Raw genomic sequence first — 115,343 nt, 5'->3', positions numbered from 1 at the left:
GTCCTATTGGAAACTGCTAAAAATACTGAATTTGGAAAAATCTATGATTTTGCTACTATAAGCAATTATGAAACTTTTAAAGAACGAGTTCCAATAAGATCTTATGAAGACTATGAAGCCATGATAGAAAGAAGTCGCTTAGGAGAACATAATATTTTTTGGTCTACTCCTATTAAGTGGTTTGCTAAATCAAGTGGTACCACTGGCTCAAAAAGCAAATTTATACCCGTTAGTGAGGAATCTTTAGAAGGCTGTCATTTTGCTGCAGGAAAGGACCTTTTATGTATGTATCTTAATAATAATGAAAATTCTAAATTATTTACAGGAAAAAGCCTTCGATTAGGAGGCAGCAAAGAGTTGTATAAGGAGAATGGAACCTCATATGGCGACCTTTCTGCTATCATAATAGACAATATGCCTTTTTGGGCAGAATATAGCTCTACGCCAAATAACGAAGTCTCTTTAATGAGTGATTGGGAATTTAAAATGAAGGCTATCGTTAACGAAACTATTCAAGAAAATGTAACTAGCCTAGCAGGTGTTCCCTCTTGGATGCTAGTTTTACTTAATCAAGTTTTAGAAACTACTGGAAGTGAAAATCTCTTTAAAATATGGAATAATCTTGAAGTATATTTTCATGGAGGAGTAAATTTTGATCCATATAAAGATCAATACCAAAAAATCTTGCCCGAAAGTTCTTTTAAATATTATGAAATATACAATGCTTCTGAAGGTTTTTTTGCAATTCAGGATCACAACAACTCTTCAGAACTATTGCTAATGTTAGATTATGGAATCTTTTATGAATTTATTCCAATGGATACTTATGGCTCTGATAATGAAAAAGTAATTCCATTAAGCGAGGTAGAAATTGATAAAAATTACGCCATTATTATTACTACCAATGCAGGATTATGGCGTTATAAAATTGGAGATACTGTACGTTTCACTTCCATAAACCCTTATAGAATAAAAGTTTCTGGAAGAACCAAACATCATATTAATGTTTTTGGAGAAGAACTTATTATCGAAAATGCAGAAGAAGCTCTTAGGAAAACCATTCAAACAACTAATACCGAAATCATAGACTATACTGTAGCTCCAATTTTCATGAAAGAAAAAGAAAAAGGTGCACATGAATGGATTATAGAATTCAAAAAACACCCTGAAAACATTAATGAGTTCATAAATATCTTAGATCAAAACTTACAACAAGTAAACAGTGATTACGAAGCTAAAAGATATTGCAATACAACACTTAATATTCTTCAAATACGTGTAGCAAGACCAAATCTTTTTTATGACTGGCTTAAAAAGAATAACAAATTAGGAGGGCAACATAAAATACCTAGGCTATCTAATAAACGAACCTATATGGAAGAGCTTATCAACTTGAATAAAACTAATTCTTATTCTTAACCTAAAAAAAAACATTATACGACCTTTAAAAAGAAGGTATTAGGTAAATAATCAAATATTTTTACGGTTAAACCGTAAAAATATTATGTAAGAATTGCCGTTTTTAACAAAAAAAAGGGTGTTTCATCGTTCAAAAAAAGCGTTTAGTCTAAAAAACATAAAATCATTTTATAACATGAATTTTTCATATTAAATTTGTAACCAGATAGTTATAAAAATAACAAAGCCCCAATATATGAGAACTACGATATCTTGCTTTATTTTATTATTATTTTTTACAGGAATTAACGCACAAGAAATCAAAATTACAGACCCAACTACAACTAATGAAATTGCAGTTGTAAGTAATAATAAAAATACGGATATTCCGACACCTATAACATTGAAAGCAGAACAAATACTAGAAGATGATGCTTGTTATAGTGAAATATCTAAAATCACATTTTATGAGGCTCTAATTAGACAGAATGAATTTGAAATATCTTTAGGTAATAAAATTCTTGATCTAAAAAACACAGAAAACATCCTTACTAATTTATAAATTTTAAGAACTATAAAAAAGTAAAAAAACTAATATATCAACTATAAAAAAACACCTTTATTGAACGAATAAAGGTGTTTTTTTATAGTTGATATATTTAGCAATATTTAAGAAACAGCTTTAAGTTTTTTAATCGTAGACTTATTTAATTTCTTTTCTGTATAATCCTTATCCACAGTAAGCTCCGTTTCTTCACTTTCTGGCATCTCAAACATTGCATCTGTTAAAATCGCTTCACACAGAGATCTAAGACCTCTTGCTCCTAACTTATATTCCATAGCCTTTTTTACAATATAATCTAGTGCTTCGTCTGTTATGGAGAAATTTATATCGTCCATTTCAAACAGCTTTTTATATTGTTTTATAATAGCATTTTTAGGATCAGTCAATATAGACCTAAGAGTTTCTTCGTCTAAAGGATCCATATAAGAAAGAACAGGTAATCTACCTATAATTTCTGGAATCAGACCAAAATCTTTTAAATCTTTTGGTATAATATACTGAAGCAGATTATCTTTCTCTATAGTATCTTCACTTTTAGAAGCACTATATCCAACTGCTTGCATATTTAATCTCTTTTGTATGCTTTTTTCTATACCATCAAAAGCTCCCCCTGCAATAAAAAGAATATTTTCGGTATTAACCTCTATAAACTTTTGATCAGGATGTTTTCTCCCTCCTTTTGGCGGAACATTTACTACAGTTCCTTCTAACAACTTAAGTAGTGCTTGCTGCACTCCTTCTCCAGAAACATCTCTAGTAATACTTGGATTATCACTTTTACGTGCTATTTTATCTATTTCATCAATAAATACAATACCTCGCTGTGCTTTTTCCAAATTGTAATCTGCTGCCTGAAGAAGTCTTGTAAGAATACTCTCTACATCTTCACCAACATACCCTGCCTCAGTAAGTACCGTAGCATCTACTATTGCTAGAGGTACATTAAGCATTTTGGCTATAGTTTTAGCCATTAATGTTTTACCAGTTCCTGTTTGCCCAACCATAATGATATTACTTTTCTGTATTTCAATATCATCATCTGTTTTTGGTTGCAATAATCTTTTATAGTGATTATATACTGCTACAGACATTACTTTTTTAGTAAACTCTTGTCCTATAACGTATTCATCTAAGAATTTTTTGATCGCCATAGGCTTACGAAGCATTAATTCGCTACTAAGCTCACCTGTCTCCTCATCTTTAGCCTCTTCCACTACAATTCCATTTGCTTGAACAATACATCTATCACATATATGAGCATCCAATCCAGCTATAAGTAAATTAGTTTCAGGTTTTTTTCTCCCACAAAAAGAGCATTCTAAATCTTCCTTGGCCATAGTTATTTTAGTTTCATTTTCATAAAAATCTTTCTTGCTATACTATACAATATATAGGAATTACAAATATCCTTTATTTCGATTAGCACGAAAAATTATATCATTCTCTACTTAAAATTTCATCAATCATACCATATTCCAAAGCTTTATCCGCTTTCATCCAGTAGTCCCTATCACTATCTTCGTATACCTTATCATAGGTCTGCCCAGAATGTTTGGCTATAATTTTATATAATTCTTCTTTTAAAATCAAAATCTCTCGTGCAGTGATTTCTATATCACTTGCCTGCCCTTGAGCACCACCTAATGGCTGATGAATCATAACCCGACTATGTGGTAATGCAGAACGCTTTCCTTTTTCTCCAGCACACAACAATACAGCACCCATAGATGCAGCCATACCTGTACAAATCGTAGCTACATTTGGTTTTATAAACTGCATAGTATCGTAAATACCTAACCCAGCATAAACACTTCCTCCTGGGGAATTAAGGTAAATTTGAATATCTTTTGTAGAATCTACACTTTCAAGAAATAATAATTGTGCTTGAACAATATTAGCTACCTGATCATTAATACCTGTCCCTAAAAATATAATACGATCCATCATTAATCTTGAAAAAACATCAAAAATAGCTATATTCATTTGACGTTCTTCTATAATATTAGGAGTCATACCCACCGGATACATACTACTGATGATCTGATTATAATAATTACTATTAATACCTTGATGTTTCGTAGCGTATTTTTCGAATTCTTTCGCGTAATCCATATCTTTATTTTCTGAATTTTTATTGATAAAAAAAGCGTTAACCTAAAGATAGTTTAACGCCCTAAATATAAGTATAAATTCCTTAGTAAATTACAACATTAATTATTTGTAAACTTCTTTTATAAATTCATCAAAGCTCATTTCTTTCTCTTTAAGCTTAGCGTTTTCTTTAAAGAAATTTAACATTTTTTTACTCATTAATTGTTCTGACATTCTCTTAACCTCATCCTGATTAGACAATATTCTAGCTGCAATATCTTCTAACTCTTTATCTTCTGGAGAATTTTGCCCAAACTGAGCCATCTGTTTTTTAATTAGGTCTTTAGAAAAATCTTTTAATTCTTCAAAAGTTACCTGCAGATTATTATCCTTAATAATTTTTCCCTCTATTAACTGGTAACGAAGTCCTTTTTCACTTTTTTCATATTCGTCTTTTGCTTCATCATCTGTTAAAGGCTGCTCCCCTGTTGTACGAATCCACTTTTGCAAAAACTCTATAGGAAGGTCAAACTTAGTGTTTTCTAGTATATTTTCAGTAATATCATTAAGCAATTGTTGTTCTGATTGTTGTTCAAATTGACGCTCAGCATCTTCTTTAATTTTATCCTTAAGCTCTGTAGTTGTTTTAATAACTCCTGGGCCAAATAACTTATCAAACAATTCTTGATCTAAATCAGCAAGTTCCTGATTATTTATCTCTGAAATGGTAAAAACCACTTCGATATCTAAATCATGAGCTTCATCATGTTCTATTTTTAAAGCACTAATTAAATCATGATTATCACTAAATAATCCTTTTGTTTTTAAAGTAATAACATCTCCTACTTTTGCTCCAATAAATTTATCTAGATTCTTTTTTCCTTTAATCTTTTCAAGCGATATTGTAGTTGCATTATCTATTCCTTTTTCTTCGTTAGTAAAAGAACCGGCTATTAGATCTTCTTTTTCTACAATATCTTTAGGAACCAACTTACCATATTGTTTTTGAATGGTTTTAATCTGGTTATCTATCATCTCCTCTGTAGCAACTATCTTATAATGAGTAACTGCTTTTTTCCCATTGAGAGTTACTTCAAATTTTGGAGCTAACCCTAGTTCAAACTCAAAAGAATAACTATCTGTATCCCAATCAAAATTTTCTTGTTCTTTAGGAAGAGGATTTCCTAGAACATCTAATTTCTCTTCAGTAAGATATTTATTTAATGCATCTTGTAATAGCTTATTAACTTCGTCTACCAAAACGGCTTTTCCATACTGCTTTTTCACAAGCCCCATAGGAACGTGGCCTTTTCTAAAACCAGGAATATTAGCATTTTTACGATAGTCTTTAAGGATTTTTTCTACCTTATCACTATAGTCTTCTTTAGCGATATCTACCGTTACCACCGCATTCAATTCGTCTAATTGCTCTTTTGAAATATTCATTATCTCTTCGTTTACTACTAAAAATTGGGTTGCAAAAGTAATACTTTTTTACATCACAACAAATTTTTAACTCCCTGAAAAACAGCAAGCGTTACATTAATTTTTATCTTTCTTTAAAATAGAATGTAGTATAGATTGAAATATAGACAACAAGATACTAAAGATCAGCGCCCACAACCAACCACCTACATTAAAACCTGCTATAAAATAATCTGCCAATAAAATAATCGCAGCATTAATTACTAAAAGAAACAACCCTAAAGTAAGTATCGTAGCAGGCAATGTCAAAATAACCAATAAAGGCTTTACTATCGAATTTAAGACAGCTAAAACAGCCGCAACAATCAAAGCACTCACATAATTATCCACCTCCACTCCTGGAAGGATTTTAGCTAAAATAAGTACTGCTAGAGCACTTAAAATAAGTTTAAGTAGAAAATTCATACTTCAAAGATAAACTTTATCTCTTTTTAATAAAAAAAACCTGCTAAAAAACAGCAGGTTTAAAATATATTTTTTTTAAATATCTTATTAATTCACTTCGTTATTAGCAGTAACGGTACCATAATTACCTATATTAACCCTTGGGAATTTAGCTTCATAAGTTTCTTCAAGAGCTTCCAACAATGCATTAGCAACCAATGCATGTCCTCTTGGAGTAGGATGAACACCATCTAAAGAAAACCCTCCTCCAGATGCAAAAGTTGAAGTAACAACCCCTCCATCAAAAGACACTCCAGTTTCTGCTACTTGTAACAATAACGATTTTGCACTTACAAACGCCAAACCATTAGCCCCTGCAACAGCCTTAATAGTAGCGTTATAAGAATCTTGCGCTATTTTTATTGCTGTCTGTTCTTCTGGAATTAAAACATACTTATCCTCTAACGGAAGCGTAAGTCCGTTTACAGACAATTGACCTGCTGTTTCTTTTGGCACTCCCATCCCAATTAATTCTGCAACCCTAGCCGTATTTACTTTACCAATAACTCCTGAACTTCTTAGCGTTAATAAATCCGAACTTTTAGCCTGCCTTGCTTGACCATATTGAGCAGCAACAATTGGAGCCAAAGGACCAAATGCCCCTCCTAAAGCAACTGTAAGACCTGCCGTTATATCTGTAAGGGATTCATCTTTGATAACCACAGCACTAGCTGTTGTAGCAGAAAATTGTATTGCTCTCTCTGGAACACCTAAAGCTGTAAAAGCCATATTTAAACCAGCATATGTAGCATTAAGTGTTGGTATTTGCGCAGCAAAACTTGGATCCAAAGGATTTAGCGGCGCAAAAGGTACTGTTGTAAAAAATGGAGCAGAAGTAATGTCTGGTATATCTAACAATACCCCTTCGGTTCCATTAACAGCAAGAGCTTTTACTAAATCGCTATAAACAGATGCAAACACATTATTATTCGTAATATCATTAGAACCATAAGTAGATGGCACTAAATTACCTGTAACATTATGATCCTCACCCACTCCACCAGAAGTAGCATAACTAAGAATATCATTATTACCTATCCACAAGCTAAAAAATGTTGGCTTTTGAGCTACTGCATCCGCAATAACTGTAGTTTCTGAAGATGATGCAAATCTTGCAAAATAAGGATTTGCCAAACCTGCTTGTACTCCTGCTACATTACCATACCCAGGAGCTGCAAGATGATAGCTTTTTGCACCCGGAACCCCCATATTATTGAAAGAACCTGTTAATTTATTAGAAACATCTGTAGTAGGTTTAGCTCCTGTGTATACAGCTGGACCTACTGGCTTACCTTTATCATCAAAAACTAATACAAATCTATTATCTAAAATCTGATTCCCTCCTAACAAAGCTCCACCAGTATTATCAGCCATTAACGGCTGCATAAACTCTCCTCCTCCTGCTAATTTAAATTGCTGAGCCAATATATTTGGATATGAATTTTCTTGCCCCGTAATATATAATGCACCGTCTGCATAACCAGCCGTAAGAGAATTACCTAGAGCAACATAATTACTTAAATCTAGTTTACCACTCACATAAACCTCTGCTCCATCGATTGGAGTATCAAATTCTGGTTCACAAGCTATTAATCCTAATGCCAGAATCGCAAAATATTTTATATTTTTCCTCGTCATCTTTATTACATTTTATAAGTTAAACCAAGTCCAGGTGCAAAAGCACTAGATTTATACGTTCCCCCAAAAGGAACTTCCTGCCCATTCTCTTTATAATGATCATAAGAAGCATCTACCTCTTTAAACTTCAAATAAAAGAAAGAAGCATCTATAGCCAGTTTAGGTGTTATAGCGTAGCTCAAACCTCCTGTAAAACCATCTGAATCATTACGTGGAGTTTCTGGCGCAAAAAAACCTGCTTGCACAGGAGATTCATCACGATAATACCCAGCTCTTAAAGTAATTTTATCTGTTGCTTGATATTGCAACCCTAAACGATATGCCGAAGAGTCTTTATAGTTACGAGGATTTACAGAATCCGGGCCTGTAGGTGTACTTCCAAAATCGATATCTAAAGATTTGTACACTCCCCAGAACTGCCTGTTATAATCAAATGCAAAAACCCATTTATTATATTCATATGACAAACCAACTGTTAACTCTGCTGGCAAAGGCAAAGCGGCATCAAAAGTAGTAGTTCCGTTAGTTAATGGAACCGCGGTAGAATTAGGAAGGTTCGAAAATGTAGCTTCTCCTCCTTCAACCTCCACAATAATTTCACTTCGGTAATTAAACCCTAAACGCAAATTTTCTGTCGGATTAAACATAGCGCCTACACTCCATCCCCATTTAGTAACACCAGAATCCTCTACAGTAACATTAGAACGATTCCCGTCTATATCAGAAAGTGTTCTACTAAGATTTCTATTAAAGTTTACTGAACCTATAACATAGATTGGCCCACCACCAATACTAAAATAATCCGAAATCTTAAAAGAAACCACTGGCTGAATATAAATTGCAGCAAGATCGATATTATTTACTAAATGAGATCCTGCCCAATCCGTTGGCCACGTAACCTCACTACCGTATGGTGTATAAACACCAAGACCCACAGACATCCAATCGTTTACTCTATAAGAACCATACAAATTAAGAGGAGTACCTACAGAACTATCTGTTTCATAAGAAATGCCTAAATCTTCATTCTGAAAGATTACATCGGTAAAAATACCACTTGCTCCAACACTAACATTTAGTTTATTTTCTAAATATACAAGACCTGCTGGATTAAAGAATACCAGTTCTGCACTATTAACCACTGCTACCCCTGTATGCCCCATAGCCATAGCCCTCTGTCCTTGTACACTAACTCTATATCCACCTGCATACGTGACCAAAGTCACCAAGACAAATAGAACTAATAATAATAGTTTTTTCATAATTAATTTAGAATTATTTTGTTATTTTAGGATTTTGAAAAAATTGATTTACCAAATTTAATAGAAAATACCAATAATACAACGAAATCATCAAAATATTATGCATACATAGTATTTTTTGCTTATTTATTGATAAATTCTAATACTTCTTTAAAAAAATCTTTAGGATTTTCTGCATGTAACCAATGCCCTGCATTAGAAATTTCTAAAATCTTAGAGTCTGGAAATTGTTTTTTAATTCTTATCTGATCCTTCTCCAGTATATAGTTTGATTTTTCCCCTCTAAGAAAAAGTGTTTCCCCTAGGTAAATATCATCCTCAGGAAGTTCTACTCCTATTTCGCTTGCATTGTTAATCAGAGCCTTTAAATGCATTCGCAACCCCAACATGTTTTTTTCTTTCCAATATAGGTTTTTAAGTAAAAACATCCGAACTCCTGCATCAGGAACATATCCCTCTAAAGCCACATCAACATCTCCTCTGGATTTTAATACTTCAAAATCTAAAGAATCTAGTCCATCTAAAATATCCTGATGATGTAATGGGTAATATTTTGGCCCAATATCTACAATTATTAAACGACTCAATAATTCTGGATATTTTACAGCAAAAAGCATTGCTGTTTTACCCCCCATAGAGTGCCCTAAAAGATTAATTTTATCTAACCCATGATCGTTACAATAGGTCTTTAAATCTTCCGCCAACGAATCATAATTAAACACCTCGCTATGAGGACTTCTACCATGATTTCGCTGATCTAACAAATGCACTTGAAAGCCTTGGTCCGATATTTTTTTTCCTAAAGTCTTCCAATTATCCCCCATTCCTAAAAAACCATGCAGAATTATGATAGGAAAACCGTTTCCAAAAACATTAGCATATAATTTCATAATGAAAAAATTATTTAAGACGATTTAAATACATATTAACTACATTCTCAAGCCCCAAATAAATAGACTCACTTATTAAGGCATGCCCAATAGAAACCTCTAAAAGACCTGGGATATTTTCTTTAAAAAACTTAATATTATCTAAAGACAAATCATGACCTGCATTAACTCCAAGATTTAGATCTATTGCAAGTTGAGCGCATTTTGCATAAGGTATAATAGCTTCAGAATTTCCTTTAGTATATTCTGACGCAAACTCTTCGGTATACAACTCTATTCTATCAGCACCCGTAGTAGCCGCTCCTTCAATTATATCTAAAACAGGATCTACAAATATAGAGGTTCGTATTCCGTTACGTTTAAATTCAGAAATCACTTCTTTCAAAAATCCCATATGCTTTTTTGTATCCCATCCAGCATTACTGGTTATTGCATCTTCTGCATCAGGAACCAGAGTAACCTGAGTAGGCTTAATATCTAACACCAGATCCAAAAATTTAGGAACAGGATTACCTTCTATATTATATTCTGTAACAACAACAGGCTTAAGATCATATGCATCTTGATATCTAATATGTCTCTCATCGGGTCTTGGATGTATTGTTATACCCTGACCCCCAAAATTCTGAATATCTATAGCTACTTGTATCAAGTTAGGAGTATTTCCTCCTCTAGAATTACGTAACGTTGCAATTTTATTAACATTAACACTTAACTTTGTCATAGTTTTTGATGTCTTTATACTGAAAAAGCAAAAATACAAACTTGAGAACGCCTTGATTGTATATTTTTTGATTATTTTGCATAATGATAGTCCCTTATAAATTATGAAAACAAGTTTATATATTGTTAATGAAATAGAACCTCTTGATTTATCGGTAAAAGTTACTGATGCTCAATTACTATTTAACGAACTTACCTACACTCATTTCCCTGTTATTAAAGATGATGTTTATCTTGGCTGTGTTTCAGAAACAGATATACGTTGTTTTGAAACAGACAAGACACTAGAGGCATACCAATATTCTCTAGAGGGTTTTTATACCAGAAGTGATGACAATTGGCTAGATATTCTAGAATCATTTGCTAAAAATAATTCTAACATAATGCCCGTTCTAGATGATCACAACAAATATTTGGGATTTTTTGAGCTAGGAGATATCATTACTTTTTTTAACGAAACTCCTTTTTTAAGCGAGCCAGGAAACATCCTTATCATAGAAAAAGGTATTTTAGATTACTCTTTTAGCGAAATTTCGCAAATAGTCGAATCTAATAACGCAAAGATATTGGGTTTATTTATTTCTAAAATGAAAAATGATGTTGCACAAATAACTCTAAAAATAAGTGATAGTGATCTTAATAATATTGTACAAACATTTAGGAGATATAGCTACAACATCATTTCTAAACACCCTGAAGACACATTTTTAACAAACTTAAAAGAAAGGTCTAAATATTTAGAAAAATACCTAAACATATAAAATTAGTATACTCAACCCATCATTAACACAAATTAAATTTATAATGAAGATCGGTATATATGGTCAATTTTATCATAAAAATTCTGGAATTTACATACAACAGTTATTAGAAACTCTTGACAAAAACAGTGTCGAGGTTGTAATTGAAAAAAACTTTCTGGAATTAATAAATCTTCATGATGAGATTACTAAAACATATTCGCATTTTAGCACTTTTGAAGAATTAGACACCTCTTATGATCTTTTTTTTAGTATAGGAGGAGATGGCACCATTTTAAAAACGATTACATACGTAAGAGATCTTGGTATACCAATTGCAGGGATAAACACAGGTAGGCTAGGTTTTTTAGCCACAATTCAAAAAGAAGAAATTAAAGACAGTATAGCACTTATTTTAAATAAAGAATACCATATCTCTCCAAGAAGTCTAGTTACCATAGAAACCCTACCTGCAACAGAAGAATTTGGGGTATTAAATTTTGCCATGAACGAAATTGCAGTAAGCAGAAGAAATACAACATCTATGATAACAGTACACACTAGTCTTAATGATGAATTTCTCACTACCTACTGGGCAGACGGCTTAATTGTAGCAACTCCTACGGGCTCCACAGGGTATTCTTTGAGTTGTGGCGGACCTGTAATGACTCCTGATGCAGAAAACATGGTACTTACCCCCATCGCACCCCACAATCTTAACGCAAGACCTTTAGTTATTCCGGACAATCAAGAAATACAGCTACGAGTATCTGGCAGAGAAGATGCTTATCTAGTTTCATTAGATTCTAGAATACACACTTTACCTAATGAGACTACTGTAGTGATCAAAAAAGCTTCTTTTAAAATCAATATGGTTATACTTAAAGAAAATAGCTTTCTAAAAACCTTACGTAAAAAGATGCTTTGGGGGGAAGATAAACGCAATTGAACAATAAATTACATTAAAAAGTGTTTTTTATTCATACTATTTTACTCAAATTCTTGTGTAGTAAAGTTAATTGTTATATTTGCAAACTTTTGAAAATCTATGAGATACTTAGCATCACTTATAATCATTGTGTTTTTTACACAAACTATCACGTCACAAACTTACGAAGTAGGATTGATGGCTGGAGGAGCTAACTATGTAGGAGATGTAGGATCTACATACTATATTTCTCCCAATGATATTGCTTTTGGAGCAATAGGAAAATGGAACCGAAGTAAACGACATGCATTTAGAGCATCATTTTTATATGCAGAACTCAATTCTAATGACAGCAAAGGAGACGAAAGAAGAAAACAAAGAGGGTTAAGTTTCACTAATTCTGTAAAAGAAATATCTATCGGAATGGAATTTAACTTCTGGGATTGGTATCTTTACGATGGAGAATCCCAGTTTACCCCATATCTATATTCAGGAATTACAACATTTAACTATGGCGCTCAAGCCATTGATAATAATAATAAAATTGATGCATATAGTGACAAATGGAGTTTTGCGATTCCAATGGTATTAGGTGTTAAAAAAACATTAGGTCGAAAATTTGTAATAGGTGCAGAAATAGGTGCAAGATATACATTTACAGACAATATAGATGGTAGTAATCCTGACGACAGGTTTGGTACTGGATTTGGTAATTTAAACAACAACGACTGGTACATATTTACCGGCATAACAATATCTTACACATGGGGTAAGATACCTTGTTATTGTGCTTTTTAAAAATGATTGATAAAAAACAACTAAATTCTAATATCCCAAAGCACGTTGCTATTATTATGGACGGCAACGGGAGATGGGCAAAAAAGAAAGGTTTATTTAGAGCTGTTGGTCACGAAAATGGATCTAAAGCCGTTCGTGAAGTAGTAGAAAATTGTGCTGAAATCGGGGTTAAATACCTTACTCTTTACGCGTTTTCTACAGAGAACTGGAACAGACCAAAACTTGAAGTAGACACCTTGATGAAGCTTTTAGTAAACGCTTTAAAAAAAGAGATTAAAACACTACAAAACAACAATATAAAGCTTAATGCTATTGGAAATTTGCAATCTTTACCAAAAAAAGCAAGAACCGAACTTTTGCAGGTTATAGAAAAAACAAAAACTAATAGTCACATGACGCTTACCCTTGCACTAAGTTACGGAAGTCGGGAAGAGCTTATAAAAACTATTCAAGAAATAAGCATTAAAGTTAAAAATGATGTAATTTCGCCACATCTTATAAATGAATCAGTCATTAATGAGCATTTGTATACAAAAAATCTACCAGATGTAGATTTATTAATACGCACCAGTGGAGAACAACGTATTAGTAATTTTTTATTATGGCAGATTGCGTATGCAGAATTATATTTTACAGAAATTTTATGGCCAGATTTTAAAAAAGAAGATTTATTCGAGGCCATATTCAATTATCAAAAAAGAGAAAGAAGATTTGGAAAAACTAGTGAGCAGCTCAGTTAAAGAAATGACAAAAAAATTACCTATTGCGTATTTTACGTTACTCGCATTATTAATATCAACATCACTTTTTGCACAAAATATACCTAGTGCTAACGGGAAACAATACACCATTGGAGATATTAAAGTAACTGGTATAACCAGTTATAATGAAAACACCGTAATTACTTTTACCGGACTTAAAAAGGGAGAACGCATTTTTCTTCCCGGAGATCGAATAAGCAAAGTCATCAAAAAATTATGGGATCTTGAATTATTTAGTGATATTAATTTTTACATAAGTAATGTAAATGGCGATGTAGCTGATCTTGAAATTAACATTCAAGAAGTAGCAGAACTAAATCAAATTCGAATAAAAGGTGTTAAAAAGCGTAAATCCGAACAGTTAATCAAAGACAATGGGCTAACCAAAGGAGCTAAAGTAACGGAAAACCTTATAACCACTACTCGTAACTTTATTTCAAATAAGTACAGAAAAGATGGTTTCCTAAATACAAAAGTTGTTATCAACACTATACCTGTTAAAGACACAGTAGTTAACAATAAGGTAAATATGGTAATTCTTATCGATAAAGGAGATAAAGTTAAAGTAGACAATATCAATATCGAAGGTAATCAACAACTTACTGACGCAATGGTTCGTAGCGCTATGAAAAACACTAAACGCAGAAAACCATTAAGATTCTGGAAACGATCAAAATATATACGAGCAGATTACGAAGAAGACAAAAATAATATCATTATAAAATATAAAGAAAAAGGATATAGAGATGCTCGTATTACTTCGGATAGCTTAGTTATAGAAAGTGATAAAAGTGTGTCTTTAAACCTTAATATAGATGAAGGTAATAAACATTACTTTGGTAATATTACATTTTTAGGAAATAGTGTATACACAGATCGACAATTAGCAAGACAATTAGTTATTAAAAAAGGAGAGGTTTACAACGGTGTTCTTTTGGAAAAGCAAGTTTCAGATAATAGCAAACCTGATGCAGATGATCTTACTAACCTATACCAAAACAATGGGTATTTATTTTCTTCTATTGATGCTGTAGAGACTAAAGTCTATAATGACACCATAGACTTTGAAATCAGAATAAGAGAAGGGAAACTAACTCACTTTGAACATATTACAATTAGCGGAAATGACAAAACAAATGACCATGTGATTTATAGAACACTTAGAACAAAGCCTGGTCAACGCTACAGCAAAGAACTTGTTGTTCGCACAGTTAGAGAATTGGGACAGTTAGGATTTTTTGATCCTGAACAATTAGAACCTCAATTTAAAAATGCAAATCCACAAGCAGGAACTATAGATATTAACTATCCTTTGGTAGAAAAAGGATCTAGTCAAATTGAGCTTCAAGGAGGTTTTGGCGGAGGTGGTTTTGTAGGTACACTAGGATTAGCATTTAGTAATTTCTCTATCCGAAACATCTTTAATAAAGACTCCTATAGCCCCCTACCAATGGGAGATGGACAAACCCTTAGAGTCAGAGCCCAAGCAAGTAGATCTTTTCAAACCTACAGTCTTTCATTTGTAGAACCTTGGCTTGGAGGAAAAAGACCGTATCAATTATCTACTTCTTTCTCTCACACTATACAATATTTGCTTACTAATCGTAGAGATGTAAATAGAAATAACAAGTTTTTAATAACAGGAGGATCCATTGGTATCGCAAAAAGATTAAATTGGCCCGACAACTATTTTACACTATCCCAAGCAGTTAGTGTAAGACATTATAATCTTAAAAATTACAACACACGACTATTTACTTTTGGTAATGGTTTTGCTAATGATTTGTCTTATACTATAGGGCTTAACAGAAATAACACTACCATAAACCCTGTTTTCCCCACAGGTGGATCCGAATTTAATATAGTTGCAAAACTATCTGTTCCATATTCTCTGTTTGATGGTGTAGATTATAGCGCATTAAAAGACAGAAGAGATACAATCGAAAATGAAAACCCTGGGATTATTAATAATCCTAGTATAAACTTAGAACGATATAAGGAAATAGGAGAGATTGATCAAGAGCGTTTTAAGTGGTTAGAATATTACAAACTAAAATTTGATGGTTCATGGTATACTAGTTTAGTTAAGCTAGGCAAAAACCCACTAGTTCTAAAAACAAGTGTAGAATACGGTTTCTTAGGAGCTTATAATAACGATAGAGGAAATATTCCTTTCGAACGTTTTTTCTTAGGAGGAACTCAACTAGGTGCAAATAGCCTTGATGGTAGAGAAATCGTAGCACTAAGAGGGTATAAAGATCGGTCTCTAACACCTGCTAGTAGAGCTAATAGTCAAGATTTTGATGCCGATGGAACAACAATTTATAATAAATATTCGTTAGAACTTCGTTATCCTATAACATTAAAGCCAGCAGCGTCTATATATATGTTAGGATTTATAGAAGGAGGAGCTACTTATGACAGCTTCAAAAGATTCAATCCTTTTCAATTAAGTCGCTCTGCCGGAGTAGGTTTACGTATCTTTATGCCAGCTTTTGGATTGCTTGGTATGGATTTCGGATATGGATTTGATCCCATTCCAGGAACAAATGAACCAAACGGATGGGAACCCCATTTTATCATAGGACAACAGTTTTAATTTTTTGGCACGATTATTTCAATATACACACAAATTATGAAAACAAAGGGTCTTTTACTAGTTGCAGCAATAAGTTGTTTATTTTTCACAAACCTAACACAAGCACAAAAAGGTATTAGGATTGGCTATATCGACATGGATTATATTCTAGAAAATGTTCCAGAATATAACGAAGCTTCTGGAGCGCTTGAAACCAAAGTACAAAAATGGAAAGTAGAGATAGAAGCAGAACTAAAAGATGTTGAAGAAATGCGCAAAGAGCTTAATAATGAAAGAGTCCTATTAACCAAAGAACTAATTGAAGAAAAAGAAGAAGATATATTTTTTAAAGAAAAAGAAATATTAGAATATCAACAAAAACGATTTGGTCCAAATGGAGATTTATTTATTCAGAAAAAAAGGCTAGTTCAACCGGTACAAGATCAAGTTTTTGTCGCAGTTCAAGAAATTGCAAAAAACAAAAAATATGATTTTATTTTTGATAAATCTGCCGATTTGGTAATGTTATATTCTGCAGATCGATTTGATATAAGTGATCAGGTATTACTTAGAATAACTAGAGCTTCTAAAAGAAAACAACTAAATAGTAAAAAAGAAAAGAAAGCTCTCGAAAGAGATGAAGACAGAAATGTAGAGCAAGAAAAAGAAATTACAGACAGAGAAAGAGAAACACAAAAAAGACTATCTGAAAGAGAACAACTTCTAGAAGAACGCAAAGCGGAAAGAGATTCTATTAGAGCTGCAAAAAAGAAAGAATTTGAAGAAAGAAGAGCGAAATTATTAGAATTGCAAAAACGAAAAAGAGACTCTATCAATACATTAAAAGAAAAGAAAGAAAATTTAAAAAACAACGATTCTTCTGATTCGGGAATCAAAGAAGACAACTAAAAATTATAAATTTATAACACCCTTTAATATTACTTACAAATGAAACAGTTTAGAACATTACTAGTAGCTATTGCACTTACCATAGGAACCACAAGTTATATGAATGCTCAATCCAAAGTAGCACATATTGCATCGCAAGAGTTAGTAGAAACAATGCCTGCATTTAAAGCAGCAAAAAGTGAGATTGAAAAATTGAACAAAACTTATGATGCAGAAATTAGAAACATGGTGTTAGAGTTGCAAAATACAATGAAAAAATACCAATCTGAAGCTCCTACCAAAACAGAAGAGGAAAACGGAAAAAGAGCTCAAGAAGTACAGGCAACAGAAAAAAGTATCAACGATTACAGACAAAATGCACTTCAGGATCTTCAGAAAAAAGAAATCGAATTAATGAAGCCTATATATGAAAAAGCACGTACATCTATCCAAAAAGTAGCAAGAGCGCAAGGATTTGAATATGTACTAGATTCTACTACAGGTACAGGGGTAATTATGGCAGATGGTAAAAACCTTATGGCAGATGTTAAAAAAGACTTAGGAATCTAAATATCACTCCTAATCTTTTGTAAAAAATCAAAAACAGTGGGAAGTCTTCTCACTGTTTTTTTATTTTTGATAAATTATTAATTACTCTATAATGCTACAAAATCAACCTATAGGCATCTTTGATTCTGGTATTGGTGGCACCTCCATCTGGAAAGAAATCTCTCTGTTATTGCCAAATGAAGACACTATCTTTTTGGCAGATAGTAAATATGCTCCGTATGGCAAACGAAGTAAGGAAGAGATCACAGCCTTGAGCATTAAAAACACAAAAAAACTAGTAGACCTTAATTGTAAAATAATTATTATTGCTTGTAATACCGCGACTACAAATGCAATAAAGGTATTACGATCTAACTATAATATCCCCATCATTGGTATTGAACCAGCAATAAAACCAGCCGCTAGTAATACTAAAACAAAAAAAATAGGAGTTTTAGCTACAAAAGGAACTCTGTCCAGTGAGTTGTTTGCTAAAACATCTGATCTATATTCAAAAAACACAGAAATACTAGAAGTAGTAGGTGCTGGATTGGTAGAGCTTATAGAAGAAGGTAAAATAGATTCTAAAGAAATGTATAATCTACTAAATTCATATATAACTCCAATGCTAAAAGAGAATATAGATTATTTGGTTTTAGGGTGCACGCATTATCCATACCTCATCCCTATTTTAAAAAAAATGTTACCAGAACAAGTAACTATTATCGATTCTGGAGAAGCTGTTGCCAGACAAACCAAAACGATATTAACTTCAAATAATCTTTTATCCCAAAATAAAAAAAACGGAAAACACATTTTGTATACTAATGGTAATGTACAGGTGCTAGAAGAAATACTTAAAGGAAACACTACTGATTACACAGTAAAACAACTAAACTTCTAAAACGAATAACCTAAGGGGAAGCTCTCGAGATATGCTACCGAAAATATATTTTGTTTTCGAGGCAAGCCTTGGAGAATTAAACTCCACAATGTGGATTAAAAAACATATAAATGACCCAAATATTCTCTCTTTTATGAAAACAATACCTTGTCTGGCATTTACTTTTTTATTTGTCTTATTTTATAGCTGTAATAATCTGAAAAAACAGGATCTTCCTACAGAAACAACTTATGAAAATCTACAAATAGAAATTGAAAAACCAAAATACAGTAAACACCCTACTATAATTGGTGAATGGCGCTTAGATTCTGTCGTTTATACTAATAATGGTATTAAAAGTGGAGCTACATCCCCTTTTACAATAACAACGTGGTCATTTACGAATAATGGTGAATATATAGTAACAACCAAAGAAGATAAACTAAAATTAACACTACAAGATAAATCTCAAGTAACAGCACAAGCATCAAAACAGCAATTTCAAGGCAAATACCAACAAAAGGAGCAGGAGCTTATCACATTTATTATGGGAGGAAAAACCAAGTATCATATCAAAGAAAAATCGGATAGCTTATTACTATTACAATCTCAACGATGGCAAGTCCCTCCTATCTCTGAAAAAGATAAAGATAAGTTAGCTAAGCACTATTTTACTTTTATCAAGACACTACCAAATTAAAAGTTTGCGTAATAATTTTTACTTAAAATAATCCAACAACACTGCTTTTTTAGAAGAAGAAACGGCTAGTTCTTTGCCAGAAGAAAGCACTACGCTTCCTCCTTTTCCTTTTCTATATCGAACTATCTTACTAACATTCACCAAATAACTTTTATGTATTCTTAGAAAACCATGCGAGTTTAAAGATTCTTCAAAATACTTAAGAGTTTTGCTTACTAATTTTTGCCCTTTATTGAGATAAATTTTTGTGTAATTATCATCCGCTTCACAATACAAAATATCCAAAATCTGTAACACCTCAAAACCGTCTTGTTGCGGGATAGTAATCTTACCTTCAACAGTGGTTACTTTAGGCACCAGAACGGCATCTAAAAGCTTCTCTTCTTTTTTCTTTATATGAGTTACATGATCCACTGCTTTGATTAGATTATCTATAGCAATTGGTTTTAACAGGTAATAGGTAGCCTGTGCATTTAATGCATCTACTGCATAATGATCATAGGCAGTAACAAATACAATTTCAAAAGTACGATCAGGCACCTGCTCTAATAAATCAAAAGCATTACCATAAGGCATCTCTACATCCAAAAACAACATATCAGGAGTATTTGTTTTTAAGAGTTCTAATGTTTCTTGCACACTAGCTGCTTCTCCCAAAATAGTAACTGTCGTACAGTATTTAGCTAGATAATTTCTAAGGATTGCCCTGCTATTTACTTCATCATCTACTATAATTGCCGTTAAATTCATTTACTTGTCTTTCTTAAGCGTTAATTTTACTTTGGTTCCTTCGTTTTCTTCTAAATCTGAAATAAACACATCTACCTTATCTTTATACATGGTATTAAGGATTGCAATTCTTTTTTTAATATTGCCCATCCCTCTGGATTTTTGTAATTTCTGATTCAACGTTTTTAATTCTTTAGACTTTTTTCGTCCTATACCGTCATCCGTTATAGTAATCTCTATACTATCGTTGGTTATTTTTTGAAACCGTATAGATAACATCCCTTTTTCGGTTTTATAGCGTAATCCATGCCATACTGCATTTTCTACATATGGTTGTAGTAACATTGGCGGTATCATATATTCATTAATAGGAATTTCAGGATCTACCTCAACATTATATTCAAATTTATCTTGAAACCTAAAATGCTCCAATTGCACATATAACCGTAACAGTTCTATTTCTTTTTCTAACGGAATAAAATCTTCTTCGCTATTCTCTAGAACAGCTCGCATTAACAATGAAAAATCTGTTAAATATCGATTTGCTGTCCTTTCATCGCTTGTAGCAATAAATGTGTTTACTGAATTTAGAGCATTAAAAATAAAATGTGGATTCATTTGTGAACGTAGAGATTTTAATGCTAATAGATTATTTGCATATCGCTGTTGTTTCATGTTACGATACATTAAGTACGCCGCAAGAAGCAATAACATAGTTAATCCTATTAAAAAATAAATAATAATCTGCTGTCGTAAGCTTTGCTGATTCACCAGCTCCTGGGATGCAAATGCCAGTTCATATTTTGCTTCGTTTAGTTCCCTGTCCTTTTCGAGCGTTGCGATACGATTTGCTTTTTGTGTTAGCTCCCTGCTAAAACGGGCTGCTTGCGATATTTCCTGATCTTTTTGGATATATAGCTTATCAATAATAACTTCATATTCTTCAAAAGCCTCTGCGGCTTTTTTTAACTCTCCTTTTTCTCTATAAACTTCTCCTAGTTTTCTGGTAGCATCTTTTTGAACTATAAGATCATTTTTGGATTCTGCTTCTTTAATACTTTCTTCCAGATATGGAATAGCTTCATCATATGCCTGTTGCGCTGCAAATGCATTTGCTATTTTATAATTTTGTACTTGAGTTGTTAAAGAATTGTCTTGTTGTGCTGCAGGAGTATCGATTATCTCTTCAATATTTTCAATATCTTCAATTGCTTCTTTTCGCAATTGTATTTCTTTATCATAGCTATTGCTTTTATTATAAAAATCTGCTGCAACAGTTCTTTGTCGCGCAGATGTTTTTTTATCTTTTTGTTGCGCTAACTGCACCGAATTATCTAAATACCCTTCTGCTACAGTAATTTTACCTTGTTGCCTTAATACCTCGGCTAACTTAGAATTTAATAAGATTACAGCATCATCCAGATTGTTTTTTTGACTTATTGATAATGCTTTATTATAGTTTTCTATAGCTTTAGTATAGTTACGTAATCCTTTATAACTATCCCCTAAACCTTCATATATTGCAAGCTCTTGATTACTGTTTACTCTTGACTTTTGTAATTGACTAAAGGTTTGTAATGCAGATTGGTAATTTTTACTTTCTAATTGTGCTTTCCCTAATTTAACTTTTACCTCAGTACTATACTTGTTTTTAAGACTTGTAGCATAATTACTTTCTGCCAGATCTGGTTGCTGCCAATGTCTGTATATATCTGCTAATGTTTCAAATAGTTCTGCTTTTTTGTTATCTGATAAAGGATCATCATCCCTAATAGTTTCTAAAGCATTAGTAATATATTCTATACTTTTAGAAGCGTCTTTTTTTAAGGTTGTTTTTGCTGCCCTTAGGTTTTCCTGATATATAGATTCTTGTTTTTGTTTGGTAATCGATTTAGAACGAAAGGTATTAGGATTGTCTTTTACTTCTATATCTATTCTTTGTCCATCTTTAATAATATAGCGCACGGTAGTAAAACTATCGTGAGTAATTACAAGTTCATCTCCTATTTGGGCTTCGATTTTAAAATTTCCAAAAACATCTGTAGTAACTATTCCTTTTCCAGAGATAGTTACCTCTACATCTTTAATTGGTTTACGAGTACTTTTTTCTTTTACAGACCCTTTAATACTCATAGACTCTGACCGTCTCATTCTAGCATTTTCTTGCCCTAATACCAATATTGGCATAAGCAAAACAAATACTATTAACAAACTAACCTTCTTCATTATACAGAATTAAAACAAGGTAAACTTAATCCATTTACCCCGGATAATAAAATCCTTATTTCGGGATTATGTGATTTTATATCCATTTCACCACTCATAAAAGGCATTTTACTAATCAAAACCCCAAATACACTCATTTTCTATACCTGCTCCCTCATTTTAGATTTTTAATACTATAAGTTCTGCATAGTTTTATCCTGAATTTAAAAAAAGAAAATCATGAAGACATTTTTTATATGGAGCACATTCTGCCTACTTGCTACTATTTCTTGTAATGCAAATACAAAACCAGATTCTAAAATTGCTTTTAAAACTGAAAAAAGCCATTTGATTCATACTACCAAAACTGATCCTGATACTCGCAATATTCAAGTTGCCTTATTATTAGACACCAGTAATAGTATGGACGGTCTTATTGATCAGGCAAAAGCACAACTTTGGGAAATTGTAAATGAGCTATCCTATGCTAAATGCGGTCATCATAAAATAAAATTAGAGATTGCATTATACGAATATGGTAACGACGGTTTGCCATCGCAAGAAGGGTTTATACGACAAGTACTACCATTCTCTAATGATTTAGATGAAATATCAAAGGAACTTTTTGCCCTTACTACTAATGGAGGAAATGAGTATTGTGGTAAAGTGATTAATACTTCAATCAATCAACTAGGTTGGAAAAAAAATAACGATCATTTAAAATTAATTTTCATTGCAGGTAATGAACCGTTTACCCAAGGCCCATTAGATTATAAGGATGCTGCCACCGATGCTGCAGAAAAAGATATTACCATTAACACTATATTTTGTGGTAACTACCGCCAAGGTATTGACTCTATGTGGAAAGATGGCGCAGACATTACTAAAGGAGAGTATAGTGCTATCGACCATAACCGCGAAACAATACACATTGCAACCCCGTATGATGATGTGATTCTTGAACTTAACCGTAAATTAAACAGTACTTATATCTATTATGGTAATCAAGGTGCTCAAAAAAGAAAATTGCAAGCAGAACAGGATGCAAATGCACAATCCTATAGTTCTGCTAATGCGGTAAGCCGTACAGTAAGTAAAAGTTCTGGATTCTATAAAAACAAAAGTTGGGATCTTATTGATGCGGCAGAGGATGCATCTTTTGAAATAGAAGAAGTAGCAAAAGACAAATTACCCAAAGATCTTAAAGGAAAATCTAAAGCTGAGCTTAAAGAATATATCACAGAAAAAAGCACCGCTCGTAAGGAGATTCAAGAAAAAATTAAAGAAGTAAATAAAAAACGAGTGCAATATCTTAGAGATCACAGTAAAAAAGAGGATAATAATCTCGAAACTGCTTTACTTAATGCTATCAAAAAACAAGGAAGACAAAAATCATTTACTTGGGAAAACTAGATATCGTCTCCATCCTAGTTTAGATTTATCACAATAAACTGCAAAACATGAAAAGTATTATTAAAATAATTATTCTAATCCTTATGCCATTATCATTACAAGCGCAGCAAACAAAGAAACCTACAAAATCAAAAGTAGATTATGATTCTTTTCTCAAAATGTCTGAAGAGGTTTTAGAATACAGAAAAGAACGATTAATTACTTTAGATCTATTTTTGGAATACCTAAAAGATGAAAATACGATTTTATTAGATACTCGCTCTGAAGCTGCCTATAAAAAAAAGCATCTTAAAGGTGCCACCCATATAAATTTTTCTGACTTTACAGAAGGCAAACTAGCAAAGCAAATAGCTTCAAAACAAACACGTATTCTAATTTATTGTAATAACAATATAGATGGTGATCCTATTAATTTTGCTTCTAAAATGGCACCTCTGGCATTAAATATCCCTACATTCATTAATCTGTATGGATATGGTTATAAAAACATATATGAATTATCGTCTTTAGTCCCTATTAAAGATAATAGATTAACGTTTGAAGGTACTTATACAGAATAACTCTTATTTAAAAGATAGTTTGAAAAATAAAGATGTTTGCAAATTATGCAAGCATTTTTATTTTTTAATAAACTCACCGACTAATTTTCTTGAATTTATAACAAAACAATTACGGTCTCAAAACAAATTCATTAACATGTACGATCTTTGTCCATAGGATTAGTACTAATTCTCTATATAACTTCTCGTGTTTTATGCATAAATAATCAAACTGTATTTTCAGTAACACTAATATAACTTACCGAAATATTTTTCGTATTGGTAATCATCTTCAATACAATAAAAAAAATCTTACGCCTCTAAATTTAATCTTTTAGAAAAACGTATTAGAGATAGCATATTTTTGATCAGAAATACTGCATGTATATAAAAAATCTTAATATGTGGTTTATGACCATTTTAAGGCGCTAAAAACCATCTTTCCTCTTAATTTATCTTAAATATCCTTTTGTAGTCCTTATCTGTTTTTTAATCGATCAAAGAACTATAAAAGATTTTAATCTTTAAAAAAATCACTCTTAATTCTAGTTTCAATAGTATCTGAAATATGCATTTAAACAATATCCTATATAATAATTTGTATATTAATGAGTTAACTCATTAATATATAACTTTTAAATACCATTAAAACCATGTTAAAAAAAACAACAAACTCAGTAAATTTTAATATAATTAACTGTTCATGGCAGCGGTTGATTTGTATGACCTTATTTCTATCAGTAACTCTATCTGTTTTCCCCCATGGCACAGTAACATACCCCCCAAGTCGTATTTGGAATTGTTTTCAGGAAGGCCCTGAAAGTCCAGATTCTGCTTCTTGTATTGCAGCAGTAGCCTCTCATGGAACACAGGCATTATATGATTGGAATGAAATTAACCAAGCAAATGTAAATGGTAATCACAGACAATATATTATGGATGGAAATTTAGCTAGCGGTGGTAGGCCTGAGAAATATGGAGGTATGGATCAAGTTAGACCCGATTGGGTATCAACACTAGTTTCTCCGGGTCCACTTACAGTTACCTGGACAAATCATGCTCCTCATGCAACCGCTTATTATGAAGTGTATATTACCAAAGAAAGCTGGTCTCCTGATCAACCATTAACATGGGACAGTCTTGTACTTCTAGTACGAACACCTCCAAGTGGACCCGAAAGAATTGTTAACATCCCCGTAACGCTACCTGTTAGAACAGGTAAACATGTTATTTATAGTATCTGGCAACGATCTGATAGTGGAGAAGCATTTTATTCAGCTAGTGATATCCATTTTGATGGAGGGGGTTCTGACACACAAGCACCTTCTACCCCTACTGGTTTAGGTGCATCAAATACAACACAAACTACAGCTGATCTTTCTTGGAATGCTGCTACTGATAATGTAGGAGTAACTGGATATGATATATACCAAGGAGATACTGTTATTGCGTCTGTAAATGGTACTTCATATCAAATAACTGGATTAACAGCAAATACCTCATACCCTTTTAGAGTAAAAGCTAAGGATGCTGCAAACAACCAATCTGGCTTTAGTAATACCATAACTGTAACTACACTTGATACTGGAGGAGGTTCTGACACACAGGCACCTTCTATCCCTACTAATTTAGGTACATCAAATACTACACAAACTACCATCGATCTTTCTTGGAATGCCGCTACAGATAATGTAGGAGTAACAGGATACGATATATACCAAGAAAACACTTTTATCACTACTGTAAATAGCACTTCATATCAAGTAACTGGATTAACCCAAAACACCTCATATTCTTTCAGAGTAAAAGCTAAGGATGCTGCTGGTAATCAATCTGATTTTAGTAATATCGCAACTACAACTACACTTCCCGATATCGGAGGAGGAAACTGTGCAGGAATACCACAGTATGTAGTAGGCACCTCTTATAGTCAAGGTGAGGAAATACAAAATGCAGGAGGAAAATATACATGTAATATTCCAGGATGGTGTTCTTCTATAGGGGCTTGGGCTTATGCTCCAGGTACTGGCGTATACTGGCAACATGCCTGGTCAAAAACAGGAGATTGTAATTCAAAAGCATTATATTCTCTGTTTCCTACAGTAACAAAAGATGTTGTAAGCCTTATGATGAAGGCTGAAAGTACCTCATTGATAAAAATAAATCTATATGATTTTACTGGAAAATTAATGAATTCTCAAACATATCAAGGTAATCAAAAATCTATAACACAAGATTTATCTAAACTCAAAGAAGGGTTGTATATATTTAGAATATATATTGATGGTAAGGTATATACAGAGAGAATTATTAAAAAATAACCGTTAATTGTAAGGTAGTATTACACTATCTTTATAACTTAAAAAAAAGGAGGTCGTCTAAAAAATAGCTAGGCGACCTCTTTTTTAATACTTTTAATAGACTGTTGACTAGTTTTTTGAATTTATCGCAGGACAATTACAGTCCCATCTTTCTTTACGTTTTCCAAAATCATACCCCAAAGTAAGTTGATGAAAACCACCATTACTTAAAACCACAGAGTTAGATTGGTAACTATATGTATATCCTACCAACCATTTTTTATAATTCACTCCCAAAAAAGGAGTTATATATTGTAATTGCTGACTTTCTACGGTAGTTCCATCTCTAGAAAATTCTGCGCCATCCAAACTACGCCTATACGATAATCCTCCCCAAAGAGTTCCAAAATTAAACTCTCTGTATACCTTTAAATTTGCATCAACATTACTCTCTTGCGTCTCCTCTGTAACTTGATATAACATAGATGGCTCTAAACTCCACGGTGTATTACCTATTCCAAACAGGTATCCTAATGAAAAGATATATCTACGAAGATTATTAGATTCTTGTATCGGAGTATTATTATCAAAAATATCTCGGGTCGTTGGCAGAATATTTTTAACAGTAACATGTGCATACCACTCTAAATAATTATATGACAAGCCTGCATCTACATTATAATAAAAATCCTTTTGTACTCTATTTAAAATCATAGGATCTGGATCTGTAGGATCATCTAAACCTCTTAAATCTACATTAGATTGGATAAGACCAGCACTCATCCCAAAAGATAACATGTTTAAATCTGTTCTATCTCTAGAAAATAAAAGATGGTACGCATAGGTCAAATACATTCCTGTTTGAGAAAACCTACCATTCTCATCTTTATAAATAATCCCCCCTAAACCCGATTTTTCACCAGATCTAAAATTAACATTTAACGTTTGTAAATTAGGTGCATTATTTACATCAAACCACTGTTTTCTAGCCGTAAGTCTTATTTTATTTGCATTAGATGCACCAGCCATAGCGGGATGTACTAAATATAAATTATCAGAAAGATAATCTGAGTATACAGGAATTCCTTCTTGTGAGAAAACAAAAGAAGATGACAATACTAAAAATACTACACAAAAATTTTTTAAGTTCATTTGGGTTCTATTATTTATGGGGCTAAATAGAATTTGTGAATCTAACAAAACTATTAAAAACAGTATGTAATGTAAGATTTCATTACTTTCCTAAAAACAAATCATTGTTTATCAATAGTTCCAAAGATATAAATTTTTGTCAGAATACCAGATTTACGTATGCTACAAGATTAATTAAAAAATATTTCCATTGTATTTATAATACAGATATAGCGCTCCTTTTTTGTAAATTTGCTAAAAATTAGTACATGGAAAAGAATTTTGAAATAAAAATAGAAGCCACTTCGAATCCTGGTATTGTTAAGTTTGAAGCCAATTTCTTTTTAACACAACACACCAGTTACGAATTTGAGAATATAGATCAGGCCAAAAACTCTCCTTTGGCACAACAATTATTTTACTTGCCATTTGTAAAAAAAGTATATATAGCACAAAATTTTGTAGCCATCGATAAATATGACATTGTAGAATGGGCTGATGTTCAGGAAGAAATTGCTGAACAGATAAAAGAATATCTTAATAGTGGCACCCCTGTTATTAATGAAACAGAATCTACTACAAAAAAAGTACCTATTACTATATATGCCGAAAGCACACCTAACCCTGCTGTTCTTAAATTTGTTGCCAATAAAAAATTGGTTACTGCTGGGCATGAGTTTAAAAACATTGATGATGCTAAACAAGCGCCAATAGCACAAGAACTATTTCATTTTCCTTTTGTTAAAGAAGTATATATTGATGAAAATTATATTTCTATCAGCAAGTACGATATGGCAGATTGGAATGATATTACTTTAGAAATAAGAGAGTTTTTACGTAACTATTTAGAACAAGGCAAAGAGGTTTTATCTGCTAATGCTACCATATCAAAAAACACTGTAGAAAAACAAGCAGATGCTGAGTTTGAAAAACTAGATGATGTTTCTAAAGACATCATTAATATCATCGATGAATATATTAAACCTGCCGTAGCTAGCGACGGTGGAAACATACTTTTTGACTCTTATGATCCAAATAGCAAAATAGTAAAAGTAGTTTTACAAGGTGCCTGTAGTGGTTGCCCTTCTTCTACTTTTACATTAAAAAATGGAATCGAAAACATGTTAAAAGAAATGCTAAAAGATAAAATAGAATCTGTAGAGGCTATAAATGGCTAATAATAACAAACAGATAAGAACAACCTTTAAATTATTATCCCAGACTTGCTCTGGGATTTTTTTTAAACCCATAATGTTTACTATAGATACACATCTACGTAAATAGTTAAATATTCACCTATAAAATTAAGGGTTATTGCAAAAAACAAAAAGAAGAATTTTAAAACATATGTTTTTTAATACTTTTGATACTAAATAATATGTAAAACCAGTATATATTAGCAACATATAAAAATACTTTTAAAAAGTAATTGTCTAGGATGGGATAAAAAATACCATTTCAAAGTAAATTCCAAAAAATAATGCATGACAAAAAAAAACATAATCATGTTCAGCATTTTATAAATAACACTTTGGATAACTTAGAGTTATTTAAGGGGTCTTTTACGTCTCATAAATTCAAACCACATTTTCATGAGAGCTACACCATAATTTTTATGGATTATGGAGTCGGAGATTACTCTAATGACTCTTCTAACTTTATTTTATCTACAGGTTCCATACTTATTTTCAACCCTTATGAAGTACATACAGGAAAACCTGTAAATAATTCTCCCTGGAATTTTCTTACCATGTATATTCCAATAGAAATTATGAAAAAAGCTATGGATACCCTTAATTTACCCATAGAACTACCTGTTTTTAAAGAAAACATAATAAACAATAAAAATTTATTTAAAAAAGGTAAAGCTGTATTTCCTGATTTAATATACAAACAACACCATCCTAAATCAGAGTCTTTACTTCTGGATTTTCTTAAAGAGCTTATTGTTCGATATGCCTACACCGAGATACATAACGAACCTATTTCAGAAAAATTTACTGCAGCAAAACAGATCAAAGAGTATATACACACACATTATCTGGAAGAGGTATCTACAAATGATCTTTCTAATTTAACTGGTATTTCAGAATATGGGCTAATAAAATCTTTCAAACAACATTATCAATTACCACCTCACCAATATTTAGTAAATCTACGAATAGAAAAAGCCAAAAAGTTATTGGCCGAAAGATTATCTGCTACAGAAGTTGCTTATCAATCTGGTTTCTTTGATCAAAGTCATTTTACTCGGCACTTTAAAAAAATAATAGGCATGACTCCCAAACAATTTGCAAATAAAATTATTATTTGATGCTAATTCTGGTAAAGATTTTAGATCGCCATTGCTTCAAAACATGTTTTGCTTATTTTTAGTATATACACTTTATTATTCAATCCTCATTCTATTTCTTATAATCTGTAATCCAAATTCTATTATACTTTGGCATACAACTAATATAATCTAAAAATACCATATTCAATCTTCTAATTTCTGACAAAAAGACTCTTTAAAACGAGCTCGAAAAGCTTAGAAACACTTCGGTACTCATTAGAACCTTCACTATATAACCCATGTCCTTTAAGAGCTAAATTAGCATAAAACAGCACAAATATATCCTTGCAATTTTGTACTATTTTTTCAAATTTATTCTCCGCAATTTGCAACTATTAATTTTTGGTTTGGTGCATTCAAATCCTAAAAAATTCAAAAAAATAATAGTCAAACCCTATACATCTCATTTTGGATGTATTATCAAAAAACAACCTATGATACAAGATATTCAGGATAAAGAAATAAAAAATCTTATCGCAGAAGAAACAGAACGTCAGGAAAATGGTATTGAACTTATTGCGTCAGAAAATTTTACTTCGAAACAAGTAATGGCAGCCATGGGTTCTTCTCTTACTAATAAATATGCAGAAGGTCTTCCTGGTAAAAGATATTATGGTGGCTGTGAAGTGGTAGATAAAGTAGAAACCCTTGCTATAAACAGAGCTGCAAAGTTATTTGGTGCAGAATGGGTAAATGTACAACCACACTCTGGTGCACAGGCAAATGCTGCAGTAATGCTTGCTTGTCTAAATGCCGGAGATAAAATTTTAGGTTTTGACTTATCGCATGGGGGGCATCTTACCCATGGATCTCCTGTAAATTTTTCAGGAAAACTATACCAACCAAGTTTTTATGGTGTAGAAAAAGAAACAGGTTTAATTAACTGGGACACTGTTGCAGAAACTGCAGAAAGAGAACAACCAAAACTTATTGTTTGTGGTGCCTCTGCCTATAGTCGTGATTGGGATTATAAAAGATTAAGAGCTATAGCAGATAAGGTTGGAGCTTTATTATTAGCAGATATTTCTCATCCAGCAGGATTAATTGCAAAAGGGTTATTAAACGATCCTTTACCACATTGCCATATCGTGACCACTACTACCCATAAAACATTAAGAGGTCCTAGAGGTGGAATGATTATGATGGGTAAAGATTTTGAAAACCCTTGGGGACATACTACCAAAAAAGGAGATCTTAAAATGATGTCTAACATATTAGATATGGGTGTTTTTCCAGGAACACAAGGAGGGCCTTTAGAGCATGTTATTGCGGCAAAAGCCGTTGCTTTTGGAGAAGCTTTAACCGATGATTATACCATATATGCAGAACAAGTTGTAAAAAATGCCAAAGCTATGTGTACTGCTTTAATCGAAAGAGGATACGAAATCATCTCTAACGGAACTGATAACCATATGGCACTTATCGATCTAAGATCCAAAAATCTTACTGGCAAACTAGCCGAAAATACCTTAATAAAAGCCGATATAACCATTAACAAAAATATGGTTCCTTTTGATGATAAATCTCCTTTTGTAACTTCAGGAATGCGCTTAGGAACATCTGCTATTACCACCAGAGGGATGAAAGAGGAAGATATGTATACCATGGTTGGTTTTATAGATGACGTATTATCTAATCACGATAATGACTCTAAAATAGCAACTATCAAAAAAGAAGTAAATAACTGGATGGTGAATTTTCCATTATATAAATAAATTAACGGGATAGTATATTATGAAAGATCTAAACACCCTTAAACAAGAATTTCAACCAAGACATATCGGTCCTGGGAAAAAGGAAATTGATCAAATGCTAAATGTAATTGGTGTTACCTCATTAGCACAATTAATCGATGAAACTATACCTAAAAATATTCGTTCTGCAAAACCATTAGCATTACCTGCTGCGCAGACAGAATTAGAATTTCTTACTACCTTTAAATCGATGATGGGGAACAACAAAATATACCGTTCTTTTATAGGAATGGGATATCACGATTGTATTATTCCACCAGTTATCCAACGAAATATTTTAGAAAATCCTGCATGGTATACCGCATATACACCATACCAAGCAGAAATTGCACAAGGTAGATTAGAAGCTTTGATCAACTACCAAACCCTGATCACAGATCTTACCAAAATGGAAATCGCTAATGCATCTTTACTAGATGAGGCTACCGCAGCTGCAGAGGCAATGACTCTTCTTCATCGGGTAAAAAGCAGAACAAAAAAGCAAGCGAACACCTTTTTTATAGATCAAAAAACATTTCCACATACCATAGAACTAATGATAGGTCGTGCAGAACCTGTAGGAATTAATGTGGTTGTTGGCGATATTGCAACATTAGATATTGCAGATCCAAATCTTTTTGGAATTCTTATACAATACCCAAATAGTGATGGAGCAATTACAGATCCAACATCCTATATTACTAAAGCACAAAAACAAGATGTAAAAGTTGCTGTAGCATGTGATTTAATGGCTCTAACACACATTACACCTCCTGGCGAAATGGGAGTAGATGTGGTGGTAGGTACTTCACAAAGGTTTGGGGTTCCACTAGGATACGGAGGGCCACATGCTGCTTATTTTGCTACCAAAGAAGAATATAAACGTCATATTCCTGGCAGGATTATAGGAGTAACCGAAGACAGCCATGGTCGTCCTGCATACCGAATGGCATTACAAACCAGAGAACAGCATATTAAAAGAGAAAAAGCAACTTCTAATATTTGTACAGCACAAGTACTGTTGGCTGTAATGGCAGGGATGTATGCCGTATACCACGGAAAAGATGGTGTAACACAAATAGCAAACAAAATCCATTTATCTACTTCTAAATTGCATCAGGAATTAGAAAAACTAGGATATACACAAACCAATACACACTTTTATGATACTTTAAAAATTGAAGTAGAAGATAAAAAGAGTATCGAAAAACTAGCGCTGGCTAAAGAAATTAATTTTAGATATTTTGAGGATAATCATATAGGAATATCATTACATGAAAAAACCAGTATAAAAGATCTAGAGGATATTATCGAAATCTTTGCATTAGCAAAAGGTAAAACTTTAAAAATAGAAGATTGGAAAGTAGAAAGTACTGCTATCCCTGATTCGTTACGAAGAAAATCTTCTTATTTAGAACACCCTGTATTTAATTCGTATCAGGCAGAACATGAAATGCTTCGATACCTAAAAAGATTAGAAAACAAAGATCTTTCTTTGGTACATTCTATGATTGCTTTGGGATCCTGCACCATGAAATTAAACGCAACTACCGAAATGATGCCTTTATCCTGGGGGGAGCTTGCTAATATTCATCCTTTTGTTCCTGTAAACCAAGCAAAAGGCTACCACCAAATGTTTGAGCATCTGGCAGCGTGGCTCGCAGAAATAACAGGATTATACACTACCTCTTTACAACCAAACAGTGGTGCGCAAGGAGAACTTGCAGGGTTAATGGTTATCAAAGCATACTATGCCGACAAAAACCAAACACATAGAAATGTAACCCTTATACCATCCTCTGCACATGGTACTAATCCTGCGAGTGCAATCATGGCTGGACAAAACGTAGTGATTGTATCTTGTAGAGAAAATGGAGATATAAACATAGAAGACTTACGTACCAAAGCAGAAAAGCACAAAGATAATTTAATGGCTTTAATGGTTACCTACCCTTCTACCCATGGTGTTTTTGAAGAAAACATTAAAGAAGCATGTAAGATTATACACGATAATGGAGGAAAAGTATATTTAGACGGAGCCAATTTGAATGCCCAAGTAGGGCTAACAAGCCCAGGAGTTATCGGTGCAGATGTATGTCATCTTAACCTTCATAAAACTTTCTGTATCCCACATGGTGGTGGTGGACCTGGTATGGGACCAATAGCCGTTAGTAAAGACCTTGCTCCTTTTATCCCTGGTAATGCCGTAATAAAAAATGCTGGAGGAGAAAAGCCAATTGCAGCAATTTCTGCAGCTCCCTGGGGTAGTGCAAGTATACTTTCGATATCGTATGCATATATAGCATTAATGGGAGGCGAAGGATTAACTGCCGCAACAGAAATGGCAATTCTTAATGCTAATTATATAAAAGAAAAATTAGCAAACCACTACCCTATCTTGTTTACAGGAGAAAACGGACGTAATGCACACGAGCTTATTATTGATTGCAGAGCATTTAAAGAGGAGGATATAACGGTAACCGATATCGCTAAAAGACTTATGGATTATGGTTTTCATGCCCCAACAGTTTCTTTTCCAGTTGCAGGAACTATTATGATAGAACCTACAGAAAGTGAAACTGTAGAAGAACTGGATCGTTTTATTGATGCCATGATTAGTATTCGAAATGAAATACGTGAGATAGAAAACGGAACAGCTTCCAGAGAACATAATGTTTTAAAAAATGCACCACATACTCTGGAGTTTATTGCTAAAGAAGTGTGGGACATGCCATATTCCCGAACCAAAGCGGCTTTTCCTTTATCGTATATTAAAAATAATAAGTTTTGGCCTAGTGTAGGACGGGTTAATGATGCATATGGGGATAGAAACCTAATGTGTAGCTGTCTGCCACTATCTGCCTTTGAAGAGGATACAAAAAATCCAGAAATAACAATAAACTAAATATGGACACAGAATTAATTAGTATAGCTCTTGAAGCTAAACATAAAGAGTTGGGAGCAAAAATGGTTCCTTTTGCAGGGTATTTGATGCCATTGCAATATACATCGGTAGTACAAGAACATAAAACCGTACGAGAAGGCGTTGGTATTTTTGATGTATCCCATATGGGAGAATTTATCTTAAAAGGGTCTAAAGCATTAGACCTAATTCAAAAAATAAGTAGCAACGACGCTACCAAACTAAATGTTGGCAGTGCTCAATATTCTTGCATGCCTAATGAAAAAGGTGGCGTAGTAGATGACCTTATTATCTACAAATTAGAAGAAGAAGAGTATCTTTTGGTAGTTAATGCCTCTAATATCGAAAAAGATTGGAACTGGATACAAAGTCATAATACGGAAAATGTAGAAATGATAGACCGTTCTAATGAGATCTCTCTTTTTGCAGTTCAAGGGCCTTTGGCTACAAAAGTATTGCAACAACTTACTAAAGTAGCTCTTGCAGATATACCATATTACACTTTTGTTATTGGCGAAATTGCAGGGATACAAAATGTAATCATATCCGCTACAGGATATACTGGTGCAGGAGGGTTCGAACTTTACGTACCCAATACTGGTGCAGAACAGCTTTGGAATGCAATATTAGATGCTGGAAAAGAAGATAACATTCAACCAATAGGTCTTGGAGCACGAGATACATTACGATTAGAAATGGGGTTTTGCTTGTATGGTAATGATATCGACGACACCACTTCGCCATTAGAAGCAGGACTAGGATGGATCACAAAATTTACAAAACCATTTATTAACTCTAAGGCTTTACAGCAACAAAAAGAAGAAGGAGTTACTCGTAGATTAGTTGGCTTTGAAATGATAGAGAAAGGTATTCCCAGAGCTGGATACCAAATCTATGATGAAAAGGATAACCTTATCGGAAACGTAACTTCTGGAAGCCAATCTCCTATGCTCGAAAAAGGAATAGGACTTGGCTATGTAACCATTTCCCATACAAAAGCAGATAGTTCTGTTTTCATTCAAATCAGAAACAAACGAGTTAAAGCAATCGTAAAAAAACTACCATTTATCAAAAAATAAATCATGAATACACCACAAGAATTAAAATACAGTAAAGATCACGAATGGATCAGAATCGAAGGAAATATAGCATATATAGGAATTACCGATTTTGCACAGAGCGAACTGGGAGATATTGTTTATGTAGAAATGGAATCTCTGGATGAAGAACTTAATGAAGGGGAAGTAATGGGGTCTATCGAAGCGGTTAAAACTGTATCGGATATCTTTATGCCTGTTTCTGGAACTGTTATTGAAATTAATGACAAACTAGAATCTGAACCAGAAATAGTAAATTCTGACCCTTATAACAATGGCTGGCTTGCAAAAATAGAAATCTCTAACCCAGATGAGGTTAATGCTTTATTAAATGCCGATGGGTATAAAAAATTGATTGGTGCAGAATAATAACAAATCATTTTGAATAGCTCTTTATAACATGATTTTTATTGATTACTAATTTTCAGCTTAAAAAAAACAACTTTTTAACGATAATTATCTCATTACATCGAAAATATAGTTAAAACATTAATACACTTTACTTTAAAAAGAGTAAAGTATCTTGTATCTTAGAGACTCTTTTAAATTTTAACTTAAAAAAACTCAAAAATGGCAATTATCAAAGTTATTGAAGTATTAGCAAATTCTGAAAAAAGCTGGGAAGATGCTACTAAAAATGCAGTTAAACAAGCTAGTAAGTCTGTAAAAAATATTAAATCTGCATATATAGTCGATCAAAGTGTTGTAGTTAGAGAGGATGAAGTAACAGAGTTTAGAGTAAACTTAAAAATCTCTTTCGAAGTAAAATAAAAGAAATATAATTTCTTTACCAAAAGCATCCTGTATAATTCAGGATGCTTTTTATATTTTTAGACATTATTAAAAACGATTTTCTGTGAAATACCCATACATTATAATCCTAATCCTTTTTTTTACCGCTTGTACAAGCAAAAACAAATCTTCTATGGAGCAATATGAATATACCAATGATTTAATTCATGAAACAAGCCCATATCTCTTACAACATGCTCATAATCCTGTTAACTGGAAACCATGGAATGAAAAAACGCTAAAACAAGCAAAAGAAGAGAACAAACTTATTATTGTAAGTATAGGATATGCCGCTTGCCATTGGTGTCATGTTATGGAGCATGAAAGTTTTGAAGATACTTTGGTAGCTAAAACAATGAATTCTAACTATATAAATATAAAAGTAGATCGCGAAGAGCGACCAGACATAGACCAGGTATATATGAATGCTGTTCAATTAATGACTGGCAGTGGTGGCTGGCCTCTTAATATGATTACATTGCCAGATGGAAGACCTGTTTGGGGAGGTACCTATTTTAAAAAAGAAGATTGGCTAAATGTGTTAAAACAAATAACAGAGTTACGTGAAAAACAGCCAGAAAAATTAATAGAATACGCAGAGAAGTTAGAGCAAGGGATCAAAGCAGTAGATCTTATCGAAGTAAATACAGATACAATAAACTTTAATACAGATTTTATTGCTAGCTCTGTAAAAGAGTGGAGTACCAATTTTGATCATAAAGAAGGGGGCACAAAACGAGTACCTAAATTTATGATGCCTAATAATTATCAGTTTTTACTTCGCTATGGGTATCAAGCAAAGGACGAAAAAATATTAAATTTTGTAAAAAACACTTTAACAAAAATATCTTATGGAGGAGTCTATGATCATGTAGGAGGAGGTTTTTCTAGATATTCTACAGACGAAAAATGGCATGTTCCTCACTTCGAAAAAATGCTATATGACAATGCACAGCTAGTAACCCTGTATTCTGATGCTTTTTTACTAACCAAAGACCCTTGGTTTAAAGATGTAGTTTATGAAACACTAGAGTTTATATCCAGAGAACTTACCAATCCGGAAGGCGCTTTTTACTCTTCTCTGGATGCAGATAGTAAAAATATAAATGATGAGTTGGAAGAAGGAACTTTTTATATTTGGAAAAAAGAAGAGTTAAAAAAATTACTTAATGAAGATTATACTCTTTTTTCAGACTATTACAACATAAACTCTTACGGTCTTTGGGAAAAAGACAACTATGTTTTAATTAAAAAGGAGAGTGATCCAAAATTTGCTAAAAAACATAAGATAGATCTAAAAAAATTACATCAAAAAGTAGAACACTGGAAAAGTCTTTTACGTAAAGAAAGAGAGAACCGCTCCAAACCCAGATTAGATGACAAAACCTTAACTTCATGGAACGCTCTAATGCTAAAAGGATACTTAGATGCCTATAGAGTATTTGGAGAACAAAAGTTTTTGAATGCAGCATTAAAAAACGCAAACTTTATTAAAAACACCCAATTAAATAAAGATTCTTCATTATTTCATAATTATAAAAATGGCAAAAGTACAATTAATGGGTATTTAGAAGATTATGCTATCGTTATTGAAGCATTTATAACATTATACCAAAATACTTTTGATCCAGAATGGTTAGAAATATCCAAACAACTTACCGAATATACTTTGGCGCATTTTTTTAATACAGATAAAAATATATTTTACTTTACCTCAGACCAAGATCCAGAACTTATTACAAGAACAATAGAATATAACGATAATGTGATCCCAGCATCAAATTCAATTATGGCTAAAAATTTGTTTTTACTATCTCATTACTTCGATAAGTCCAATTATAGAGAAATAAGTAAAAAAATGCTACATAATATCCAACCGCAAATCAACTCTTATGCCTCGGGATACTCTAACTGGTTAGATCTTATGCTTAATTTTTCTTTTGATTACTATGAATTGGCAATTACAGGAGAAGACGCTAAAATAAAACTCAAAGAAATTAATGAAACATATATACCAAATAAGCTAGTTGCAGGAGATACGACAGAATCTGAAAGCGCTTTATTAAAAAGTAGATTTGTAGAAGGTAAAACGTTAATATATCTATGTGTAAATAATGCTTGTAAATATCCAGTAGAAAATACAGATGAAATCATTCAATTATTAGAGTATTAAAACTTCTTATTACTTTATTAATTAAGTGCTTACTATTATACATTAATCTAGCACAAAACACCTATATAACACTGATTATTTGCCATTTAGTAGTATTCGAAAAAAACATGCAGTAATCTAAATCTTACAAAATACTATGGTTTTTCCATAAATCAAATATGTGATTTCTTCAATTTAATTAACTTTTTGTTAAGAAAAATTGAACAATATCAATGATTATACATATAATTCGTAAAAATATCTCTAAAAAGATGCGGAAATTTTTTAATCAAAGATATTTCCTTAAATTCAGAATACCTAAATCTGAATACTATGAGAAAAATACTACTTTTTTTATGCTTAGCATTATCGTCTACAATTTTTGCCCAACTACCCAGAGATTTATTAAACACAATTAAAAAGGATTATACCTTTGAAGATTACAGTGGTAATATATATATGACTAGTGGATACAAAGATGCCAATGTCATACACGAAAAATCCACTACTTTTGATGCCAAACTTAGATATAACATCCACACAGATGCATTAGAGTACGATTCTGGCTCCCAACTATACGAACTTGTTAAAAAACCAACCATTCATGCAAGAATTGATGGAGATTACTTTTACTACTGTACTTTCGAAAGTCAAAGAGGAGTAGATAGAAGTGGCTATTATATTTTAGTCGAATTATCAAACGGCTATAGTATATACAAAAGATTAACTTTAAAAATTAGAGAACCTAGAAATGGTGTTGGTGTTGGCGCTCCTATTGAATCAGGAGCAGTTAGATCTTCTACTACATATTATTTAGAAGAAGCCGGTGTTATCATGGAATTACCTATGAGCAAAAAAGATATGCTTGCTGTGTTTAATGATAAAGAAAATGAGTTAAAAGAATATTTAAAAAAAGAGAAGATTCGTTTACGAAAAGAAGAAGATTTAGTTCGATTAGTTGCTCGATATAATGCATTAAAAAGTTCTGGTTCGGCTTCTTCTCAAAGCCTTCTAAGCAACAGAGTTGATAGAAATTAAGGTTCGGGAAATTATCCTTACAAAAAAACAAATTACCATCTATAAAAAGACGGTAATTTGTTTTTTAATTTTAAAGGTGGCGTTACAATAAAACATCTTTATCCTGCAATAAAATCTTTTAAATAATAAGGTTCAAAATAGCTAACATCTTCAAAGTCTTTTTTTAAAAATTTAGCATAACTCAATCCTCCCATTTCATTTGCAGATGGTAATTTATTCTGAATAAAAACCGCATTTTTTTCAGAGCATAGCCCCGAAAATTTTTCTACCCCATTACCAATAAAATATACTTTATTTTTTTGTAAATATTTGTCAAAAGAAGAATCTGTAAGAATCTCTGCCTTTGTTTCTCGTATTTCTTTATAAGAATCAGAAAAAACTGCAGAATATACTTCCATCCTCCTAGCGTCAATCATAGGGATGATATAACTGTCCTTTTTATAAGGCACTTGTAGTGCTAGAGATTGTAAGGTTGGTATTGAGACTAACGGGATATCTAATGCAAAACATAATCCTTTTGCTGCAGAAACACCTATTCTTAACCCCGTATAGGATCCTGGCCCTTTACTAATAGAAATTGCTGAAAGATCCTTTAGAGATATTCCTTCTTCTTTAACAACATCATCAATAAATGTATGTAATCGTTCTGCATGTGAATAGGTACTATCATAATCCTCTTTTAACCTAATTACTTCTTTATCTTTTACTAAAGCTACAGAACAATTGGTAGTTGAGGTTTCTATACAGAGAATATATGCCATTATTAAAATTTTGGCAAAGATAACCTAATTATGTTTATTTTTTTGACTTAGCTTCTGTTTCAGAAATTACTTTATCTCCAGTCTTAAGTGTTTTAGTAACTATATTATATGGGCCAGTTATTACTTCATCACCTACTTGTAAGCCACTTGTTACCTCAATATTATTATCATCCTGAATTGCTGTTTTTATCACTCTCAATTTTGCTATTTCACCATTCTTCACAAATACACATTCGTATTTTTTATCTGTATCTTTTATCATTTGATCTTTAGCCGCTTCCTCTTTAACACTAGAGGTATCATTTTTAATCACAATAGAACTTATAGGAACGCCTATCACGTTTTGTCTTTTATCTGTAATAATATCTACTGTTGCCGTCATACCAGGTCGAAATGGAGAATAATTCTCTGGCTTACCTTCTATTAAATCTGCATAAGATTCTTCAATAATTCTAACTTTTACTTTAAAATTAGTTACTTGATCTGCACTTGTAGTACTTTCTGCAGAGTTTGCTATTTCTGTAACTATTCCTTTAAATTTCTTTTTTAAGTAAGCATCTACCTCCACAATAGTGGAATCAGCAATAGAAATCTTAACAATATCATTTTCATTTACATCTACTTCAACTTCCATATTATTAAGGTTTGCCACCCTAACTATTTCTGTACCTGCCATTTGCTGAGTACCAACAACTCTTTCGCCTAATTCTACAGACAGTTTAGAAATAGTGCCTGTCATAGGGGCATAAATAGAAGTTCTGTTTAAATTATCTTTAGCTTCATTTACAGTTGCCTGAGCACTTCTAACATTATAATAAGCAGATTGTTTAGCTGCTTCTGCGCCTTCGTAAGCAGAGACCGCTCTATCCCATTCTGCTTTAGAGATCACTCCTTTTTCGAATAACCCTTTATTGCGATCATAGTTAAGTTTAAACTCTTTCAGACTAGCTTCTGCTTGTCGAAGTCCTGCTCTTACATTTTCTAAAGATGCTTGAGACCTATTTAATCCAGATTGAATAATATCTGGATTAATACGAACCAAAAGAGCTCCTTTTTCAACTTGTTGTCCTTCTTTAATTGGTAAATCAATAATTTCTCCAGAGACTTCTGAAGAAAGCTTGACTTCTACTTCTGGTTGAATTTTACCTGTAGCAGAAACCTTTTCTACTATATTTATCTTTTCAATTTTAGTAACAGATACTTCTTTATAATCTCCAGTTTCACCAAACCATCCTGCTTTTTTTCCATAAACAAGTAACATAATTAAAATAACTATTATACTTAAAACAATGATTATTTTTTTTTTATTCATGATATAGTTTAGTGTTAGTTATAATAATGAAAACACAATTAATATACTTTAAAACAAAGTATAATTATCTTATAATTTTATATCTGCGATCTTTATTCCAAAATAAAGCTCTAATACTTTTAATTTAAAAATATAATCAAATTTATTTTGAACTACTTTACTTTGTGCATTTTCTAATCTAAATTTTGATTGGCTAAAATCAAATGCATTTGTTAACCCTACATCGTACCTATCTTTTGCGTATTCATAAGCTCTCTCTTGTGCTTTTACAGAAACTTGGGCTGCTTCATATGCTTCGGCAGAACCTTTTGCATCCAAATATGCTTGGTATACATTACTATCTAAATCTAACTTTGCTTTTTCTAACTGAAACTCTGTACGTTTTACATTAATTTTACTTCTTTTTACTGCATTTCTTGCAGAAAACCCATTAAAAATTGGTACAGAAAGAGATAGCCCGTAAGAGATACCATCATTATTAGATAACTGGTCAAAAAATGGATTTGGATTTTGTTCTAAAAGAAGAAAATTAGGGGATTGATTAATTACATTTTGACCAGTACCTTCTACTGTTCCTATATTTTGTGTAAGAATCGGGTTATTTTCATCCAATACTCTGGAAAATGATTTTGCATCAGATTCTCTGGTGCTATATCCAAAAGATCCGCTTAATGTGGGATAATATGCACCTCGTGCGATCTCCAAATCTTTTTCAGCTATTAATTTATTTTGTTCCGCTATTTGCACCTCATATCTTGACTCTCTTGCTTGTGCTATAACTTGATCTATTGGTTTGTCCATTATCTCTGCTCCTGGAACTAAATATTCTTGTTCTATTATATCAAAACTCTCATAATCCTTAATAAGTAACGTTTGCGCTAAACTAATCAAAGCTATTTGCACTGAGTTTTCAGCTTGTACGATTCTTGTTAATTCATCTGCAGAGGTAGCTTCAATTTCTAAAAGATCTCCTTGGGGTAACACTCCTGCATCTACTAAATCCTGTGTTCTTTTTAATTGTTCTAAGGTAATTTCATGTTGTTTTTCTATGACCTTTAGGGATTCTTTATTTAAAAGGACTTGCAAATAACTATTTGCTACAAACAATGCAATATCATCTTTGGATTTACCAAGACTATATTGGCTTAACAATTTACTGAGTCTAGCTCTTTGAAATGTTTTTATATTCCTTAATCCATTGAATATAGTGACACCTACATTTACTGAGTAATTTGAACTTCTAAACGTTTGGGTACTATTAGTATTTGTTATTGGATCTGTAACTAAACCTGAACTCCAGAAATTAGATGCAGATGCATTTAAGGATGGAAGAAAATTCCCTATCGCATCCATTCGATCAATACTAGCAAACTCAAGATCTAATGCAGATTGTTTTATAGAGATATTATTTTCTAAAGCATATTCTACACATTCTTGCAATGTCCATTTCTTTTCTTGCGCTTTACCCTCTAACACTCCAAAAAGTATAATTAATAAGGTTAAGATTTTAATTTTCATCCCTCCAAAATTTAAAGCATCCGATTGTGACGAGAATTTGCGTATATCTTTTACTATTAATTTCATCTGTTTTAATTTATTATTTTCTGTAGTCAGATCTATGTCTTGCAACCAATAGTTACGACTTATTTCATTACTACGTATATGTATATATTTAATCTTTGTTGTTACAGTTTTAAAAAAATTAGTCTTGTGTTTCCTCTGCTTCTTTCTTTATCGGTTCTGTTTTATTCCAAACTTTAATATTATCTGCTTCAGTTATCCCTGATAAAATCTCTACATTAATACCATCTGAAAGTCCTATTTTTATTTCTTTTTTCTCAAATTCCTGATCTCCTGTTTCTATTTCTACATATGGTTTTTCTGTATCTTTATCAAACTGTAAAATTGCTTCTTTTATAGCCAGGACATCATCTTTTGAATCCAAAACAATAGAAGCGTTTGCGCTATATCCTGCTCTTATAAAATAGGATTTATCCAAAAACACTTCTCCCTCTATTTTAAATTGTACAGCCCCTTGTTCTTCATCTCCTTTAGGTGCTATAAATTTTAATTTTGCATCAAATTCTTGATCTCTTATTGCTCCTAAACTTACTTTAAGAGGCATATCTATCTTTAATTTATTTACCTCTGCTTCATCTACTTTTCCTTCAAAAATCATCTTACTTAAATCTGCTATAGTCGCAATGGTAGTTCCTTCATTAAAATTATTACTCTCAATAACTTGATCGCCTTCTTTTACAGGGATCTCTAAGATGGTTCCCGATACAGTTGCTCTTATATTAGTATTAGCAGTAGATGATCCCCCTGTAGAGCCTACTCGTATAATTTGAAGGTCATTTTGGGCGTTAGAAAGGTCTTGTTTCGCCTGATTATATTGTAAATTTATAGCATTAAAGTCTTTACTAGATATTACTCCTTTATCAAAAAGAGCTTTATTTCTATCATATTCTACTTTAGAATTATCAAGTACTATTTTTGCATTTTTTACACGACCTCTTGAACTATTTAAAGATTGTTCGTTTGGAACTACTTTTACTTTTGCTATCAAATCACCTGATTTTATAGCTTCACCTTCTTTGACATATATTTTTTCAATAATTCCTGAAATCTGAGGTTTGATTTTTACTTCATCTTCTGGAATTACTTTTCCTGTTGCTACAGTTTTTTCTTCAATAGAAGTTCTAAATGCTTTTTCTGTAGTATATACAATAGGGGATTTGCTATTAGATTCTATTAAATATTTTCCTGAAAAACCGAGTCCAGCTATTAAAAGTACTATTAGTAGGATTTTAAAAAACTTTTTCATTTTGATTTCTGATTGATTAGATTATTCTATTGTTATTTTATTCTTCTCTTAAAGCTTCTATTGGTCGTATACTCACTGCTTTTTGTGCTGGTATGAGACCTATTAAAGTCCCTAGCAACACTATCGATAATAGTGCTCCCCCTACAGCAAGAAAATCGACTGTTGGATTTAAAATAGGGATATCGTTATTATCTCCTACTATAGTACTAATTCCCCAAAGCAAGAGGGTTCCAAAAATAAAACCTAGCAATCCTGCTACAAAAGTTAGTAAAATAGACTCTAACATAATTTGCCCTCTTACTTCTGCTGGTGTTGCTCCTAATGCTCTTCGTACTCCAATTTCTCTTGTACGCTCTTTAACTGTTATTAAAAGTACATTGCCAATTGCTATTACTCCTGCTATTAATGTAGCAATACCCACTATGTATGTTATTAATCGCATTCCAGACAAAAACCCGTTTACTTTAGCTACTTCTTCTCCTAAATTAAAACTTCCAAAAGCCTGTGTATCATCAGGGTGTACGTTATGCATTCTCTTAAGTGTTGACTTTATAGTAGCTTCGGTATTTACTATATTTTTATCTGCTTTGGCTGTAATAACCATCCACGAAATATTTTTACCTTGGTTAAATATGGTTTGGAATGTTGTAAATGGCAAAAAAATAGAATCGTCTCCTTCAAATCCTGTTTGAGTTGGTTTATAGACCCCTATTACCTTGAAGTAGATACCGTTTATCCTTACATAGCCTCCTACTGCTTCTTCGTCTTTATCATAAAACTGTTTATATATATCTTCTCCAATGACACAAACCTTACGTTCATACTTAATATCTTCTTCATTAATAAATCTTCCACCATCAAATATTTTTTTCTTAGACACTTTATCAATTGTGGGATAATCTCCAAATATTTTAAACGCTCCTGATTTAGATCCCTTTACAAATTGACCTGGTGGTGTACCCCATTGTCCAGTGACGTTACGTGGTGCTATATATTCTATATCTTCTACTTTAGATTCTAAGGCTTGAACATCATCTAAAGTAAGCTGCATTCTCCTCCCTCTTTTAAAACCTTTATTAGGGATACTTGTTTGTTGCCCCCAAAGAAACATTGTATTCGTAGCAAAGTCATTAAATTGACTCCTAAAGCTATTATCCAATCCTTTTGCCATTCCTAAAAGAAAAACAAATAAAAACACTCCCCATGTTACTCCTATAACTGTAATTATAGTTCTGATTTTATTTTTACGAATAGCTCCATAAATTTCTTGCCAGGTATCTCTTTCAAATATAAATTTCATTTTGTTTATATTTTGATGTTAATTATTCGTCCCGTAATGCGATTATGGGCTTTATTTTTGCTGCTCTTCTTGCAGGAATATACCCTGCTAAAAGACCAAAAAATATTAATATCATTGTTGCTACTATAATAACACCAGTATCTACTTTAGGATTTAGAATAAAAAACTCTTTTAGACTATTACCTATAAGTTTAAGTACTAAAATCCCAACGAGTAATCCCATATATCCTGCAATAGCTGTTATGAGTACCGATTCTTGAAGCACCATTGCTATAATTGATCCTGGTGATGCTCCTAGTGCTTTTCTAATTCCTAATTCTTTAGTTCTTTCTTTGACACTAAATGTCATTATGTTTCCAATACCTATTACCCCAGATATTAAGGTTCCTATACCTATAACAAATATAATTAGATAAATCCCCCTCAAAACAACCATAGTTTCTTTGATATCCTCTGCTAAACTATACACTCTAATTGCACTTTGATCATCTGGAGCTACTCTAAATCTCTCTTTTAAATCTTTTTCTATTTGTTTTGAAAACGCAATAGCTTTTTCGGTACTCATCGTCATGTTATAAGATAAGTTTATCTGGTCGAGATAATCATTATTTCCAAAAAGCAGTTGTACTGTGGTGTATGGCATATAAATTAGACGTTCTTCATTATCTCCTCCACTATCCTGAAATACACCTACTATTTTATATTGTATACCATCTATATTAAGCATTTTACCTAAAACACTTTCGTTTTTAAATAAGTCTTTCTCTACTAATCTTCCTATTACAATATTTTTAGTTCGCTCCTTTAGATCCGCCTCATTAATATATCTCCCATTCATCATTATTGTTTTTTCTAAATATTGATGATCGGGATGTACTGCTCTAATACCGTAACTTCCTGATTCTTTTTTATATTTTGCTAAACCGTCTCTATAAATTCTTGGAGTAGCAAATTCAACTTTACCTATGTAGTTATTTTTTATAAACTCAAAGTCTTCATTTTTAAATTGAATTTTTCTATTTTCTTGAAAACCTTTATATGCTTTTGAAGTGTTCCCGCTACGAATGAACATTACATTTTGGGCATCGTCTACAAAACTACTTAAAAAACTATTTAACAATCCATTACCTAACCCTAAAAGGATAGTAAATATTAGTATCCCTAAAGCTACAGTAAATCCAGAAAGAAAGGTACGTAGCTTGTTTTTACCTATAGCTTCAAATATTTCTCTCCACCTATCTCTATCAAACATATTGGGATGCTCTTATTTGTTTTACAGGCTTATCCTCTACAATAACACCATCTTTAAGATGTACTATTCGTTTACACATATCTGCTATATCTGGTTCATGAGTTACTACCAATATTGTTTTTCCTTCATCATTAATAGTTTGGATTATATCCATAACTTCATAAGATGTTTTACTATCCAGAGCTCCTGTAGGTTCGTCCGCTAATAATACTTTAGGATCTGCTGCTAGTGCCCGTGCTATTGCGACACGTTGTTTTTGTCCTCCTGAAAGTTCGCTTGGCAAATGGGTTGCCCATTCCGCTAATCCAACTTTACTGAGATAATCCATAGCTTTTTCGGCTCGTTCTTTTCGATTTTTACGTTGATAATATAAGGGCAAGGCTACATTTTCTAAAGCTGTCTTATAATTTATAAGATTAAAAGACTGAAAAACAAATCCTAAAAATTTATTACGATATTTTGCAGCTTTTGTTTCGTTCAGCCCTTTAATAGGCACATTATCTAAAAAATAGGTGCCACTATCGGCTTCATCTAACATCCCTAAAATATTTAACAATGTAGATTTTCCAGAGCCAGAAGACCCCATAATAGCTACTAGCTCCCCTTCTTTGACACTAAAATTAATTCCTTTAAGTACATGAAGCGAATTGCTCCCCATTTTATAGGATTTATGTAAGTCTTTTATTTCAATCATAATACTGGATTAAGATGTATGTGGTATAAAAATTATACCATTATAAACTTTAGACAAACTAACAATACTAAACATTTTTGGGGTAATCTTCCGGTTTTCCCTTTGAAGACTTATTGATTGGTTAGCGCAGTCTTGTTACATAAGACTCTCTACTTTGCATTTTTGTTACATCCTTTATTGTTAGGAAAATGTTAAAAAATGATTAACTACCAAGTTATTGTTCTTTAGAAATTTTTGATTTTTTCTTATTACGATAAACAAAATACCCAACAGCACCTACTAAAACATATGGAATAATCATTAAATACACAATACCATTATTGATACCTTTTGCTGTTTTCTGTCCTTCTTCACTTTCTAATACAGCTCTACACATCGCGCATTGAGCATCTGCAGAAGCAGAAAAAAACAGCAATAAAATTATAATAAAAAAGAATTTAATTTTCATAAACAAATTCACTTATATAAGATTATACATTTTTTATGTTACACATAATACGGAGATATCATAAGATAAACAATTACTCCAGTTATAGCAACATATAACCAAATAGGGAATGTTATTCTGGCTATTTTTTTATGTTTATCAAATCTTTTTGCTAAAGCCTTAACATAAGTAATTAAAACAAAAGGAATAACTACTATAGAGAGAATAATGTGAGTAATTAAAATAAAATAGTAGACATATTGTATTGTTCCTACTCCTCCAAATTTAGTAGAATCACTTGTCATATGGTAGGCTATATACATTAGCAAAAACAATACTGAGCATCCTATAGCGGTTTTCATTAATTTTTCATGTAACTCAACCTTTTTATTCTTTATTGCCCATAAGGCTGCTAACAAAAACACTGCTGTTAATCCATTTATAGTAGCATAAATTGGTGGTAAAAAGGTAAGTGGCTTTACATCAAACCCTAATTTCCTCAAATTAACTCCAAATAATGCTGCTACCGCAAGTGGTATACATACAGATAAGATTATTATCCATTTTTTATATTTTTTTTCGACATCCAATTGAGTTCTACTCATTTTTACCTAATAATTTCTTTATGTCTTCTAATAAAATTGTGATTTGCTCTTCTTCTCCATTTTCATCCTCTTTCTCCTCTACTCCAATTGTTCCTCTATAATAAATGATGGGGTTCCCAGAGGCATCATATCTAGATCTCACATACCCTTCTTGATCAATCAAAGCAAAGTATCCATTATGTTCAAATCCCCCAGCTACTTCTGGGTTTTCTGCTGCGTAAATATTAAATCCCGTATTTGCTAGTTTATATATATCTTCTCTATCTCCTGTTAAAAAATGCCAATCAGGGTTTGTTACATTATAACGTTCTGCATATTTCTTAAGCTTTGTTGGTGTATCTATTTTAGGGTTAATCGTAAAAGAAGCTACTCCAAAGTCTTTATATTCTTTCAACTTATTTTGCAAATACACTAAATTCTTACTCATTTTAGGACAAATAGTTGGACAGCTTGTAAAAAAGAACTCTGCAACATAAACTTTGCCTTTATAATCATGATTGGTAATTTGTATACTGTCCTGATCTAAGAATGAAAATTCGGGAACTTTTTTTAAAGCTCCATTCAATTTTATATAACTAAGCTTTTCGTTAGCTACAGGGTTATTAGCACTCATTCTATCATTTTTAACAATAGAACTACCTTTTATTCTATTTACAATTCTTGGAATAAAAATTATTCCAAAAATTAAAATCACAAATGATATACCTACGTATGAATATTTTTTCATCTTTAATTTTCTTTACGATCTGCCTTATATTTTTTTAATGCCAAACGATATTCTGCTAAAATCACTTTTATATCGTCATCCATTACATTGGTAAGATCTGCAACCGAGCTAGCATCATAACCATAAACTTTTACCTCGTCATCTTTTAAAGTACCATCTCTACCTCTTAATCCTTTGTTTTTGTCTATAATATAAACATATTTCGTGGCCAGATTATCATCTAATTGATATGGGGTTTTAAGACTATTAAACAATGTCTTTATTGTTTCTGGAGTACCAAAAAGAAATTTCCATTCGGAAACATCTGTAATATTATCTAACTCATCTAAAAGTTCTTTTGCTGCATTTTCACTACCATATGGTAATATCATTACAAATTGAAAATCCTTAAAGCCTTGATTTTTTTTATAAATCTTTTGGTTAAGATTGAATGCATTTCCTTGCTTATGATAAATATCTTTTCCTAAAAAACCTAATACTGTAATTTTATTATCAAAACTAACTATTTCTTGTGCTAATGGTTCAAAATTTTCAAGATCTCCAATAGACTTAGTTAGCACAGGAAGTTTGGCAAAATTATGCACTCCAGAAGCAAAAAACAGATAAGCTACCAAAGGCAACACAAACAAGACTCCTAAAACAAGAAATTTTTTCATTGGTAAGTCACTTTATTTTCACTAGAACAATTAGAAATTCAAATAATACATCGAACAAAATCGAGATTAATTTTATATACTTTTATAAAATCCTAACTCTACTTAAAAAAATAGAGATAATGGAGTTTTAAACAGTGGTGCAAAAATAAAAAAGACGGTTTAAATAACCGTCTTTTTACAATGCTTTTAACTTATAAACACAAGAACTTAGAAGTCCCAACTTTTATACCCTCCTTTAAACACTTCAAAAACATAATCTCCTTCTGTAAGAAGAATAAAGATCAAATAACAGATTAGAAAAACTGCTGTCCAAACTACAGATCTCCTCAGTCCTTTGGTCTCTCCTTCCATATGCATAAATGACCAAGTAATATAATATGCTTTATAAATAGTTAGAATAATAAAAATCCAGTTTAGTAATTTCATACTAATAATAGTAGTATCTATTAAAAATGCTGGTTTTATAATCCCTAATATTACTTCTACTATTGTAACAACAGATAATAGAATAAATACTTTCCATATTTTTGCTGTATTCGATTCGTGATGCGCTATATCGTGTGCCATACTATTATAATACTATATTTTTATTAAACCAGGTAAAAGAACGTAAATACAAATACCCATACCAAATCTACAAAGTGCCAGTATAAACCAACCTTTTCTACCATCTCATAATTTTTTCTTCTCTCGTAAGTACCAAGAATTACATTAATAAAGATGATGATGTTAATAATTACTCCAGATAATACGTGAAATCCATGAAACCCTGTAATAAAGAAAAAGAAATTTGCAAATAATGGTGTCCCATACTCGTTATGCGTAAGATTTGCTCCTTCTACAGTTCCTATAACAGATCCCATTCTTTTTAAAGAATATTCTCTTTTATAAATAGCTTTTTGTCCTTTAGCTTCTGGGTTTACTAATTCTTTTTCCAGTTTAGTCGCATAGGCTACATCTCTAGCTTTTTCTGATGCTTTTAATTTTTCTAGATCTGGAACTAATTCCTGGGTTCTGATTAACAAATCTGTGTTTTTTGTAAAACCATTTGCTATTTCAGAAACCGTAAATGTTGGACGCGTTCCTTCTTCAGAATACCAGAGTCCATTTTTACGCTGATGTTGCTCTCTATCTTTATGAATATCAACAATTGCAACATCTTTTAACCCTACTCTATGACCTTCGGCATCTACAAATTGTAAAATCTGTCCACCTTTAGTTTCTACCGCACCGTATTCTCCTTTTATAAAGTTTTTCCATTCCCAAGCTTGTGAACCTACGAATATTGCTCCTCCAATAATAGTAAGAAACATATAAAAAATTACTTTTTTCTGTTTCATTTGATGTCCTGCATCAACAGCCAACACCATTGTCACAGAAGAAAAAATCAATATAAAAGTCATCAAAGCTACATAGTACATAGGAGCATCTACTCCATGTAAAAACGGAAAGTGATTAAATACCTCATCGGCTATTGGCCATGAATCAATAAATTTAAATCTTGAAAAACCATATGCGGCAAGAAAACCAGAGAATGTTAGCGCATCCGAAAGGATAAAAAACCACATCATCATTTTACCGTAACTTACCTTGAGTGGCTTGTTACCACCCCCCCAGATTTTATCTTCAGTCCCTGTTTTAGTAACAGCTGTTTCCATATAAAGAATTTGGTGTTGTTAAATTTTCCACAAAAATAATCAATTTTATCATTTCATCTACTCAAATTTATTTTTAAATTATCCCAGATGCTTTTCTTTAAAATAATCGCTTTTGTGTTACTACATCAATAATTACATATTATTTCACAAAATATAAAAATAAAAAGAGATAAACCCACAGAAAATCAACAAAATGCCAGTACATAGCACCTAGCTCTAAACCTAAAGTTTTTCCTATTTTATATTTTTGTTTAAAATGATTATAAATTACAACTAAAAGCACAATAAGACCTCCTGCTATATGTGCCAAATGTGTTACTACAATTATAAACATAAATGTAGAAACTATATTAGATGTTGGCCCTGTAAAGTGATATCCTTGATTAATAATATCATTAAAACCTTCAAATTGAAGAAATACAAATAGACCTCCTAAAACTAAAGTAGAGAGTAATAACAATGACGCTAAATTTCTATTATCATTTTCTATTGCTTTTTTTACAAAATAAAATGTAATACTACTAGCTCCTATTACAAAAATACTAAACACAAATGCGTTTGGAAAAACAAGATCTGTTGCCCAATCTTTTCTGGCCTTACTAACCACATAAGCACTAGTAAGCCCTGCAAATACCATAGCCATACTAATCATAGCAAACCACATCATGGTTTTCTTGGATCTATCTACTTTTTCTTGCCTTGTTCCTTGTGTTAAATCCATACTCTAATAAATTTATCTGCTACATAAATAATCTGCAATAATGTAATATACAAAACACTCATCAACATTAATTGTTTTGCTGTCTTAGCATCTCGTATTTTATATAAACGAATTGCAAATCTTAATAAAATCAATCCTAAAAAGAAAATAGCTACTCCAGAAACAGGAGTTAAATACAGTTTTCCTGTTACTCCAAATACAGGAATCAAAGACGTCACAATTGTCCATACCGTATAAACAATTACTTGTACTGCTGTACCCTTATCTCTTTTACCTGTAGGCAACATAAAAAACCCACCTTTTTCATAATCTTCATATAAAAACCATCCAATTGCCCAGAAATGTGGAAATTGCCAAAAAAACTGAATCATAAATAAAGTTCCTGGTTCTATACCAAACTCATTTGTTGCTGCTACCCATCCCAACATAAAAGGAATAGCTCCTGGGATAGCTCCTACAAAAACAGATAATGGTGTCTTTGTTTTTAAAGGGGTATACAAGCTTACATAAATAAAAATAGAAATCGCTCCAAACATTGCCGTTTTAGGATTGATACTATATAAAACTGATATTCCTGCAATGGTAAAAAGTGTAGCTATTAAAAACGCAGTATTTACAGACATTCTTCCCGAAGGAACTGGCCTGTTTTTTGTGCGATCCATCAATTTATCTAAATCTTTTTCTATAACCTGATTAAAAGCATTAGATGCACCAACCATAAAATACCCTCCTACTGCAAGAAGCAACAAAGTACTCCATGAAATTGTATCTACACCTAGTAAATATCCTGCAATAGAAGAAAAAACTACACTTAATGCAAGACGCATTTTTGTAATCTCCTTAAAATCCTGAATAACAGAAATTTTTGCAGTATTAATTGGGGTCACGCTCAAATCTTGCACCTTTTCATCAGTTTATTTCCATTTTCCCTTAAAACCCTGATGGAATTTGTCAATAAATATATCTGTAATATACCAAATATTATTTTTATGACTCATTTCAAAATAGCATTTTTCTAAAAGTGGTGCAAAGATATATCTTAAAAGCCTTTTAGACAACTTATAACTACTTATTATCCAACTTTTAACAAACTAGCTTCAAATTATCAAAAAAGAAAGAAACAAGACCAAAACAACAACTTAATACAGAACATTTTGATAATCAAACCAATAAGCTCTTGTTATTTCTATGTTTTTATTACAACTAAGAAAATCTGCAATAACACAAAACATAGAAAAGCAAAAGACTTCTAATTCCAAGTATTCTCTCTTATTCCTTAAATCTTAACAAAGAACAAAAAAACAGATTCATCAACCTAAAAAGATTTTTAAAACCAACCAAACTCCTTATAAATATGGATAAAAAGTGAAATGAAAAATAATAAAAAAACTTATAATTAGATTTTTATATACAAAAGAAGCACTAAACCCTCCTTCCTTGTTATTCCTCTCAGTTCTGTATTTTAAAAACTATCGGCAACTGATATTTTACTGTTACTGGCTTTCCTCTTTGCTTGCCTGGCGTCATTTGTGGAAACAAATTAATCACTCTTTCTGCTTCTTTTTTTAATCTTGGATGCGCAGCTCTAATTTGGATATTTTTAATCAGACCATCTTCATCTACATCAAATTGCGTATAAATTCGTTGTATTCCTTTTAAACCATATTCTTCCCCCAATCCTGTATTAAATTTTTTAGAAACAATTCTTCTTATTTTTTCAGAAAAACAAGAAGCTTTTTCTTTGTTTGTAGATAATTTTTCGCATCCAGGAAAAATAGGAACATCTTCAACAGCTTTAAAATCAAAAAGAACTGGAGGGTCTTCTTTTTTGATATTATCTATAGCGTTTGGATCGAATGGAGCAGACTTTACGGATTCTGTATTTTTAAATTCATTTTTCAAACCCTCTACCACATCAGTATCTACGATCTTAAACTCTTGAGGATCCACAATGGGCTTGAAAAGCTTTACAGCTAATTGCTTTGGTTTAGGCTCTTCGTAAATTTTATAATCTCCCTTCCATTCTAAAGGAGGCTCTTCAACAACATAACCATTGTCATCGGAGTAAAGAACTGGTTTTGCTGTATACACTTCAAACATTACATAGGTAAATAATAGACTTGCTATAAGTCCGATCTGAAAGTTCACCAATGTACTTTTTCGTACATTAGCATCGTGCTTGTTACTCATAATATTTAGTTTTAACGTTACAATTAATCTAAATCAACAAGCATACCAAAACAGAATCCCGCTATATTTCTATGTGCGGGATTCTTAAGTTTTTATCTTTTTTTCTACTTTGGGAAGTTTTCTAAACAAAAAAACTCCCATTACAGCTAATGAGAGTTTTTAAATATTTTATATTATATTTAATCTTGCACCTGAAAAACTATTGGCAAGGAATACAGCACTCCTACTGCTTTTCCTCTTTGTTTTCCTGGAGTCATTTTAGGCAACAACCCAACAACTCTTTGCGCTTCTTTTTCTAATCTAGGATGTGGTCCTCTTGCCTGAACACCAACAATGTTACCACTTCTATCAATTTTAAACCTTACATAGATTCTATTAACTCCTGATAATCCTAATTCACCACCTAATTCTGTATTAAATTTACGGTTAATAAACTTCTTAACCTTTTCACTCATACATGCTTTTTTAGCAGCATTATTCCCTGCTTTTTCACAACCTGGAAAAACCGGTACATTTTCAATAACTGCAAATGGCACATCTGAAATTTCTTCATCTTCATCTACATCTTCTACCTCTTCTATTTCAACAATTTCTTCTTCTTGACTTGTTTCCGTAGATTCGATAATAGTTTCTTCTACCTCTTCTTCATCCTCCACTACATCAATAATCTCAGGTGCTGGCGGTGGCGGTGGTGGTGGTGGTGGTGTATTTAAGTTTTGAGTAATTGGCACATCTTCCTCTTCTAACTCATCTAGATTAACCTGACCAATGTCAATATTACTTCTATCATAAGTTTTCCACTCTATTCCTTGCCATGTTATAAAAAGAACTAAAATAAGCCCTAATTGAAGGAATAAGGTACTTCTTCTAGTTAAATCTGCTTTCGGATTTTTCTTTGGTTCCATATTTATAATAGTTATAGGATTGCTAAAATAGCTAAATTCTTTTGTAATTTCCAACTAAAGATGAAAATGTAAAACAAAAAATATGTTTTTTAACTTTTATCTTATATATTCCTAAACAAACAAAAACCGATATCTAACTGGTTATCTGATTGTTTTGTTTAAAATTTATCAATTTATCTTTAATTAGTATAAAAATAAATATCGCAAAAATTGTACCACTGGTATTTGCTATGATATCATACCAATCAGAATTACGGTATGTTGTTAATATTCCTTGAAATAATTCCATCATAATACCAAAAAAAACACATAGCACTGTGGCAATACCCAGACTTTGTTTTAAGTTCTTATTCTGATTTTTAGAAAAGAAAAAAAACAACGACCATAGTATAGTTAAAATAAAATAGGCAAAAAAATGCCCAATCTTATCTCCTCCCTTTACTTTAACTACTGAACTTGAAAACTTCGCAAGTGAAACCCATGCTAACAGGACTGTAAACGAAATAGCTAAAGTAAAAAGATTCTTACCCTCCAATAACTTCTTTATATCCATCTGCAGATAATAAATCATTTATCTGAGAGCTATCAGATATTTTCACTTTTACCATCCAACCTTTTCCATAAGGATCGCTGTTCACTAATTCTGGATCAGCCTCTAAAGCTTCGTTAAACTCCAGAATCTCTCCAGTTAATGGCAAAAATAAGTCTGACACTGTTTTTACAGCCTCTACAGTACCAAAAACCTCTTCTTGATCTAATTCTTCACCAATGGTTTCTACTTCTACATACACGATATCACCTAGCTCACTTTGCGCAAAATCTGTTATACCAATAGTAGCAATATCTCCATCAATTTTGATCCACTCGTGATCTTTTGTATATTTTAAATCTACAGGAATATTCATTCTCTAAAATATTTATGAGTTTTTATTTATAATATGATGACGAAAATAAATCTATTTTATGAAATTTTATGAAAACCCGAAGAAAAATTATCAAAAAAACGATTATTAGCATCTATATATAAAAAGCACTTATGAAAATTTTAGTTTCCGAAATTATATCTTAATGTAAATCCTCCTCTAATTGTAGTCTGTGGAAATGCTGTAGAAATAGAATATTCAGAAAAAGTATGGTCATAAAAAAACAATGCTGTCAAGTTTTTGCTTAACGAATAATCTGCTGTAAACTTTATTCCATAAATATCTTGTCCTGCAGTGACTTGAGTATTTTCTATGTCTAAATACCTAATTAAAGTTTCATTTTGACGCAGTGATAAATCTGCACGCAAATTAAGGTCACTTTTAACGATCTGCTTTCTACCTCCTATTCTGGTAGCAAAAGTAAGGTCTTTAAGTCTATACCCTAAACCTATTATATACTCATTACCTTGTATTTCGGTAAGAAGATTATTATCAAAACTTAGTGACAGTGCTCTATCTTTTTTCCATTCTAATATAATTTTAATAGAACTTTTCATTTCCATATCTAGCCTAGCCAATGGACTAAATTGTTCTGTTAAATTAACGTTAGAGTACAATAACGGATTTCTAAAATTACCTGCTTCATCTAAAACACTTCCGTTTTGAAACTCTAAATTAGATTGAAATTGATTAATTGTATAATTAGCTCGGTATCCATGGGCTACAGAAAATCGTTTAAAACGTTTTTTAAACCATTTCAAATTCATCAATCCTGTATATTTCACATCCCAATTAGGTAATGGAACATCTCTAAAGGCCCCTTTTTGAACTTTATCTGCACTAGAACCAGAATAGGCAGATAAAAATGCTGGCAACAACACTGCTTGATTTGTTCTTCCAAATCCTTTAGGAAAACCATCTGCATCGGTATCATTAGGATCGTTACCACTATCTATTGCCAAGCGTCTGGCTATGATTAATCTGTTTTCTCTAAATTTATCAAATGCTTCTGAAGAAAACTCATCACTTTTTTGAAATGCTGTTTTTATCAGCAAAGTTGAAATTGTAAAATTACCAAAAGTATTTGGGGTCAATGACTCATACTCTAAATCATTATCTATCCGGTAATTTTCCGTATATGTTTCAGAATAATTCCTACTAGCGCTAATATCAATTTTAAGATCTTTTAATAAATCCACAGAAGTTTGCACATTAAATTGTCGCCCTTCTACTTCTTGATATTGTTGATTAAAATCCTGATACAACGTAAGCCATCCGTTACGGGCTGCAATATCTCTAATTTCAGACTGGCTCCCAAAAGTAAAGCCTACAGTTGGCTTTAAAGTCCCTACGAAACCAGGTTCTCTGGTATATCCAGGCAAAAATATACCGTTATCTTGTTGATAATTTACATTTACTTTCTTAACAGCTGTAACCAAACCTATAAGCGTATTATATGTTTTTTCTCCTAAACTTAATTTACTTCTACCTCTTTTTGTTTTCTTTTTTGATTCATTATCTGGAGGTGTTAATGATACTGTATCTTTTCCTTCTTTTGAATCTTTATTTCTTTTTTTATTTCTACCAGGCTTCTTTTTGGTCAACCCAACGTACTTATATAACGAATTCATATCTAACGACCCGTTAACAGTATGTACATTAGCGTTTTGAACCGTATTTCCTAAATCAGGAATTCCTTCTAAAGTCTTTAACGCTTCACTACCTTTTACCCATTGAAAATCTGCATTATAAGAATAAGTAGTACGAATAAACTTAAGTACTGGTATTTTATTAAAAGGGATTTCATAATTAACCTGTAGCTGTTGAGTATGCGTATTAGGGTCTCCTATATCAAAAAAGCCACTCCAAATATCTATAGTATTATCTACATTGTTTTTTTCGTCTATAAAGTTCTTAACAATTCGATTATTTGCAGATGTAAAACTGAAATTTAACGATTTTGTTAAGTTATGATTGATACCATATTGCCAATCATAAAGAAAATTACGCTGATACAAGGTAGGCAATTCAATATCATTTGGCCCTAAAGTAATATCTCTAAAAACTTGCTCATTATATTGTCTGTTAATATTAGAGCTTACTGAAACACTAGTAGGTAGAAGATTAAAATTAAAGTCTTTTAACAAATCAAAATATTTACTTTTTCCTAAAAATTTAATTTTCTTTAAAGGCTCTATTTCTTTTGGCTGAAAACTAAAGTCATAAGTTCCTCCTAATCGAGCTGCTTGATCCAATGATCTTTTTATTTCAAAATCGCGATGATCCGTTTGATTATACGTCCCTGAGAAGGTGAAATTTTCCACATCATAAGGCATCGGCTTACTATCTCCTGTTCTTTCTTTACGTAAACCTATAATATTAAAACTTTGTCTTTTTGTATAATCATTATTAATATTTAAGATAGAATCCTTTTTTTGCTGTGAAGGTGTATTATCCAGAATATCCTTAAGCTCTATATCTTCATAAAATTTATCAAATTGCGGGGTAATCAACTCCTCTCCTCTGCTATAATTAAATGGCACTTGAACCCCCCATTTTTTAGGCAATAATTGACCCAAATTAACATTACTTGTTAAATCATACTGCTTGTGATCTTCTCTACTTCGTTCATTAGGACCTTGTTCTATACTTCCAAACCCAATAGTACTAATTTTTCCTGATGCGCTAACACTTGCAAAATCTGCTATATTAGCATCCAGACTACCTACAGTTGCCCATCCTCCTCTATTTTTCAAATCGCTAAGACGCATTTCATTATACCATACGGTTCCTGACTGATCACTACCGCTTTGGTTTTTAACTCCAATCATCATTACTCGTATATCACCAAAGTTAGGGTTTCCTTTTATCCCCAATCTCAACTCTCCTAAAGTTAAATTAGCAATCGGATTTGTATTAGGATTCTCTCCATTAGCATCAAAATATACAAGTTTGGTAAGATCAATATTTGACCCTCCTCCTAAAACTGAAGATTTAATTTTTTGCAATAAACTTAGATCTAAATTCAATCTGTTTTCAACGGGCCATACGCCATCCTGACTACTATCGCTAATCCCAGAAACTTTTAATGGCAATTCAATTTGATAGAAATTATTCGTAAAATCATTACCCATTCTTATAAAAGCTGTTAATTCCCCATCAGATATAGGCGGTTGATTAGGAACTGATTGTGCATGCAAAAACATTTCCAAATTTTTATATTGCCGCATATCTACATTAAAATTCTTGTACACTCCCCTAGCATCATCTGTCTCTAAATCATTTACAGTAAGTGCAAGAGATCTTTCATCCTCTCTTATAATATTGTTATTATTATTTAATTGCTCTCGCACAACTCCTGGCGGCGTAGTATAATTAGGGGTTTCTTCTTCACTTACAGAAGTTACAATTGCTTCACTATCTCCAAAAACATTAAGACCACTTGTAGGGTCATTACCAGTATTACCTACTTGTGTATATCTTCTATAATCACCACGAACTAAATCCATATTACCAAAACGTAATAAAACTGGTTGTGAAAAATCTGTAAGGTACATCCTCATAAATCGAATGGATCTAAAATCACTAATGTTTATAGATTTAGTTGGCTCATAAATAGGCACTTTAAATCGCACCCAGCGAGTTCTTATTTCTTGTCCGGATACGATTACTGGGATATCCCTAATATCTGATATATACCCTGTATTATTATCATTCCCCACTCCCATTCCTTTAAAAACAGGAATTTCATACTCAAAATAACTATTAATAGTATTCATAGTATTATCCCTATTTACATCCTCTGCTGTAGGAAAAGTACTATTACCACGATCATCATTAGACAAACTAGTTGGAGAATTACCTTCTGTACCATTATAGTTACTATATCTTTCCTGAATAGTTCCACTTCCTTGAAGAAAATACGTATAATTATCTGCCGATGGATCGTCTAAAGATCCAAAATCAGGAAATTTTTGTTTTTCATCTTGATCCCCTAAACCGTCAAACCCTGTGTCCTGATCTAATCGATCTTGTCCTTGAGAGTCAAACGCATATATTAAAGACTGATTTACAGGTACTCTTGCATAGTCTGTATCAACTATACTACTATTTTGGGTCGTAGTAGGCAATCCATTTTCGTATTGCTTTCTACCATCATTAAGAACATCTTCACTTATATTACCAAGGTTAAATACTATCTTACCTCCTGGATTATCCACATCATCATACGCAAAAGGATCCATTAACCAAAACTCTATAAATTCTACATTGGATTGTTCAAAATTTGTAGAAGTTAACTGCCTTGTGATTCCTGCAAAGTTTTTTTTAGGATCAGGTCTTGATGATGGATTACTATTAGGTGCGTAAGCCGGATTAAAATTGTAAGCTCCTCTAACATTGGGATCATAATTTAAATCTAATGTAAACAAAGCCAATGATTGTCCTTGTACAATATCTGTGTCTGGAAAAATTTCATCTATAAAAACCCTTCTTGTAGCATTAGAGGCAAGATCCTGTTCGGATACTCCGCTTGGCCTACCATTACTATAAAAGATCGGGTCGATAGAGTACCAAGACATTTTTGCTCTTCTATACCCTGATTTTATACCCTTAACAATATCTTCACTATCAAAATCATTAGGGTTACCAAATCCTACTGGTACACTAGATAACTCCCAAGATAACGGAGAACTTATATCGATTCTGGTTTGTGCTCCCTCAAAGTCATCTATATAAGTAGTTACTTTTCCATCAAAATTTGCTCCTTTTGGTGCTCCTGCAATAAGATATGCTGCTTCTGCTCTCACAGATATATTAGAAGGAACATCGGTGTCTATATTTGGCAATTTATTAACCATTCTTGTCAAAAATGGAACCTCTGTTGAATATGCTGCATTAAACCCTAATATGGTGTTATTTATAGGTTCAAAATCATAGTTTGATTTTTGAGTAATAGGTCGTTCATTTAAATTTAAATAGGTACCGCCAATAATAAAGTCATCACTAAACTTATGTTCTATATTTAATCCTGTAAAACGCTTTGTTTGTTGCCCAAAAACAGCATTATTCTCTGTAGAAACCTGAATAGGAGTATTAGAAGACAATAGTGCTTCATCCAAAATATTTACCCTCCCTAATTGGTAATTCACGGTGTAATCCACTCCTTCCTGCAATGTTCTTCCACCTGCTGTAACTGTTACTGATCCTTGAGGCACATTAAAAGCACCTAATGGAATCCCATCTTGCCCAGACGACTTGTATCTTCCTTTTAATTGAAAATAGTTTTTATTTGCGGATCTTTGTTCAGCAAGAACTTTAGTTTGCGTATACAAATCCCGAAATACATATTTTTCCTGATTTGGATTATAAGAAGTTGGATTGGTATAACTTGCACCAACAGGCCCATTATTTAATTTTTTGAAAAGATATTCTCCAAACGGCTCTACTGTGGTAAATATAATTCTTCCGTTTTGTGAATCGATGGTAACTCCAGAAACGTAATCAAAAAAACCATCTCCTCCTTGAACTGGATCCCCATTCGGGTTAAGGCGATCTAAATTAAAAACCTTAAGTAGTGTAGTTTGATCAACATCCTCTGGCAATGGCACTGAAGAACCTGCAGCTGCTGTAATGTAATTTACAGGAGAAGGGTTTGAGTACAAGATATTTAATCTAAAATCATTTTGTTCGAGCCTAAATGCACCAGTACTATAGATGTTTTTCATCATCAAATCCCATATTGGTCGTGTTACATTTACTATAGGACTCTTAAGCATTTTCACTATCAAACTTTGACTTGAGCCTGCATCTGTATTATTGGTATTTGTGTTGTTATTACCTACGGTAGCATCCACTCCATCATTTGCAAATTCTCCTACCTGAAAAACTCTTCCACCTACTGTATATTGATACGCAACAGCTAATACCTCATCATTATTTAAACGTTGGTTTAATGAAATATACCCTAATTGTGTATTTAAAGTATACTCACTAGGGTTCAATTTTCTTGCATTTTCTAAAATAGCATAATCAAATCCTTCATTAAAATTAGAAATCGCTCCAATAAATCCTTGCTGCACTGTAGACACTTGCCTAACTGCTTGAGACATAGCTCCTCCTGAACCAATAGCTACTGGATTCAAATCATTGTTTTTATTATCTGGAAAAGCTCCTGCTCCTGTATTAAATAAAGAGGGAGGTATATTAAAATTACCATCTTCTGGAGATTCTCCTATATCTTGAAGTGCTACAATGTTCCGGGCATTAGTAAGTGTTTGTGCACTAGTTGCTCTGTTCGTAACCCATACTTCAACTCTGGTAACCTGAACATTATTATTAATGAAAGGGTAACTTGCCAGAGATTGATCATAAGTATCTCTAAAATAATGAGATAAGAAAAAATGTCGATTTTCGTCATAATCTAAAGCAAAAAGCTCAAAATCTTCAACCGTTCCTCCTCCTTCTACGTTAACAGATCTTGTTTCAGATCTTTGCTCAGAAAACACCCCTGTAATTGTTGTTTTACCAAATTGCAGCCCCATTTTAACTCCAAAAAGACTTTGCGCTCCTTGAATCAATGAACTATTTAAAGGCATGCTTACATTTCCTACTTCGATGCTTTGGATAATATCATCTTCAGTAGGGGTGTATTCTAACTTTAATTGATTTTGAAAATCGAACGTAGATTCTGTATCATAATTAGCCGTTATTTGTAACCTTGTTCCTATTTTACCTAATAAGCTTAAACTAATCCTCTGATCAAAATCAAAAGTAAAATTACTTCGGTTACGAGGTGAAAAAGCAGGATTATCTTGTTTCGTATATAACAACCCTAAATCCATCTCTACAGATCCCTGAGGGATAATTTCTATCTCACTTCCTCCAAAAACAGATTCGAAAAAATTAGAATTGACATAAAAAATAGGAAGTAAATTTTTACGTTTTTCTTCACTACCATCTTTCTTACCACTAAAAGCTTCTATTTTTTCCTTGAAATAAGATCTTCTTTGTTCCTCTGCTACTAATCTTTCAAATTCTGAAGGAGTTAAAAATAATGGATACCTTACATTAAAATCCCCAAGCATTTCTCTATAAATATACCTATTGGTAATTGGGTCATATTCGTATTTAGTTATAATACTATTAGGATCGGACAAAGAAAGTTCTCCTAAAGAAAATGTAGTACTTGTAGAATCTCTAACAGTTTCATTATCTTGTCCAAACAATACTCCGCTATAAAGTATTGTCAAACATATTAATATTCTAAAAAAATTAAAGCCTAAATGATTTGATGAACCCAATGTAATTATAAGTTTTTTAGTGCCTGTTTAATAATATTTTCAACTGTTTCTTTGGGGTTTTCTTTTAGAACTTTATCAATGGCTTTTTCTGCAAGTTTTCGATTAAATCCTAAAGTTTCTAATGCAGATAACGCTTCATTTTTATTAGTATTGCTTTGAGACACTGAAACTTCGTCGATATTATAAACTTTAAGAATTTTATCTTTTAAATCTATAATAACACGTTGTGCCGTTTTAATACCAATTCCTTTAATAGATTGAATTGTAGCAACGTCATTAGATGCTATTGCTTCTTTAACTTGATCGGGATGTAATGATGACAACATGGTTCTGGCAGTACTGGCTCCTATTCCTGAAACAGAAACTAAAAGCCTAAAAATTTCTCTTTCAGATTTTTCTGCAAAACCAAACAAGGTATGAGAATCCTCTTTTACCTGAAGGTGTGTATAAAGCTGTAACATTTCTCCTTCGGGAATCAAGGAAAAAGTATGTAATGAAATATGTAATAAATACCCTACTCCATCACAATCTATTACAACATCAGTTGGGTTTTTTTCAACAAGCCTTCCTTTGATATGTGTGATCATTTATTAAGTTGATTTTAAGCAATCAAATGTAATAAAATTATACTATATACAAAGTATAAAAAAAGCTCGCTTTAAACACACTGTGTTTAAAGCGAGCTAAACTTATGATAACTTTGATGAAGATTACCAAACTCTTATTTTATTAAATCTCTTTAGACATCAAAGACATTTGAAACTGTTTTTTTTCTTTTTCTTGTGCATCAATGACTGCTACTGCTGCCATATTTATCATTTCTTCTACACTTGCTCCTAATTGAAGAATATGAACTGGTTTTCGCATACCCATCATAATTGGCCCTATCGATTCTGCATTATTAATTTCGCTTAATAATTTATAGTTACTGTTCGCCGAATCTAAATTAGGAAATACTAATGTATTTACTTTTTGCCCATTAAGTTTCGAAAACGGAAATTTATCTTTTCGCATTTTTCTATTCAAAGCAAAATTCATTTGCAATCCCCCATCTACCATTAAATCAGGATAATATCTATGCAAATAAGATACTGCTTCTTGTACTTTTAAAGCTGTAGGATGTTTTGAAGATCCAAAATTAGAATACGAAACCATTGCAATAATAGGTTTAACACCAAACATTTCTACCGTTCTGGCAGTCATTTGTACAATTTTTGCTAAATCTTTTGCCGAGGGGTCTATATTAATAGAAGTGTCACTTAAAAATAACGGCCCTTTGTCTGTCATCATTATATTCATAGCAGCAATACGAGTAGCTCCTTTGGCCAACCCAATAAGTTCTAGCATTGGCTTGACTACGGTAGGATAACTTCTGGAATATCCAGAAAGCAGAGCATCAGCATCCCCTTCATTAACCATCATAGCTGCAAAATAGTTTCGTTCTCTCATCAACTTTTCTGCATCATAAAGAGTCACTCCTTTACGCTTATGGGTTTCCCAATATTTTTTTGCATACTTATTTTTACGACTACATTCTTCATCTGCCTTAGGATCAATAATATCAATCCCTTCAGAATCAAAATCAATCTCTTGCATTAATTCTAATATAATATCTTTACGTCCTAATAAAATCGGAAAAGCTATACCTTCTTCTTTTACTGTTTGCGCAGCTTTTAACACATCTAAATGATCTGCTTCTGCAAAAACTACTCGTTTTGGGTTTGTTTTAGCTCTGTCTAATAACAATCGTACCAACTTATTATCATTACCCATTCGCTCCAACAATTCATCTTCATACTTTTCCCAATCTGTAATTGGAGCTGTTGCTACGCCACTCTCTATGGCCGCTTTTGCAACAGCAGGAGGCACTTTTGCTATCAATCTGGGATCAAACGGTTTTGGAATGATATACTCCTTACCAAAATTTAGTCGTGTTTCACCATATGCTATATTTACTTGTTCTGGAACAGGCTCTTTAGCTAATTCGGCTAGTGCTTTTACAGCCGCCATCTTCATCTCTTCATTAATAGCAGTTGCCCTTACATCTAATGCTCCTCTAAAAATAAAAGGAAACCCTAGTACATTATTTACTTGATTAGGATGATCACTTCTACCCGTGGCCATTATAATATCTTTACGAGTTTTTACTGCTAAATCATATTCAATTTCGGGATCTGGATTTGCCATCGCAAATACGATAGGATTATCTGCCATCGATAGTAACATATCTGGAGTTACCAAATTAGCCATAGACAACCCAACAAACACATCTGCATTTTTCATTGCTTCTTCTAAGGTGTTTAAATCCCTATCTGTTGCAAATTCTGCCTTTTCAGAGGTAAGATTGTCTCGATCTTTTCGTATAACTCCTTTACTATCCGTCATTACAATATTTTCAGGATTTGCACCAAAAGCTTTGTACAATCTAGTACATGAAACTGCGGCAGCTCCTGCCCCACTAATCACTATACGAACTTCTTCAATTTTTTTGCCTGCAATCTCCAATGCATTTAATAAAGCTGCAGCAGAAATTATAGCTGTACCATGTTGATCATCATGCATTACTGGTATATCCAGTTCTTCTTTCAATCTTCTTTCGATCTCAAAAGCTTCCGGAGCTTTTATATCTTCTAAATTAATCCCTCCAAAGGTTGGGGCTATATTTTTAACTGTTTCTATAAAGGCATCTACATCTTTTGTGTCTACTTCTATATCAAAAACATCTATGTCTGCAAAAATCTTAAAAAGTAACCCTTTACCTTCCATTACTGGTTTTGAAGCTTCTGGACCAATATCTCCTAATCCCAAAACAGCTGTTCCATTAGATATTACGGCCACCAAGTTTCCTTTTGCTGTATATTTATAGACATCTGATTTTTTCTTCTCAATTTCTAAACAAGGTTCTGCTACACCTGGAGAATATGCTAGAGACAAATCTCTTTGGGTTGCATATTTCTTAGTAGGAACAACTTTAATTTTACCCGGGGTAGGCTTGGCATGATATACTAAGGCCTCTCTTCTTTTACTTTCGATACTCATACTTTATCAAGATAAATTTGTGAATGCAAAATAAACGTAAAATGCACATTTAGCATATACAAAGGTACAAGTCTATACGAGATGCAGAAATTAATGTAAAAGAATCTTCTGAAAAATTCAAAATAGAGATTATTTTTAAAAATATATCCTAAATTTAACGATCCTATATCAAAAATGAATAATTTTGTAATTCAATTTTTAACCAAGTGAAAAGATTAAAACACTGCTTTTCTAAGCATTTTTTAGTTTTATTTATCCTTTTTCCTTTTATTACAGGAAACTCCCTTTCATTGCAAAATGATCAGGAACATGCTATATTAAATTCTCAAGCACATTTTGGAAAAATTGAAAGCACAGGAAACTTCGCTACTGTACATGAGCTTCTTTCTATAGAAAAACAACTGTTTTTTTCAAAAACGGAGATAGAAACAGAAACAGAAGAGGAAATACATTTTCCTGCTTGTTTTAACCTTACCTCTTTATATTCATGGCTACCCTATAATAGCCTAGTTACTAAAAAGAGGATTTATAGATTCATTCCTAAAGCACAGAGAGTCCCTCTCTATGATCTATATTGTTCTCGAAAAGATCATCTTTCTTAAAAACATATTCTAGTTTTACTTATTTGCCAAAGTTTACCTCGGCAACCTTTACTTTTTATTTTACTTAAAAAAACATCAATGAAGCAACAAAGCATTGACTTTGATGAACAGCTCGTTCTTCATCGTCTAAAGCATTATTTGCCAGCACAAGCTCCGCTAAAAGATTTTGTGCATCATAATACCTTACACGCCTTTCAAGAACTCTCATTTTTTGAAGCTTTACAAAAAGCAAATGCTACTTTTGGATACAAAACAGCCCTTTCATTAAATGAATATCGTAAGCTTTATAAGGACGGTATTATTAATACTGAGATTTTAAAAAATACAATACATAAATATAAAGACGAAAACACCTTTGTTTACTGGCGATCTTTAGTTTTCGATCAAAGCCTATCTAATACTACACATCCTGAAATAGGAAAATTACGACCCCTCTGGAAAAATCATTTTAAGATTGATTTGAATATGTTGGTACATCCCAAATTATTCAAATTAATAGGAGCATATCTGGATCAGGGAGTTTCAGAAAAACGATTTCCATACCCTGATAAAACATTGTTAGATGCTGTTCGTGCTTTACAACAAAACAGTATGGTTTCTGTCTTTCGATCCAATAAAGTTATTACTTTTCTAAACGATCCTAAAACCACTATCACAAGCCTATTGGCATATATTGTGGGAGATGTGGCTTTTTATGAGCAGTATTTGTTTGATCAACAATTTGCACATCCTGGCTGGTCTGGAATGGTAACTACTATTGAAGTACAACTCCATACGTTACTAGATCAACGAAAAGTAACTCTTCATGATTTTATTTTTCTTGAATTACTTTTGGAGATCGAAGCTTTGGATCAAAGTATAGGGCTTAACAAATTACCTTTAAGTGGCGAAATCAAATTAGATAATCCAGCATCCTTATTTAAGGATATAAAGGTTGATCCCTACTGGAAAGTAATCACGATATGGCAAGAAGCTCTGGAATGGAGCTATCACAGTCAAGTTCTACAAGGGTTGGTCGTCTCCAAAACAGAAACAAAGTCGACTACTCCTAGTTTTCAAGCATTTTTTTGTATTGATGATAGAGAGGAGTCTATACGACGACATTTAGAACAGTCTGCTCCAGGTTGTGAAACATTTGGTACACCAGGGCATTTTGGTATGGCAGCAATGTATCAACCCGAATCTGGTAAGTTTTACACCCAAGTTTGCCCTGGTTCTCTTAGTCCAAAACACTTAATTAAAGAAGAAGGAAGGACTACAAAAAACGGTAAAGACATTCACTTTCACAAAGGATCGCACAGACTCTTTACCGGATGGTTATTATCCCAAACTATTGGGTTTTGGTCGGCAATAAAACTATTTTTCAATCTATTTAAACCTCAGGTTTCTCCAGCGCATTCCTCTGCTTTTGAGCATATGGAGCATGCTTCTACCCTTATCATAGAAAACAAAAATAATAACGAAGAAAACGGTTATAAAGTAGGGTATTCTATTGAAGAAATGACAGAAATAGTATATGGTTTATTAAAAAGTACAGGATTGACCACCAATTTTGCATCCCTAATTTATTTGATTGGTCACGGTGGCAGTAGCACCAATAATCCTTATTATGCAGGATATAATTGTGGTGCTTGTTCTGGAAGAGCTGGTTCTGTTAATAGTCGTGCTGTTGCAGAAATGGCAAACCGAAAAGATGTGAGAGCGGCTTTAAAGAATAAAAACATTCAGATACCAGAAACCAGCTATTTTATAGGTGGGCTACATGATACTACTCGCGATGAAATAAAATTTTATGATGTTGAGTCTCTTTCACCAAAGCATAAAGAAGCACATGCATTATACATTTCGAAATTTGAAAAAGCTTTATCCTATAATGCTAAAGAGCGTGCTAGACAGTTTTTGCTCATCAACATTAAACGTGATGCGGTTAAAGTACATAAAGATGTAAAAAATCGCTCTACTGCTCTTTTTGAACCCAGACCAGAATTAAATCATTCTAATAACACTTTATGTATTGTAGGGCGCAGATCTCTTACCAAAAATGTTTTTTTAGATCAACGTGCTTTTTTAAACTCCTATGATTATGAGCAGGATGTATACGGGGTTCAGCTTAAAGGAATTTTGCAAGCTGCAACTCCCGTTTGCGGAGGTATTAATCTAGAATATTATTTCTCTAGAGTAGATAATGAAAAATTAGGGGCAGGGTCTAAATTACCTCATAATGTCATAGGTCTTTTTGGGGTTGCCAACGGAATAAAGGGAGATTTGCGCCCAGGGTTACCATCTCAAATGATAGATGTACACGCCCCTTTGCGATTAATGATGATCGTAGAACACTATCCAGAAATTGTTTTACAAATTATTAAAAAAGACCCAAAACTATCTGAATGGTATTATAAAGAGTGGGTTAAACTGGCTATAATACACCCAAAAACAAAGACAGTTTATTACTTGTTTAAAGGAGAACTAAAAAAAATGGAAACAACGGTTCATTCTATCGAATCTGTTACCGATTTAGAGAGCATTTTTGAGAATCACTCTTCTAATTTACCGGTTTATCAACTTAACACACTCTAAATAATGGAAAATTTGTTACCTATATTTTTATTAATTCCATCTTTAGGATTAATAATTAGTCTTCTCTTTCCTGAAAGAAAAGAAAAATGGATAAGCACCTCCATTCTTATTGCAATGGGATCGTATGTATTGTTTACCACTACCTTTGTTTTAGTTTGGTTATGGAAAGATGTGGATTCTCTAAACATTAAAGAGATATCTTTATACGACTATGGAGACTATAACTTTTTTATTGATTTTTATTTTGATAAAGTATCTGCTGTTTACCTTCTGTTTTCGGGGGTCTTATCGTATCTAATTGCACTTTATAGTAGAGTATATCTACATAAGGAACCAGGATACAAGCGTTTTTTCACCACCTTTTTACTGTTCTTTATTTCTATACAAATTATAGTTTTAGCAGGAAATTTTGAAACCCTGTTTATTGGTTGGGAAATTCTAGGAGTATCGTCCTTTTTATTAATTGCGTATTACCGCCATCGCTATTTACCTGTTCGCAATGGTCTAAAAGTTTTTTCGATTTATCGAATTGCAGATGTGGGTATTTTAATAACTATGTGGTTGAGTCATCATTTATGGCATGAAAACATCACTTTTGAGCAGTTAAACAACTCACAACTAGTAGCAGAACATTTAACTTTACACCCTTGGACCGGGATAGTTATATCCCTCGCCATACTTTTAGCAGCGAGTGTAAAATCTGCTCAATTTCCATTTTCATCTTGGTTACCCAGGGCTATGGAAGGACCAACACCCTCTAGTGCTATTTTTTATGGTTCGATTGCAGCTCATATTGGGGTGTTTTTATTACTGCGTACGGCTTCTTTTTGGCATCAAATCTTTATTATAAAAATTATTGTTGTTCTACTAGGAGTGATAACTGCTATCGTGGCTACAATTTCTTCTCAAGTACAATATTCTGCCAAGGCACAGATAGCATATTCATCTATTGCCCAAATCGGAATCATTTTTATTGAAGTTGCCCTTGGTTTAGAAGCCATTGCATTGATCCATTTAGTAAGTAATGCTTTTTTAAGAAGCTATCAATTATTGATTAGCCCATCTATGGTAACATACTACATTAGAGAGCAGTTTTACAATTTTGTCCCTTATAAGGAAAAACAAAAAAGCAAATGGCGCGAAAAATATGAAGTTACTTTATATCTAATAGGGTTGAATGAATGGAAATTAGATCCGTTTCTTTACAAAGTTTTTTGGAGTCCTGTAAAACGTTTAGGTAAACCATTAACCTATTTTCAACCAAAAACAGCAGTTCATGTAAGCTTAGCAATATTACCTATTCCTTTCTTTTTTGTAACGAACTTAATTAGTTTTACAGGTACACTACATCACCTTTTACCTATTGCCATTGCTGGATTGGCCTTGCTTATGGTTATTCGTACGTTTTCAGAACGTAAAAACCCATTATTAGCCTGGGCAATGTTGATTTTTAACCATGTTTGGGTTTTACTTGCGATATCTTTTAATAATACTTTTAATGTTTGGGACACTACTTTTTATTTATCTGGCATACTGCTTTCTGGGGTATTTGGTTTTTGCATACTCTACCAACTTTCTAAAAAGGAAAAGTTTGATTTAAATGATTTTTACGGATTAGCTTTTAAAAGAAAAAACACTGCTTTTTGGTATCTGTTATGCTCTTTAGGATTAATGGGATTTCCTGTTACTACGACGTTTTTGGGAGAAGACCTGCTATTTATGCATATCGAAAAAGAACAGCTTTTACTCGCATCCTTAATCTCTTTCAACTTTATACTTACTGGCATTAGTTTAATGAGGATGTATGCCCGAATTTTTATGGGTCCTGTTAATGATCCCGAAATTACGGTTGCAAGACGATCTGCCTAACTTAATAATCAATAATCTCAGCAAGCTCACTAGGTATGCTTTCTGAAAATATATTTTGTTTTCGAGGCAAACCTCGGAGAATTAAACTCCACAATGTGGATTAAAAAAATAGATTTAACAAAATGAATACAAAACAAAACATTAAAATCCCTGCCGATGGATGGAAGGGGTTTAGAGAAAATTTTAAAACAGATGCTATTTCTGGGTTTATTGTCTTTTTATTAGCATTACCACTAAGTTTAGGGATCGCCAAGGCTTCTGATTTTCCTCCGGTAATGGGGCTTTTAACCGCTATTGTAGGTGGAATCTTGGTTAGCTTTATTATGGGATCCAGATTAACTATAAAAGGACCTGCTGCCGGGTTGATCGTTATTGTTGCAGGTGCAGTTGCCGAATTTGGACATGGAGATAGTATTTTAGGCTGGAAACTTGCACTTGGTGCTATGGTTGTTGCAGGTATTGTACAAGTTCTTTTTGGAATATTCAAATTAGGTAAATTAGCCGATTTCTTTCCTCTATCTGCTATTCATGGTATGTTAGCTGCTATCGGGATTATTATTATCGTAAAACAAATTCCTGTTTTACTAAATGATGATCCTTTATTAGCTAAAGGAATGGGACCTATAAAACTGTTATTAAATATCCCAAAATTTGTAATGAACCTTGACCCTAAGGCGGCAATGATTGGTGTTATTAGTTTACTAATCATGATTAGGTGGCCATATATTAAGTCCAAAAACATTAAAATGATCCCTGCTCCTTTGGTGGTGTTATTATTCGCTATCCCTGCCGAGTTATTTATGCATTTTAAAGAAACAGAACCCGAATATGCTTTGGTAAAAATAGGGGGCTTTATAGAAAACCTAAATATAAATGTTAGTTTTTCGGGACTTTCACAAACAGGTACTTTTATAAAGTATGTAATTATGTTTGCTTTGGTAGGAACTTTGGAGTCTTTATTAACGGTAAAAGCGATTGATATGCTGGATCCTTTTAAAAGAAAATCAGACATGAACAAAGATCTAATTGCTGTAGGACTTGGTAATGCTTTTGTTGCTATTTTTGGTGGTATCCCTATGATATCTGAGGTTGCAAGAAGTTCTTCTAATGTTAGCAATGGCGCAAAAACCCGTTGGGCTAACTTTTTTCATGGCTTTTTTATTTTATTGTTCTTAGTATTGGCAGCTCCTATCTTAGAGATGATTCCTAATGCTGCTCTTGCTGCTATGCTAATCACTGTTGGGATTAAACTGGCACATCCTAAAGAATTTGTACATACATTTAAAATCGGAAAAGAACAACTTGCCATATTTTTAGTTACTATTTTCTTTACTCTCGTTGAAGATCTTTTGATAGGTATTGCTGCGGGAATGGTTCTAAAAATAATCATCCATATTTTTAATGGTACTCCTGTTTCTTCGTTCTTTAAAGCTCCCACGGCAGTCTCTTTTCAAGGAAACAACTACTTAGTTGAAATCAACAAAGCAGCTATTTTTACTAATTATTTAGGCATAAAGCGTAAACTAGAAGAAATTCCGTATGGTTTTAATGTTACTATTGATTTAAAGAACACCAAATTAGTAGATCACTCTGTAATGGAAAATCTGGAGCATTTTAAACATGATTATGAAAATAACAATGGGGAAGTTCAAATCATAGGTCTTGAAAAACATATTCCGTTATCCAAACATCCTTTGGCATCCAGAAAAAATAAAGAAGTGATTGTACCATAAATTCAAAACGTACCACAAATTAATCGCATATTAACAATTTACTGTTTCCTTTTAGAAATAGTCGAGACCTGATTTATTTAGGTTTCGATTGTTTCTAATATTGGTTATTAAAACATTTATAAAAATGAAAAAGATATATAGTATATTGATTTTATTATGGATTGCAATACCAATCCAAGCACAAGAAACCATTCAACACGATCCAACCAATACTTGGTTTACCCTTTTTAATAGAGTAAAAATTAATAAAAAATGGAGTTTTAGTAATGAACTTCATGAACGTTTAGGGGGTTTTTTATCCAAACAAAGTACTTTTTTAGAACGCGCCTCTATAGATTATCATTTAAAAGATAATGTTGAGATTAGTCTTGGATATTCATTTTTAAGCAATCGTATACCCCTTTCTGATACTAACCTAAAGATCAACACATACGAAAATAATATTTGGGAGCAAATATTACTAAAACATAAAATAAGTACCGTAGATATTCTTCATCGGTTTCGTCAGGAACATCGATGGTTTGATGTATTAGCAAAGGGTAGTAACGAAAATTTTAACAAGGATGGCGTGAATTTTGCAAACCGTTTTCGTTATCGATTAACCATGGTACTGCCATTAAAAACTTTCGGAAATAAAAAAGTGGTATTCTTACAGGCTTTTGATGAGATCTGGCTACCACAAACAGATAATCTTATGCCGAAAAGTTTTTCGAGAAATTGGTTTTATCTGGGAGTTGGTTACAAATTTAACTCCAATACCAACCTACAACTAGGCTACATGAGTGAATGGAATGTAATTGCGACAGATACCTACAAATCAAAACCTATTATTCAAACCACTTTTGTAAAAAGCTTTACGCTATAATTTCAAACAAAATTATGCGATAGAAAACCTATTGTATAATTAGGATTAACAACAAAACTGCCTTATTCGAAAATAAAGCAATTTTGTTGTTAATCCTTTAAGAACTGGATATTTCTGGTTAGCCCAGAAAACTTAGTTCTTTTTACTGCAGATTTTTGAAAAACCTTAGAAAACACTTCTTGGGTAATCTCTTCCCAATCTTTTTTAGTCATTTGCAGTAAATCCGGTTTTGGATTAAAAAGCGGTTCGCTATGCGCCTTAGAAAAGCGGTTCCAAGGACAAACATCTTGGCAGATATCACAACCAAACATCCAATTATCAAACTGCCCTTTGTAACTATTAGGAATCTCTTCTTTAAGTTCTATAGTAAAATAAGAGATACATTTACTACCATCTACTACATAGGGCTCTACAATAGCTTGTGTAGGACAAGCATCAATACAAGCGGTACAAGTACCACAGTGATCTGTTACTGGAGTATCATATTCTAAATCTAAATCCAGAATTAGCTCTGCTATAAAATAAAAAGAACCTACCTTTTGTGTAAGCAGATTACTGTTTTTACCAATCCATCCTAACCCGCTTTTTGCTGCCCACGCTTTATCTAATACTGGTGCCGAATCTACAAATGCTCTACCATGTACTTCGCCGATTTCTTCGCTTATAAAATCAAGCAACTGTTTCAACTTATCTTTAATTACAAAATGATAATCTGTACCATAAGCATATTTAGAAATTTTTGGGGCTTCTGGATCTTTTTGTTCTTCTGAAGGATAATAATTAAGAAGTAGGGATACTACACTTTTAGAGCCTTCAACTAACTTTGTTGGATCTAATCGTTTATCAAAATGGTTTTCCATATAGCTCATCTGTCCATTCCTGTTTTGATGAAGCCATTTTTCTAACCTTGGAGCTTCCTGTTCTAAAAATTCGGCTTTAGAAATACCACAGGATAAAAAACCAAGTCGTTTTGCTTCCTCTTTAATAGACTTTGTATATGTATGCTTTGGAGTCAACTATATTTTATGTTTTATCTGGTTGTAAATTGAAGTACTGCATTTTTGGGTTTTAAGGTAATTAATGGTTGTATTTCTATCGCTTTAAGGCTAGTACTGATTTTATGTTTTTTTACAATATTACTTATCGCAAGAATCATTTCATACATTGCAAAATTGTTTCCTATACACATCCTTGGGCCTGCACCAAATGGAAAATAATGATCTGAATATTCTTTTTTATCTACATCTATATCAAAGCGATCTGGATTAAATTGATCTGGGTTGCTCCAAAAATCTTTATGCCTGTGAATTTCAAAAAAAGAAATCAAAATGGTATTACCTTTTTTGAGTTTAAGATTATTATACTCATCCTCTTCTATAGCTACTCTATCCGAAAAATAAACGGGAGGATACAATCGCATTGCCTCTTCTATACATTGTTTGGTATATGTATATTTAGCAATTTCGTGTATTGGGGATGAGAATACTACTTCTTTATTATCAGAAACCTCTGTATATACTCTGTCTTGTATTTCTGGATGCATTGCCAACAATGCTAATGTAAAAGTTAGTGCATTAGAGGTGGTTTCGTGCCCTGCTACAAAAAGGATCAGTATTTCATCTATTAGCTGTTCGTTATCCATCATACTCCCATCCTCATACCTTGCTGCCAACAACATATCTAATAAATCATGATACTCTTTATCCGATTTTTTTCTTTCTTCTATAATTGTATTAAGAATATCTCTTGCTTCTTGGGTTAACTTATTAGTATTCTTAATTTTCCCGCTAAGATAAAACCACCACCTTTTATACGGTTGTCGTATTTCTTTTATCAAAGATTTTTGGGCGGTTTCTGTAATATATTGCAATCTAGAAATGGTATTACCCGTATCTGTATAGCTAAAAAGCGATTTTGCTACTACATTAAAAGCAAGATCACTCATTAAAGGAAAAACATCTATTACCTTATCTGCAGTGATTTTATCAGACTCTTCTTGAATCACTTCTTTTATAATATCTACTAACGATTCCAGCTTTTTTTTATGAAATGCCGGCTGAATCAATCGTCTTTGCCGTAACCATTTTTCTCCGTTAGAAGTTAATAAACCTTCGCCAATATATTTTGCCAGGTCTTTTGTTTGCAGATCAGACTTTGCATATTTTTTATGTTGTTTTTGTAACATGTGTTTTGCAAAACCACCATCACGAGTAAAAATAACCGATTTACCCAGCCCGATTTTTACGTTAAAAACATCTCCATATTTTTGAAAATTTTCATGATGAAAAGGAAGCGGATTCCTAAGAATACGGCCTGCATTTTTAAGCACTTTAAAAAAAGAAACTGTAGATGGGTTTTTATACATAAATAAAGTTTTAGGGAGTCTTTATCAAGATTTAAATTTTCCTAAAACAAGCCTCCTTGAATATTTCCTTTTATCCTTCCTAAGTGTTTATATGCGGCTTCTGTTACTTCTCTTCCTCTTGGGGTTCGCATAATGAATCCTTGTTGTATTAAAAAGGGTTCGTACACCTCTTCTATAGTCTCCGGGCTTTCACTAACGGCTGTTGCTATTGTTGTTAATCCAACTGGCCCTCCTTTAAATTTATCTATCATGGTTAATAAAATCTTATTATCCATCTCATCCAGACCATGTGCATCTACATTTAATGCTTTTAATGCAAACTGAGAAATTTCGATATCAATTTTTCCATTACCCTTAATTTGAGCAAAATCACGTACTCTACGTAATAAAGCATTGGCTATTCTTGGTGTTCCCCTACTTCTGCCTGCTATCTCAATAGCAGCTTCCATAGAGATTGGTACATTAAGTATATATGCACTACGCTGCACGATGGTAGACAGTAGTTCTGTAGTATAATATTGTAGTCTAGATTGGATTCCAAAACGAGCTCTCATTGGTGCTGTTAATAGCCCTGACCTGGTAGTTGCTCCTACCAAAGTAAATGGATTTAAGTTAATCTGCACGGTACGGGCATTTGGTCCACTCTCGATCATAATATCTATCTTATAATCTTCCATAGCAGAATATAAATATTCTTCTACTATAGGGCTTAATCGATGGATTTCGTCTATAAACAAAACATCCCTATCGTCTAGGTTAGTTAATAAGCCTGCTAAGTCTCCTGGTTTATCTAATACGGGTCCTGATGTAACCTTAATTCCTACGCTTAATTCATTCGCTAAAATATGCGCTAATGTAGTTTTACCCAATCCAGGAGGGCCATGAAAAAGGGTATGATCCAAAGCTTCGTCTCTTAAATTAGCGGCTTGAACAAAAATTTTCAAGTTTTCTAATACCTGATCCTGCCCAGCAAAGTCTTCAAAAGCGAGGGGTCTTAATGCTCTTTCAATATCCAGATCTTCCCCAGAAAAGTTTTCGTTTGTTGGATTAAGGTTTTCGTTCATTGATAATGGTATTTAGAAAAATAATCTCTTTGATCCAGATAATACTTAAAACCGAAGAGTAAAACAAATATAATAAAAAGAGTCCCCTATGCTTCTACATAACTAGTAATTATAGAAAAAGAAAAAGCCTTTTCGTAATTACGAAAAGGCTTTTTATATCTATGATCACCCATGTTTAGTGATGCATTTCTTCTTCACCATCTTGTAGAGGAATTGTCTGCGGAGCATAATCTTGTCCTGCGATAACATATTCTCCATTTTCATTAGTCTTACTGTAATCATAAGGCCATCTAAACACGCTAGGAATTTCTCCTGGCCAGTTACCATGAATATGCTCTACTGGTGTAGTCCATTCTAAAGTATTAGACTGCCATGGGTTTTGAACTGCTTTCTTTCCGTAAAAAATGGAACTTATAAAGTTATATAAAAATACTAATTGTGCTGCTGCTGTAATAAGAGCAAAAACAGTAATCAAAACATTAGTATCGGTTAAATCATCAAAATATGGGAAATTAGAATTGGTATAATAACGGCGTGGTAATCCTGCCATTCCAACAAAATGCATTGGAAAAAACACTCCGTATGCTCCAATTGCAGTTACCCAAAAATGTACATATCCAAGATTTTTGTTCATCATCTTACCATACATCTTAGGGAACCAGTGATAAACTCCTGCAAATAAACCGTATAATGCAGATATACCCATTACTAAATGAAAATGTGCTACTACAAAATACGTATCATGTACATTTATATCTAAAGTACTATCTCCAAGAATAATTCCTGTAAGTCCCCCTGTTATAAAAGTAGATACTAACCCTATAGAAAATAACATTGCAGGGTTAAACTGCAAATTACCTTTCCATAATGTTGTTATATAATTAAATGATTTTACCGCAGATGGAATTGCTATTAATAATGTTGTAAATGTAAATACAGAACCTAAAAATGGATTCATACCTGATATAAACATGTGGTGACCCCAAACTATTGTAGATAAAAATGCAATTGCTAAAATAGAGGCTACCATCGCTCGATATCCAAATATAGGTTTACGAGCATTTGTTGCTATAATTTCTGAAGTTATTCCTAACGCTGGTAACAGTACAATATACACCTCTGGATGTCCTAAGAACCAGAATAAATGCTCAAAAAGTACTGGTGAACCTCCTTGATTATGTAATACCTCTCCTTGTATATAAATATCACTTAAATAAAATGAAGTTCCGAAACTTCTATCCATTATCAATAATAAAGCCGCTGATAACAATACTGGAAACGAAACAATACCGATAATCGCAGTTACAAAAAATGCCCAGATTGTTAATGGCAAACGAGTCATCGACATTCCTTTGGTTCGTAAATTTATTACAGTTACTACATAATTTAAAGAACCTAACAAAGAAGATGCTATAAAGATTGCCATAGAAACTAGCCATAAAGTCATCCCTGTTCCAGAGCCTCCTATCGCTTGTGGTAATGCACTTAATGGTGGATAAATAGTCCATCCCGCAGATGCTGGTCCTGCTTCTGCAAATAAAGATAGTACCATTATAATACTACTTAAAAAGAATAACCAATAAGACACCATGTTCAAAAATCCTGAAGCCATATCTCGAGCTCCAATCTGCAATGGGATAAGAAGGTTACTAAAAGTTCCACTTAGACCTGCAGTCAAAACAAAGAACACCATGATAGTACCATGTATAGTAACCAGAGCTAAATATATACTTGGATCCATTATACCATCTTCTCCAAATTTACCTAGAAGCACTTCATATATAGTAAATTGATGATCTGGCCAAGCTAATTGCATTCTAAATAATAATGACATTGCAATACCTATGATACCCATTATTATACCAGTAATCAAATACTGTTTAGAGATCATTTTATGATCTTGACTAAAAATATACTTAGTGATAAAGGTTTCTTTATGATGTCCGTGATCGTCGTGATCGTGATCGTGGTTATCTCCTTGAGTTGCTGACATAACGCTATTTCTTTTTAATATAATATATTAATTTTTTTCTTCTTAATTACTTGCTTGTGCAGATAATTGCTCTCCAAAAGTAGTTTGCCCTTTTAACCAAGCTTCATAATCTTCTTCAGACTCTACTACAATCTTCATTTGCATATTATAATGAGAAACCCCACAAATTTTATTACACAAAAGATAATAATCAAATGTATATTCTTCTAAAGCTTCCTCTCCTGCTGCTACTAATTTTTTACTTTTTTCTTTTCGTATTTTATTAATTGTAGCTACTTTTTCTACCATAAACTCGCTATTTCTCATTTCTTCAGAAGTTAGTATAGGTGTATACGCAAACTCTGTGATCATACCAGGAACAACATTCATCTGTGCTCTAAAGAAAGGCATGTAAGCAGAATGGAGTATATCTTGCGATCTCATTTTAAAAATAACTTTTCTGTTAACAGGTAAATGTAACTCATTTGTTATTTTATCATCTTTTCCGTAATTATCAGAAACATCTAACCCTAAAGTATTAATTCCTTCTATAAAACGCACATTTGCTTTACCTAACACATTATCTTCTCCAGAATATCTTGCTCTCCAATCAAACTGATATGCATATAATTCAATAATTAATGGGTCTCCTTCTTCTTCATCAATATCCATGATGTCTGTCCAAGTAAACAATCCGTATATAATTAGTCCTGCAAGTACGATTACTGGAATAATCGTCCAAATAAATTCTAATTTATCATTATCAGCAAAGAACAATGCTTTATTTTCTTTTTTACCTCTATACTTATAAGCAAAGAAATGTAATAATCCTTGTGTAATAAATTGCACAACAAAAATTAATACCATCGAGATCAACATTAATTGATCATAATCTATCCCATGCTCAGAAGCAGATTCTGGCAAAAAGAAAGTGTGATATTGAACGAAACAATATATGGTTAATAAGTACAAAAATATCACAAAGGCTAACATTAACTTACCTTGTAAGTTATTATCCTTATCATTTGCGATTTGAGAATTATTAGCACTGTTTTGCGACAATTTCAAAATTTTTGACATCTGCCACAATGTGATTCCAAAAAGTGCTATAACTACTATGGTTAAGAATACAGTCATTTTTATCTATCTTCTTTTTTACAATTCAACTGTTAATAATGAAAGTGTTTACTTTCTTCTAAATACGGGTTTCCTTTTGCTAATAATGGTGCTTTAGTAAGTGCTCTAAACACAACAAACAAGAATAATCCTAAGAATAATAATACTGCACTTATTTCGCTAATACCAATGAACCAAGATTTACCAACGGTTGCAGGCATTATCATATTAAATACATCTATATAGTGACCACAAAGAATTATAATTCCTGCCATTACAACAAACCAGTTTACACGTTTGAAATCACTATTCATTAAAACTAATAATGGGAAAATAAAATTCATTATCAACATTCCGAAAAAAGGAAGTTTATAATCCTCTATACGAGTAATAAAATAGGTTACCTCCTCAGGAATGTTAGAATACCATATTAACATGAACTGAGAGAACCAAAGATATGTCCAAAAGATACTAATCCCAAACATAAATTTAGCTAAATCATGTATATGACTATTATTTACAAATTCTAAATATCCTTTAGATTTCAAATAAATAGTTACTAAAGCTATAGTAGTAATACCTGAAACAAACAAACTAGCAAATACATACCACCCAAATAAAGTACTAAACCAATGTGGATCAAAACTCATAATCCAATCCCAAGACATCATAGATTCTGTATATATAAAAAATACTAAAAATGCCGCTGATATTTTAAAGCTTTTCTTATACCACTTATTACCTGTAGTATCTTCATCTTGTAATCTAGAATATTTTACAGCAAAGTGACGATATAATATCCATCCTCCTAAAAAGAATGCAGCTCTTATAATGAACCAAGTTCCATTTAGCCAACTTGCTTTACCTTGAAGAAGTGCATCATGAGCTACAACCTCTGGATCAGCCCATACAAATAAATGATTGATATGAAATCCTGATAATGCTAAGATTACAAAAAGAATTATCCCTCCAGGCACCAAATATGCTGTTATAGCTTCCATTACTCTAAAAAGTACTGGAGACCAACCTGACTGAGAAGCAAATTGTATTGCATAAAATGCTAAAACGCCCAGAGCTATCATAAAAAAGAAAAACGCTGCGACATATAATGAAGCCCAAGGTTTATTTTGTAATTGATGCAACACATGCTCATAATGTGCATCTCCTCCATGAGCATCTTTTTCGTTTGCACTTTCTCCGTGACCTTCATCACCTCCATGATTCTCTTTTATCTGTGAGTCACCATGACCACCTCCATGAGCGTCGTGTGATGCCATCATTTCTTTTACCTCCTCTATAGACCCTGGTCTTTGTGAAAATCCTATTACAAGACCTACAAGACCTACAATCATAAGGATGACAGAAAATAATCTTAATCTATTTGATAGCGTATACATATCTTTATATAATATCGTTATTCTTTACTATTATACTACTGCACTAGTGTGCGTTATTGTGTTCTTCAGTTGAATCGTGATGCGCCTCTTCTTCTTTTACTTCTGTAACAACAACATCTGTATCTATTCGTGGCGTCTTTCCTTCTAAATCAGCTTTCAATTTCTCTACATATTGAACAATCTGCCAACGTTCTTGTTCATTAGTCTGAGAAGCATAAGACCCCATAGAGTTGATACCATAATACATTACATGATAAATACTACCTTCTGTAATTGCTCTTCCGATATCAGCATAACTCGGAACTCCAAGAATTTTTTCTCTTTTTACTAAAGGTCCCTTTCCATCTCCTTTTTCTCCATGGCAAATTGCACAATAAATATTATACAATTCTTTACCTTTTTCTTCGTTTTCTTTAGTGTAACGAACAGGGTTTTTCAAAGTATCTTTAGCCTTTTGATAACCAACATTTGAATTCTCATAATCATAAGGCATCCATCCTCTTGGTATGGAACCTTTGGCTGGCAACATAGCTTCCTGTCCTCCAGGAAAAACACCATATTCACCATAAGCTTCATAACTTACCGGCTCATACATATTAGGCATATATTGATAATTAGGTTTTGAATCCTTTTTACAAGAAACAAAGCAAATCATCACTACTGCCACTGCTAATATTTTTATAGTATTCTTCATTATTACTAATGGTTATCTTCTTCCTTATCTATTATTTTTATTTCTACTGCACCAGTATCTCCTAAAAAGTTGGTAAGCTGTTCTACATCATGATTACTTGCATTAACTTCCATCAAAAAATGATCATCAGTAGTTCTTACATCAGGATTTTCAGCTTTTTTAAATGGCCATAATTTACTTCTCATATAAAAAGTAATTACCATTAAATGCGCTGCAAAAAACACGGTAAGTTCAAACATAATCGGCACAAAGGCTGGCATGTTTTCTAAATAGCTAAAACTTGGCTTACCACCTATATCTTGTGGCCAGTCTTCAATCATGATATAATTCATCATTGTAATCGCTACTGTTAAACCAACACATCCATACATAAATGCTGTAATTGCCAATCTTGTATGAGGTAACCCCATTGCTTTATCTAGTCCATGAACTGGAAAAGGAGTATATACCTCTTCGATATGATAATGCTCTGCACGAACTTTCTTAACAGCATCCATCAGGATGTCGTCATCGATATATAATGCATGTATAACTTTTGATGCCATACTTCTAGTTATTTTTAAGTTTTTCTGCCTGACCTGCCCAATCATCACGTTGTGCTCTACCAGGAAAAGATCCAGTGATATTATCTAATAAATCGTACTCGGTTTTAGTCATTTTACTTACTTGACCAAAAGTGAATATTCCAAGTTCATTTAGTTTCTTTTCCATTACTGGTCCGATACCATTTACTTGTTTAAGATCGTCTGCTGTTTCTGTAGAAGCATCGAATGTTCCTAAATTTCCTAACAAACTATTTATATCTTCTTGTTTTACCTCTGTTTTAGGTTCTACTATTGTTTCTGTTTCATCAGTAACTATAAGTTTAACTTTTGGTAATTCATCTCTATGATCAATTCCTGCTTCTCTAAGTTTCTTGTATTTTTCTCCAGAAGATTTCAATATAGATTTTACCTCTGCTTGAGCTATTACAGGGAAACTTCTTGCATATAATAAGAATAGTACAAAAAAGAATCCTATTGTACCAATAAATATACCTATATCTACAAATGTTGGTGAGAACATAGTCCATGAAGACGGTAAATAATCCCTATGCAATGATGTTACTATAATTACAAAACGCTCAAACCACATCCCTATATTCACAACAATAGATATAAAGAAAGAGAACATGATACTTCTTCTAAGCTTAGGGAACCACATAAACTGTGGAGAAAAAACATTACAAGTCATCATTGCCCAATATGCCCACCAATAAGGACCCGTTGCTCTGTTTAAGAATGCATATTGTTCATATTCTACTCCAGAATACCAAGCTACAAAAAGCTCTGTAATATATGCTACCCCAACAATAGAACCTGTGATCATAATTACAATATTCATAAGTTCTATATGTAATATAGTAATATAGTTTTCTAGATTAGACACTTTTCTCATTATAATAAGAAGGGTGTTTACCATTGCAAATCCAGAAAAAACAGCTCCTGCAACAAAATAAGGTGGAAATATCGTAGTATGCCATCCAGGTATTACAGATGTTGCAAAGTCAAAGGATACAATTGTATGCACAGAAAGTACTAATGGTGTCGCTAAACCAGCAAGGACTAAAGATACTTCTTCAAAACGTTGCCAATCTTTTGCTCTACCACTCCATCCAAATGAAAGTAAGCTATATATTTTTTTATTAAACGGTGTAATTGCACGGTCTCTGATCATTGCAAAATCTGGTAGTAACCCTGTCCACCAGAAAACCAGCGATACAGAAAGATATGTAGAGATTGCAAATACATCCCATAATAATGGGGAGTTAAAATTTACCCATAGCGATCCAAATTGATTAGGAATTGGTAATACCCAATAAGCTAACCATGGACGTCCCATGTGTATAATTGGAAACAATCCTGCTTGAACAACTGCAAAAATTGTCATTGCTTCTGCAGAACGGTTAATTGCCATTCTCCATTTCTGACGGAATAACAATAATACTGCAGAAATCAGAGTTCCTGCGTGACCGATACCTACCCACCAAACAAAGTTGGTGATATCCCACGCCCATCCTACTGTTTTGTTTAATCCCCAGGTTCCTATCCCTGTAGATACAGTGTAAATAATACACCCTATCCCCCAAAGGAAAGCAATAAGTGAGATAGAAAAGACAATCCACCAAGATTTATTTGCTTTACCTTCTACCGCTGCTACAACATCCAAAGTTACATCGTGGTATGTTTTATCACCGGTTACTAAAGGTTTTCTTATAGGTGCTTCGTAATGAGACATAATCCTTTATAATTGAATTGATTCTTTATTTAGTTAATTAGGCTTCTGTAGTATTTCTTACTTTGGTATGATAAATTACATTAGGCTTTGTACCTACATGCTCCAGTAAGTGATACATACGATCATCCTCTTTAAGTTTAGCTACTTCACTACTCTTATCATTAATATCACCAAATACCATAGCACCTGATGAACAAGCTGCAGAACAAGCTGTTTGGAATTCTCCATCTTTTACTTCTCTACCTTCTCGTTTTGCATCCAAAATAGTTTTTTGAGTCATTTGGATACACATAGAACATTTTTCCATTACCCCTCTGGAACGTACAGTTACATCTGGGTTAAGAACCATTCTACCTAAGTCATTATTCATATGATAATCAAACTCGTCATTGTTATTATACAAGAACCAGTTAAACCTACGTACTTTATAAGGGCAGTTATTAGCACAATATCTTGTCCCTACACAACGATTGTACGCCATATGATTTTGCCCTTGTCTACCATGTGATGTTGCCGCAACTGGACAAACTGTTTCACAAGGAGCATGATTACAATGCTGACACATTACTGGCTGAAATACTACCTGAGGATTATCTGAAGGGTTTTCCATTTCTCCAAACTCGGATAAAGAACTTCCTAATCCTGAAATATTATTTTTCTTCTCATTATCTCCCTTAAAACTATCTTGTGAAGAGTAATAACGATCGATACGTAACCAATGCATATCGCGGGATCTTCGTATTTCTGATTTACCAACAACTGGCACATTGTTTTCTGCATGACAAGCTATAACACAAGCACCACATCCTGTACAAGCATTTAAATCTATAGAAAGATTAAAATGATGTCCTATAGATCTATCAAACGAATCCCAAAGATCTACTTCTGGTGAAGTAACCTCATATTCTATATGATTTTTACTTACTACGGGAACTGCATTCCACTCGCGCTTATCTTTTGTATTAAATACCTCTAACGTAGTTTCCTTTACAATATCTCCACGACCCATTAATGTATTATGCAGTTGTACACATGCAAACTCATGGGTTCCTTCTGCTGCTGTAATCGAAACCTCTTGTACTGCATTAAGGTTTTGATATAATGGATATGCATTTACTCCTACATTCATTTCTTGTTTAAGTCCTTTAGACTTACCATACCCTAAAGCTAAACCAACAGAGCCTTTGGCTTGCCCTGGTTGAATGATCACAGGTACAACAACTTCTTTTCCTGCTGCTGTAACTTTAGCATAACTACCATTTAAAGCTCCATTAGCTACATTTTCGTTAGTTAAACCTAACTGCTCTGCATCTGCTTTAGAAACCGTTAAATAGTTATCCCAAGAAGTTCTGGTAATTGGATCAGGCATTTCTTGTAACCAAGGGTTATTAGCCTGTTGCCCATCTCCAAGAGAGGTTTTTATATATAATGTAAGTTCTAAACCATTCGATTTTGCAATAGAAAGTCTTCTTGCAGCCGCATTAACATCGGTTCCTGTAGAAATTGATGTAGCAACTACTTCTGGAGTATCTCCTTCTGAAATTTCTATAGCATCTACCAACCCTTGTTTCGGAAGACTAGGTTTTATCAATACCCCATCATGCAAAGCTTGATTCCAAGAAGTACCTCCTAAAATTCCTGTCCATGCACTTTTTATGTACTCATCATAAGAAGATGAATTATCTGTCCACTTTAATAAAGTTTCTTGAAACTGTCTTGTATCAAACAAAGGTCTTATAGTAGGTTGCATTAAACTATAACTACCTTTTTTAAGCTCTACATCTCCCCAAGATTCTAAATAGTGTGGAGTTACAGCTATATAATTACACAACTCTCCAGTTGCATCGTTATGCATAGTAAATGCAACTGAAAGGTCTACTTTTTCAAGACCAGATTTAAACTCATTTGCATTAGGCAAAGTATATACTGGATTTACTCCAGCAATCAATAATGCTCCAACACGTCCAGCATTCATATCTTTAACCAATTGAGCGACTGCTTTAGCATCTCCTTGACGTATAGTACGTGGTGTATTTTGGTTAAAAGCTTTACTTTGTATTGCTTTGTTTATTTCTAAAACAACAAGTTGCGCATCAATATCCTGAATTCCAGATATCACTACAGCATTACTTCCTGCTTTTTGAATTTGTTTAGCTGCACTAACTACTTCTGCATCTAACTTAGAGTCTAAAGCTCCTTTGGTCCCTGCTCCTGTTACATACTTATAAAGAGCAGCTAATACTTGTTTTTGTTGTGAAGGGGTAGCCTGTATTCTTTTATCTGCATTAGCTCCAGACAAAGACATATTTGCCTCAAACTGAATATGCTTAGACATTTTTCCGTTTTTAGGAACACGTCCTTTAGCATACCCGCTATCATATCCTCCTCCTTGCCAATCTCCCAAAAAGTCAGCTCCTACACTTACAATAGTATTAGCTTTAGAAAAATCATAATCTGCAAGCGCTCTTTCTCCAAACATTGCTTGATATGCATCTAAAGCCTCTGAGTTAGATATTGCATCATATACTACATGCTTAACATTTTGGTATTTTGTTTTGAATTCAGAAATTAATTTTGAAGTAGATGGACTCGCATAAGTTTGAGTTAATAAAACTATTTGCTTACCTCCAATACTATTTAGTTTTGCTATAACTTCTTTATCCAAAACATCCCAGCTAACATCTTCATTACCTTTTTTAGGACCTTGAAGACGAGAGCTATCATATAGAGATAATACCGAAGCATGTACTCTTGCATTAGCATCTCCATTAGATGAGGCAAGATTATTATTTTCTACTTTAATAGGACGACCTTCTCTTGTTTTTATTAAAACACTAGCAAAATCAAACCCATCAGCAATTGTAGTAGCATAGTAGTTTGCCACACCAGGAACTATCCTCTCTGGCTGAACTACATAGGGTATCGATTTTTTAACAGGTCCTTCACATGCTGCTAAAGATGCAGCTGCAGTACTAAAACCTACATACTTAAGAAAATCACGACGTGTTGTCGATGAATTTTCTAACGATGATTTATCACCTAAAAATTCATCCGTAGGAATTTCCTTTACGAACTCATTTTGTTGTAGCGTCTCAACAATAGAGCTATTTTCGTTTAGCTCTTCAACACTTTTCCAGTATTTCTTGTTTGATGACATATATAATTGATATTAGCTTCTTACTATATTTTTCCAGTAATGGAAAACAATTTTTTTATTATTAATAATGGCATTTACCACATTCCAGACCACCCATTTGAGCAGCTGTTAGCTGATCCACACCATATTTCTTAGAAAGTTCTTTATGAATCTTCTCGTAATATTTATTATCTGCAACTTTCACATTAGTTTCTCTGTGACAATTAATACACCACCCCATTGTAAGTGGCGCATGTTGATACATAATTTCCATTTCTTCTACAGGACCATGACATGTCTGACACTCTACTCCTGCAACACTTACATGCTGAGAATGGTTAAAGTATGCGAAATCAGGTAGATTATGTATACGCACCCACTTAACAGGTTCTGTTTTACCAGTATACGACTGCGTATCAGGATCCCATCCTGTTGCTTTATATAACTTTTGAATTTCACCATCATAAAATTCTTTAGAATACTCCTCTGTCGCTGTAGCATCTGCCACTTCGCTTATAGACTTATGACAGTTCATACAAACATTAAGAGAAGGGATTCCTGATGTCTTACTAACCCTAGCTGAAGAATGACAATATTTACATTCTATTTGATTATCTCCTGCATGAATTTTATGTGAATAATGTATTGGTTGAACAGGCTGATATCCTTGATCGACTCCTACTTGCATAAAATAACCATATACAAAATAACCACTAGCCAATAATAAGAATACTGCCGTTACAAGCACTAAAAATTGATTTTGAACAAATGCTTTCCATATTGGAGTTCTCTTTTCTTCTATAGGCAATTCGACATTATTAGCTTCAGCAAAGCTTCTAAGTGTTTTATTTACCAAAAATAAAACTACCATCAGCATTAAGAACACTAAAGCTAAAATTGCAAGAATAACATTCGTAGAAACTCCTGCTCCTGATCCTGAAACAGCAGCATTACCTTCTGCACCAGATACTGGTGCTGGCGGATCTGCTTTAGGAACCATCACATAAGCTATGATATTATCAATATCTGTATTCGACAACTGCGGAAATGCATTCATCGCTGTCTTGTTATATTCTTCATAAATAGCAATAGCTTGTGAATCACCAGAAGCGATCATAGCTGCACTATTCTTTATCCAAGAATATATCCATTCTCTTTCGTATTTATCTTCTACCCCAAAAAGAGCAGGACCTGTCATTTTCTTATATCGTTTATGACAAGCAGCACAAAGAGACTTAAACAACTCTTCTCCTTTCGCTACATCTCCTCCAGATGAAGCTTCAGTTACCACAGCGGCGTCAACAGCTGCTTCGTCCTGTCCAAAAACAGGAGTAAAAAAAGTAAATAAAAAAACAGTTCCTAGAATTAGGATTTTAGAGGCTGAATTTCGGTGTTTCACCTGTTTCATATTATCAAGTAGAATTATCGTCTTATTTTTGGTATGGTTTTTTATCTATATCTTATGAAAAGACACAAAACCAACACTTTTAATTCGACGACAAAAGTACTATAATAAGTCGATTTTAGAAATGTTAGATTACTGTTAACTGTTAATTTATAATAATTCTAAATAATATTTTTTTATAATCTTGAGTTATTAAACTATACCTTTGCATCAAATCAATTTGTAATGAGAATGTTAAACACCAGAAACTATATTTTTATATTTAGCTTTTATCTAATAGCTTCCAATCATTTAACTGCGCAAGACAACCCAAATATCACTTCAGAAACCCCAAATCAAAACAATTTTGTTTCTGTAAATATGACTCCAAGGCCAGAAGCCTCTGTTACCGTCAACCAAGATCCAAGAATAAAAATGCTTTTAGACATAAAATCTAAGATGGAAAAAGATGGAGAATTTAGCGATCGTTATAAGATCCAACTATATTATGGAAGTTTAAATAAAGCTAATGAAATTGTAAAAGCATCAAAAGACGCCTTTACAGAGTGGGATTCTACTATCCAATGGGAAACCCCTAATTACAAGGTGTGGATCGGGAATTACCGAACTAGGCTTGAAGCAGATAGGGCTTTAAAAGAAATACACACTAAATTTCCAAACGCATTTATATTTAAACCCGAAAAAAGTTAATTTTTTAAAACATCTAACATCCTGAATAATCACTGCAAAAGCAGACACAATAAAAGGTAGTAATGTACATTACTACCTTTTATTTTTTTAAGTTTTTTTCTTTCACAGTTAATAGGCACTAATAAACATCAGAGATTAATTACAAATTACTTGCTGATTACAATCATTTAAGAAAATCATTATAATCAGCAAGTAATTTTTATCTTAATTTTTCAAGTTTTATTAATCAATTAGAGCAACCTACTTTATTGTTACAATTTTAGATGACCCATATAATTAATAATACATTTGAATTACCGTAAAACGATTAGATAATAATGATCCAAAAGGAATAATTGTAAAGCTTTTAAAATCAGGTCAAAATTTAAAAGAACTTAGTGAAGAATATGATTTAAACAGTTGGTAACGGAAATACGATAAGAAATCAGAAGATTTATCTGTAAAAAAGAACTCCGCATTGAATAACAAGAACTTCGTTCACTTCGAAAAGAATTAAAAAAAATCTAATTAGAAAAAGATATATTAAAAAGGTGATCAAGATCTTTTATAAGAGCGACAACCAAATATCATTTTACATTAAATTATAAATCAAAATATTTTATTAAAAAGACATGTAAACGTATATAAGCAAGTTGCAATACATGTTACAATTAACTAAAAACAAAAGGTTAGTACAATGAATTCTAAAAAAACAAATAGTCTTTCTTTTTAAAGATCATCGTAAAATTCATGAATACCTATTCGACTTCAAAATACATTAGAGAGTAAAGACTTAGAATACGGAATATTTTATATTGGAAAGTTGTAAAAAGTGCTTTAAAAGAACGTTTATTGCCTCTACAAATCCAAAAATACTAGGTAAATAAAAAAAGACTCTTTCTCACTTAAATAGAGAGATACAATACCAATAGAACATACTCTGTTTTAAGGCGTCTAACTCGCTTAGAAATGAAAATCAAGTTATAACTAACAACAGGCACAAAAAATAGCTTAATATTCATCAGGTATCCCACATCTGAATAGAATTTCCTGTATTACTCCCATTATTTGGGTAATCCTTATTTATGACTTCAGTAAACAAAGATGAAACCAATCAATTAGTTAATTTTTCTGAGAAAATTTTCCTTGGGAGAGGATTAGATCATATACACCCTAAATAGATTTTTTTGTTTCTATAACAAAATTTCAAAATCTTCTTGACCAGTATTCACACACTAAAAAAAGGAGCAAAAAATACTATGATTTTTACTCCTTTTTATTTCTTTCTATACTAATTCATTAAGGGGATTTTTCAACGCCCTCTGATTTTACAGCTTTTTCTTGACTGCAACTTCTTGATACGCTTCAACTACATCACCTATTCTAATATCATTGTAGTTCTTAACCTGTAACCCACAATCATATCCTTTCCCTACTTCTTTTACATCATCTTTAAAACGTTTCAATGAAGAAAGCTCTCCTGTATACACAACAACTCCTTCCCGTATTAATCGAACTCCTGAATTCCTGTATATCTTACCATTTTGAACCATACAACCTGCAATAGTTCCTATTTTAGATATTTTAAACGTTTCTCTAATTTCTGCAGTACCAGTAATTTCTTCTTTCATCACTGGAGAAAGCATTCCTTCCATCGCATCCTTAAGATCATTAATCGCATCATAAATAATAGAGTATGTTCTGATATCGATTTCTTCTTTATCGGCAACCTGCCTAGCATTACCAGCAGGCCTAACATTAAACCCTATAATAATAGCATCAGAAGCTGATGCAAGTAACACATCACTTTCTGTAATTGCTCCTACTGCTTTATGAATAATATTAACATGGATTTCCTCAGTAGACAATTTCTGGAACGAATCCGTTAATGCTTCTACAGAACCATCCACATCTCCTTTAAGAATAATATTAAGCTCTTTAAAATCTCCTAATGCAATTCTACGTCCAATTTCTGCTAAAGTAATATGTCTCTGTGTTCGAACAGATTGTTCTCTATGCAACTGTGCTCGTTTCGAAGCAATGTCTTTAGCCTCACGCTCATCTTCTAACACACTAAATTTATCCCCAGCCTGAGTTGCTCCATCTAATCCCAATATAGAAACTGGAGTAGAAGGCCCAGCCTCTTTTACATTCTTTCCTCTTTCATCCTGCATCGCCTTAATCTTACCGCTATTTTTACCTGCAAGAACATAATCTCCTACATGAAGTGTTCCTGTTTGAACTAAAACAGTAGATACGTATCCACGTCCTTTATCCAAAAATGCCTCAACTACGGTACCAGAAGCTAATCTATTTGGATTTGCTTTTAACTCTAATATTTCAGCTTCAAGAATTACTTTTTCTAATAACTCTTTGACTCCTAATCCTGTCTTAGCAGAAATATCATGGGATTGTATTTTTCCTCCCCAATCCTCTACTAACAAATTCATAGAAGCTAATCTTTCTTTTATCTTTTCTGGATTTGCCTCTGGTCTATCTATTTTATTAATCGCAAATACGATAGGAACACCAGCTGCTTGCGCATGACTAATTGCCTCTTTAGTTTGTGGCATGATATCATCATCTGCTGCTATCACAATGATAGCTAAATCTGTTACTTGCGCTCCACGAGCACGCATGGCGGTAAATGCTTCGTGACCAGGTGTATCTAAAAATGCTATCTTTTGACCATTTTCTAATTGCACCCCATAAGCACCAATATGCTGTGTAATACCACCACTCTCTCCTGCAATCACATTTTCTTTTCTTATGTAATCCAGTAACGATGTTTTACCATGGTCTACATGCCCCATTACTGTAACAATCGGAGCTCTTGCTTCTAAATCCTCTGGGGCATCAAAAATTTCTTCTATAGAATCTTCGATATCCGCAGTTACAAAATCAACCTCGTATCCAAACTCGTCCGCAACTATAGATAATGTTTCTGCATCTAAACGTTGGTTCATAGTTACCATAATACCAAGAGACATACATGCAGAAATAATTTGTGTAGTAGGAACACTCATCATTGTAGCAACTTCTGAGGCCGTTACAAATTCTGTTACTTTAAGAACTTTACTTTCTTGTTCTTGTTGTGCTACATCGTCTTCAACTTTCTGACGGTGTTGATCCCTTTTATCTCTACGATATTTAGCTGCCTTAGATTTATTAGATTTACCCTGTAATTTTTCCAGAGTTTCTCTTACTTGTTTCTGTACCTCTTCTTCACTTGGTTCTTCTTTTACTACAGCAGGTCTTTTACCTTTTACAGGGCCTCTTCCTCTATTAGCAGGACCTCGGTTTCCACCTCCAGAGCCTTGACCTCCTGGCCTTCCACCTCCAGAGCCTTGATTACCTGCTCCATCTTTATTTATTCTTCGTCTACGCTTTTTAGCAGCATCTCCTGCAGACGTAGATTTTTTATCATTTTTATCATCTTTCTTTTTAACCGGTTTTTTGAACTGGGTTAAATCGATTTTTTGTCCAGTAAAATTAGGTCCTTCTAATTTTTTATACTGCGTCTTTACCTTTTCTGGCTCTGTAGAAACTTCTTCCTCTTCAACAACTGGAGACGGAGAAGGTTTAGGAGCTTCTTTATCAACAACAGGAGGAACAGGAGAAGAAACAGGTTTCTCTTCCTTTTTTTCTTTTGGCGCCTGCTTTGTTATTTTTAAACCTATTTTTGGCGGCCTATTAGAAACTATTTCAGGAGTAGTTTTTTTCACCTCTTCTTTTACCTCTTCTTTTTTAGGAGTTTCAACTACCTTTTCTTCGGGCTTTGTAGTATCTTCCACTTTTTTATTGTTATCTAATTCAATTTTACCAACTTTCTTAGGTCCGCTTAATTGAGCTTTAGCTTTTACAACTTCTCGAGCTTCGGTACGTTTACGCTTTTCTTCCAACTCATGTTCTATCTGTACACGCAGTGCTTCTTTCTCTTTCTTCTTTTCTTCACCAACTTCTTTGGAAGCTACCTTTTTACTCTTATCTGTTTGAAATTCATCAAACAAGAGCTTATAAATCTCTGAAGAAATTTTTGTAGTAGGACGCGCATCTATCTCATGACCTTTTGAATTCAAAAAGTCAACAGCCCGATCTAGCGAGATATTGAATTCGCGTAATACTTTATTTAATCTCATTGTTCCTGCTTCAGCCATAAACGCCTTTTATTTAATGCTCAAATATAATTAATTGTGATTATTAATCTTCAAATTCAGATTTTAATATTCTCATCACTTCACTTACTGTCTCTTCTTCAAGATCAGTTCGTTTTACTAAATCACTAATTTCTTGTTCCAAAATACTCTTTGCTGTATCCAAACCTATTTTAGAAAATTCTTCGATAATCCACGAATCTATTTCGTCAGAAAACTCTGTAAGTTCGACATCTTCCTCTACTCCTTCTCTAAACACATCTATCTCATAACCAGTAAGTTGACCCGCTAATCTAATATTATGTCCTCCTCTACCAATAGCCTTAGAAACCTCTTCTGGTCTTAACATAACTTCTGCCCGACTAGTCTCTTCATTAATCTTTATTGAAGTAACTTTTGCTGGACTTAAAGCTCTTGTAATATATAGCTGTAAATTATTTGTATAGTTAATCACATCTATATTTTCGTTTCCTAATTCTCTAACAATCCCATGTATACGAGAACCTTTCATACCAACACAAGCTCCTACAGGGTCAATTCTATCGTCATAAGAGTCCACAGCAACTTTAGCTTTTTCCCCTGGGATTCTAACTACTTTTTTAACAGAGATTAAACCATCAAATACTTCTGGTATTTCTGATTCAAATAGTTTTTCTAAAAACAATGGAGATGTTCTAGACATAACAATAGACGGCTTATTACCTTTAAGCTCTACTGATTCTATAATCCCACGTACATTTTCTCCTTTTCTGAAAAAATCTGATGGTATTTGCCTATCCTTCGGCAATATAATCTCATTACCCTCATCATCCAACATTATAATAGCTCTATGTCGAATATGATGAACTTCTGCCGTATAAATCTCTCCTTCTAATTCTTTAAAGTGCTTATATATATTAGTATTATCATGTTCATGAATTTTAGAAATCAAATTCTGGCGTAATGCCAATATAGAACGTCTTCCTAAATGTATAAGCTTTACTTCTTCTGAAACATCTTCACCAACTTCAAAATCAGGCTCTATTTTTCTAGCTGCCGTTAATGAAATTTCTTGATTATCATCTTCAACTTCTCCGTCTGCTACTACGATACGGTTTCTCCAAATTTCTAAATCTCCTTTATCAGGATTTATAATGATATCGAAATTATCATCACTACCAAACTTCTTTTTTAGAGCATTTCTAAACACATCTTCTAAGATCGACATTAGTGTAACACGATCTATAAACTTATCATCCTTGAATTCTGAAAATGATTCTATTAATGCGATATTTTCCATATCAGTATATTATAATTAAAATGTTATTATAACTTTTGCCTCTACAATATTATCATAAGCCACACTAACTTCTTTTGTTACTGTTACCTTACCTTTTCCTACTGGCTTAGGTTCTCTGCTTTTCCATCTTAAGATTATTTCTGTTTCATTTGCTGAAATCAAATCTCCTTCAAACACTTCTTCTTTTGATTTTACCTTAAGTTTTCTACCGACATTTTTGGCATATTGGCGAACATGAGTCAAACCTTCAGAAACTCCAGCAGACATGACCTGAAGAGAAAAATCTTCTTCTTCTCTATCCAGATTATGCTCGATCGCCCTACTAATAGCAATACAATCTTCTACCGTGACCCCCTCATCTCCATCAATAATAATCTCTATACAATTACCTGAATGAATCTTACTTTCAATCAGGAATAAAGACGGTTTTTCTTGAAGCGCCTCTTCTAATAAACTACGAACTTTGTCTCTTAATGACATAAATAGATAAAAAGAGGGGACTTTTTGTCCCCTCACCCTGGTTTTTTAATTTCAACGGTGCAAAGATAGTAATAATATCTTAGATACAAAATATCGCTGAGAATGAATTTATTCGTAAATTTAAGATACTATTTTTTTTGGATTAGTTTTTATATAAAAATCATCATTAATCAAAACATTAATACTTTCTTTTAAAACCCATAAATCATAGATAAATCTCAAACTTCAAAAAGTAATATTATGATAAAAAACATATTAGTTCCTACAGATTTTTCCAAACAAGCAGAAAACGCCCTAAAAGTAGCTGCCCAAATTGCAAAAAAAAATAATGCAAAAATCTATTTATGTCACATTTTAGAACTCCCAATACATCTAGCAGATCTTATGTCTTCTGGTGTCTCTGCCCCTGCTCCTGAAGCAATTTTCTTCATGAAGCAAGCTCATAAAAAATTCGAAGAAGTAACCAGCAAAGATTACCTAAAAAACATTGAAGTCATAGAAACTGTAAGCTTCGAAGATGTTACGCACGGAATCATAAACTCTAGCACCAAAAACGATGCTGACATCATCATTATGGGATCTCATGGCTCTACTGGTTTTGAAGAACTATTTATAGGCTCTAATGCAGAAAAAATAGTACGAACATCCAAAAAACCTGTATTAGTAATCAAAGAGTACTGCGATATTTTTAATATTAACGATTTTGTATACGCTACTAATTTTGACAATGAAGACAAAGGGTGCTTATTAGCCGCACATGAATTTTCTAAATCAATAGAAGCTAAACTTCATTTGGTATGGATAAACACAGCTAACAGCTTCAAAACAACCTATGAAACAGAAGAGAAAATGAACAAAATGATATCTAATTTACCAATCGATAATTATACTTTAAACATATACAACGATGTTACCGTAGAAAAAGGGATCTTAAACTTTGCAGAATCAATTAACGCAGGCATGATTGGCATTAGCACTCATGGAAGGAAAGGAATATCCCATTTTATTAACGGAAGCTTAGGAGAAGACGTAGTTAATCACGCAAAAAGACCTGTACTAACCTTTAAAATATAAAAAAAACCACACCCTTTTCCTATTTACTTTCTAAAAACAAATAACCCTTTAAACAATTAAGCTTAAAGGGTTATTAAGTTGGTCTACTAGGGCTCGAACCTAGACTCTTCTGTACCAAAAACAGACGTGTTGCCAGTTACACCATAGACCAATACTTGTTTTCGGGTGCAAATTTAAAACTTTCTTTTAGTTTTGCAAACATTTTTTAAAAAATTATTTAATAAATATATTTTTTCTTCTACACACCTCTATAATCAAAGTATTAAAATATAAACTTCTGTTAAGCGTTTCCTAAAAAAACCAAGGTTAAACTATTTTTATTACTAAATTCGCCACACGTTATATAAACGAATAATTCTTATGAGTACTTTCAACTTTACTAAGTGGAATAAAATACTGGGATGGATAGTATTTGCCATCGCTTTATGTGTTTACACTATGACCGTAGAACCTACTGCTAGTTTTTGGGATGCAGGAGAATACATTGCTACTTCTTCAAAACTACAAGTTGGCCATCCTCCAGGAGCTCCTTTGTTTCAGATGATAGGAGCATTTGCATCTGCTTTTGCATCAGACCCTACACAAATTGCATTAATGGTAAATATGACCTCTGCCTTTGCTAGTGCTTTTACTATCCTTTTTATGTTTTGGTCGATCACTATACTTGTCAAAAAGGTTATCTTAAAAGATGAAGAATTAACCCAAAGTAAAGCCATAGCAATATTAGGAAGTGGATTAGTAGGAGCTTTAGCTTTTACTTTCACAGATAGTTTCTGGTTTAATGCTGTAGAAGCAGAAGTATATGCCATGGCAACCTGCATACTTTCTGTTCTTTTTTATCTTGGTTTATTATGGGAAAGAGACATGCACACCATCAGAGGTAATAAATGGTTGATTTTAATTTCATTTATTGTAGGATTATCTTTTGGCGTTCATTTTATGGGATTACTGTCTATTCCTGCAATAGGCTTATTGTATTATTTTAAGAATTATAAAGAAATAACCGTTAAAAATTTCATAATTGCCAATATTGTTGTTGTTGCAATTTTATTGTTTATTTTTAAACTACTATTACCGTCTACACTGAAATTCTTTGGTGCCTCTGAAGTGTTTTTCGTTAACTCTATTGGTCTTCCTTTTAACTCAGGAACTATTATTGCAGGATTAGTAATTGCAACTGCTTTCTATTTTGGCATAAAATATACACGTAAAAAAGAACAAGTTGAATTAAACACACTATTGCTGTGCGTACTATTCATACTTATAGGGTTTTCCAGCTGGATCATGTTACCGATAAGGGCAAATGCTGGTACTGTAATAAATGAAAACAACCCGAACAATGCTAGAGAGTTATTAGCATATTACAATTTAGAACAATACCCCGAAACACATCTTTTTTATGGCCCTCAATTTACAGAAATTTACGCTGGGCTTGACGAAAACAACCCGTATGAGGATGGTAAACCTAAATATGAAAAAGATATTAAAACTGGGAAATATATAATTGTTAACGATTGGAAGAATGCAAAACAGAATCTAGATGATGCGCACAAAGCATTTTTACCTAGAATGTGGAGTACCGAACATATAGCAAACTATATGGAATACTCGGGACCAATTAGCTTTACCATAAAACCTGAATATCAAACCGAAGAAGAATTACTAAATGCAGTAACTCAATTTAGAAGAGAATATGCTAAAGGAAAATTAGATAACGATGATTACAGCAAATTTTTACAATCTTTTGGAAACTATCTAAATGTAGAAAAACCTTCTTTCTGGGATAATGTTGTATATCTTTTTGATTATCAAATAGGATACATGTACTGGCGTTACTTTATGTGGAATTTTGTTGGAAGACAAGATGACAACCAAGGAAAACTTACTAATTTAGAAGGTAACTGGCTTAGTGGAATTAAGTTTATTGATGAAATTCGATTAGGATCTCAGGACAACTTACCTAATGATGTTCTTAAAAACAAAGCGCGAAACACATATTATTTCTTACCATTACTTTTAGGCTTAATTGGATTTATATTTATGCTACAAAGAGATAAGAAAAAATTCTGGGTACTACTTGTCTTTTTCCTCTTTACAGGTCTTGCTTTAAAGATCTATCTTAACGAAAGACCTTTTGAACCACGAGAAAGAGACTATGCATTAGTAGGATCTTTTTATGTATTTGCTATATGGATAGGCTTTGGAGTATATGCACTATTTGATTTTCTAAAAGAATATCTTAAACCAAAAATAGTAGCCCCTGCAATTACTATTGTTTGTTTACTCGCCGTTCCGATAGTATTAGCTGCACAGAATTGGGATGACCATGATCGTTCTAATCGATACACTGCGCAATCTATGGCTAAAATGTATTTACAATCTTGTCAAAAAGACGCTATCTTGTTTACTATTGGAGACAACGACACCTTTGCTTTGTGGTATGCACAAGAGATAGAAGGGTACAGAACTGATGTTAGAACTGTAAACACAAGTCTTTTTGCTACAGATTGGTATATCGACCAAATGAAAAGAGCTGCATACGAAGGCAAACCTATCCCTTCGCAATTAACACATGATTTTTATAGATTTGGAAACAATGATGCTATTTATCACAAACCAGTAACTAATGACACCATGTTAATTAAAAACTGGATGCGTTGGATAGAAACAGACGACCCAAGAACTAAAGGGGACTTACAAAGTGGAAAAAAAGTAAATACATTCCCTACTAAACATATAAGAATACCGGTTGATAAAGAAGCTGTCCTTAAAAATGGTATCGTAGCCCCAGAAGATGCAGATCTTATTGTACCGTATATAGACATTCACCTTAAAGGAGATATGATCTTTAAAAACCGCCTATTAATGTTAGATATTATTGCCAATAACAATTGGGAAAGACCAATTTATTTTACAGGTGGAAGTTATGGCGATGATGATTTTTTATGGATGAAGGATTACTTACAACTAGATGGAGTAACTTATAAACTGGTTCCTATTTTAACAAAAGTAGATCGTAAAAATCCTTTTGAAATGGGAAGAATAGACACTGATCTTATGTACAAAAATGTTACAAGTTGGGATTGGGGTAATAGTGAAGATCCTAACATATATCATGACCCAGAAACCAGAAAAAATTCTATAACTTATAGAAGTAATCTAGCACGTCTTGTCGAAGCACTTATACAAGAAGAGAAAAAAGAAAAAGCTAAAGAAATTTTAGACTTAGCTATGGAAAAAATGCCAATAGAATATTATGAATATTACACATTAGTAGAACCTTATGTTAATGGGTATTATAAAGTAGGAGAAAAAGAAAAAGCTAGAGATCTTTGGACAAAACTTGCTAAAAAGTATCAAGAACAACTTACTTACTTTGGCAGTCTTGAGCTTAAAGACCAATATAGTTATGCCGAAGAAATTGTAACTAATGTAGAACGTTATCGTAGTGTAGTAGATCTATTATTAATTAATCAAGATCGAGAAATGGTAGAAGAAAAAGCGGATGAATTTAATAAATATCTTAGACTATTTACCAGATTATACTCTACCGATGAAGAATATGATGACGAAGAAGCTATTCAGAAACAAGAAGAGGACTTAATTAAAGAGTTTCAAAATAGTAGTAAAGAAAATTCTTTAGACTCCTTAGATAGTATTCCTAATTAATTATATAAAGGCTATCTAAAAAGTAAAAAATATTATAAATTGTTAGTCTGCGCTTGTCAAACACCGATCAATTGGTCAAAAACTTCGACAAGCGCAGATCGATAATTATAGATTGTTTTTTAAACAGCTTCTTACAACCATTATATGATATCCACAACCCCCATAAAAACTCCAAGGATAATCAAAAAGCTTTTCCCAAAATATATTTGGGATTTATATGATATAGGTGACAACAAAATCTATTTAACTTTTGATGATGGTCCCGTACCTCATATTACAGAGTTTGTTTTAGATCAATTAGATCAATATAATGCAAAAGCAACTTTTTTTTGCATCGGGGATAACATCCAAAAACATCCAGATATTTTTAATCAAATTCTATCTGCTGGTCATACCATTGGCAATCATACAATGAATCACTTAAAAGCATGGAAGAATACTCATGATAGATACATACAAAATGTAATAGATTGCGAAAATATAACCAAAGAATACTCTAACATAAGATCTACGCAAAGACTATTCAGGCCTCCTTATGGCCAAATAAGCCTCTCTAAATTCAAAACCTTAGAAAATACGGGATACAAAATTATACTTTGGGATGTACTATCCATGGATTGGGAAAAAACAATTTTACCTGAAGAATGTTTGCAAAATGTAATCAAAAACACAAAAAAAGGTAGTATCGTAGTCTTTCATGATAGTGTAAAAGCTTCAAAAAACCTTATCCAAACACTTCCTTTAGTGTTGGAACATTTTACTAAAAAAGGGTTTGTTTTTGACTCTATTCAATTTTAAACATACTCTTTCATAATACCAATTAGAGTATTTGCATCTTGCTCACCACTTTGCCTCCAAACCATTTCTCCCTCCTTGTAAATCATCAAAGTAGGCAATCCTTTTATTCGTAACGCAGTGGCCAACTCTTCATTCTTATCTATATCTATCTTTATAACTTTTCCTTTATCCCCAAGAGCAGCAGCTACATCTTTCAAAACAGGGTGCATTGCTAAAGAAGGCTCGTTCCATTCTGTAAAAAAATCTAATAAAACAGGAACTTTAATACTTATTAAATCTCCAAACTTTGACATTTTTAAACTTTTTTATGTTTAATTTTTTTTATTTTCAACCATTATATACAGTTGTAAATATAACATTTTCTATGAATTAAGAAGGCTTAACTTCTTTTCTCAATTCAATTACCGTAATCTCTGGCCATATCCCTACCCTACCTGGAAAAGCATGAAACCCAAAACCTCGATTTACATTAAGATATCGTCCCATTTCATTATACATCCCCGCCCATTGTTTATATACATATTGTACCGGACTCCACCTTACAACTCCAGGTATCTCTATACCAAACTGAAAACCATGTGTATGACCACTTAAAGTAAGATGGTAATAATCTGAATCCTTCTTAACCTCATATTCCCAATGTGAAGGATCATGGCTTAACAAAATTTTAAAATCTTCATTACTTACTTTTTCTGATGCCTTTTTTAAGTCTCCAGCTTTTTTAAAATTATGCCCCCAATTTTCTACCCCTATAATTGCAATACGTTCTCCTTGTTTTTCGATAAAAACACTCTCATTAAGTAACAGATTAAAATCAATTTTAGTATGAATATCTTTTATTGCGTCAAAATTTGCATCTTTTTCCTGTTGACTATTCCAAGTAACATATTCTCCATAATCATGGTTACCTAAAACCGAGTACTTACCAAACTCAGGAGTTTTAATTCGTTTAAAAGTATCTATCCAATCATTCATTTCATCCGCTACAGTATTCACAATATCCCCAGTAAACAAAATAAGGTCTGTTTCTTGTTCATTAATTAAATCAACAGCATATTCTATCTTTGCTGCATCATCAAAACTACCAGAATGAATATCCGAAATTTGTGCTATACGAAGTCCATCAAAAGCTATTGGAAGATCTTTAAAATACAATACATGTTTTATTACTTTAAAATTGTATTTTCCTTTAAAAATACCATGTAATAATCCTGCAAAAGGTATTGCTGCAATACCTAATGCTAATTGACTAATAAACTTTCTTCGATCTGGCATGTATTGAGTATCCTTACCTCCAAAAAAAGTAGTAGTCAAATAATTATATCCTCCCACGAAAACCCTAATAACATCTTCTCCGAACAAAAACAAAACTAAGACTAGTTTTGGCACTAAGGCAAGTAACAACACCGCAGTAGCTCTTAAGCTATATTTAGTAGGTCCAACACTGCGATCATAGTTAGCAAAAACATATATCACATACCCTAAAATAAATAAAGAAACTGCCAGACACCCTATTTGCACCCATTGGTTTTTAGTTATAGTTTTTATAGCTTGATAAGCATAAAATTCAATAAGAATATATAGAATTACTAAGAGTATCCAACGCATGATTTGCCTTTAAAGTCATTGATGAACAAAACTATCCCTCTTTTTGACTTATAAGCTATTTTTTAAGTAAAAATTAACGATAAATAAAATTTAACACCCTTAAACCGTTAGAATCGTCATTTTATTAAAGATAAATCTTAATAATTTCTTTTAGAACTAAGAATTTTATTTGTAACTTCGTTCCATAGTTTTGTTTTAAGGCTATACCTTAATTATAATAATCTTATACCGTATACAAAAAATTACTATCGTATTTATAGCAGTTGATACATTGTTATCAATTTTATTTTGGGGCGAAATGCCGTCAGTTTTGACGGCATTTCTTTTGTTTTTATTAGTCTTTTAAATCATTTTGATCAATCTTCTTTTTATATTGCATCTCTAAAAAAATTGAACTCACATGTCACAAAAACGCCTTTTCCTTCTGGATGCTTTCGCTCTTATTTTTAGAGGATACTATGCCTTAATTAAAAACCCAAGAATTAATTCTAAAGGCGAAGACACTTCTGCCGTATTAGGTTTTGTTAACTCTTTATTTGATGTTATAAAAAGAGAAAAGCCAGATCATCTAGCAGTTGCTTTTGACAAACAAGGAAGCAAAGATCGTTTAGATATTTTTCCTGAATATAAAGCTAATCGAGACGAGACTCCTGAGGCTATTAAGATTGCCGTCCCTATTATTCAAGAAATATTAAAAGCAATGCATATTCCTATTATAGAACGTGCTGGTGTAGAGGCAGATGATTTAATTGGAACTATTGCTAAACAAGCTGAAAAAGAAGGCTATAAAACCTACATGGTAACCCCTGACAAAGATTATGCGCAATTAGTATCTGAGAATATTTTTATGTATCGCCCTGCCAGAATGGGTAATGGTATTGAGATATGGGGAATCCCAGAAGTACAAAAAAGATTTGAAGTAGAACACCCTAATCAAGTTATTGATTACTTAGGCATGATGGGTGATGCTGTAGACAACATCCCAGGATTACCTGGAGTTGGTGATAAAACTGCTAAAAAGTTTATCGCAGAATTTGGATCCATGGAAGGCTTATTAGCTAATACAAATAAGCTAAAAGGCAAAATGAAAGAAAAAGTAGAAGCTAATGCAGAATTAGGACTACTGTCCAAAAAATTAGCAACCATTATCATAGATTGTGATGTTACTTTTAATGCAGATGACTACCAGCTTTCTGAACCCGATTCTAAAAAAGTACAAGAACTATTTGAAGAATTAGAATTTAGAAGGCTTAAAGATCAGTTTATAAAGATTTTTTCTGGAGAAGATCCTTCCTCTAAAGAAGTAAATAACACCACAGCAAAAAAGCAAACAAAAGAAGCTGGCGCAGGTCAGTTTTCTTTATTTGGTGGAGATCAAGAACCTACAGAAATAGCTTCATTCTCTAATAGAAAAACAATTTCTGATACAGAACATTTTTACCAAAGTATTACTCCAGGAATGGCTTTAAAACTATTCCTTCAAAACATCTTAAAACAAGAAAACGTTTGCTTTGATACAGAAACTACTGGTCTTGACCCACTTGTAGCTGAACTTGTAGGAATCGCTTTTTCTTGGGAAACCGGGAAAGGCTTCTATATTCCTTTTCCCGAAAATCGAGAAGAAGCACAAGAGTTAATCGAACAATTACGTCCTTTTTTTGAAGCAGATCATATTACCAAAATTGGTCAAAATCTAAAATACGATATCAAAGTATTGGCTAAATACAATATTGAAGTTAAAGGAAATTTATTCGACACTATGCTTGCTCATTATCTTATTAACCCTGATATGAGACATAACATGGATGTACTTGCAGAAACATACCTTAATTACGCTCCTGTTTCTATCACAGAGTTAATTGGAAAAAAAGGGAAAAATCAATTGTCTTTTAGACAAGTACCTCTTGATCAACAAACCGAATACGCAGTAGAAGATGCAGACATTACCCTTCAACTAAAAGAACATTTTGCTCCAGAGCTTAAAGAAGCTAAAACAGCAACCTTATTCGAGGACATTGAAGTTCCTTTACTAAGGGTTTTAGCAGATATGGAAATCGAAGGCATTAATCTTGATGAAGCATTCTTACAATCTCTTTCTGGAGAACTAGAAAACGATATCAAACAATTAGAAAATAAAATTTACACCGAAGCAGAAGAAGAATTCAACATAGCTTCTCCAAAACAATTAGGAGTTATTTTGTTTGAAAAATTAAAATTGGTAGACAAACCTAAAAAAACAAAAACAGGGCAATATTCTACTGCGGAAGATGTATTATCTTATTTAGCAAAAGATCACGAAATTATTCAGAATATATTAGACTTTCGTGGTTTAGCTAAATTAAAAAGCACTTATGTAGACGCATTGCCTACGCAAGTAAATAAAAACACAGGTCGAGTACATACAGATTACATGCAAATAGTAGCAGCCACTGGACGACTAAGCTCTAATAATCCTAATTTACAAAACATTCCTATTCGCACAGAAAGAGGAAGGCAAATTAGGAAAGCATTTATCCCTAGAAACGAAGAATACACATTACTTGCAGCAGATTATTCGCAAATAGAACTAAGAATCATCGCTGCATTAAGTAAAGAAGAAACTATGATTGAAGCTTTTAAAAACAACGAAGACATCCACTCTTCTACTGCTGCAAAAGTTTTCAATATCCCTCTAGAAGAGGTTACCAGAGAACAACGTAGCAATGCCAAAACGGTGAATTTCGGGATTATTTATGGCGTCTCTGCTTTTGGATTAAGCAATCAAACTAGTCTTTCTCGAAGTGAAGCTAAAGACTTAATAGACACCTACTATAAAACCTACCCCAAACTACGTAATTATATAAGTGAACAGGTAGATTTTGCAAGAGATAACGGATATGTACAAACAGTTCTAGGAAGAAGACGATATCTTAAAGATATAAATTCTGCCAATGCAATAGTACGTGGTGCCGCAGAACGAAATGCGGTAAACGCTCCGATACAAGGAAGTGCTGCAGATATTATCAAAATCGCAATGATAAATATCCATAAAAAATTAAAACAAGGAAACTACAAAACAAAAATGCTCTTACAAGTACATGATGAATTGGTTTTTGACGTTTACAAACCTGAATTAGATACTATTAAAACACTAATTAAAACCGAAATGGAAAATGCTTATAAACTCGAAGTTCCACTAGATGTAGATCTGGGAACAGGGAAAAATTGGCTCGAAGCACATTAAATAAATTTAGACATAACCATAAAATATTTTTTATGGTATTCCAAAAGACCTTATACATTTTAGCGTATAAGGTCTTTTTATTTTACAGAACTTAACATCCACACACTTCCTCTTCATTATACCATTTTAACTTTGAAATCGTGCGTATAGAAATTGAATTTACTCTTTAAGTATTTAAGTCAAAAACCTAAGTATATCTGTAGTTACGATTATATTTTTTAACGCAGAATAGATGAAGAAAAAATAATTTATTAATGCTATTTCAAAGCTAAAATAGCATTAATAAATATGTGAATTTTAAAAACGTGTTCTTTTAAATTTTTAGTTTTCCTTAAAAAAAATACAGAGTGTCGGAAAATGAAACTTTTGTGCTGTAATATTGTAGTCCTGAAACAAAAAAAACAACATTCAGTACAATTAAAAAATCAATATTATTAAAAATGAAAAAAATGAAAAATTACTTTAAAATTATCTTAGTATGCATTTTAGCAGTATTCTTTTATAACTGTGACGGAGAAGATGGAGCAGATGGTTTAACTGGCGAAAATGGGATTAACGGAACAAACGGAAATGATGGCATAAATGGGGAAAATGGCGTAGGATTTGATGAATTAGTAAAATATGGAAGCATCAAACTTACTTTAACTGGAACAAGACCTGATAATGTATCTTTTACAGACTCCTCTGAATTTAAGTTCACCCCTATTGAAGGAAATAATCTCAATTATACTAATTCTGTATTTAAGACCTCTTCAAGCATATCTTTTCAATTACTTAGATTTCTAAGCGCACCAGATGATATTTTTCAAGAAACTACAACAGGTATCAATTTTGTAGTTAACAACCCTGGTGAAGATACGCAAAGCATAGATTTCTCTATATCAATTACTAATTATGCAATTATCGTAGATGATAATAAATATTTTGTAGTGAACAATTATTTTAATGGTAATGGATCCGGAATTACCAATTTTAATATCACAGATTATAATTTTAATGAAGAAACAAATAACTTAACATTTTCGTTCTCTTTTAATGTAGACAGATTAAATAACTCTACAGGAAATGACCTTACAGCTTCTGGGGAGGTAGATGTTAAGGTATTAGAAAGAATACAGGCAACGCGTTAAACTCTGTTATCACAAATAATTAAATATAATTACTAAACCTATGACATATAGCTTAGTAATTATATTTAATTAATAGTATCCAAATAAAAATCATAGTAATTTAAAAAAGTTGGAATCACAGGACCGTTAAACGAGTTAGGAGCATTAAACAATATACAAATCCCTATTCCATTTTCAGGATCTACTAACAACTGTGTTTTATACTGATTTACATTACCTCCATGATAAACAACCCTACGGTTTCTATAATCCAAAATACGCCATCCCATAGCATAATAAGAATCTGTTACTCCATCCCAAAGATTTACGTATGTATCTTTATCGCTGGTACAAATAATAGGATTAAAAATATCAGCAAGACTTTCTTTAGAAATAATATCAGGTCGATATCCTAATAATACTTTTAAATACTCTCCCATATCAGAGATAGAAGCATTAATTCCTCCTGCTGCAGCTACATTATAATAATTTTTATGAAGTCTATCTAATCTATATTTTTTTGAATAGTGATTATAAGAGTGTGGCAAAGCAACATTTCTATTATTTTTTATTTCGGCAAAAGTACTAGATGCATTATACATACCTGCTTTATCAAAAAGTCTCTCTTTAAGGAGGGTTTCAAAAGATTTTTTAGTGTTCTTCTCCATTATTTTTTCTATAACCGAGAACATTGCATTTTGATACTCATAATCTACCCCTTCTTTTTCTACTACTCCTTTGTTTTTAAAACTACTTATAATACGATCTATAGAAAAACCACTCTGTATAAGCTTAGTATAGGTATACGGATATAATCCAGTCGTATGAGACAGTAAATGATTTACTCGAAGACGATCTGCCTGACCCTTATCTTTTAAATCAAAGGTACTTACCGATTCTTTGATTCTTTGATCCCATTCTAGTTCGTTATGATCTACCAGATTACCCGCTAAAACTGCTGTAACCCCCTTAGATAAACTAGCTATTCTAAAAACAGTATTTACATCTACAGAATCTTGTGTACGAATTTCTTTTACCCCAAAACCTTTTTTATAAACAACAGTAGAATCTTTAACAATTACAATAGCGGCTCCAGGACATTCTGAAACATTAAAGTTAGTAGTAAAAAACTTTTCATAATGCTCCAAAAAGAAAGACAAAGAATCTTTTTTTGATACTTTTGGTCTTTCTTTTACCTTACTTAGATTTTCTTTGGGTTTTGATGTATTACAAGATGCAAAAAAAACAACAACCAATACTAGATAAAAATATTTCATACAATAACAATCTATATTGTTGCAAAATACATTTAAAATAGTATTTCTTAAAAGCTTTTAAAACAAACTTTATAACACAAATCGATAAGTAGCTTTAATCAAAAAGGTATTTTCTGGTTGTTGACCCAAAACTTGATTATCTAAACTTCTAAACAGATGATTTGATGGGTTTCCATCGCCAGTGATCCCTTGTGACCAAACTAAAAACATTTCAGAACCTGGTATATACTCCCAACGTAATACCAGATTAGATCTAAATTGAACAAATGAAAAATCAGGATTATCAAATGTGTAATCTACAGTCCCGTTTTTATCCTCATCGACCGAATATGTATCATCTGCAAAGGATATCTGATTTTGATCATATAAAGTTACCCTGTCTCTAAGATCACTCGCAGTGGCGTTATTTACATAATTAAAATTTGTATACCTTCCTCGTGATACAAAAGGTTGCCCGTAATACTGTATAGTAAGATCTGGGTTAATACTATAATTTAATCGTATACTTGCACTTAAGGTTTGCTGATCTATTTCAGCTGTTATATATCTTGTTGTGTTATTAAAATTTTGCTCCGTGACATATTGTGTTTTATTCGGGTTCTCTTCGAATTCTGGATTTAAAGACATACTAAATGCATTAAATGGCTGATAATTTAATCTAAGCACATACCTTCTGTAAGAAAAATTATTTTGTTGTGTAAACGAATTTACATGCCCCATAGTAAAGTTAAATTTCTTTCTCTTATCAGAACCAAAAAACAATACAGCTATATTTTCTTGAGAAAATCGATAGCGAGGTCCTCCTCGCAAAATTGTATTTGTAAAAATACGAGGCTTATGTATCATCTCTATTTCTGTCCACCAATTATTTACATAATTAATATCTCCTTCTAAAGAATACTGTATACGATTATAATTACCTTCAAAATCAAATGCTGCCGATTGATTAAACCCTGTTGCCGCTCTTCGGTAGAATTTTGTAGGTTTTAAAAACAAGTAATTAATTTCAGTAAACTGCCTAACATCATCCGCTTGCCTTAAAAATCCAATATCATTAAGTTCTAACTCTGGGGATCGCCAAAAAACCCCTCCTTCGTATCTCCAGTTACCTCCTCCAGATTTTCCTGTAACAAGTTTACCGCCAGTTCCTGTTAACGAAGTTCTGTTAGGGTCTACTCCTACATGATTCGCATCTATACGCTGAAAAAGATGCGTAAGACTTTGTTGCGTATGCTTAATAGCTTCTTTAGAACCTTCTACATGGCTTGCCACAATATTACCCTCAACAAAATACTTTCTGTCTTTCCAATTATGCCTAAAATCTATGCCTCCAGTATAAGCAGATTTATGAAGCATATTAAGATTATTTTCTCTTAAACCAACTAATTCTGAAGTCTCATCAGTACCTGTATTATTATAATCTATATTCAATACATCCCCTAAATCCCTGTGTGTTGCAGTAAAAATACCACCAATAAAAGAGTTCCGCTTATTAAAATCTTTTTGTACTCTACCTACAACATAATTAGTTAGAGGTTCTACAATAGCTTCTCTTTTATACCCCTCATTATCTTTTACCTTTGCGACCTCCCTAGAAGTAACACTTTCCAAAACACCAATGGACCACCCATCTTTAGTCTTGCCACTAAATTTTGCAGCGCCCAGAATAGTCGTATTACTAGGAGTATCTATGTATTCATCATTTACAGAACTCGAATCATTGATTGGATTTTCACCAACAGAACCCTGTGGAGATCTACCTATCCTTCTGGAATAAAATAAATTATCAAATCCATTAGCAAACTGGTAATCAAAAATATTTTTGTTTTCCACAAAAAATGGTCGTTGTTCTCTAAAAAAAACCTGAAACCCATCTAAAGCAATTGCAGCTGGATCCGCTTCTACTTGCCCAAAATCAGGGTTAACTGTTAAATCTAAAGTAAGATCATTAGTTATTCCTATTTTCGCATCTAATCCTCCATTAAGCTCAAAATCATTACCATCTCTAAAAGGGTTTCCTTCTTCAGCTGGGTAAGTATCTAACTGGGTAACGGCAAATGGTTGAATCTCTAATTGTTTTTGAGCTTCTAGGTTAATCAAACCATGTAACTCTCCAAATTCACTTACAAAACCCGACACATCTCTAGGTATACGTTGCCAAACAGATCGTTCATCTTTACGAAATAACATTCTATTTACCTGAAGTCCCCACACCTGCTCTTCACTTTTACCAAATTTCAATTGGCTTAATGGTATTTTTATCTCCGCAGTCCAACCCTCACTATCCATAGCACTTGCCGCATACCAAATAGGATTCCAACTACTATCCCAATTATTACCATTTTGAGAAACAAATTCATCTCCTTTTACTCCCGCCGCTGTTATAGTAAAAGAAAAAGCTGTTCTCTTATCATGATATGTATCTAAAACAAGAGTAATACGATCTCCAGCAAAGCCATCTCTTCGAGAGAGTCTTTTTTCAATCTTATCGGGCTCATCATCAAAACACTTATATGCCACGTACAAAAATTTCTGATCATACATTATTTTGAAATTAGTCTTTTGACTTGGAGGTGTATTCTCATCAGGTTGACTCTCTATAAAATTCCCAGCCCATTCTACAGTTTTCCAACCTAAATCATCTAGCACTCCATCTATTTTTAAAACTTGAGCTTTTTTCAGTGGTTTGGTTCTATATATTCTTTTTTCAACAGCATTAGTTGAATCTTGCGCAACGTTAACAATAGGCAATAGAAAAAGTACCAAAAAAAAGGTGTGATTTTTCATGCGGATTAAATATTTAATCATTGATATGTCTAAATATGATAGAAATTATTTTTCTTTATTGCTCTTTATACTGTTTTTTAGTAAAAAATTAACAGTAAAACCATAATATTATCTTTTACTATAAACTGAATAAACATATATCACTTTAAAACACTTAAAAGCCAACACATCATACTTTTAAAATAATATGAATCACCTATTTGCTATCTAAATATATAATTGTACATTTGCACCCCTATTTTATGATAGGAAAGGAATGTTTAATTAAGTAAAAAATAATTAGTGTGGACACATTAAGTTACAAAACAGTATCTGCTAACAAAGCTACCGTTACAAAAGAATGGCTGCATGTAGATGCTGAAGGACAGACTTTAGGACGTCTTTCTTCTGTAGTTGCAATACTACTAAGAGGAAAACACAAACCTAGCTTTACCCCACACGTTGATTGCGGTGATAATGTTATCATTACCAACGCTGACAAAATCAACTTAACAGGAAAAAAGTGGACAGAGAAATCTTACATCCGTCACACTGGATATCCTGGAGGGCAAAGAAGTCTTACTGCTCAGGAATTGTTTGACAAAAATCCAGAGCGTTTAATCGAAAAAGCGGTAAAAGGAATGCTACCTAAGAACAAATTAGGAGCAGTTTTATTCCGTAATCTAAAGGTACATGCAGGAGCAGAACACAATCAAGATGCTCAGCAACCTAAAACTGTTAACTTAAAAGAATTTAAGTAATGGAAGTTATTCACAAAATTGGCCGTAGAAAAACGGCTGTAGCTAGAGTTTATCTTAAGGATGGATCTGGAAAAATCACTGTTAACAAAAAAGATTTTGTTGACTATTTCCCTACTGCTACTTTACAGTACAAAGTAAACCAACCCTTGGTTTTAACAGGAAATGATGGTAAATTCGACATCTTAGTAAATGTTTATGGTGGAGGTGTTACAGGACAAGCTGAAGCAATACGCTTAGCTATCTCAAGAGCAATGTGCACTTTAGACAGTGAAGATACTGAAGAATCAGAAGACGGAAGAGCTACAGGAAACAGAGGTATCCTTAAACCAGAAGGTTTATTGACAAGAGATCCTAGAATGGTAGAGCGTAAGAAATTCGGACAGAAGAAAGCTCGTAAGAAATTCCAGTTCTCTAAACGTTAATTTATTAAAACAGTATTTGTTGTTACCTCAATTTTTTGAGGGGTTAGTTTAGCATCTAAATGCACAAGGTCTTACATTTAGTAACCACTTGAGCATTGCTATAAATCCAACAGAACGTAAACTATTACAAAAATGGCAAACAATATCGAAGTAAAAGAATTACTTGATGCAGGTGTACACTTTGGTCACCTAACAAGAAGATGGGATCCAAACATGGCTCCTTACATCTATATGGAGCGTAATGGTATTCACATCATTAATCTATATAAAACTGCTGCAAAAATTGATGAAGCTGGCGAAGCTTTAAAAAAAATAGCTGCATCAGGCAGAAAAATCCTTTTTGTCGCTACAAAAAAACAAGCTAAAGAAATTGTCGCAGAAAAAGCAGCAAAAGCAAACCAACCATATATTACTGAAAGATGGCCTGGTGGAATGCTAACAAACTTTGTTACTATTCGTAAAGCTGTTAAAAAAATGGCTGCTATTGATAGAATGAAGAAAGATGGCACTTTTAATACGTTATCTAAAAAAGAACGTTTACAAGTAGATCGTTTAAGAGCTAAATTAGAAAAGAATTTAGGTTCTATTTCTGACATGACTCGTCTACCTGGAGCATTATTTGTTGTAGATATTACTCGCGAACATATCGCAGTAAAAGAAGCTCAGAAATTAAACATTCCTATTTTTGCAATGGTAGATACAAACTCTGACCCTCGTCAGGTACAGTATGTTATCCCTGCAAATGATGATGCTTCAAAATCTATAGACAAAGTAATGACATATGTTAGTGATGCTGTTATAGAAGGTCTAAACGAAAGAAAAGCCGTAAAAGACACTCCTAAAAAAGATGCTCCTAAAAAAGAAGCAGCTGTAAAAGCTAAAACTGAGGAAGCACCAAAAGTGGTTGATGCTACAAACGAAGAAGAATAAATAGATTGACTATCCACAATCTTTTAAAATCCAAAGCTAAGCGTTGAATCTTTTAAAGCAAAGCTTAACTTTAATATAAAATTGGCGAGTCGTTTGGTTTTTTACTTTTGTAGTACTAACTAAACGACTTGTTTTTTATACAAACAATACATTTACACATTTAATATTTAAAAATATGGCAAATATTACAGCAGCCGAAGTAAGTAAATTGCGTCAAGCTACAGGTGCCGGAATGATGGACTGTAAAAAAGCACTTGTTGAAGCCGAAGGAGATTTTGACAAAGCTATCAAAATCCTTAGAGAAAAAGGGCAGAAAATCGCAGATAAAAGAGCCGACAGAGAATCATCTGAAGGTGCAGTTATTGCAAAAGTTAATGATACTAAAAACAAAGGGGTTATTGTTTCTCTTAATTGCGAAACTGATTTCGTTGGAAAAAATGAATCTTTCGTTTCTTTGGCTAACGAATTAGCAGAAATAGCACTTAACACCTCTTCAAAAGAAGAATTGTTAGCTACCGATTTTAACGGCATGACCGTTAAAGATAAACTTATCGAACAAACTGGTGTTATTGGGGAGAAAATAGAAATTGGAGATTTTAAAATATTAGAAGCTCCTTTTGTTGGATCTTATATACATGGAAATAAAATCGCAGCTTTAACTGGATTATCTTCAAATATCAATAATGCAGAAACACTTGCTAAAGACATTTCTATGCAAGTAGCTTCTATGGGAGCAACTACTCTTTCTTTCAAAGATTTTGATCCAGAATTTGTTGCATCAGAAACACAAGCAAGAATTGCTGCTATTGAAAAAGAAAATATCGAACTTGGACGATTAGGAAAAACATTAAAAAATGTACCCCAATTTATCTCAAGAGCTCAATTAACCGATGAGATAATTACCAAAGCTGAAGAAAACTTAAAAGCTGAATTAAAAGCTGAAGGTAAACCAGAACAGATCTGGGATAAAATTCTTCCAGGAAAATTAGAAAGATTTATTTCAGACAATACAACTCTTGACCAAGAACAATGTCTTCTTGACCAAA

Annotated in this window: 89 protein-coding genes and 1 tRNA gene (2 of these 90 cut by a window edge); 38 read left to right on the top strand and 52 right to left on the bottom strand. The window is 32.7% G+C overall.

Features of this window, described 5'->3' with window-relative positions:
- Together H527_RS0104030 and H527_RS0104025 are read left to right on the top strand one after the other, a co-directional pair.
- Positions 1–1,419: the 3' portion of a GH3 auxin-responsive promoter family protein gene (locus H527_RS0104030; RefSeq protein ID WP_027411518.1), read on the top strand. The gene continues 111 nt to the left of window position 1, outside the view; the window shows 1,419 of its 1,530 coding nt (coding positions 112–1,530); its start codon lies off the left edge, out of view; the stop codon is at positions 1,417–1,419.
- 235 nt (positions 1,420–1,654) lie between these two features.
- A complete protein-coding gene (locus tag H527_RS0104025; protein ID WP_027411517.1) occupies positions 1,655–1,960 on the top strand; it encodes a hypothetical protein in 306 nt (101 codons plus the stop codon).
- Between the two features lie 107 nt (positions 1,961–2,067).
- Here H527_RS0104025 and clpX read toward each other — a convergent pair whose 3' ends face one another.
- The 8 genes from clpX to H527_RS0103985 form a co-directional block, all read right to left on the bottom strand.
- Complete coding sequence (clpX, locus tag H527_RS0104020; RefSeq protein ID WP_027411516.1) at positions 2,068–3,300, bottom strand: ATP-dependent Clp protease ATP-binding subunit ClpX; 1,233 nt, start codon at positions 3,298–3,300, stop codon at positions 2,068–2,070.
- Between the two features lie 100 nt (positions 3,301–3,400).
- On the bottom strand, positions 3,401–4,075 hold the full coding sequence (gene clpP, locus H527_RS0104015; RefSeq protein WP_027411515.1) for an ATP-dependent Clp endopeptidase proteolytic subunit ClpP: 675 nt from the start codon (positions 4,073–4,075) through the stop codon (positions 3,401–3,403).
- Positions 4,076–4,177: 102 nt separating this feature from the next.
- On the bottom strand, positions 4,178–5,500 hold the full coding sequence (gene tig / locus H527_RS0104010) for a trigger factor (RefSeq protein WP_027411514.1): 1,323 nt from the start codon (positions 5,498–5,500) through the stop codon (positions 4,178–4,180).
- A gap of 96 nt (positions 5,501–5,596) precedes the next feature.
- Positions 5,597–5,944 (bottom strand): phage holin family protein, encoded by a 348-nt coding sequence (locus H527_RS0104005; RefSeq protein ID WP_027411513.1) that lies wholly within the window; start codon positions 5,942–5,944, stop codon positions 5,597–5,599.
- A gap of 87 nt (positions 5,945–6,031) precedes the next feature.
- Complete coding sequence (locus H527_RS0104000; protein WP_027411512.1) at positions 6,032–7,621, bottom strand: SGNH/GDSL hydrolase family protein; 1,590 nt, start codon at positions 7,619–7,621, stop codon at positions 6,032–6,034.
- A 5-nt stretch (positions 7,622–7,626) separates the two neighbouring features.
- Positions 7,627–8,883, bottom strand: coding sequence for an OmpP1/FadL family transporter (locus H527_RS0103995; RefSeq protein WP_027411511.1), 1,257 nt, complete (start codon positions 8,881–8,883; stop codon positions 7,627–7,629).
- A 122-nt stretch (positions 8,884–9,005) separates the two neighbouring features.
- A complete protein-coding gene (locus tag H527_RS0103990; protein WP_027411510.1) occupies positions 9,006–9,773 on the bottom strand; it encodes an alpha/beta fold hydrolase in 768 nt (255 codons plus the stop codon).
- A gap of 10 nt (positions 9,774–9,783) precedes the next feature.
- Positions 9,784–10,497: a pyridoxine 5'-phosphate synthase gene (locus tag H527_RS0103985; protein WP_027411509.1), complete on the bottom strand. Its 714-nt coding sequence runs from the start codon at positions 10,495–10,497 to the stop codon at positions 9,784–9,786.
- Positions 10,498–10,600: 103 nt separating this feature from the next.
- Between H527_RS0103985 and H527_RS0103980 the strand changes: the two genes are divergently transcribed.
- From H527_RS0103980 to H527_RS0103940, 9 genes are all read left to right on the top strand, one after another.
- The gene (locus H527_RS0103980; protein WP_027411508.1) at positions 10,601–11,257 is read left to right on the top strand and encodes a CBS domain-containing protein; all 657 of its coding nucleotides are present in this window, start codon (positions 10,601–10,603) and stop codon (positions 11,255–11,257) included.
- A gap of 43 nt (positions 11,258–11,300) precedes the next feature.
- A complete protein-coding gene (locus H527_RS0103975) occupies positions 11,301–12,185 on the top strand; it encodes an NAD kinase (protein WP_027411507.1) in 885 nt (294 codons plus the stop codon).
- Positions 12,186–12,284: 99 nt separating this feature from the next.
- On the top strand, positions 12,285–12,962 hold the full coding sequence (gene porG, locus H527_RS0103970) for a type IX secretion system protein PorG (RefSeq protein WP_027411506.1): 678 nt from the start codon (positions 12,285–12,287) through the stop codon (positions 12,960–12,962).
- 2 nt (positions 12,963–12,964) lie between these two features.
- Positions 12,965–13,702, top strand: a complete 738-nt coding sequence (gene uppS, locus H527_RS23460; protein ID WP_027411505.1) for an undecaprenyl pyrophosphate synthase — start codon at positions 12,965–12,967, stop codon at positions 13,700–13,702.
- Positions 13,703–13,706: 4 nt separating this feature from the next.
- Complete coding sequence (gene bamA / locus H527_RS0103960) at positions 13,707–16,322, top strand: outer membrane protein assembly factor BamA (RefSeq protein ID WP_081414548.1); 2,616 nt, start codon at positions 13,707–13,709, stop codon at positions 16,320–16,322.
- Between the two features lie 36 nt (positions 16,323–16,358).
- On the top strand, positions 16,359–17,210 hold the full coding sequence (locus tag H527_RS0103955; protein ID WP_027411503.1) for an OmpH/Skp family outer membrane protein: 852 nt from the start codon (positions 16,359–16,361) through the stop codon (positions 17,208–17,210).
- A 39-nt stretch (positions 17,211–17,249) separates the two neighbouring features.
- Entirely contained in the window at positions 17,250–17,759 is a 510-nt protein-coding gene (locus tag H527_RS0103950) for an OmpH/Skp family outer membrane protein (RefSeq protein WP_027411502.1), read from the top strand.
- A gap of 91 nt (positions 17,760–17,850) precedes the next feature.
- Positions 17,851–18,642, top strand: a complete 792-nt coding sequence (gene murI / locus H527_RS0103945) for a glutamate racemase (protein WP_027411501.1) — start codon at positions 17,851–17,853, stop codon at positions 18,640–18,642.
- A gap of 133 nt (positions 18,643–18,775) precedes the next feature.
- Positions 18,776–19,321: a lipocalin family protein gene (locus H527_RS0103940; RefSeq protein ID WP_155837800.1), complete on the top strand. Its 546-nt coding sequence runs from the start codon at positions 18,776–18,778 to the stop codon at positions 19,319–19,321.
- An 18-nt stretch (positions 19,322–19,339) separates the two neighbouring features.
- On the opposite strand, the gene H527_RS0103935 is transcribed toward H527_RS0103940, so the two are convergent.
- Both H527_RS0103935 and H527_RS0103930 read right to left on the bottom strand, forming a co-directional pair.
- Complete coding sequence (locus H527_RS0103935) at positions 19,340–20,071, bottom strand: LytR/AlgR family response regulator transcription factor (protein ID WP_027411499.1); 732 nt, start codon at positions 20,069–20,071, stop codon at positions 19,340–19,342.
- The gene (locus tag H527_RS0103930; protein ID WP_027411498.1) at positions 20,072–22,276 is read right to left on the bottom strand and encodes a tetratricopeptide repeat-containing sensor histidine kinase; all 2,205 of its coding nucleotides are present in this window, start codon (positions 22,274–22,276) and stop codon (positions 20,072–20,074) included.
- Between the two features lie 219 nt (positions 22,277–22,495).
- Between H527_RS0103930 and H527_RS0103920 the strand changes: the two genes are divergently transcribed.
- The 3 genes from H527_RS0103920 to H527_RS24530 all read left to right on the top strand — a co-directional run bounded on the left by H527_RS0103920 (position 22,496) and on the right by H527_RS24530 (position 26,528).
- Complete coding sequence (locus H527_RS0103920) at positions 22,496–23,668, top strand: vWA domain-containing protein (protein WP_035087337.1); 1,173 nt, start codon at positions 22,496–22,498, stop codon at positions 23,666–23,668.
- Between the two features lie 47 nt (positions 23,669–23,715).
- Entirely contained in the window at positions 23,716–24,228 is a 513-nt protein-coding gene (locus H527_RS0103915; protein ID WP_051316620.1) for a rhodanese-like domain-containing protein, read from the top strand.
- A gap of 701 nt (positions 24,229–24,929) precedes the next feature.
- Positions 24,930–26,528 (top strand): lytic polysaccharide monooxygenase, encoded by a 1,599-nt coding sequence (locus H527_RS24530; RefSeq protein ID WP_051316619.1) that lies wholly within the window; start codon positions 24,930–24,932, stop codon positions 26,526–26,528.
- 108 nt (positions 26,529–26,636) lie between these two features.
- On the opposite strand, the gene H527_RS0103905 is transcribed toward H527_RS24530, so the two are convergent.
- Positions 26,637–27,659: a PorP/SprF family type IX secretion system membrane protein gene (locus H527_RS0103905; RefSeq protein WP_027411495.1), complete on the bottom strand. Its 1,023-nt coding sequence runs from the start codon at positions 27,657–27,659 to the stop codon at positions 26,637–26,639.
- 248 nt (positions 27,660–27,907) lie between these two features.
- On the opposite strand from H527_RS0103905, the gene H527_RS0103900 reads away from it, so the two are divergent.
- From H527_RS0103900 to H527_RS24180, 9 genes are all read left to right on the top strand, one after another.
- A complete protein-coding gene (locus H527_RS0103900) occupies positions 27,908–28,816 on the top strand; it encodes a NifU family protein (protein WP_027411494.1) in 909 nt (302 codons plus the stop codon).
- Between the two features lie 302 nt (positions 28,817–29,118).
- Positions 29,119–29,952 (top strand): AraC family transcriptional regulator, encoded by an 834-nt coding sequence (locus tag H527_RS0103895; protein ID WP_027411493.1) that lies wholly within the window; start codon positions 29,119–29,121, stop codon positions 29,950–29,952.
- Between the two features lie 455 nt (positions 29,953–30,407).
- Positions 30,408–31,688, top strand: coding sequence for a serine hydroxymethyltransferase (locus tag H527_RS0103885; protein ID WP_027411491.1), 1,281 nt, complete (start codon positions 30,408–30,410; stop codon positions 31,686–31,688).
- 19 nt (positions 31,689–31,707) lie between these two features.
- A complete protein-coding gene (gene gcvP / locus H527_RS0103880; protein WP_027411490.1) occupies positions 31,708–34,611 on the top strand; it encodes an aminomethyl-transferring glycine dehydrogenase in 2,904 nt (967 codons plus the stop codon).
- A gap of 2 nt (positions 34,612–34,613) precedes the next feature.
- Complete coding sequence (gene gcvT / locus H527_RS0103875; RefSeq protein ID WP_027411489.1) at positions 34,614–35,708, top strand: glycine cleavage system aminomethyltransferase GcvT; 1,095 nt, start codon at positions 34,614–34,616, stop codon at positions 35,706–35,708.
- 3 nt (positions 35,709–35,711) lie between these two features.
- Positions 35,712–36,095, top strand: coding sequence for a glycine cleavage system protein GcvH (gene gcvH / locus H527_RS0103870; RefSeq protein ID WP_027411488.1), 384 nt, complete (start codon positions 35,712–35,714; stop codon positions 36,093–36,095).
- A 201-nt stretch (positions 36,096–36,296) separates the two neighbouring features.
- Positions 36,297–36,497 carry a dodecin family protein gene (locus H527_RS0103865; protein WP_027411487.1) on the top strand — a complete coding sequence of 67 codons (201 nt, stop codon included), beginning with the start codon at positions 36,297–36,299 and terminating at the stop codon, positions 36,495–36,497.
- A 154-nt stretch (positions 36,498–36,651) separates the two neighbouring features.
- A complete protein-coding gene (locus H527_RS0103860; RefSeq protein WP_035087335.1) occupies positions 36,652–38,691 on the top strand; it encodes a thioredoxin domain-containing protein in 2,040 nt (679 codons plus the stop codon).
- 312 nt (positions 38,692–39,003) lie between these two features.
- Positions 39,004–39,708 carry a hypothetical protein gene (locus H527_RS24180; protein WP_027411485.1) on the top strand — a complete coding sequence of 235 codons (705 nt, stop codon included), beginning with the start codon at positions 39,004–39,006 and terminating at the stop codon, positions 39,706–39,708.
- Positions 39,709–39,806: 98 nt separating this feature from the next.
- On the opposite strand, the gene tsaB is transcribed toward H527_RS24180, so the two are convergent.
- The 22 genes from tsaB to H527_RS0103745 all read right to left on the bottom strand — a co-directional run bounded on the left by tsaB (position 39,807) and on the right by H527_RS0103745 (position 67,006).
- Positions 39,807–40,469, bottom strand: a complete 663-nt coding sequence (gene tsaB / locus H527_RS0103850) for a tRNA (adenosine(37)-N6)-threonylcarbamoyltransferase complex dimerization subunit type 1 TsaB (RefSeq protein ID WP_027411484.1) — start codon at positions 40,467–40,469, stop codon at positions 39,807–39,809.
- 34 nt (positions 40,470–40,503) lie between these two features.
- Positions 40,504–41,781, bottom strand: coding sequence for an efflux RND transporter periplasmic adaptor subunit (locus H527_RS0103845; RefSeq protein ID WP_027411483.1), 1,278 nt, complete (start codon positions 41,779–41,781; stop codon positions 40,504–40,506).
- 69 nt (positions 41,782–41,850) lie between these two features.
- Positions 41,851–43,365, bottom strand: a complete 1,515-nt coding sequence (locus H527_RS0103840) for a TolC family protein (RefSeq protein ID WP_308427889.1) — start codon at positions 43,363–43,365, stop codon at positions 41,851–41,853.
- Between the two features lie 118 nt (positions 43,366–43,483).
- Positions 43,484–44,608, bottom strand: a complete 1,125-nt coding sequence (locus tag H527_RS0103835) for an efflux RND transporter periplasmic adaptor subunit (RefSeq protein ID WP_027411481.1) — start codon at positions 44,606–44,608, stop codon at positions 43,484–43,486.
- 37 nt (positions 44,609–44,645) lie between these two features.
- On the bottom strand, positions 44,646–45,908 hold the full coding sequence (locus H527_RS0103830) for an ABC transporter permease (RefSeq protein ID WP_027411480.1): 1,263 nt from the start codon (positions 45,906–45,908) through the stop codon (positions 44,646–44,648).
- 22 nt (positions 45,909–45,930) lie between these two features.
- Positions 45,931–47,160, bottom strand: coding sequence for an ABC transporter permease (locus H527_RS0103825; protein WP_027411479.1), 1,230 nt, complete (start codon positions 47,158–47,160; stop codon positions 45,931–45,933).
- Entirely contained in the window at positions 47,153–47,854 is a 702-nt protein-coding gene (locus tag H527_RS0103820; protein ID WP_027411478.1) for an ABC transporter ATP-binding protein, read from the bottom strand. Before H527_RS0103820 ends, H527_RS0103825 begins: the two co-directional genes overlap by 8 nt.
- A 214-nt stretch (positions 47,855–48,068) precedes the next feature.
- On the bottom strand, positions 48,069–48,302 hold the full coding sequence (locus H527_RS0103815; protein ID WP_027411477.1) for a hypothetical protein: 234 nt from the start codon (positions 48,300–48,302) through the stop codon (positions 48,069–48,071).
- A gap of 38 nt (positions 48,303–48,340) precedes the next feature.
- On the bottom strand, positions 48,341–48,886 hold the full coding sequence (locus H527_RS0103810; protein WP_027411476.1) for a DUF420 domain-containing protein: 546 nt from the start codon (positions 48,884–48,886) through the stop codon (positions 48,341–48,343).
- Positions 48,879–49,613, bottom strand: a complete 735-nt coding sequence (locus tag H527_RS0103805) for an SCO family protein (protein ID WP_027411475.1) — start codon at positions 49,611–49,613, stop codon at positions 48,879–48,881. The genes H527_RS0103810 and H527_RS0103805 overlap by 8 nt, the downstream gene beginning before the upstream one ends.
- 2 nt (positions 49,614–49,615) lie before the next feature.
- Entirely contained in the window at positions 49,616–50,269 is a 654-nt protein-coding gene (locus H527_RS0103800) for a hypothetical protein (protein ID WP_027411474.1), read from the bottom strand.
- Positions 50,270–50,476: 207 nt separating this feature from the next.
- A complete protein-coding gene (locus H527_RS0103795; protein WP_027411473.1) occupies positions 50,477–50,836 on the bottom strand; it encodes a cytochrome C oxidase subunit IV family protein in 360 nt (119 codons plus the stop codon).
- Between the two features lie 23 nt (positions 50,837–50,859).
- Positions 50,860–51,927, bottom strand: coding sequence for a cytochrome c oxidase subunit 3 (locus tag H527_RS0103790; protein WP_027411472.1), 1,068 nt, complete (start codon positions 51,925–51,927; stop codon positions 50,860–50,862).
- A 139-nt stretch (positions 51,928–52,066) separates the two neighbouring features.
- On the bottom strand, positions 52,067–52,648 hold the full coding sequence (locus H527_RS0103785; RefSeq protein WP_027411471.1) for a cytochrome c oxidase subunit 3: 582 nt from the start codon (positions 52,646–52,648) through the stop codon (positions 52,067–52,069).
- The gene (cyoE, locus tag H527_RS0103780) at positions 52,639–53,541 is read right to left on the bottom strand and encodes a heme o synthase (RefSeq protein ID WP_027411470.1); all 903 of its coding nucleotides are present in this window, start codon (positions 53,539–53,541) and stop codon (positions 52,639–52,641) included. Before cyoE ends, H527_RS0103785 begins: the two co-directional genes overlap by 10 nt.
- A 556-nt stretch (positions 53,542–54,097) precedes the next feature.
- Positions 54,098–54,838: an energy transducer TonB gene (locus H527_RS0103775; RefSeq protein ID WP_027411469.1), complete on the bottom strand. Its 741-nt coding sequence runs from the start codon at positions 54,836–54,838 to the stop codon at positions 54,098–54,100.
- Positions 54,839–55,017: 179 nt separating this feature from the next.
- The gene (locus H527_RS0103770) at positions 55,018–55,743 is read right to left on the bottom strand and encodes an energy transducer TonB (RefSeq protein ID WP_027411468.1); all 726 of its coding nucleotides are present in this window, start codon (positions 55,741–55,743) and stop codon (positions 55,018–55,020) included.
- A 133-nt stretch (positions 55,744–55,876) separates the two neighbouring features.
- Positions 55,877–56,296 carry a VanZ family protein gene (locus H527_RS0103765; protein WP_035087333.1) on the bottom strand — a complete coding sequence of 140 codons (420 nt, stop codon included), beginning with the start codon at positions 56,294–56,296 and terminating at the stop codon, positions 55,877–55,879.
- Positions 56,268–56,648, bottom strand: a complete 381-nt coding sequence (gene gcvH / locus H527_RS0103760) for a glycine cleavage system protein GcvH (protein WP_027411466.1) — start codon at positions 56,646–56,648, stop codon at positions 56,268–56,270. The genes H527_RS0103765 and gcvH (H527_RS0103760) overlap by 29 nt, the downstream gene beginning before the upstream one ends.
- Positions 56,649–56,788: 140 nt before the next feature.
- A complete protein-coding gene (gene sov / locus H527_RS0103755) occupies positions 56,789–63,916 on the bottom strand; it encodes a T9SS outer membrane translocon Sov/SprA (protein ID WP_229809250.1) in 7,128 nt (2,375 codons plus the stop codon).
- 56 nt (positions 63,917–63,972) lie between these two features.
- Positions 63,973–64,554, bottom strand: a complete 582-nt coding sequence (gene ruvA / locus H527_RS0103750; RefSeq protein ID WP_027411464.1) for a Holliday junction branch migration protein RuvA — start codon at positions 64,552–64,554, stop codon at positions 63,973–63,975.
- A 142-nt stretch (positions 64,555–64,696) separates the two neighbouring features.
- Positions 64,697–67,006 carry an NADP-dependent malic enzyme gene (locus H527_RS0103745; protein ID WP_027411463.1) on the bottom strand — a complete coding sequence of 770 codons (2,310 nt, stop codon included), beginning with the start codon at positions 67,004–67,006 and terminating at the stop codon, positions 64,697–64,699.
- A gap of 206 nt (positions 67,007–67,212) precedes the next feature.
- On the opposite strand from H527_RS0103745, the gene H527_RS0103740 reads away from it, so the two are divergent.
- The 5 genes from H527_RS0103740 (at position 67,213) to H527_RS0103720 (ending at position 74,652) form a co-directional block, all read left to right on the top strand.
- Entirely contained in the window at positions 67,213–67,608 is a 396-nt protein-coding gene (locus tag H527_RS0103740) for a hypothetical protein (protein WP_027411462.1), read from the top strand.
- Between the two features lie 78 nt (positions 67,609–67,686).
- Complete coding sequence (locus tag H527_RS0103735; RefSeq protein ID WP_027411461.1) at positions 67,687–70,185, top strand: YbcC family protein; 2,499 nt, start codon at positions 67,687–67,689, stop codon at positions 70,183–70,185.
- A gap of 3 nt (positions 70,186–70,188) precedes the next feature.
- The gene (locus H527_RS0103730; protein ID WP_027411460.1) at positions 70,189–72,054 is read left to right on the top strand and encodes a proton-conducting transporter transmembrane domain-containing protein; all 1,866 of its coding nucleotides are present in this window, start codon (positions 70,189–70,191) and stop codon (positions 72,052–72,054) included.
- Positions 72,055–72,176: 122 nt separating this feature from the next.
- Positions 72,177–73,787 (top strand): SulP family inorganic anion transporter, encoded by a 1,611-nt coding sequence (locus H527_RS0103725; protein ID WP_027411459.1) that lies wholly within the window; start codon positions 72,177–72,179, stop codon positions 73,785–73,787.
- A gap of 124 nt (positions 73,788–73,911) precedes the next feature.
- Positions 73,912–74,652, top strand: coding sequence for a DUF2490 domain-containing protein (locus H527_RS0103720; protein WP_027411458.1), 741 nt, complete (start codon positions 73,912–73,914; stop codon positions 74,650–74,652).
- 89 nt (positions 74,653–74,741) lie between these two features.
- Here H527_RS0103720 and queG read toward each other — a convergent pair whose 3' ends face one another.
- The 11 genes from queG to H527_RS0103665 all read right to left on the bottom strand — a co-directional run bounded on the left by queG (position 74,742) and on the right by H527_RS0103665 (position 90,081).
- The gene (gene queG / locus H527_RS0103715; RefSeq protein WP_027411457.1) at positions 74,742–75,668 is read right to left on the bottom strand and encodes a tRNA epoxyqueuosine(34) reductase QueG; all 927 of its coding nucleotides are present in this window, start codon (positions 75,666–75,668) and stop codon (positions 74,742–74,744) included.
- A gap of 14 nt (positions 75,669–75,682) precedes the next feature.
- A complete protein-coding gene (locus H527_RS0103710; protein ID WP_027411456.1) occupies positions 75,683–77,017 on the bottom strand; it encodes a cytochrome P450 in 1,335 nt (444 codons plus the stop codon).
- Between the two features lie 41 nt (positions 77,018–77,058).
- Positions 77,059–78,081 (bottom strand): Holliday junction branch migration DNA helicase RuvB, encoded by a 1,023-nt coding sequence (gene ruvB, locus H527_RS0103705; RefSeq protein WP_027411455.1) that lies wholly within the window; start codon positions 78,079–78,081, stop codon positions 77,059–77,061.
- A 175-nt stretch (positions 78,082–78,256) separates the two neighbouring features.
- Positions 78,257–80,074, bottom strand: a complete 1,818-nt coding sequence (locus H527_RS0103700) for a cytochrome c oxidase subunit I (RefSeq protein WP_027411454.1) — start codon at positions 80,072–80,074, stop codon at positions 78,257–78,259.
- 42 nt (positions 80,075–80,116) lie between these two features.
- A complete protein-coding gene (locus H527_RS0103695) occupies positions 80,117–81,190 on the bottom strand; it encodes a cytochrome c oxidase subunit II (RefSeq protein WP_027411453.1) in 1,074 nt (357 codons plus the stop codon).
- A 32-nt stretch (positions 81,191–81,222) separates the two neighbouring features.
- Positions 81,223–82,566, bottom strand: coding sequence for a hypothetical protein (locus H527_RS0103690; RefSeq protein WP_027411452.1), 1,344 nt, complete (start codon positions 82,564–82,566; stop codon positions 81,223–81,225).
- Between the two features lie 43 nt (positions 82,567–82,609).
- Complete coding sequence (locus tag H527_RS21360; RefSeq protein WP_081414546.1) at positions 82,610–83,260, bottom strand: c-type cytochrome; 651 nt, start codon at positions 83,258–83,260, stop codon at positions 82,610–82,612.
- Positions 83,261–83,265: 5 nt separating this feature from the next.
- The gene (locus H527_RS0103680; RefSeq protein ID WP_027411451.1) at positions 83,266–83,805 is read right to left on the bottom strand and encodes a DUF3341 domain-containing protein; all 540 of its coding nucleotides are present in this window, start codon (positions 83,803–83,805) and stop codon (positions 83,266–83,268) included.
- A gap of 4 nt (positions 83,806–83,809) precedes the next feature.
- The gene (gene nrfD, locus H527_RS21355; protein ID WP_081414545.1) at positions 83,810–85,540 is read right to left on the bottom strand and encodes an NrfD/PsrC family molybdoenzyme membrane anchor subunit; all 1,731 of its coding nucleotides are present in this window, start codon (positions 85,538–85,540) and stop codon (positions 83,810–83,812) included.
- A 34-nt stretch (positions 85,541–85,574) separates the two neighbouring features.
- On the bottom strand, positions 85,575–88,694 hold the full coding sequence (locus tag H527_RS0103670; RefSeq protein WP_027411450.1) for a TAT-variant-translocated molybdopterin oxidoreductase: 3,120 nt from the start codon (positions 88,692–88,694) through the stop codon (positions 85,575–85,577).
- A gap of 61 nt (positions 88,695–88,755) precedes the next feature.
- Entirely contained in the window at positions 88,756–90,081 is a 1,326-nt protein-coding gene (locus H527_RS0103665) for a c-type cytochrome (RefSeq protein ID WP_027411449.1), read from the bottom strand.
- A gap of 222 nt (positions 90,082–90,303) precedes the next feature.
- Here H527_RS0103665 and H527_RS0103660 point away from each other — a divergent pair, with 222 nt between their 5' ends.
- Positions 90,304–90,768, top strand: coding sequence for an SPOR domain-containing protein (locus H527_RS0103660; RefSeq protein WP_229809249.1), 465 nt, complete (start codon positions 90,304–90,306; stop codon positions 90,766–90,768).
- A gap of 1,307 nt (positions 90,769–92,075) precedes the next feature.
- Here the strand turns inward: H527_RS0103660 and infB are convergent.
- The 3 genes from infB to rimP are packed head-to-tail and all read right to left on the bottom strand — an operon-like array spanning position 92,076 to position 96,660.
- Entirely contained in the window at positions 92,076–94,904 is a 2,829-nt protein-coding gene (gene infB, locus H527_RS0103650; RefSeq protein WP_027411447.1) for a translation initiation factor IF-2, read from the bottom strand.
- A gap of 43 nt (positions 94,905–94,947) precedes the next feature.
- A complete protein-coding gene (nusA, locus tag H527_RS0103645) occupies positions 94,948–96,180 on the bottom strand; it encodes a transcription termination factor NusA (RefSeq protein ID WP_027411446.1) in 1,233 nt (410 codons plus the stop codon).
- Between the two features lie 15 nt (positions 96,181–96,195).
- Positions 96,196–96,660 carry a ribosome assembly cofactor RimP gene (rimP, locus tag H527_RS0103640; RefSeq protein WP_027411445.1) on the bottom strand — a complete coding sequence of 155 codons (465 nt, stop codon included), beginning with the start codon at positions 96,658–96,660 and terminating at the stop codon, positions 96,196–96,198.
- Positions 96,661–96,900: 240 nt separating this feature from the next.
- Between rimP and H527_RS0103635 the strand changes: the two genes are divergently transcribed.
- Entirely contained in the window at positions 96,901–97,734 is an 834-nt protein-coding gene (locus H527_RS0103635; RefSeq protein WP_308427888.1) for a universal stress protein, read from the top strand.
- A 78-nt stretch (positions 97,735–97,812) separates the two neighbouring features.
- Here H527_RS0103635 and H527_RS0103630 read toward each other — a convergent pair.
- Positions 97,813–97,885: transfer RNA gene (locus H527_RS0103630), tRNA-Gln, on the bottom strand.
- Between the two features lie 209 nt (positions 97,886–98,094).
- Between H527_RS0103630 and H527_RS0103625 the strand changes: the two genes are divergently transcribed.
- On the top strand, positions 98,095–101,403 hold the full coding sequence (locus H527_RS0103625; protein WP_027411443.1) for a glycosyltransferase family 117 protein: 3,309 nt from the start codon (positions 98,095–98,097) through the stop codon (positions 101,401–101,403).
- 144 nt (positions 101,404–101,547) lie between these two features.
- Positions 101,548–102,201: a polysaccharide deacetylase family protein gene (locus H527_RS0103620; protein ID WP_035087321.1), complete on the top strand. Its 654-nt coding sequence runs from the start codon at positions 101,548–101,550 to the stop codon at positions 102,199–102,201.
- Here H527_RS0103620 and H527_RS0103615 read toward each other — a convergent pair.
- Entirely contained in the window at positions 102,198–102,494 is a 297-nt protein-coding gene (locus H527_RS0103615) for a thioredoxin family protein (protein WP_027411441.1), read from the bottom strand. The genes H527_RS0103620 and H527_RS0103615 overlap by 4 nt on opposite strands.
- Positions 102,495–102,570: 76 nt before the next feature.
- On the bottom strand, positions 102,571–103,809 hold the full coding sequence (locus H527_RS0103610; protein ID WP_035087319.1) for a metallophosphoesterase: 1,239 nt from the start codon (positions 103,807–103,809) through the stop codon (positions 102,571–102,573).
- 400 nt (positions 103,810–104,209) lie between these two features.
- On the opposite strand from H527_RS0103610, the gene polA reads away from it, so the two are divergent.
- Together polA and H527_RS0103600 are read left to right on the top strand one after the other, a co-directional pair.
- Entirely contained in the window at positions 104,210–107,032 is a 2,823-nt protein-coding gene (gene polA / locus H527_RS0103605; protein WP_027411439.1) for a DNA polymerase I, read from the top strand.
- Positions 107,033–107,481: 449 nt separating this feature from the next.
- Entirely contained in the window at positions 107,482–108,162 is a 681-nt protein-coding gene (locus H527_RS0103600) for a hypothetical protein (RefSeq protein ID WP_155837799.1), read from the top strand.
- A 65-nt stretch (positions 108,163–108,227) separates the two neighbouring features.
- Here the strand turns inward: H527_RS0103600 and H527_RS0103595 are convergent, their stop codons facing one another.
- Together H527_RS0103595 and H527_RS0103590 are read right to left on the bottom strand one after the other, a co-directional pair.
- On the bottom strand, positions 108,228–109,418 hold the full coding sequence (locus H527_RS0103595) for a serine hydrolase domain-containing protein (RefSeq protein ID WP_027411437.1): 1,191 nt from the start codon (positions 109,416–109,418) through the stop codon (positions 108,228–108,230).
- Between the two features lie 69 nt (positions 109,419–109,487).
- Positions 109,488–112,205: a DUF5916 domain-containing protein gene (locus H527_RS0103590; protein WP_027411436.1), complete on the bottom strand. Its 2,718-nt coding sequence runs from the start codon at positions 112,203–112,205 to the stop codon at positions 109,488–109,490.
- A 284-nt stretch (positions 112,206–112,489) separates the two neighbouring features.
- Here H527_RS0103590 and rplM point away from each other — a divergent pair, with 284 nt between their 5' ends.
- From rplM to tsf, 4 genes are all read left to right on the top strand, one after another.
- Positions 112,490–112,945, top strand: coding sequence for a 50S ribosomal protein L13 (rplM, locus tag H527_RS0103585; protein WP_027411435.1), 456 nt, complete (start codon positions 112,490–112,492; stop codon positions 112,943–112,945).
- Positions 112,945–113,367 (top strand): 30S ribosomal protein S9, encoded by a 423-nt coding sequence (gene rpsI, locus H527_RS0103580; RefSeq protein ID WP_027411434.1) that lies wholly within the window; start codon positions 112,945–112,947, stop codon positions 113,365–113,367. The genes rplM and rpsI overlap by 1 nt, the downstream gene beginning before the upstream one ends.
- 132 nt (positions 113,368–113,499) lie before the next feature.
- Positions 113,500–114,297, top strand: a complete 798-nt coding sequence (gene rpsB, locus H527_RS0103575) for a 30S ribosomal protein S2 (RefSeq protein WP_027411433.1) — start codon at positions 113,500–113,502, stop codon at positions 114,295–114,297.
- Between the two features lie 175 nt (positions 114,298–114,472).
- A protein-coding gene (tsf, locus tag H527_RS0103570; protein WP_027411432.1) for a translation elongation factor Ts crosses the window boundary here: on the top strand, positions 114,473–115,343 show its 5' portion. Its footprint extends 95 nt past the window's final position; only the first 871 of its 966 coding nucleotides appear in the window; it begins with the start codon at positions 114,473–114,475; the stop codon falls past the right edge of the window.

Origin of the sequence: Aquimarina muelleri DSM 19832 (assembly GCF_000430665.1) — a bacterium.
In the GTDB taxonomy this organism is placed as follows: Bacteria; Bacteroidota; Bacteroidia; order Flavobacteriales; family Flavobacteriaceae; genus Aquimarina; species Aquimarina muelleri.
The sequence above is the reverse complement of the archived record's forward strand: the minus strand, read 5'-3'. Positions and strand labels throughout refer to the sequence as shown.

Excerpts from the sequence above, each read along its gene's own strand:
- H527_RS0104025 (WP_027411517.1), top strand. The coding sequence starts at position 1,655 with ATGAGAACTACGATATCTTGCTTTATTTTATTATTATTTTTTACAGGA.
- clpX (WP_027411516.1), bottom strand. The coding sequence starts at position 3,300 with ATGGCCAAGGAAGATTTAGAATGCTCTTTTTGTGGGAGAAAAAAACCT.
- clpP (WP_027411515.1), bottom strand. The coding sequence starts at position 4,075 with ATGGATTACGCGAAAGAATTCGAAAAATACGCTACGAAACATCAAGGT.
- tig (WP_027411514.1), bottom strand. The coding sequence starts at position 5,500 with ATGAATATTTCAAAAGAGCAATTAGACGAATTGAATGCGGTGGTAACG.
- H527_RS0104005 (WP_027411513.1), bottom strand. The coding sequence starts at position 5,944 with ATGAATTTTCTACTTAAACTTATTTTAAGTGCTCTAGCAGTACTTATT.
- H527_RS0104000 (WP_027411512.1), bottom strand. The coding sequence starts at position 7,621 with ATGACGAGGAAAAATATAAAATATTTTGCGATTCTGGCATTAGGATTA.
- H527_RS0103995 (WP_027411511.1), bottom strand. The coding sequence starts at position 8,883 with ATGAAAAAACTATTATTATTAGTTCTATTTGTCTTGGTGACTTTGGTC.
- H527_RS0103990 (WP_027411510.1), bottom strand. The coding sequence starts at position 9,773 with ATGAAATTATATGCTAATGTTTTTGGAAACGGTTTTCCTATCATAATT.
- H527_RS0103985 (WP_027411509.1), bottom strand. The coding sequence starts at position 10,497 with ATGACAAAGTTAAGTGTTAATGTTAATAAAATTGCAACGTTACGTAAT.
- H527_RS0103980 (WP_027411508.1), top strand. The coding sequence starts at position 10,601 with ATGAAAACAAGTTTATATATTGTTAATGAAATAGAACCTCTTGATTTA.
- H527_RS0103975 (WP_027411507.1), top strand. The coding sequence starts at position 11,301 with ATGAAGATCGGTATATATGGTCAATTTTATCATAAAAATTCTGGAATT.
- porG (WP_027411506.1), top strand. The coding sequence starts at position 12,285 with ATGAGATACTTAGCATCACTTATAATCATTGTGTTTTTTACACAAACT.
- uppS (WP_027411505.1), top strand. The coding sequence starts at position 12,965 with ATGATTGATAAAAAACAACTAAATTCTAATATCCCAAAGCACGTTGCT.
- bamA (WP_081414548.1), top strand. The coding sequence starts at position 13,707 with ATGACAAAAAAATTACCTATTGCGTATTTTACGTTACTCGCATTATTA.
- H527_RS0103955 (WP_027411503.1), top strand. The coding sequence starts at position 16,359 with ATGAAAACAAAGGGTCTTTTACTAGTTGCAGCAATAAGTTGTTTATTT.
- H527_RS0103950 (WP_027411502.1), top strand. The coding sequence starts at position 17,250 with ATGAAACAGTTTAGAACATTACTAGTAGCTATTGCACTTACCATAGGA.
- murI (WP_027411501.1), top strand. The coding sequence starts at position 17,851 with ATGCTACAAAATCAACCTATAGGCATCTTTGATTCTGGTATTGGTGGC.
- H527_RS0103940 (WP_155837800.1), top strand. The coding sequence starts at position 18,776 with ATGAAAACAATACCTTGTCTGGCATTTACTTTTTTATTTGTCTTATTT.
- H527_RS0103935 (WP_027411499.1), bottom strand. The coding sequence starts at position 20,071 with ATGAATTTAACGGCAATTATAGTAGATGATGAAGTAAATAGCAGGGCA.
- H527_RS0103930 (WP_027411498.1), bottom strand. The coding sequence starts at position 22,276 with ATGAAGAAGGTTAGTTTGTTAATAGTATTTGTTTTGCTTATGCCAATA.
- H527_RS0103920 (WP_035087337.1), top strand. The coding sequence starts at position 22,496 with ATGAAGACATTTTTTATATGGAGCACATTCTGCCTACTTGCTACTATT.
- H527_RS0103915 (WP_051316620.1), top strand. The coding sequence starts at position 23,716 with ATGAAAAGTATTATTAAAATAATTATTCTAATCCTTATGCCATTATCA.
- H527_RS24530 (WP_051316619.1), top strand. The coding sequence starts at position 24,930 with ATGACCTTATTTCTATCAGTAACTCTATCTGTTTTCCCCCATGGCACA.
- H527_RS0103905 (WP_027411495.1), bottom strand. The coding sequence starts at position 27,659 with ATGAACTTAAAAAATTTTTGTGTAGTATTTTTAGTATTGTCATCTTCT.
- H527_RS0103900 (WP_027411494.1), top strand. The coding sequence starts at position 27,908 with ATGGAAAAGAATTTTGAAATAAAAATAGAAGCCACTTCGAATCCTGGT.
- H527_RS0103895 (WP_027411493.1), top strand. The coding sequence starts at position 29,119 with ATGCATGACAAAAAAAAACATAATCATGTTCAGCATTTTATAAATAAC.
- H527_RS0103885 (WP_027411491.1), top strand. The coding sequence starts at position 30,408 with ATGATACAAGATATTCAGGATAAAGAAATAAAAAATCTTATCGCAGAA.
- gcvP (WP_027411490.1), top strand. The coding sequence starts at position 31,708 with ATGAAAGATCTAAACACCCTTAAACAAGAATTTCAACCAAGACATATC.
- gcvT (WP_027411489.1), top strand. The coding sequence starts at position 34,614 with ATGGACACAGAATTAATTAGTATAGCTCTTGAAGCTAAACATAAAGAG.
- gcvH (WP_027411488.1), top strand. The coding sequence starts at position 35,712 with ATGAATACACCACAAGAATTAAAATACAGTAAAGATCACGAATGGATC.
- H527_RS0103865 (WP_027411487.1), top strand. The coding sequence starts at position 36,297 with ATGGCAATTATCAAAGTTATTGAAGTATTAGCAAATTCTGAAAAAAGC.
- H527_RS0103860 (WP_035087335.1), top strand. The coding sequence starts at position 36,652 with ATGGAGCAATATGAATATACCAATGATTTAATTCATGAAACAAGCCCA.
- H527_RS24180 (WP_027411485.1), top strand. The coding sequence starts at position 39,004 with ATGAGAAAAATACTACTTTTTTTATGCTTAGCATTATCGTCTACAATT.
- tsaB (WP_027411484.1), bottom strand. The coding sequence starts at position 40,469 with ATGGCATATATTCTCTGTATAGAAACCTCAACTACCAATTGTTCTGTA.
- H527_RS0103845 (WP_027411483.1), bottom strand. The coding sequence starts at position 41,781 with ATGAATAAAAAAAAAATAATCATTGTTTTAAGTATAATAGTTATTTTA.
- H527_RS0103840 (WP_308427889.1), bottom strand. The coding sequence starts at position 43,365 with ATGAAATTAATAGTAAAAGATATACGCAAATTCTCGTCACAATCGGAT.
- H527_RS0103835 (WP_027411481.1), bottom strand. The coding sequence starts at position 44,608 with ATGAAAAAGTTTTTTAAAATCCTACTAATAGTACTTTTAATAGCTGGA.
- H527_RS0103830 (WP_027411480.1), bottom strand. The coding sequence starts at position 45,908 with ATGAAATTTATATTTGAAAGAGATACCTGGCAAGAAATTTATGGAGCT.
- H527_RS0103825 (WP_027411479.1), bottom strand. The coding sequence starts at position 47,160 with ATGTTTGATAGAGATAGGTGGAGAGAAATATTTGAAGCTATAGGTAAA.
- H527_RS0103820 (WP_027411478.1), bottom strand. The coding sequence starts at position 47,854 with ATGATTGAAATAAAAGACTTACATAAATCCTATAAAATGGGGAGCAAT.
- H527_RS0103815 (WP_027411477.1), bottom strand. The coding sequence starts at position 48,302 with ATGAAAATTAAATTCTTTTTTATTATAATTTTATTGCTGTTTTTTTCT.
- H527_RS0103810 (WP_027411476.1), bottom strand. The coding sequence starts at position 48,886 with ATGAGTAGAACTCAATTGGATGTCGAAAAAAAATATAAAAAATGGATA.
- H527_RS0103805 (WP_027411475.1), bottom strand. The coding sequence starts at position 49,613 with ATGAAAAAATATTCATACGTAGGTATATCATTTGTGATTTTAATTTTT.
- H527_RS0103800 (WP_027411474.1), bottom strand. The coding sequence starts at position 50,269 with ATGAAAAAATTTCTTGTTTTAGGAGTCTTGTTTGTGTTGCCTTTGGTA.
- H527_RS0103795 (WP_027411473.1), bottom strand. The coding sequence starts at position 50,836 with ATGGCACACGATATAGCGCATCACGAATCGAATACAGCAAAAATATGG.
- H527_RS0103790 (WP_027411472.1), bottom strand. The coding sequence starts at position 51,927 with ATGGAAACAGCTGTTACTAAAACAGGGACTGAAGATAAAATCTGGGGG.
- H527_RS0103785 (WP_027411471.1), bottom strand. The coding sequence starts at position 52,648 with ATGGATTTAACACAAGGAACAAGGCAAGAAAAAGTAGATAGATCCAAG.
- H527_RS0103775 (WP_027411469.1), bottom strand. The coding sequence starts at position 54,838 with ATGAGTAACAAGCACGATGCTAATGTACGAAAAAGTACATTGGTGAAC.
- H527_RS0103770 (WP_027411468.1), bottom strand. The coding sequence starts at position 55,743 with ATGGAACCAAAGAAAAATCCGAAAGCAGATTTAACTAGAAGAAGTACC.
- H527_RS0103765 (WP_035087333.1), bottom strand. The coding sequence starts at position 56,296 with ATGGATATAAAGAAGTTATTGGAGGGTAAGAATCTTTTTACTTTAGCT.
- gcvH (WP_027411466.1), bottom strand. The coding sequence starts at position 56,648 with ATGAATATTCCTGTAGATTTAAAATATACAAAAGATCACGAGTGGATC.
- ruvA (WP_027411464.1), bottom strand. The coding sequence starts at position 64,554 with ATGATCACACATATCAAAGGAAGGCTTGTTGAAAAAAACCCAACTGAT.
- H527_RS0103745 (WP_027411463.1), bottom strand. The coding sequence starts at position 67,006 with ATGAGTATCGAAAGTAAAAGAAGAGAGGCCTTAGTATATCATGCCAAG.
- H527_RS0103735 (WP_027411461.1), top strand. The coding sequence starts at position 67,687 with ATGAAGCAACAAAGCATTGACTTTGATGAACAGCTCGTTCTTCATCGT.
- H527_RS0103730 (WP_027411460.1), top strand. The coding sequence starts at position 70,189 with ATGGAAAATTTGTTACCTATATTTTTATTAATTCCATCTTTAGGATTA.
- H527_RS0103725 (WP_027411459.1), top strand. The coding sequence starts at position 72,177 with ATGAATACAAAACAAAACATTAAAATCCCTGCCGATGGATGGAAGGGG.
- H527_RS0103720 (WP_027411458.1), top strand. The coding sequence starts at position 73,912 with ATGAAAAAGATATATAGTATATTGATTTTATTATGGATTGCAATACCA.
- H527_RS0103710 (WP_027411456.1), bottom strand. The coding sequence starts at position 77,017 with ATGTATAAAAACCCATCTACAGTTTCTTTTTTTAAAGTGCTTAAAAAT.
- ruvB (WP_027411455.1), bottom strand. The coding sequence starts at position 78,081 with ATGAACGAAAACCTTAATCCAACAAACGAAAACTTTTCTGGGGAAGAT.
- H527_RS0103700 (WP_027411454.1), bottom strand. The coding sequence starts at position 80,074 with ATGTCAGCAACTCAAGGAGATAACCACGATCACGATCACGACGATCAC.
- H527_RS0103695 (WP_027411453.1), bottom strand. The coding sequence starts at position 81,190 with ATGACTGTATTCTTAACCATAGTAGTTATAGCACTTTTTGGAATCACA.
- H527_RS0103690 (WP_027411452.1), bottom strand. The coding sequence starts at position 82,566 with ATGTATACGCTATCAAATAGATTAAGATTATTTTCTGTCATCCTTATG.
- H527_RS21360 (WP_081414546.1), bottom strand. The coding sequence starts at position 83,260 with ATGAAGAATACTATAAAAATATTAGCAGTGGCAGTAGTGATGATTTGC.
- H527_RS0103680 (WP_027411451.1), bottom strand. The coding sequence starts at position 83,805 with ATGGCATCAAAAGTTATACATGCATTATATATCGATGACGACATCCTG.
- H527_RS0103670 (WP_027411450.1), bottom strand. The coding sequence starts at position 88,694 with ATGTCATCAAACAAGAAATACTGGAAAAGTGTTGAAGAGCTAAACGAA.
- H527_RS0103665 (WP_027411449.1), bottom strand. The coding sequence starts at position 90,081 with ATGAAACAGGTGAAACACCGAAATTCAGCCTCTAAAATCCTAATTCTA.
- H527_RS0103660 (WP_229809249.1), top strand. The coding sequence starts at position 90,304 with ATGAGAATGTTAAACACCAGAAACTATATTTTTATATTTAGCTTTTAT.
- infB (WP_027411447.1), bottom strand. The coding sequence starts at position 94,904 with ATGGCTGAAGCAGGAACAATGAGATTAAATAAAGTATTACGCGAATTC.
- nusA (WP_027411446.1), bottom strand. The coding sequence starts at position 96,180 with ATGGAAAATATCGCATTAATAGAATCATTTTCAGAATTCAAGGATGAT.
- rimP (WP_027411445.1), bottom strand. The coding sequence starts at position 96,660 with ATGTCATTAAGAGACAAAGTTCGTAGTTTATTAGAAGAGGCGCTTCAA.
- H527_RS0103635 (WP_308427888.1), top strand. The coding sequence starts at position 96,901 with ATGATAAAAAACATATTAGTTCCTACAGATTTTTCCAAACAAGCAGAA.
- H527_RS0103625 (WP_027411443.1), top strand. The coding sequence starts at position 98,095 with ATGAGTACTTTCAACTTTACTAAGTGGAATAAAATACTGGGATGGATA.
- H527_RS0103620 (WP_035087321.1), top strand. The coding sequence starts at position 101,548 with ATGATATCCACAACCCCCATAAAAACTCCAAGGATAATCAAAAAGCTT.
- H527_RS0103615 (WP_027411441.1), bottom strand. The coding sequence starts at position 102,494 with ATGTCAAAGTTTGGAGATTTAATAAGTATTAAAGTTCCTGTTTTATTA.
- H527_RS0103610 (WP_035087319.1), bottom strand. The coding sequence starts at position 103,809 with ATGCGTTGGATACTCTTAGTAATTCTATATATTCTTATTGAATTTTAT.
- polA (WP_027411439.1), top strand. The coding sequence starts at position 104,210 with ATGTCACAAAAACGCCTTTTCCTTCTGGATGCTTTCGCTCTTATTTTT.
- H527_RS0103600 (WP_155837799.1), top strand. The coding sequence starts at position 107,482 with ATGAAAAATTACTTTAAAATTATCTTAGTATGCATTTTAGCAGTATTC.
- H527_RS0103595 (WP_027411437.1), bottom strand. The coding sequence starts at position 109,418 with ATGAAATATTTTTATCTAGTATTGGTTGTTGTTTTTTTTGCATCTTGT.
- H527_RS0103590 (WP_027411436.1), bottom strand. The coding sequence starts at position 112,205 with ATGAAAAATCACACCTTTTTTTTGGTACTTTTTCTATTGCCTATTGTT.
- rpsI (WP_027411434.1), top strand. The coding sequence starts at position 112,945 with ATGGAAGTTATTCACAAAATTGGCCGTAGAAAAACGGCTGTAGCTAGA.
- rpsB (WP_027411433.1), top strand. The coding sequence starts at position 113,500 with ATGGCAAACAATATCGAAGTAAAAGAATTACTTGATGCAGGTGTACAC.